105 protein-coding genes and 1 tRNA gene (1 of these 106 cut by a window edge) are annotated in these 102,226 nt (G+C 71.3%); 46 read left to right on the plus strand and 60 right to left on the minus strand.

Going from position 1 to position 102,226, the window contains the following annotated elements; all coding sequences use genetic code 11:
• A protein-coding gene (locus AC1RNL_RS10995; RefSeq protein ID WP_492935234.1) for a pyruvate carboxylase crosses the window boundary here: on the minus strand, positions 1–1,052 show its beginning. It extends 2,353 nt beyond the left edge of the window; only the first 1,052 of its 3,405 coding nucleotides appear in the window; the start codon lies at positions 1,050–1,052; its stop codon lies off the left edge, out of view.
• A gap of 65 nt (positions 1,053–1,117) precedes the next feature.
• Between AC1RNL_RS10995 and AC1RNL_RS11000 the strand changes: the two genes are divergently transcribed.
• Entirely contained in the window at positions 1,118–2,053 is a 936-nt protein-coding gene (locus tag AC1RNL_RS11000; protein WP_492935235.1) for a ParA family protein, read from the plus strand.
• 56 nt (positions 2,054–2,109) lie between these two features.
• On the opposite strand, the gene AC1RNL_RS11005 is transcribed toward AC1RNL_RS11000, so the two are convergent.
• The 5 genes from AC1RNL_RS11005 to AC1RNL_RS11025 form a co-directional block, all read right to left on the minus strand.
• Positions 2,110–2,676, minus strand: coding sequence for a MerR family transcriptional regulator (locus AC1RNL_RS11005; RefSeq protein ID WP_128188536.1), 567 nt, complete (start codon positions 2,674–2,676; stop codon positions 2,110–2,112).
• A 179-nt stretch (positions 2,677–2,855) separates the two neighbouring features.
• On the minus strand, positions 2,856–3,539 hold the full coding sequence (gene ftsR / locus AC1RNL_RS11010; protein ID WP_128188537.1) for a transcriptional regulator FtsR: 684 nt from the start codon (positions 3,537–3,539) through the stop codon (positions 2,856–2,858).
• Positions 3,536–3,988, minus strand: coding sequence for an FHA domain-containing protein (locus AC1RNL_RS11015; RefSeq protein ID WP_310125853.1), 453 nt, complete (start codon positions 3,986–3,988; stop codon positions 3,536–3,538). The genes ftsR and AC1RNL_RS11015 overlap by 4 nt, the downstream gene beginning before the upstream one ends.
• A 135-nt stretch (positions 3,989–4,123) precedes the next feature.
• The gene (locus tag AC1RNL_RS11020; RefSeq protein ID WP_146357594.1) at positions 4,124–4,438 is read right to left on the minus strand and encodes an AzlD domain-containing protein; all 315 of its coding nucleotides are present in this window, start codon (positions 4,436–4,438) and stop codon (positions 4,124–4,126) included.
• The gene (locus AC1RNL_RS11025) at positions 4,435–5,175 is read right to left on the minus strand and encodes an AzlC family ABC transporter permease (RefSeq protein ID WP_492935236.1); all 741 of its coding nucleotides are present in this window, start codon (positions 5,173–5,175) and stop codon (positions 4,435–4,437) included. Before AC1RNL_RS11025 ends, AC1RNL_RS11020 begins: the two co-directional genes overlap by 4 nt.
• Before the next feature lie 35 nt (positions 5,176–5,210).
• On the opposite strand from AC1RNL_RS11025, the gene AC1RNL_RS11030 reads away from it, so the two are divergent.
• From AC1RNL_RS11030 to AC1RNL_RS11040, 3 genes are read left to right on the plus strand one after another with little or no spacing between them, the layout of a single operon-like run.
• Entirely contained in the window at positions 5,211–5,828 is a 618-nt protein-coding gene (locus AC1RNL_RS11030; protein ID WP_492935237.1) for a DNA-3-methyladenine glycosylase I, read from the plus strand.
• The gene (locus tag AC1RNL_RS11035) at positions 5,813–6,532 is read left to right on the plus strand and encodes a glutamine amidotransferase-related protein (protein WP_492935238.1); all 720 of its coding nucleotides are present in this window, start codon (positions 5,813–5,815) and stop codon (positions 6,530–6,532) included. The genes AC1RNL_RS11030 and AC1RNL_RS11035 overlap by 16 nt, the downstream gene beginning before the upstream one ends.
• Positions 6,529–7,692 (plus strand): glycerate kinase, encoded by a 1,164-nt coding sequence (locus tag AC1RNL_RS11040; protein ID WP_492935239.1) that lies wholly within the window; start codon positions 6,529–6,531, stop codon positions 7,690–7,692. Before AC1RNL_RS11035 ends, AC1RNL_RS11040 begins: the two co-directional genes overlap by 4 nt.
• Here the strand turns inward: AC1RNL_RS11040 and AC1RNL_RS11045 are convergent.
• From AC1RNL_RS11045 to AC1RNL_RS11055, 3 genes are all read right to left on the minus strand, one after another.
• The gene (locus AC1RNL_RS11045; RefSeq protein ID WP_492935240.1) at positions 7,676–8,368 is read right to left on the minus strand and encodes a phosphatase PAP2 family protein; all 693 of its coding nucleotides are present in this window, start codon (positions 8,366–8,368) and stop codon (positions 7,676–7,678) included. The genes AC1RNL_RS11040 and AC1RNL_RS11045 overlap by 17 nt on opposite strands.
• Before the next feature lie 69 nt (positions 8,369–8,437).
• On the minus strand, positions 8,438–9,439 hold the full coding sequence (locus tag AC1RNL_RS11050; protein WP_128188545.1) for an LLM class flavin-dependent oxidoreductase: 1,002 nt from the start codon (positions 9,437–9,439) through the stop codon (positions 8,438–8,440).
• Positions 9,440–9,495: 56 nt separating this feature from the next.
• Positions 9,496–10,674: an acetyl-CoA C-acyltransferase gene (locus AC1RNL_RS11055; protein ID WP_246990767.1), complete on the minus strand. Its 1,179-nt coding sequence runs from the start codon at positions 10,672–10,674 to the stop codon at positions 9,496–9,498.
• Between the two features lie 140 nt (positions 10,675–10,814).
• On the opposite strand from AC1RNL_RS11055, the gene AC1RNL_RS11060 reads away from it, so the two are divergent.
• From AC1RNL_RS11060 to AC1RNL_RS11070, 3 genes are read left to right on the plus strand one after another with little or no spacing between them, the layout of a single operon-like run.
• Positions 10,815–11,813 (plus strand): metalloregulator ArsR/SmtB family transcription factor, encoded by a 999-nt coding sequence (locus AC1RNL_RS11060; RefSeq protein ID WP_492935241.1) that lies wholly within the window; start codon positions 10,815–10,817, stop codon positions 11,811–11,813.
• Between the two features lie 33 nt (positions 11,814–11,846).
• Positions 11,847–12,269: an arsenate reductase ArsC gene (locus tag AC1RNL_RS11065; RefSeq protein WP_364196872.1), complete on the plus strand. Its 423-nt coding sequence runs from the start codon at positions 11,847–11,849 to the stop codon at positions 12,267–12,269.
• A gap of 40 nt (positions 12,270–12,309) precedes the next feature.
• Entirely contained in the window at positions 12,310–12,450 is a 141-nt protein-coding gene (locus tag AC1RNL_RS11070; protein WP_164877037.1) for a hypothetical protein, read from the plus strand.
• A 51-nt stretch (positions 12,451–12,501) separates the two neighbouring features.
• On the opposite strand, the gene AC1RNL_RS11075 is transcribed toward AC1RNL_RS11070, so the two are convergent.
• Complete coding sequence (locus AC1RNL_RS11075; RefSeq protein WP_128188549.1) at positions 12,502–12,969, minus strand: VOC family protein; 468 nt, start codon at positions 12,967–12,969, stop codon at positions 12,502–12,504.
• 73 nt (positions 12,970–13,042) lie between these two features.
• Positions 13,043–15,016 (minus strand): oxidoreductase, encoded by a 1,974-nt coding sequence (locus AC1RNL_RS11080; protein WP_492935242.1) that lies wholly within the window; start codon positions 15,014–15,016, stop codon positions 13,043–13,045.
• 111 nt (positions 15,017–15,127) lie between these two features.
• Between AC1RNL_RS11080 and AC1RNL_RS11085 the strand changes: the two genes are divergently transcribed.
• Both AC1RNL_RS11085 and AC1RNL_RS11090 read left to right on the plus strand, forming a co-directional pair.
• On the plus strand, positions 15,128–16,393 hold the full coding sequence (locus AC1RNL_RS11085) for a hypothetical protein (protein ID WP_492935243.1): 1,266 nt from the start codon (positions 15,128–15,130) through the stop codon (positions 16,391–16,393).
• A 57-nt stretch (positions 16,394–16,450) separates the two neighbouring features.
• Positions 16,451–17,674: a trans-sulfuration enzyme family protein gene (locus tag AC1RNL_RS11090; protein WP_492935244.1), complete on the plus strand. Its 1,224-nt coding sequence runs from the start codon at positions 16,451–16,453 to the stop codon at positions 17,672–17,674.
• Here the strand turns inward: AC1RNL_RS11090 and AC1RNL_RS11095 are convergent.
• A complete protein-coding gene (locus AC1RNL_RS11095; protein WP_492935245.1) occupies positions 17,640–19,619 on the minus strand; it encodes a sensor histidine kinase in 1,980 nt (659 codons plus the stop codon). The two genes, AC1RNL_RS11090 and AC1RNL_RS11095, sit on opposite strands and share 35 nt — an antisense overlap.
• Positions 19,620–19,658: 39 nt before the next feature.
• Here AC1RNL_RS11095 and AC1RNL_RS11100 point away from each other — a divergent pair, with 39 nt between their 5' ends.
• Positions 19,659–19,913: a glutaredoxin domain-containing protein gene (locus AC1RNL_RS11100; protein WP_146357621.1), complete on the plus strand. Its 255-nt coding sequence runs from the start codon at positions 19,659–19,661 to the stop codon at positions 19,911–19,913.
• Positions 19,914–19,932: 19 nt separating this feature from the next.
• On the opposite strand, the gene AC1RNL_RS11105 is transcribed toward AC1RNL_RS11100, so the two are convergent.
• A complete protein-coding gene (locus AC1RNL_RS11105; protein ID WP_492935246.1) occupies positions 19,933–20,451 on the minus strand; it encodes a nitroreductase/quinone reductase family protein in 519 nt (172 codons plus the stop codon).
• 92 nt (positions 20,452–20,543) lie between these two features.
• Here AC1RNL_RS11105 and AC1RNL_RS11110 point away from each other — a divergent pair, with 92 nt between their 5' ends.
• Positions 20,544–21,677: a PQQ-dependent sugar dehydrogenase gene (locus tag AC1RNL_RS11110; RefSeq protein WP_492935247.1), complete on the plus strand. Its 1,134-nt coding sequence runs from the start codon at positions 20,544–20,546 to the stop codon at positions 21,675–21,677.
• A gap of 80 nt (positions 21,678–21,757) precedes the next feature.
• Here the strand turns inward: AC1RNL_RS11110 and AC1RNL_RS11115 are convergent, their stop codons facing one another.
• Positions 21,758–22,102 carry a hypothetical protein gene (locus tag AC1RNL_RS11115; protein ID WP_492935248.1) on the minus strand — a complete coding sequence of 115 codons (345 nt, stop codon included), beginning with the start codon at positions 22,100–22,102 and terminating at the stop codon, positions 21,758–21,760.
• 110 nt (positions 22,103–22,212) lie between these two features.
• Between AC1RNL_RS11115 and AC1RNL_RS11120 the strand changes: the two genes are divergently transcribed.
• Positions 22,213–22,707 carry a putative glycolipid-binding domain-containing protein gene (locus tag AC1RNL_RS11120; RefSeq protein ID WP_492935249.1) on the plus strand — a complete coding sequence of 165 codons (495 nt, stop codon included), beginning with the start codon at positions 22,213–22,215 and terminating at the stop codon, positions 22,705–22,707.
• A gap of 173 nt (positions 22,708–22,880) precedes the next feature.
• Here the strand turns inward: AC1RNL_RS11120 and AC1RNL_RS11125 are convergent, their stop codons facing one another.
• The 3 genes from AC1RNL_RS11125 to AC1RNL_RS11135 form a co-directional block, all read right to left on the minus strand.
• The gene (locus AC1RNL_RS11125) at positions 22,881–23,486 is read right to left on the minus strand and encodes a hypothetical protein (RefSeq protein WP_492935250.1); all 606 of its coding nucleotides are present in this window, start codon (positions 23,484–23,486) and stop codon (positions 22,881–22,883) included.
• A 153-nt stretch (positions 23,487–23,639) separates the two neighbouring features.
• Positions 23,640–24,788 (minus strand): GmrSD restriction endonuclease domain-containing protein, encoded by a 1,149-nt coding sequence (locus AC1RNL_RS11130; RefSeq protein WP_492935251.1) that lies wholly within the window; start codon positions 24,786–24,788, stop codon positions 23,640–23,642.
• The gene (locus tag AC1RNL_RS11135) at positions 24,785–25,585 is read right to left on the minus strand and encodes an FRG domain-containing protein (protein ID WP_492935252.1); all 801 of its coding nucleotides are present in this window, start codon (positions 25,583–25,585) and stop codon (positions 24,785–24,787) included. Before AC1RNL_RS11135 ends, AC1RNL_RS11130 begins: the two co-directional genes overlap by 4 nt.
• A gap of 313 nt (positions 25,586–25,898) precedes the next feature.
• On the opposite strand from AC1RNL_RS11135, the gene AC1RNL_RS11140 reads away from it, so the two are divergent.
• On the plus strand, positions 25,899–26,978 hold the full coding sequence (locus AC1RNL_RS11140; RefSeq protein ID WP_492935253.1) for a tyrosine-type recombinase/integrase: 1,080 nt from the start codon (positions 25,899–25,901) through the stop codon (positions 26,976–26,978).
• On the opposite strand, the gene AC1RNL_RS11145 is transcribed toward AC1RNL_RS11140, so the two are convergent.
• From AC1RNL_RS11145 to AC1RNL_RS11200, 12 genes are all read right to left on the minus strand, one after another.
• Positions 26,941–27,390, minus strand: a complete 450-nt coding sequence (locus tag AC1RNL_RS11145) for a very short patch repair endonuclease (protein ID WP_492935254.1) — start codon at positions 27,388–27,390, stop codon at positions 26,941–26,943. The two genes, AC1RNL_RS11140 and AC1RNL_RS11145, sit on opposite strands and share 38 nt — an antisense overlap.
• Before the next feature lie 40 nt (positions 27,391–27,430).
• Positions 27,431–28,678, minus strand: coding sequence for a DNA cytosine methyltransferase (locus AC1RNL_RS11150; RefSeq protein WP_492935255.1), 1,248 nt, complete (start codon positions 28,676–28,678; stop codon positions 27,431–27,433).
• Positions 28,679–28,686: 8 nt separating this feature from the next.
• Positions 28,687–29,292: a hypothetical protein gene (locus tag AC1RNL_RS11155; RefSeq protein WP_492935256.1), complete on the minus strand. Its 606-nt coding sequence runs from the start codon at positions 29,290–29,292 to the stop codon at positions 28,687–28,689.
• Positions 29,289–30,944, minus strand: a complete 1,656-nt coding sequence (locus AC1RNL_RS11160) for a DEAD/DEAH box helicase family protein (protein WP_492935257.1) — start codon at positions 30,942–30,944, stop codon at positions 29,289–29,291. The genes AC1RNL_RS11155 and AC1RNL_RS11160 overlap by 4 nt, the downstream gene beginning before the upstream one ends.
• Positions 30,941–33,277: an ATP-binding protein gene (locus AC1RNL_RS11165; protein WP_492935258.1), complete on the minus strand. Its 2,337-nt coding sequence runs from the start codon at positions 33,275–33,277 to the stop codon at positions 30,941–30,943. Before AC1RNL_RS11165 ends, AC1RNL_RS11160 begins: the two co-directional genes overlap by 4 nt.
• Before the next feature lie 190 nt (positions 33,278–33,467).
• Positions 33,468–34,685 carry a HEPN-associated N-terminal domain-containing protein gene (locus tag AC1RNL_RS11170; protein ID WP_492935259.1) on the minus strand — a complete coding sequence of 406 codons (1,218 nt, stop codon included), beginning with the start codon at positions 34,683–34,685 and terminating at the stop codon, positions 33,468–33,470.
• A gap of 46 nt (positions 34,686–34,731) precedes the next feature.
• Positions 34,732–35,088, minus strand: a complete 357-nt coding sequence (locus AC1RNL_RS11175) for a sulfate permease (RefSeq protein ID WP_492935260.1) — start codon at positions 35,086–35,088, stop codon at positions 34,732–34,734.
• Positions 35,089–35,269: 181 nt separating this feature from the next.
• On the minus strand, positions 35,270–35,872 hold the full coding sequence (locus AC1RNL_RS11180) for a hypothetical protein (protein WP_492935261.1): 603 nt from the start codon (positions 35,870–35,872) through the stop codon (positions 35,270–35,272).
• 147 nt (positions 35,873–36,019) lie between these two features.
• The gene (gene mobF / locus AC1RNL_RS11185; RefSeq protein ID WP_492935262.1) at positions 36,020–39,556 is read right to left on the minus strand and encodes a MobF family relaxase; all 3,537 of its coding nucleotides are present in this window, start codon (positions 39,554–39,556) and stop codon (positions 36,020–36,022) included.
• Positions 39,557–39,694: 138 nt separating this feature from the next.
• On the minus strand, positions 39,695–40,315 hold the full coding sequence (locus AC1RNL_RS11190; RefSeq protein WP_492935263.1) for a dihydrofolate reductase family protein: 621 nt from the start codon (positions 40,313–40,315) through the stop codon (positions 39,695–39,697).
• Entirely contained in the window at positions 40,315–40,821 is a 507-nt protein-coding gene (locus AC1RNL_RS11195; RefSeq protein WP_492935264.1) for an SRPBCC family protein, read from the minus strand. Before AC1RNL_RS11195 ends, AC1RNL_RS11190 begins: the two co-directional genes overlap by 1 nt.
• Complete coding sequence (locus AC1RNL_RS11200; protein WP_492935265.1) at positions 40,818–41,165, minus strand: ArsR/SmtB family transcription factor; 348 nt, start codon at positions 41,163–41,165, stop codon at positions 40,818–40,820. Before AC1RNL_RS11200 ends, AC1RNL_RS11195 begins: the two co-directional genes overlap by 4 nt.
• A gap of 340 nt (positions 41,166–41,505) precedes the next feature.
• Here AC1RNL_RS11200 and AC1RNL_RS11205 point away from each other — a divergent pair, with 340 nt between their 5' ends.
• From AC1RNL_RS11205 to AC1RNL_RS11215, 3 genes are all read left to right on the plus strand, one after another.
• Entirely contained in the window at positions 41,506–42,597 is a 1,092-nt protein-coding gene (locus AC1RNL_RS11205; protein ID WP_492935266.1) for a DNA cytosine methyltransferase, read from the plus strand.
• Positions 42,598–43,046: 449 nt separating this feature from the next.
• Positions 43,047–44,702 (plus strand): ABC-F family ATP-binding cassette domain-containing protein, encoded by a 1,656-nt coding sequence (locus tag AC1RNL_RS11210; protein WP_492935267.1) that lies wholly within the window; start codon positions 43,047–43,049, stop codon positions 44,700–44,702.
• Positions 44,703–45,419: 717 nt separating this feature from the next.
• The gene (locus AC1RNL_RS11215; protein WP_492935268.1) at positions 45,420–45,974 is read left to right on the plus strand and encodes an AAA family ATPase; all 555 of its coding nucleotides are present in this window, start codon (positions 45,420–45,422) and stop codon (positions 45,972–45,974) included.
• A gap of 316 nt (positions 45,975–46,290) precedes the next feature.
• Here the strand turns inward: AC1RNL_RS11215 and AC1RNL_RS11220 are convergent, their stop codons facing one another.
• Genes AC1RNL_RS11220 through AC1RNL_RS11250 form a run of 7 tightly spaced genes read right to left on the minus strand, consistent with a single transcriptional unit; the run spans position 46,291 to position 52,183 of the window.
• Positions 46,291–47,046 carry an ABC transporter ATP-binding protein gene (locus AC1RNL_RS11220; protein ID WP_492935269.1) on the minus strand — a complete coding sequence of 252 codons (756 nt, stop codon included), beginning with the start codon at positions 47,044–47,046 and terminating at the stop codon, positions 46,291–46,293.
• Positions 47,043–48,176 carry an ABC transporter ATP-binding protein gene (locus AC1RNL_RS11225; protein WP_492935270.1) on the minus strand — a complete coding sequence of 378 codons (1,134 nt, stop codon included), beginning with the start codon at positions 48,174–48,176 and terminating at the stop codon, positions 47,043–47,045. Before AC1RNL_RS11225 ends, AC1RNL_RS11220 begins: the two co-directional genes overlap by 4 nt.
• Positions 48,077–48,952, minus strand: coding sequence for an ABC transporter permease (locus tag AC1RNL_RS11230; RefSeq protein WP_492935271.1), 876 nt, complete (start codon positions 48,950–48,952; stop codon positions 48,077–48,079). The genes AC1RNL_RS11225 and AC1RNL_RS11230 overlap by 100 nt, the downstream gene beginning before the upstream one ends.
• Entirely contained in the window at positions 48,939–49,883 is a 945-nt protein-coding gene (locus AC1RNL_RS11235; protein WP_492935272.1) for an ABC transporter permease, read from the minus strand. Before AC1RNL_RS11235 ends, AC1RNL_RS11230 begins: the two co-directional genes overlap by 14 nt.
• Positions 49,880–50,092: a hypothetical protein gene (locus AC1RNL_RS11240; RefSeq protein ID WP_492935273.1), complete on the minus strand. Its 213-nt coding sequence runs from the start codon at positions 50,090–50,092 to the stop codon at positions 49,880–49,882. Before AC1RNL_RS11240 ends, AC1RNL_RS11235 begins: the two co-directional genes overlap by 4 nt.
• Positions 50,073–51,356: an ABC transporter substrate-binding protein gene (locus AC1RNL_RS11245; protein ID WP_492935274.1), complete on the minus strand. Its 1,284-nt coding sequence runs from the start codon at positions 51,354–51,356 to the stop codon at positions 50,073–50,075. Before AC1RNL_RS11245 ends, AC1RNL_RS11240 begins: the two co-directional genes overlap by 20 nt.
• 47 nt (positions 51,357–51,403) lie before the next feature.
• Positions 51,404–52,183, minus strand: a complete 780-nt coding sequence (locus AC1RNL_RS11250) for a tyrosine-protein phosphatase (protein ID WP_492935275.1) — start codon at positions 52,181–52,183, stop codon at positions 51,404–51,406.
• Positions 52,184–52,282: 99 nt separating this feature from the next.
• On the opposite strand from AC1RNL_RS11250, the gene AC1RNL_RS11255 reads away from it, so the two are divergent.
• From AC1RNL_RS11255 to AC1RNL_RS11310, 12 genes are all read left to right on the plus strand, one after another.
• Positions 52,283–52,909 carry a TetR/AcrR family transcriptional regulator gene (locus AC1RNL_RS11255; RefSeq protein WP_492935276.1) on the plus strand — a complete coding sequence of 209 codons (627 nt, stop codon included), beginning with the start codon at positions 52,283–52,285 and terminating at the stop codon, positions 52,907–52,909.
• A 397-nt stretch (positions 52,910–53,306) separates the two neighbouring features.
• On the plus strand, positions 53,307–54,068 hold the full coding sequence (gene erm / locus AC1RNL_RS11260; RefSeq protein WP_492935277.1) for a 23S ribosomal RNA methyltransferase Erm: 762 nt from the start codon (positions 53,307–53,309) through the stop codon (positions 54,066–54,068).
• Between the two features lie 183 nt (positions 54,069–54,251).
• Positions 54,252–55,076 (plus strand): helix-turn-helix domain-containing protein, encoded by an 825-nt coding sequence (locus AC1RNL_RS11265; protein ID WP_492935278.1) that lies wholly within the window; start codon positions 54,252–54,254, stop codon positions 55,074–55,076.
• A gap of 240 nt (positions 55,077–55,316) precedes the next feature.
• A complete protein-coding gene (locus AC1RNL_RS11270; RefSeq protein ID WP_492935279.1) occupies positions 55,317–56,393 on the plus strand; it encodes an ImmA/IrrE family metallo-endopeptidase in 1,077 nt (358 codons plus the stop codon).
• A complete protein-coding gene (locus AC1RNL_RS11275; protein ID WP_492935280.1) occupies positions 56,393–57,283 on the plus strand; it encodes a bifunctional DNA primase/polymerase in 891 nt (296 codons plus the stop codon). The genes AC1RNL_RS11270 and AC1RNL_RS11275 overlap by 1 nt, the downstream gene beginning before the upstream one ends.
• 38 nt (positions 57,284–57,321) lie before the next feature.
• Positions 57,322–57,945: a DUF2637 domain-containing protein gene (locus AC1RNL_RS11280; RefSeq protein ID WP_492935311.1), complete on the plus strand. Its 624-nt coding sequence runs from the start codon at positions 57,322–57,324 to the stop codon at positions 57,943–57,945.
• Positions 57,942–58,382, plus strand: coding sequence for a hypothetical protein (locus AC1RNL_RS11285; protein ID WP_492935281.1), 441 nt, complete (start codon positions 57,942–57,944; stop codon positions 58,380–58,382). The genes AC1RNL_RS11280 and AC1RNL_RS11285 overlap by 4 nt, the downstream gene beginning before the upstream one ends.
• 79 nt (positions 58,383–58,461) lie before the next feature.
• A complete protein-coding gene (locus tag AC1RNL_RS11290; protein WP_492935312.1) occupies positions 58,462–59,313 on the plus strand; it encodes a hypothetical protein in 852 nt (283 codons plus the stop codon).
• The gene (locus AC1RNL_RS11295) at positions 59,306–60,379 is read left to right on the plus strand and encodes a ParB N-terminal domain-containing protein (RefSeq protein ID WP_492935282.1); all 1,074 of its coding nucleotides are present in this window, start codon (positions 59,306–59,308) and stop codon (positions 60,377–60,379) included. Before AC1RNL_RS11290 ends, AC1RNL_RS11295 begins: the two co-directional genes overlap by 8 nt.
• A 70-nt stretch (positions 60,380–60,449) precedes the next feature.
• The gene (locus AC1RNL_RS11300; protein WP_492935283.1) at positions 60,450–61,136 is read left to right on the plus strand and encodes a hypothetical protein; all 687 of its coding nucleotides are present in this window, start codon (positions 60,450–60,452) and stop codon (positions 61,134–61,136) included.
• Between the two features lie 15 nt (positions 61,137–61,151).
• Entirely contained in the window at positions 61,152–62,318 is a 1,167-nt protein-coding gene (locus AC1RNL_RS11305) for a M23 family metallopeptidase (RefSeq protein ID WP_492935284.1), read from the plus strand.
• A complete protein-coding gene (locus AC1RNL_RS11310) occupies positions 62,318–62,584 on the plus strand; it encodes a DUF6112 family protein (RefSeq protein ID WP_492935285.1) in 267 nt (88 codons plus the stop codon). The genes AC1RNL_RS11305 and AC1RNL_RS11310 overlap by 1 nt, the downstream gene beginning before the upstream one ends.
• A gap of 49 nt (positions 62,585–62,633) precedes the next feature.
• Here the strand turns inward: AC1RNL_RS11310 and AC1RNL_RS11315 are convergent, their stop codons facing one another.
• Positions 62,634–62,846: a helix-hairpin-helix domain-containing protein gene (locus tag AC1RNL_RS11315; protein ID WP_492935286.1), complete on the minus strand. Its 213-nt coding sequence runs from the start codon at positions 62,844–62,846 to the stop codon at positions 62,634–62,636.
• 135 nt (positions 62,847–62,981) lie between these two features.
• On the opposite strand from AC1RNL_RS11315, the gene AC1RNL_RS11320 reads away from it, so the two are divergent.
• The 11 genes from AC1RNL_RS11320 (at position 62,982) to AC1RNL_RS11370 (ending at position 73,762) form a co-directional block, all read left to right on the plus strand.
• Positions 62,982–63,251 (plus strand): DUF6112 family protein, encoded by a 270-nt coding sequence (locus AC1RNL_RS11320; protein WP_492935287.1) that lies wholly within the window; start codon positions 62,982–62,984, stop codon positions 63,249–63,251.
• Between the two features lie 40 nt (positions 63,252–63,291).
• Positions 63,292–64,695 (plus strand): TrbL/VirB6 family protein, encoded by a 1,404-nt coding sequence (locus AC1RNL_RS11325; protein WP_492935288.1) that lies wholly within the window; start codon positions 63,292–63,294, stop codon positions 64,693–64,695.
• Positions 64,696–64,700: 5 nt separating this feature from the next.
• A complete protein-coding gene (locus tag AC1RNL_RS11330) occupies positions 64,701–66,164 on the plus strand; it encodes an SCO6880 family protein (protein ID WP_492935289.1) in 1,464 nt (487 codons plus the stop codon).
• A 54-nt stretch (positions 66,165–66,218) separates the two neighbouring features.
• Positions 66,219–67,376 (plus strand): hypothetical protein, encoded by a 1,158-nt coding sequence (locus tag AC1RNL_RS11335; RefSeq protein ID WP_492935290.1) that lies wholly within the window; start codon positions 66,219–66,221, stop codon positions 67,374–67,376.
• A complete protein-coding gene (locus AC1RNL_RS11340) occupies positions 67,373–68,929 on the plus strand; it encodes a VirB4 family type IV secretion system protein (protein WP_492935291.1) in 1,557 nt (518 codons plus the stop codon). Before AC1RNL_RS11335 ends, AC1RNL_RS11340 begins: the two co-directional genes overlap by 4 nt.
• Before the next feature lie 56 nt (positions 68,930–68,985).
• On the plus strand, positions 68,986–69,459 hold the full coding sequence (locus tag AC1RNL_RS11345; RefSeq protein ID WP_492935292.1) for a hypothetical protein: 474 nt from the start codon (positions 68,986–68,988) through the stop codon (positions 69,457–69,459).
• A complete protein-coding gene (locus tag AC1RNL_RS11350) occupies positions 69,456–71,228 on the plus strand; it encodes a type IV secretory system conjugative DNA transfer family protein (protein ID WP_492935293.1) in 1,773 nt (590 codons plus the stop codon). Before AC1RNL_RS11345 ends, AC1RNL_RS11350 begins: the two co-directional genes overlap by 4 nt.
• 73 nt (positions 71,229–71,301) lie before the next feature.
• Positions 71,302–71,766 (plus strand): single-stranded DNA-binding protein, encoded by a 465-nt coding sequence (locus AC1RNL_RS11355; protein WP_492935294.1) that lies wholly within the window; start codon positions 71,302–71,304, stop codon positions 71,764–71,766.
• A 10-nt stretch (positions 71,767–71,776) separates the two neighbouring features.
• On the plus strand, positions 71,777–72,346 hold the full coding sequence (locus AC1RNL_RS11360) for a hypothetical protein (RefSeq protein WP_492935295.1): 570 nt from the start codon (positions 71,777–71,779) through the stop codon (positions 72,344–72,346).
• Complete coding sequence (locus AC1RNL_RS11365) at positions 72,343–72,558, plus strand: helix-turn-helix transcriptional regulator (RefSeq protein WP_492935296.1); 216 nt, start codon at positions 72,343–72,345, stop codon at positions 72,556–72,558. The genes AC1RNL_RS11360 and AC1RNL_RS11365 overlap by 4 nt, the downstream gene beginning before the upstream one ends.
• Entirely contained in the window at positions 72,542–73,762 is a 1,221-nt protein-coding gene (locus AC1RNL_RS11370) for a tyrosine-type recombinase/integrase (protein ID WP_492935297.1), read from the plus strand. The genes AC1RNL_RS11365 and AC1RNL_RS11370 overlap by 17 nt, the downstream gene beginning before the upstream one ends.
• Before the next feature lie 197 nt (positions 73,763–73,959).
• Here AC1RNL_RS11370 and AC1RNL_RS11375 read toward each other — a convergent pair.
• Positions 73,960–74,033: transfer RNA gene (locus AC1RNL_RS11375), tRNA-Pro, on the minus strand.
• Positions 74,034–74,271: 238 nt separating this feature from the next.
• On the opposite strand from AC1RNL_RS11375, the gene AC1RNL_RS11380 reads away from it, so the two are divergent.
• On the plus strand, positions 74,272–75,678 hold the full coding sequence (locus AC1RNL_RS11380; protein WP_492935298.1) for an HNH endonuclease signature motif containing protein: 1,407 nt from the start codon (positions 74,272–74,274) through the stop codon (positions 75,676–75,678).
• Positions 75,679–75,691: 13 nt separating this feature from the next.
• Here AC1RNL_RS11380 and AC1RNL_RS11385 read toward each other — a convergent pair whose 3' ends face one another.
• The 5 genes from AC1RNL_RS11385 to AC1RNL_RS11405 all read right to left on the minus strand — a co-directional run bounded on the left by AC1RNL_RS11385 (position 75,692) and on the right by AC1RNL_RS11405 (position 81,327).
• On the minus strand, positions 75,692–77,176 hold the full coding sequence (locus AC1RNL_RS11385; protein WP_492935299.1) for a S10 family peptidase: 1,485 nt from the start codon (positions 77,174–77,176) through the stop codon (positions 75,692–75,694).
• Entirely contained in the window at positions 77,173–78,381 is a 1,209-nt protein-coding gene (locus AC1RNL_RS11390; RefSeq protein ID WP_492935300.1) for an amidohydrolase family protein, read from the minus strand. The genes AC1RNL_RS11385 and AC1RNL_RS11390 overlap by 4 nt, the downstream gene beginning before the upstream one ends.
• A 2-nt stretch (positions 78,382–78,383) precedes the next feature.
• Positions 78,384–78,875: an FBP domain-containing protein gene (locus tag AC1RNL_RS11395; protein ID WP_128189287.1), complete on the minus strand. Its 492-nt coding sequence runs from the start codon at positions 78,873–78,875 to the stop codon at positions 78,384–78,386.
• A 104-nt stretch (positions 78,876–78,979) separates the two neighbouring features.
• Complete coding sequence (locus AC1RNL_RS11400) at positions 78,980–80,422, minus strand: glyceraldehyde-3-phosphate dehydrogenase (RefSeq protein WP_492935301.1); 1,443 nt, start codon at positions 80,420–80,422, stop codon at positions 78,980–78,982.
• A gap of 107 nt (positions 80,423–80,529) precedes the next feature.
• Positions 80,530–81,327 carry a siderophore-interacting protein gene (locus tag AC1RNL_RS11405; protein WP_246990755.1) on the minus strand — a complete coding sequence of 266 codons (798 nt, stop codon included), beginning with the start codon at positions 81,325–81,327 and terminating at the stop codon, positions 80,530–80,532.
• Positions 81,328–81,427: 100 nt separating this feature from the next.
• Here AC1RNL_RS11405 and AC1RNL_RS11410 point away from each other — a divergent pair, with 100 nt between their 5' ends.
• Genes AC1RNL_RS11410 through pdxY form a run of 4 tightly spaced genes read left to right on the plus strand, consistent with a single transcriptional unit; the run spans position 81,428 to position 84,298 of the window.
• The gene (locus AC1RNL_RS11410) at positions 81,428–82,693 is read left to right on the plus strand and encodes an MFS transporter (protein WP_246990754.1); all 1,266 of its coding nucleotides are present in this window, start codon (positions 81,428–81,430) and stop codon (positions 82,691–82,693) included.
• On the plus strand, positions 82,690–82,935 hold the full coding sequence (locus AC1RNL_RS11415) for an ATP-dependent Clp protease adaptor ClpS (RefSeq protein ID WP_128189291.1): 246 nt from the start codon (positions 82,690–82,692) through the stop codon (positions 82,933–82,935). The genes AC1RNL_RS11410 and AC1RNL_RS11415 overlap by 4 nt, the downstream gene beginning before the upstream one ends.
• A complete protein-coding gene (locus AC1RNL_RS11420) occupies positions 82,932–83,450 on the plus strand; it encodes a DUF2017 family protein (RefSeq protein WP_492935302.1) in 519 nt (172 codons plus the stop codon). The genes AC1RNL_RS11415 and AC1RNL_RS11420 overlap by 4 nt, the downstream gene beginning before the upstream one ends.
• The gene (gene pdxY, locus AC1RNL_RS11425) at positions 83,447–84,298 is read left to right on the plus strand and encodes a pyridoxal kinase PdxY (protein WP_492935303.1); all 852 of its coding nucleotides are present in this window, start codon (positions 83,447–83,449) and stop codon (positions 84,296–84,298) included. The genes AC1RNL_RS11420 and pdxY overlap by 4 nt, the downstream gene beginning before the upstream one ends.
• A 124-nt stretch (positions 84,299–84,422) precedes the next feature.
• Here the strand turns inward: pdxY and der are convergent, their stop codons facing one another.
• The 15 genes from der to AC1RNL_RS11500 form a co-directional block, all read right to left on the minus strand.
• On the minus strand, positions 84,423–85,907 hold the full coding sequence (der, locus tag AC1RNL_RS11430) for a ribosome biogenesis GTPase Der (RefSeq protein ID WP_128189294.1): 1,485 nt from the start codon (positions 85,905–85,907) through the stop codon (positions 84,423–84,425).
• Positions 85,908–85,930: 23 nt separating this feature from the next.
• On the minus strand, positions 85,931–86,605 hold the full coding sequence (cmk, locus tag AC1RNL_RS11435) for a (d)CMP kinase (protein WP_492935304.1): 675 nt from the start codon (positions 86,603–86,605) through the stop codon (positions 85,931–85,933).
• A complete protein-coding gene (locus AC1RNL_RS11440) occupies positions 86,602–87,681 on the minus strand; it encodes a prephenate dehydrogenase (protein WP_364196913.1) in 1,080 nt (359 codons plus the stop codon). Before AC1RNL_RS11440 ends, cmk begins: the two co-directional genes overlap by 4 nt.
• Before the next feature lie 24 nt (positions 87,682–87,705).
• Positions 87,706–88,446, minus strand: coding sequence for a pseudouridine synthase (locus tag AC1RNL_RS11445; RefSeq protein ID WP_310125927.1), 741 nt, complete (start codon positions 88,444–88,446; stop codon positions 87,706–87,708).
• A complete protein-coding gene (scpB, locus tag AC1RNL_RS11450; protein ID WP_146357699.1) occupies positions 88,443–89,057 on the minus strand; it encodes an SMC-Scp complex subunit ScpB in 615 nt (204 codons plus the stop codon). The genes AC1RNL_RS11445 and scpB overlap by 4 nt, the downstream gene beginning before the upstream one ends.
• Positions 89,044–89,865: a segregation and condensation protein A gene (locus AC1RNL_RS11455; protein ID WP_246990749.1), complete on the minus strand. Its 822-nt coding sequence runs from the start codon at positions 89,863–89,865 to the stop codon at positions 89,044–89,046. The genes scpB and AC1RNL_RS11455 overlap by 14 nt, the downstream gene beginning before the upstream one ends.
• Positions 89,849–90,697 carry a ParA family protein gene (locus AC1RNL_RS11460; RefSeq protein WP_128189313.1) on the minus strand — a complete coding sequence of 283 codons (849 nt, stop codon included), beginning with the start codon at positions 90,695–90,697 and terminating at the stop codon, positions 89,849–89,851. Before AC1RNL_RS11460 ends, AC1RNL_RS11455 begins: the two co-directional genes overlap by 17 nt.
• A gap of 106 nt (positions 90,698–90,803) precedes the next feature.
• The gene (gene xerD, locus AC1RNL_RS11465) at positions 90,804–91,709 is read right to left on the minus strand and encodes a site-specific tyrosine recombinase XerD (RefSeq protein WP_492935305.1); all 906 of its coding nucleotides are present in this window, start codon (positions 91,707–91,709) and stop codon (positions 90,804–90,806) included.
• A 10-nt stretch (positions 91,710–91,719) separates the two neighbouring features.
• The gene (locus AC1RNL_RS11470; RefSeq protein WP_128189300.1) at positions 91,720–92,334 is read right to left on the minus strand and encodes an NUDIX domain-containing protein; all 615 of its coding nucleotides are present in this window, start codon (positions 92,332–92,334) and stop codon (positions 91,720–91,722) included.
• Positions 92,334–93,989: a CTP synthase gene (gene pyrG / locus AC1RNL_RS11475; RefSeq protein WP_246993508.1), complete on the minus strand. Its 1,656-nt coding sequence runs from the start codon at positions 93,987–93,989 to the stop codon at positions 92,334–92,336. The genes AC1RNL_RS11470 and pyrG overlap by 1 nt, the downstream gene beginning before the upstream one ends.
• Before the next feature lie 50 nt (positions 93,990–94,039).
• Entirely contained in the window at positions 94,040–95,722 is a 1,683-nt protein-coding gene (recN, locus tag AC1RNL_RS11480) for a DNA repair protein RecN (RefSeq protein ID WP_492935306.1), read from the minus strand.
• A complete protein-coding gene (locus AC1RNL_RS11485) occupies positions 95,719–96,621 on the minus strand; it encodes an NAD kinase (protein ID WP_492935307.1) in 903 nt (300 codons plus the stop codon). The genes recN and AC1RNL_RS11485 overlap by 4 nt, the downstream gene beginning before the upstream one ends.
• Complete coding sequence (locus AC1RNL_RS11490; protein WP_400532153.1) at positions 96,618–97,409, minus strand: TlyA family RNA methyltransferase; 792 nt, start codon at positions 97,407–97,409, stop codon at positions 96,618–96,620. Before AC1RNL_RS11490 ends, AC1RNL_RS11485 begins: the two co-directional genes overlap by 4 nt.
• Positions 97,410–97,452: 43 nt before the next feature.
• Positions 97,453–97,593: a hypothetical protein gene (locus tag AC1RNL_RS11495; RefSeq protein WP_164877091.1), complete on the minus strand. Its 141-nt coding sequence runs from the start codon at positions 97,591–97,593 to the stop codon at positions 97,453–97,455.
• Positions 97,590–98,585, minus strand: coding sequence for an NAD-dependent epimerase/dehydratase family protein (locus AC1RNL_RS11500; protein ID WP_400532147.1), 996 nt, complete (start codon positions 98,583–98,585; stop codon positions 97,590–97,592). Before AC1RNL_RS11500 ends, AC1RNL_RS11495 begins: the two co-directional genes overlap by 4 nt.
• A 22-nt stretch (positions 98,586–98,607) precedes the next feature.
• Between AC1RNL_RS11500 and AC1RNL_RS11505 the strand changes: the two genes are divergently transcribed.
• Positions 98,608–99,324, plus strand: a complete 717-nt coding sequence (locus tag AC1RNL_RS11505; protein ID WP_492935308.1) for an aminoglycoside 3'-phosphotransferase — start codon at positions 98,608–98,610, stop codon at positions 99,322–99,324.
• On the opposite strand, the gene AC1RNL_RS11510 is transcribed toward AC1RNL_RS11505, so the two are convergent.
• Together AC1RNL_RS11510 and AC1RNL_RS11515 are read right to left on the minus strand one after the other, a co-directional pair.
• Positions 99,321–100,355, minus strand: a complete 1,035-nt coding sequence (locus tag AC1RNL_RS11510; RefSeq protein ID WP_492935309.1) for an HAD-IIA family hydrolase — start codon at positions 100,353–100,355, stop codon at positions 99,321–99,323. The two genes, AC1RNL_RS11505 and AC1RNL_RS11510, sit on opposite strands and share 4 nt — an antisense overlap.
• Positions 100,355–101,365, minus strand: coding sequence for a tetratricopeptide repeat protein (locus tag AC1RNL_RS11515; protein ID WP_240671315.1), 1,011 nt, complete (start codon positions 101,363–101,365; stop codon positions 100,355–100,357). Before AC1RNL_RS11515 ends, AC1RNL_RS11510 begins: the two co-directional genes overlap by 1 nt.
• A gap of 108 nt (positions 101,366–101,473) precedes the next feature.
• On the opposite strand from AC1RNL_RS11515, the gene AC1RNL_RS11520 reads away from it, so the two are divergent.
• On the plus strand, positions 101,474–102,226 hold a 753-nt coding region (locus AC1RNL_RS11520), incomplete at its 3' end, for a hypothetical protein (protein WP_492935310.1).

Genomic DNA, 102,226 nt, shown 5'->3' on the forward strand with positions numbered 1-102,226 from the left:
GGGTTCTCGGTGGTGACGCGGCACTGCAGCGCGGCGCCGTGCATCTCGATGCGGTCCTGCGTGAGGCCGAGCTGCTCGAGCGTCTCGCCCGCGGCGATGCGGATCTGGCTCGCGACGAGGTCGACGTCGGTGATCTCCTCGGTGACCGTGTGCTCGACCTGGATGCGCGGGTTCATCTCGATGAAGACGTGCTGGCCCTTGCGCTCCCCCGCGGTGTCGAGCAGGAACTCGACCGTGCCGGCGTTCACGTAGTCGATCGACCGGGCGAAGGCGACGGCGTCGCGGTAGAGCTCGGCGCGCTTCTCCTCCGAGAGGTTGGGCGCGGGTGCGAGCTCGACGACCTTCTGGTGGCGGCGCTGCACCGAGCAGTCGCGCTCGAACAGGTGCACGGTCTCGCCGGTCGCGTCGGCGAGGATCTGCACCTCGATGTGGCGCGGGCGCACGACGGCCTGCTCGATGAACATGGTCGGGTCGCCGAAGGCGGAGTCGGCCTCGCGCATGGCGGCCTCGAGCGCCTCCGTGAGGTCCTCGCGGCGCTGGACCAGGCGCATCCCCCGGCCGCCGCCGCCGGCGACCGCCTTGCAGAAGACCGGGAACCCGATCTCGTCGGCGCCGTCGAGCAGCGTCTGCATGTCGGTGGTCGCGGGCGTCGAGCGCAGCACCGGCACGCCCGCGGCGATCGCGTGCTCCTTGGCGGTGACCTTGTTGCCCGCCATCGCGAGCACCGCCGGGCCAGGCCCGACGAAGGTGATGCCGGCCTCGGCGGCCGCGGTCGCGAGCTCGGGGTTCTCGCTCAGGAACCCGTAGCCCGGGTAGATGGCGTCGGCGCCGGAGTCCTTCGCGACGCGGATGATCTCGCTCACCGTCAGGTAGGCGCGCACCGGGCGGCCCGGCTCGCCGATCTGGTAGGCCTCGTCGGCCTTCTGGCAGTGCAGGGAGTTGCGGTCCTCGTGCGCGTAGACGGCGACCGTGCGGATGCCCAGCTCGTTGGCGGCGCGGAAGGCTCGGATGGCGATCTCGCCACGATTGGCGACGAGCAGCTTCTGGAACATGCAGAACCCTCCCGGGGGTGCGGCGGCGCGGGCTTCCCAATGTAGTGGGGCTAGGCTTGGGCGCCGTGCACGTACTCTCGATCAGTTCCCTCAAGGGCGGTGTCGGCAAGACCACGGTGACGCTCGGTCTCGCCTCCGCCGCCTTCGCCAAGGGCCTCCGCACGCTCGTGGTCGACCTCGACCCGCAGTCCGACGCCTCCACCGGCATGGACATCGAGATCGAGGGCCGCCTGAACGTCGCCGACGTCCTCACGAACCCGAAGGACAAGGTCGTCCAGCAGGCGATCTCGCCCTCAGGCTGGACCCAGGGGCACGGCGGCACGATCGACGTGCTCATCGGCTCCCCCTCGGCCATCAACTTCGACGGCCCGCACCCGACCATCAAGGACATCTGGAAGCTCGAGACGGCGCTCACGACCGTCGAGAACGACTACGACCTCGTGCTCGTCGACTGCGCCCCGTCGCTCAACGCCCTCACGCGCACCGCGTGGGCGGCATCCGACCGCGTGCTCGTCGTGACGGAGCCCGGCCTGTTCTCGGTCGCCGCCGCCGACCGCGCGCTGCGCGCGATCGAGGAGATCCGTCGAGGCCTCAGCCCCCGGCTGCAGCCGCTCGGCATCGTCGTGAACCGCGCCCGCCCGCAGTCCCTCGAGCACCAGTACCGCATCCAGGAGCTCAAGGACATGTTCGGGCCGCTCGTGCTCGACACCGTGCTGCCCGAGCGCACCTCGATGCAGCAGGCGCAGGGCGCGGCCCGTCCGCTCCACGTGTGGCCGGGCGAGGGCGCGCAGGAGATGGCGCTGCAGTTCGACGAGCTGCTCCAGACCGTGCTGACCGCCGCCGGCCGCGCCGGCGACGAGGCCGCCTCCGGCCGCAAGGTGCCCGCCCCGACCGCCGCCGTCGACGCGACCGCCGCCGCGGAGCTCGAGGAGGCCGCTGCCGTCGAGGACGCCGAGACGAACGCCGGCGAGGCCGAGCCGGGCGAGGGCAAGCAGCCGTAGGCCGCTCGGCCGTCCGGCCACCGGCCGGACCTCCGCCGCGCGCGCGGCGCGAGCGGTCAGGCCGTGCGGCTCCTGCGGGCGCGGCGGGCCGCGAGCTCGTCGACGTGCTGCTCCTCGGCGGGAGTGACCTCGAGCTCGATGAGCTGCGTCTCGACCTCGCGCAGCACCTTGCCGACGGCGATGCCGAAGACGCCCTGGCCACGGCCGAGGAGGTCGATGACCTCGTCGCTCGAGGTGCAGAGGTAGACGCTCGCGCCGTCGGACATGAGCGTGATCTGGGTGAGGTCGCGCACGCCGTGCTCGTGGAGCTGCTGGATGGCGACCCGGATCTGCTGCAGCGAGATGCCGGTGTCGAGCAGGCGCTTGACGAGCTTCAGCACGAGGATGTCGCGGAACGAGTAGAGCCGCTGGCTGCCGGAGCCGTGCGCGGGCCGGATGGTGGGCTCGACGAGCCCGGTGCGGGCCCAGTAGTCGAGCTGGCGGTACGTGATGCCCGCCGCGTCGGCCGCGATCGCGCCGCGGTAGCCGACCGCGTCGGCCTCCTGCGGCAGGCCGTCGGTGAACAGCAGGCCGGCGTCGAGGCGGGCGGGACCGCCCTGGTCTGCATCGATGCCGTCGCCCATGGCCGTACCTTCCGCTGCGGGGGCTCAAACCTTCAAGTCGAGGTTGAGTGTTGAGCCCCACCGTATCGAGCCGCCGCCCCGCTTCGGTGCAACCTCCGACGGCGCGGCGTGTCGGGGCCGAGTCTACGCCCTGCCGCCCACGCCGGCGCAGCAGGACTCGCGGGCGCGGGCCCTCGGCGTCAGGCGCCGAGCGCGTCGCGGGTCAGCAGCTCGCGCACCGACTGGATGTGGCTCGCGAGGTCGCGCGCGGCCTCGGCCGCCTGCGCCTGGCTGCTCGTCTCGCGCCGCCCGCGCATGGGCTTGAGCGCCGACTCGATGAGCGCCGCCTCGCGCTGGGCCGACTGGCGCATGCCGCGCAGGTGCCGCGGCTCGATGCCGAAGCGCTCGAGCTCGACGAGGGCCTTGAGCGCCTGCACCGCGGCGTCGCCGAACGGCTCGGTGCCCGGCAGCAGCTGGGCGGAGATGGCGTCGGCGACGAGCTGCTTCGTCGCGCCCGCCTCCGACTGCAGCTCGGCGCGCGACAGCCGGCGCTCGGCGCCGAGGATCGACGGCGCCTCGACGCGCACGTTGGCGCCGGGGATCTGCGGCGAGCGGCCGTGGTCGATGTCGTCGAGGTGCCCGAGGATGACCTTGAGCGGCAGGTAGTGGTCGCGCTGCAGCGTGAGGATGTAGCGCAGCCGCTCGAGGTCGGCCGCGTCGAACTTGCGGTAGCCGGACGGCGTGCGCTGGGGCGTGATGAGCCCCTGGTCCTCGAGGAAGCGGAGCTTCGAGGGCGAGAGGTCGGGGAACTCGGGGCCGAGCTTGGCCAGCACCTGGCCGATCGAGAGGAGGGAGGCGGGCTTCCGCGCGGCCTGTGCGCTCACTGCCGTGGTTCGAGGTCGAGGCGTGAGCGGTAGAACGTGAGGCGGAACTTGCCGACCTGCACCTCGGCGCCGTCGCGCAGCACGACGTGGTCGACCCGCTCGCCGTCGTGGTACGTGCCGTTGAGCGACCCGAGGTCGCGCAGCTCGAACGTCGTGCCCGAGCGCGTGAACTCGGCGTGACGGCGCGACACGGTCACGTCGTCGAGGAAGATGTCGGCGTCGGGGTGGCGACCGGCGATCGTGGAGTCCTGGTCGAGCAGGAAGCGGGCGCCCACGTTGGGGCCGCGGCGCACGACGAGGATGGCCGAGCCCGACGGCAGCGAGGCGACCGCCTCGCGGTCCTCGGCGGTCGTGCCCGACAGCATGGCGGCGAGCTGGGCGCGGTAGTCCTCACCCCACGACTGCGTGCTCTCGCCGTCGTTGCCCCGGCGGGCGTCGTGCTCGGTCATGCGCTTCCTCCGTGCGGATGGTGCCGGCGGCCCCGGCGAGTGTCGTTCAGCATAGCGATACGAGGCTGTGCTCGGCGTCGTCGCCGGGCGGGCCCGAGAGGCAACCCTAGCGAACGCGCGAGGGCCGCGGGCGCCTCACGCGAGGCCCGCGAGCGCGCGCAGCAGCGCGGCCGTCGCAGCGGCCGCGGCGACCGCGACGATGAAGGGCGCCCGCACCGCGAACAGCCCCGCCGCGACGGCCACAGCGGGGATGCGCGCGTCGAGCGCGATGCCGTCCGCGCCGCCGAGCGTCTGCACGGCGACCAGGCCGGCGAGCAGCGACACGGTGAGCAGCTCGAGCGTGCGCCGCGGCCGCGGGCTGTCGAACAGCCGCGGCGGCACCGCGTAGCCGAGCAGCTTGATCCCGAGCACGGCGATCGCGGCGAGCAGCACCAGGTGCCAGACCGTCATGCGTGGTCCCCCTGACGGTGGTCGGGGCCGCCCGGGTCCGGCAGGTCCGACTCGTGGCGCGGCCCGAGCCAGTTCGTGAGGCCGACGACGACGCCCACGAGCGCGGCGACGATGACCGGCATGCCCGCCGGCAGCACGGGCAGCAGCGACGCGGCGACCACCGCGCTCGCCGCGGCGACCGCGACCGCCTGCCGCGCGCGCAGCCGCGGCCACAGCAGCCCGACGAACGCGGCCGCCGCCGCGGCGTCGAGCCCCCACTGCCGCGGGTCGCCCAGCAGGTCGCCGAGCAGCGCGCCCGCGAGCGTCGCGACGTTCCAGCCGAGGTAGATGCCGATGCCCGTCACCCAGAAGCCCACGCGCTGCGCCCGCGGCTCGTCCTGCGCGAGCGCGACCGCCGTCGACTCGTCGATCGTCACGTGCGCGGCGAGCGGCAGGAGCGCCGGCGCCGGCGCCACCACGCGCCGCATGCTCATGCCGTACAGCGCGTTCCGCAGCCCCAGCATCGCCGCGCTCGCGACGCCCGCGATGCCGCCGCCCGAGGCGATCACCCCGATGAACGCGAACTGCGAGCCGCCGGAGAACATGAGCAGGCTGAGCGCCATCGTCTGCCAGAGGTCGAGTCCGGAGGCGATCGAGAGCGCGCCGAACGAGAGCCCGTAGGCGCTCGTCGCCACGACGACGCCGACGCCCTCCCGCGTGGCGCGGCGCACCGCATCCGTCGTCGCCGTCCTGTGCACCGATCCAGCCTAGGCTCGCGGCTAGCCTGGTCGGCATGCACCTGATCGTCGGCGAGGACGGCCTCGCGAGGCCGTCGTGGGCCGCGACCGACCCGCTGCTGCGCGACTACTACGACCGCGAGTGGGGCATGCCGGTGCGCGACGAGACGGGGCTGTTCGAGCGGCTCTCGCTCGAGGCGTTCCAGTCGGGGCTCTCGTGGGCGACCATCCTGCGCAAGCGTCCCGCGTTCCGCACCGCCTTCGCGGGCTTCGAGCCGGATGCGGTGTCGGCCTTCGGCGACGAGGACGTCGCACGGCTGCTCGGCGACGCGGGCATCGTGCGCAACCGCCGCAAGATCGAGGCCACGATCGGCAACGCGCGGGCGACGGTGGCGCTGCGCGAGGAGGGCGGGCTGCCCGCGCTCGTGTGGTCGTTCCAGCCCGGCGAGACGCCCGCCCCGCAGACGCTCGCCGACGTGCCGACGCAGTCGGACGAGTCGCGCGCGCTCTCGCGGGCGCTCAAGGCGCGCGGCTTCGCCCACGTCGGCCCGACGACGATGCACGCGCTCATGGAGGCGGTCGGCATCGTCGACACCCACCTCGTGGGCTCCCACCGCCGCGGATCGAGCGGCGTGTGGGCCGCGGACGGGAGGCTCGCATGCGCCGGATCCTGATCGTGCAGTCGCGGCCCGAGGACGAGGTCGCGGCCGCCGAGCTCGAGGCGATGGTGCGCTTCGGCCACCTCGACGAGTCGCGGGTGCAGCGGGTGCGGCTCGACCGGGAGCAGCCCGCGATCGACCTCGCCGACGTCGACGCGGTGCTCGTCGGCGGCGGGCCCGCGAACTTCAGCGACGACCACCGGCGGCCGCCCGAGCACGCGGCGACGGTGACGTGGCTGCGCGACCTCGCCGAGCGGGTGATCCGCGACGACCTCCCCTACCTCGGCGCGTGCCTCGGCCTCGGCGCGCTCGTGCACGCGCTCGGCGGCCGCATGGTGCGGGGCATCGCCGAGTCGGTGGCGCCGGTCGAGCTGAGCCTCGTGGGCGAGGACTGGCTGACCGACGGCCTGCCGCGCGCCTTCACCGCGTTCGGCGGCCACAAGGAGGGCATCGCCGAGGCGCCCGAGGGCGCGACGACGCTCGCCGTGTCGGCCGCGTGCGTGCACATGGTGCGCGTCGGGCAGCACGTCGTGGGCACGCAGTTCCACCCGGAGCTCGACGCCGACGGGCTCGAGCAGCGCATCCGCGTCTACCGCGACCACGGCTACTTCTCCCCCGCCGAGGTCGACGACCTCGTCGCCGCGGGCCGCGCCGCGCACGTCGAGCACCCGCAGGCGATCCTCGCCCGCTTCGCCGAGCGCTACGGGCTGCAGCGATGACGGCCGCGCAGCCGCGGGCGGTCGTCGCGTTCGACGCCTTCAAGGGCAGCCTGACCGCGCTCGAGGCGTGCGAGGCCGCCGCGCGCGGCATCCGCTCGGTCGTGCCGGGCGCCGAGGTGGTGCTCGTGCCGATGGCCGACGGCGGCGAGGGGAGCCTCGACGCGCTGCTCGCGCGCGGCGGCGACGAGGTCGTCACCGAGACGGTCGACGCGATCGGCCGGCCCGCGCGCGCGCGCTGGGCGCTCGACGGCCGCAGCGCCGTGATCGAGCTCGCGCAGGCGGCCGGCCTGCCGCAGGTCGAGGACGCCCCGCTGCAGCCGCTCGCCGCCTCCACGGCGGGCCTCGGCCGCGTCGTGCTCGACGCGCTCGACCGGGGCGCCGCGGAGCTCACCCTGCTCCTCGGCGGCTCGGCGACGAGCGACGGCGGCGCCGGCCTCCTCACCGCGCTCGGCGCCCGGCTGACGGATGCGTCGGGCCGGCCCGTGCAGCCGGGCGGCGGCGGGCTCGCGGCGCTCGATCACCTCGACATCTCGGGCGTCGACCCGCGGGCGCTCGCCGCCCGCTGGCGCTTCGTCACCGACGTCGACGCGCCCCTCACCGGCCCGCGCGGCGCCGCCGCCGTCTTCGGGCCGCAGAAGGGCGCGGGCCCCGACGACGTGCGCGCGCTCGACGCCGCGCTCGAGCGCTTCGCCCGCATCGGCGCCGAGGCGCTCGGCGTCGACGCGGCATCCGTCATCGACGTGCCGGGCGCCGGTGCGGCCGGCGGCGTCGCGAGCGTGCTGCGCGCGCTCACCGGCGGCGACGTCGTCGCGGGCGGCGCGTGGTTCGCCGAGCTCGCCGGGCTCGACGCCGCGGTGCCCGGCGCCGGCCTCGTGCTGACGGGCGAGGGCCGCTTCGACGGCCAGTCGGCCGGCGGCAAGGTCGTCTCGGTCGTGCACGCGGCCGCCGAGCGGCACGGCGTGCCGCTGTGCGTGCTCGCGGGCTCGGTCGACGCGGAGGCCGCCGCCGCGATGGGCGTGCCGGCGCTCTCGATCGCCGCCGGCCCCGCGACGCTCGACGCGCTGCAGCGCGACGCGGGCGACCTGCTCGCGGCGGCCGCGGCATCCGTCGCACGGCTCGCGCTCGGCGCCGCGCGCCTGGGCGTCACCGACGCGCGCTGACCGTCTCCTCGGCGCCCGCCGGCTCGGGGCGACCGCGGCGCTCTCGCTCGAGCCGCGCGGCGAGGAGCTCCCACAGCCCGAGCGCGACGCCGACGGCGACGAGCACGCCGCCGAGGGTGTCGGAGAGCCAGTGCGCGCCGAGGTAGGTGCGGCTCAGCATCATGCCGATCGTCCAGGCGGCGCCAGCGGCCCACACCCACCAGCGCCGCAGCAGCAGCCCGAGCGCCGTCGCGACGAGCGCCGCGTTCGCCGCGTGCCCGGAGGGGAAGGACCCGTGGTCGACCGTCACGAGCACGTCGAGCGGCCGCGCGCGGCCGACCGCGTGCTTGAGGAGCTGCACGAGGAGCCCGGTGAGGATCGACGCCACGAGGAAGTAGCCCGCGGCCCACGGCCGGCGGCGCAGCAGGAGCAGCCCCGCGACGACGCCGGGCACGATGAGCGTGGCGACGACGCCGCCCCCGAGGGTGTCGAAGGCCAGCGATGCGGTGGTGAGCAGCGGCGAGCGCTGGGTCACCAGGCGCTCCATCCATTCGGCCTCGAAGCCGAAGGGCTTGCTGCTCTCGCGGTAGAGCAGCACCGCCGAGAGCGCGACGGCGAGCGCCAGCGCCGTCAGTGCCGCCCAGGCGCGGCGACGACGCGGCGATGCGACGAGCGCGTTCGTGAGCTGCTGCGGCACGGTGCTCCTCCGGTGTCTGCGACCACGGTAGCGGCGGACGGCCGACAGGCTCCCCGCCTGCCGGCGCGGCTACGCCGCAGGTGCCTCGCCCAGAGCCCCCGCGGCCTCCAGCAGCTCGAGCGCGCGCACCCGCTCGTCGGTCGCGCCGTGCACGGCCATGATGAGCTCGTCGGCGTCGGCCTCGACGGCGAAGCGCCGGAGCGTCGCGACCGCCTCGTCGCCGGTGCCGAGCGCCGTGTGCCGCACCATCGAGGCGATGTGCGCCGCCTGCGGGCTCGCGGCGAGCGCGTCGAGCTCGTCGTCGCCGACCTGCTGCGCGACGGGGCTGTCGCGCAGCAGCAGGCTGCGCACGCGGGAGCGCACGACGGTGCGCTGCATCTCCATCGCCTCGTCGCGCGTGGGAGCGACGACCGCGTTGATGCCCGCGATGACGAACGGCTCGGCGAGCTGCCTCGACGGCTCGAACCGCTCGCGGTAGACGGCGACCGCCTGCTGCAGCGCGTCGGGCGCGAAGTGCGAGGCGAAGGCGTACGGCAGGCCGAGGGCCGCCGCGAGCTGCGCGCCGAAGAGCGACGAGCCGAGGATCGTGAGCGGCACGTCGGTGCCGTGGCCGGGCACCGCGCGGATGCCGGGCACCGTCGGCTCGCCGCGCAGGTAGCCCTGCAGCTCGACGACGTCCTCGGGGAAGCGCTCGGAGGCGCGGATGTCGCGGCGCAGCGCCGCCCAGGTGCGCTGGTCGGTGCCGGGCGCGCGCCCCAGCCCCAGGTCGATGCGCCCGGGGTGCAGCTCGGCGAGGGTGCCGAACTGCTCGGCGATCACGAGCGGCGAGTGGTTCGGCAGCATGACGCCGCCCGCGCCCAGCCGGATCGTGCGCGTGTGCGCGGCGACGTGCGCGATGAGCACGCTCGTCGCGCTCGAGGCGATCGTCGCCATGTTGTGGTGCTCGGCGTACCAGACGCGGCGGTAGCCGAGCCGCTCGGCGGCCTGCGCGAGGCGGACGGAGCCTGCGAGGCTCTCGCCGGCGGTCTCACCGGGGTGGATGGGGGCGAGGTCCAGCACAGACAGGCGCATCCGACCAGCCTAGGCCGGGCGGGTGCGCCTGCGCGGGGGGCTTCGCTGTCAGCGGATCAGATCGCCTCGAGCACGATGGCCGAGCCCTGGCCGCCGCCGCCGCAGATGCCGCTCGCGCCGATCGAGCCCGAGCCGAGCTGCTGCAGCCGGCGCGCGAGGTGCCCGACGATGCGGGTGCCGGATGCGCCGATCGGGTGGCCGAGCGCGATCGCGCCGCCGTGGGCGTTGACGATCTCGGGGTCGACGCCGAGCTGGCGCGTGGAGGCGACGCCGACGGCGGCGAAGGCCTCGTTGATCTCGACCGCCTGCAGGTCGGCGGTCGACCTGCCGGCCCGCTCGAGCGCCTGCTCGATGGCGTCGGCCGGCTGCGAGTGCAGCGAGACGTCGGCGCCCGCGACGAAGCCGGTCGCGAGGATCCGCGCGAGGCCGGTGATGCCGTGGGCGGATGCGTAGGCGTCGGAGACGAGGACGACGGCGGCCGCGCCGTCGGTGATCTGCGACGCGTTGCCGGCGGTGATCGAGCCGTCGGGCGTGAACGCCGGGCGGAGGGCCGCGAGCGACTCGACGGTGGTCTCGGCGCGCACGCCGTCGTCGACGGCGACCGTCACCGTCCTGCGGCCGGCCTTCGCCTCGAACGGCACGATCTCGTCGTCGAGGGTGCCATCGGCCTGGGCCCGGACGAGGCGCGCGTGGGATGCGGCGGCCAGCTCGTCCTGCTGCTCGCGGGTGATCTCGAACGACGCGTTGTAGCCGTCGGTCGACTCGCCCATCGCGACCCGGTCGAACGCATCCGTGAGCCCGTCGAACTGCATGGTGTCGATGAGGCTGGCGTTGCCAAACTTCGCGCCGGCGCGGATCGGCGCGGCGTGCGGGGCGAGCGACATCGACTCCTGGCCGACGGCGACCACGACGTCGGCCTCGCCGAGCTGGATCATGCGGTGGCCGGCGACGATCGCCTCGGTGCCCGAGAGGCACACGGCGTTGACGCCGAGCGCGGGCACGGTCATGGGGATGCCGGCGCCGACGGCGGTCTGGCGCGGGGGGTTCTGCCCGACGGCGGCCTGCAGCACCTGGCCGACGACGACCGCGTCGACCTCGGCCGGCTCGACGCCGGCCTTCGCGAGCGCGTGCTTCGCCGCGTGCGCGCCCAGCTCGGTCGAGGGCGTCTGGGCCAGCTGCCCGAGGAACTTGGCGAACGGCGTGCGGGCGTAGCCGGCGATGATCGTCTCGGGCATGGTGCTGCTCCTTCGCAGGTCGGGATGGCTCCCAGGGTACTCCGGCATCGGCACGGCGCTTGCGACCTGCATCGAGATGCATCAATATAGACAGCGATCGATGCACAACGCGTCGACGGCAGCCCGCCTGGAGGATCCGCATGGTGCTCGCCCCGCCTGTCGCCGAAGCCTGCGACCGCGTCGATGCGGCCTCCGCGATCGACGCCCCCACCGCGCTGGCGATGGCGCCCGCGCTCAAGGCGCTCGCCGATCCGCTGCGCCTGCGCATGCTGTCGATGCTCGCCGCCTCCCCCACGGGCGAGGCGTGCGCGTGCGACCTCGCCGAGCTCGCCGACGTCTCGCAGCCCACGGTCTCGCACCACCTGAAGGTGCTCCGCGACGCGGGCGTCGTCGCCTCCGAGCGGCGCGGCACGTGGGTGCACTACCGCGTCGAGCCCGGCATGCGCCCGGTCGTCGCGGCGCTCGTCGACGGCCTGCGGGCCGCGCGCGTCGACGCCGATCCCTCCTGGAGCCGCGGGCAGGGCGACCGCGCGCTGGTCGACGTCGACGCGAAGCTCTCGCACGTCGCTCGGCGCATCGCCGACGCCACCCCCGACCTCTCCGGCGACGCGGTGCTGCGCATCGTGCGCGAGTCGTACGCGAGCCTCGCGCGCTCCTCCCGCATCTCGTCGCACCTGCTCGTGCTCACCGAGCGCTTCGCCCGGCAGCGCATCGCCGACGTGCTGCGCGACCGCACGGCGGGCGTGCCGCACGTGCTGTTCGTGTGCGTGCAGAACGCGGGCCGGTCGCAGCTCGCGGCGGCGCTCGTCGAGCAGCGCTCCGGCGGCGCCGTGGTCGCCCGCTCGGCCGGCTCGATGCCCGCCGCCGAGGTGCACCCCGAGGTGCGATCGCTCATCGACGAGCTCGGCGTCGACGGCGACCCGTTCCCGAAGCCCCTCACCGACGACGCCGTGCGCGCCGCCGACGTCGTCGTGACGATGGGCTGCGGCGACGTCTGCCCGATCATCCCCGGGGTGCGCTACGAGGACTGGCAGGTCGGCGACCCAGCTCTCGCCTCTCCCAACGGCGTGCGCGCGATCCGGGACGACATCGCGCGCCGCGTGGACCGCCTCCTCGCCGAGCTCTCCCCCGCCAGCTGACCGCATCCGACACCGACCGCACCTGGAGCGACCATGACCGAGACCCACGACTCCCCCAGCGCCCTCTTCGTCTGCGTGCACAACGCGGGCCGCTCGCAGATGGCCGCGGGCTTCCTGCGCGAGCTCTCCGGCGGCGCCGTCGAGGTGCGCTCGGCCGGCTCGATGCCCGCCGAGCAGATCAACCCCGTCGCCGTCGAGGCGATGCGGGAGGTCGGCATCGACATCACGGCCGAGCGGCCGAAGGTGCTGACGACCGAGGCGGTGCGCGACTCCGACGTCGTCATCACGATGGGCTGCGGCGACGCGTGCCCCGTCTTCCCCGGCAAGCGCTACGAGGACTGGGAGCTCGCCGACCCGGCCGGCCAGGGCATCGATGCCGTGCGCCCGATCCGCGACGACATCGAGCAGCGCATCCGCGGGCTGCTCGACTCGCTCGGCATCCAGCCCGTGCGCTGACGGCGGGTGTAGAACGGGTGGACCGAGGAGAGGAGACGCCATGAGCGATCACCAGCACCACGACGATCCCACCGTCGACCCGGAGGACCGCGACGTGCAGCCGCTCGACGAGCCGGACCAGCACAACCCCGAGACCGAGGAGGACACCGCCTCCGGCGGCGCCCCGCAGCCGCCCGCCTGAGGCGGGCACGACGACGGGGCCGAGCGCGATGCTCGGCCCCGTCGTCGTGCGTCAGCGGTCGGCGGACCGGCCGTCCGCGCCCTCGTCGAGGCTCGGCGCCGGCGTGCCGGACGCAGCGCCGGCGATGTTCACCATCCACCCCACACCCCAGCGATCGACGAGCATGCCGAAGGTGTCGCCCCACGGCGCCTCGACGAGCGGCTCGACGATCGTCGCGCCGTCGCTCAGCCCCTCCCAGTGGCGGGTGAGCGTGCCGGCGTCGTCGCCCGAGAGCGAGACCTGCTGGCCGCCGGTGGGCTGCTGCATCGAGGCGGGGGTGTCGCTCGCCATCAGCGTGTGGCCGTCGGCCGTCGTGAGCTGCGCGTGCATGACGAGGTCGGCGTCGCCCGCGTCGTCGGCCATGCCGGACTCGCCGAAGGTGCTGATGACGAGGTCGCCGCCGAAGACGCCGTGGTAGAAGTTCATCGCCTCGCGCGCCTCGCGACCGAAGGCGAGGTAGGGGTTGAGCAGGGTTGCCATGCTGGCTCCTCACTGCGGCCGCACGGCCGCGATGCCGCCAGCATGGCGCAGGGCGAGCCGCGCGCGCCAGGCCTCAGTCGTCGGCGCTGCCCTGCGCGAGCCGCCACGCCTCGGCGATCGCCGCGTCGATGCCGCGCGGCGAGAGCGCGTCGCCGATCGCCGAGACCGGCACGCCGAGCTCGGCCTCGAGCAGCTCGGCGTCGAGCCCGTCGAGGCGCACGGCCTCGCGCGGCGTGAGCGCGACGATCGCGGTCGGCTCGGCCAGCGGCGCCTCGTGGCCGGTGAGCGCGTCGACCGCGACCCATCCGCCTTCGCCGCGGCGCACCCGCGCGCCGGCGATGCGCCGGAACCGGCCCGCCGCGAGCGTGCGCAGCACGAGCTGCCGCTCGTAGCCGGTGCCGACGTGCGGCAGCAGCCGCTCGAAGGGCGTCACGACCTCGACCGACGCGCCGCCGGCGACGAGCGCGAGCAGCACGCCGGACGCGTGCGCGGTGCCGTCGTCGTCGACCACGAGGACGCGCTCCCCGAGCGCCGCAGGATCGTCCATCGCCCGCCACGCGTCGACCGTCGCGGGCCGCGCGCCCTCGAACGCCTCGTCGATCGCCGCGCCGCCGCCGGCCGGCGGCACCGCGCCCACCGCGAGCGCCACCCGGTCGGGCGCGGTCGCCCGGATCGCGGCGAGGGTGGCGGGCTCCCCCAGCCGCACCTCGACGCCCGCGGCGCGCGCGTCGCGCTCGAGGTCGGTCGCGAGCAGCGAGACCGAGTCGCGGCCCGGCACGCGCGCGGCGCGCAGCAGCTGCCCGCCGAGGCGCGCCTCGCGCTCGAGCAGCGTGACGGCGTGGCCGAGGCGCGCGAGGTCGAGCGCGGCCCGCATGCCCGCAGGGCCGCCGCCGACGACCGTCCAGCGGGCGGGGCGCGCCGCGCGCTCCGGCGCCGCCTCGAGCTCGCGCCCGGCCTCGGGGTTGACGGTGCAGCTCACCGGCAGCCCCTGGCTGCCCCGGCCGAGGCAGCCCTGGTTGAGCCGGATGCAGTGGCGGATGCCGTCGGTCGCGCCGGTGAGGAGCCGCGCGGCGAGGTCCGGGTCGGCGAGCTGCCCGCGGGTGAGCGCCACCATGTCGGCGACGCCGCTCGCGAGCACCTCCTCCGCCTCCTCGACGCTGCGCGCGGCGCCGACGCCGAAGACCGGCACGTCGGGGTTCGCCGCCTTGAGCGCCGCGACGTCGTCGCGCAGCCAGTCGACCGGCATCGCCGACGACGGGAACACCCAGTGCACGTCGTGGTAGCCGCCGGCCGCCGTGTCGAGGAAGTCGATGCGCGCCTCGGAGCGCAGCGCCGCGACCGCCTCGCGCAGGTCGGCCGCGTCGAGCCCCTCGGGGTTGTGCTCGTGGAGCACGATGCGGATGCCGACGGTGTAGTCGTCGCCCACGCGCGCCCGCACGGCGCGCAGCACCTCGCGCGGGAACCGCGTGCGGCCCTCCAGGTCGCCGCCGTACGCATCCGTCCGCCGGTTGTACAGCGGGCTGAGGAACTGGTGCAGCAGGTAGCCGTGCGCCATGTGCAGCTCGACGCCGTCGAACCCGCCCAGGCGGCTGCGCTCGGCCGCATCGGCCCACGCCTCGACGAAGCCTGCGATGTCGCGCGCGCTCGCCTCGCGGGTGGCGACGCCCGTCGAGGGCGAGAGGATGCGGCTGGGCGCGTACACCGGTCGCGGGCCGTCGGGCCCCTCGGGCGCCGCCTGCGCCCCGTGGTGGTTGAGCTGCACGAGCATCCGCGCGCCCGCCTCGTGCACCGCGTCGGTCATGCGGCGGTTGGCGTCGACGGCCTCGGGCCGCCAGGCGTCCTCGAAGCCGCGCGTCGACGCCGAGGGGTGCACGAGGTGGTTGCCGGCGACGAACAGCCCGCAGCCGCCGCGGGCGCGGCGCACGAAGTAGGCCGTCTCGCGATCCGACTCGACGCGGTCGGAGTACTGCTTCGAGTGGGCGGCCTGCATGATGCGGTTGGGCACGTCGAAGGCGCCGATGCGGAGGGGCTGGGCGATGAGGCTCACCTGCCGATCCTCGCACCCGCCGGACATCCGCGCTTCGCCTGCCCGTCACCCTGCGGCACGCTGGAGCGCGTAGCATGAACGTGCACTTCCTGCATGATTGCGAGGTCCACCGTGGACGAGCAGCCGGCGCCGGGGCCAAGGGGCCTCGATGCCGCCGAGGCGCGCCGTCGCGCGGCGGTGCTCGCCGAGCGGCACCGACTGCGCCGCAGGCGCCGCTGGACTGTCGGCCTCGCAGCTCTCGGCGCATCCGCCCTCATCGTCTCCGGCTCGGTCGTCGCCTGGGGATCGCAGGCGCGCGCCGGCATCCTCGCCGGGCAGATCACGTCGTGGCACGAGCAGCACGAGCAGGCCGCGTGCGAGCTCGAGGTGCGCATCGTCGCCGCGGTCGCCCTCGAGCGCCGTGCTGAGGACGTGCTGACGGCCGCCGAGCACGTCGGCGGCGCCGAGGGCGTGCTCGGCGAGCGCGAGCGCAGCGCGTTCGGCGAGGAGCGCACGGCGCTGCTGCGCGCGATCGTCGACGAAGGCTTCACGACCGCCGACGACCGCGCGCTCGCCGACCGCTGGCAGCAGCGGGCCGAGGCCGCCGGCGACCCCGCGGCCTTCGACCTGCTGGGCGCCTGCGTCGAGGCGGCCGCGGCCGAGCGGCCGCCGATCGCGGCGGTGACGGCCGAGAACGTCGACGACCTCGACCGCGAGCTGCGCTCGCTCGGCGATCCGCGCGACTTCGACGACGCGCGCATCGACCGGCTCGAGGCCGCGATCGCCCGGCTGGGCGCCGCCGCGGCGTCGGCGGCCGAGAGCCGCACCGACATCGACGCGCTGCGCTCGGCCCTCGCCCTCGCGCCGACGGGCGCGAAGACAGCCCTGGGCGACGCCGACCGGCACATCGCCTCGGTGCTCGCCGTCGTCCGCGGCGGGCACACGCCCGCCGACGTGCTCGACCTCGTCGAGGGGCTCGCGCTGCACGTCGCGGCGGCATGGATGGCGGAGGCGTTCCAGCTCGAGGCCACCGGCAACCCCGAGGGCGCGGCCCTGCTCGCCACCGCGTCGCAGGAGGCGCGGGACGCGATCGACCGGGCCGCACCGCGGCCGATCACCGACCCCGGCACCACGCGGCCGCAGCCCGCGCCCGTGCCGGTCGAGCCGCGGCCCGTGCCCGTGCAGCCCGCGCCGGCTCCCGCGCCGGCTCCGGCTCCGGCTCCGGCTCCGAGCCAGCCGGCACCCGTGGAGCCCGCCCCCGTCGAGCCGCCGCTCGAGCCAACCCTGCCCGATCCGGTGCCGCCGCCGCTGCCCGACCCGGAGCCTGCCCCCACCCCGCCGCCGCCCGCACCGGAGCCGGAGCCCACGACCCCCGCCGAGCCGAGCCCGGAGGGCTGACGGCGCGCCGGATCCTCCCGCCCCGCATCACCTCCCGTTTCGGGCATCATGGTGGCCATGACGACGAGCAATGACGCTCGCCTCCGACTCGACTCGCTCGCGGTGCATGCCGGCCGCGACGAGCTCCGATCGCTGGGCGTGCACGCAGCACCGATCGACCTCTCCTCCACGAACCCGCTCGCGGGCGTCGACTCCGGCGGCGACGCCTACGAGCGGCTCGCGACCGGCGGCGACGTGGGCGACGGCTCCGCCGTCTACCAGCGGCTCTGGAACCCGACGGTCGCACGCTTCGAGCAGGCGCTCGCCGCGCTCGAGGGCGCGGAGGCAGCGGTCGCGTTCGCGTCGGGGATGGCCACGACGACGGCGGTGCTGACCGCCGCGCGCCAGCGGCGCGGGGCGCACGTCGTCGCGCTGCGGCCGCTCTACGGCGGCACCGACCACCTGCTCGCGACGGGCCTGCTCGGCACCGAGACGACGTTCGTCGACTCGGTCGAGGCGGTCGAGCGGGCGGTGCGGCCCGACACGGGGCTCGTCATCGCCGAGACGCCGGCCAACCCGACGCTCGAGCTCGTCGACCTCGACGCGCTCGTCGCCGCGGCGGGCGAGGCGCCCGTGCTCGTCGACAACACCTTCGCGACGCCGGTGCTGCAGCGGCCGCTCGACCACGGCGCGGCGCTCTCGATGCACTCGGCGACGAAGTACATCGGCGGCCACGGCGACGTGCTCGGTGGCGTCGTCGCGTGCGACGAGGCGTGGGCACGGGCGCTGCGCCCCGTGCGCGCCATCACCGGCGCCATCGCGCATCCGCTCAGCGCCTACCTCATGCACCGCGGCCTGCAGACGCTCCCGCTGCGCGTGCGCGCGCAGCAGGCGGGCGCCGTGCGCGTCGCCGAGGCGCTGCTCGACCTGCCGGGCGTGCGCGCGGTGCGCTTCCCGGGGCTCGACGGATGCGACCCGCGGGGCCTCGTGGGACAGGGCCGGCAGATGGCGGGGCCCGGGTCGATGCTCGCGATCGACGTCGGCTCCTTCGCCGCGGCCGCCGCCGTGGCCGAGGGGGTGCGCCTGTTCACGCACGCGGTGTCGCTCGGGTCGGTCGACTCGCTCATCCAGCACCCGGCCTCGCTCACGCACCGGCCGGTCGCGGCGGAGGCGAAGCCCGACGCCAGTGTGCTGCGCCTGTCGATCGGCCTGGAGGACCCGGACGACCTCATCGCCGACCTCGCGCAGGCGCTCGAGGCGCCCGCGGTCAGGGCGCCGACGGCAGCCGCAGCGATGCGGTGATGCCGCCGGCGGCGTTGCACCGGAGTTCGGCGGAGCCGCCGTTCCGGCGCGCGAGCTCGGCGACGATCGAGAGCCCGAGGCCGGTGCCGGGGATGTTGGCCCGCTCGGCGGCGGGAGCGCGGTAGAAGCGGTCGAAGGCGTGGACCAGCTCCTCGTCGCTCATGCCCGGTCCCGTGTCGGCGACCTCGACGACGACCTCGCCCGCCGCCGCGTCGCGCTCGGCCGACAGCCGGATGCCGCCGCCCTCCGGGGTGAACTTGATCGCGTTCGCGAGCAGGTTCGAGACCGCCCGCTCGACGTCGCTGCGCGAGGCGAGCACCACCTGCGCGCCCGCGTCGATCTCGACGACCAGCCCCTTGCCGTCGCTGAGGAGCCGCTGGCCGGCCGCGACCTCCTCGAGCACCGCCGCGCAGTCGACCCGCTCGGGCGTCCGCGGGCGCGGCGGCGCCGTGGCGCCCCCGCTCAGCGTCAGCAGGTCCTCGACGAGCTCCGACAGGCGCTGGGCGTTGCGCTCGATGACGGCCAGCCAGCTGCGCTCGGTCTCGGCCACCGCATCCGACTCCGCCACGAGCTCGGCGAAGCCGACGATGCTGGTGATGGGTGTGCGCAGCTCGTGGCTCGTGGTGGCGAGGAAGTCGTCGCGCTGGCGCTCGAGCTCGGCGCGGATCGTGCGCGCGGCGGCCGCCTCGACGTCGGCGTCGGCGCGGGCCCGCTGCGCCTGCAGGATCGCCGTCACGTCGAGCAGCTGCACGGCGAAGAGCTCCTCGTCGCCGTGGATGCGGTTGGCGGCGACCGTGATGGTGCGTCCCCCGGTGTCGACGACCGTCGCCTGCTCCTCGGTGGCCAGCGCGCGCGCCGCGGCCGCCCGTGTGGGCCCGTCCCAGCGGTCCCCGTCGAGCTCGGGCGCGAGCAGCTCGCGGCCCACGCGGTTCGCCCAGGTGAGGCGCGCGAGCGAGGCGTCGCGGTGCACGATCGCGAGGCCGACGCGCGCGTCGATCACGCTGCCGGTGAGCAGCCGCGTCGAGGCCTCGAGCTGCCTGCCCGTCGCCCGCAGCTCGTACTGCGCGGCCGTGAGCACGACGGCGAGGCCCGTGAACGTCACGAGGAAGACCTCGAGCAGCGCGGCGCCGGTGAGGGCGTCGGTCGTCGGCGCGCCGAGCACGCCGCCGCCGGCCAGCGTGAGGGCGAGCATCGCGAGCGCCGCGAGCAGCGTCTCGAGCAGCACGACGCGGATCGGGAACCGGAACGCCGCCCAGGCCAGCAGCGGGTAGGGGGCGAAGGTCAGGGGCAGTGCCGTGTCGGGGTGGAAGACGATCCCGATCACGACCGCGAGCGCGAGCGCCTGCACCGCCATCTCGGCGCGCGTCGCCCGCACCGGCAGCCGCCTGGGCAGCAGTGCGAACGGCGCGATCATGCCGACGGCTGCGGCGTGCGAGGCGGCGATGAAGCCCGCGACGGGCCAGGGGGCGCCGCCGCTCAGCAGCGCGATCGCGGCCGCGCCGAGGATGCCTGCGACGATGCCGCCGGCCGCCGCCGCGGCGGCGAAGCGCACGCCCGCCACGATCGTCGACAGCCGGAAGTCGCGGCGACCCCAGCCGAGCAGCGCCGAGACGACGGCCACCTCGGCCGCGTTGGCGATGCCGAACCCGATCGACAGCGCCGGCGGGCGGCCCGCGACGAGGTTGGCCGTCATCGTCACCGCGAGCACGAGCAGCACGGCAGCGGGCAGGCGCGACGCCGGCTGCAGGAGGGCGAAGAGCACCGAGAGGCCGGCCGCCGGCCACCACACCGCGACCGTCGTGCCCACCGGGGCGAAGAGCACGCCCGCGAGCGCCGCGGCGAAGATCACCGCTGCGGCGATCGGCCAGGTCCACCACGGCGGCACCCGCCGCGGTGCGCGCTCGGGCTCCGCGGAGGGCGGCACGTCCACGACGGCGCTGCTCACAGGGAGACCGTACTCCGGCGGCCCCCGTAGGGTGGAGGGATGACTGCCTCCTCCCTCCGCGTGTTCGGCGCCGACTGGTGCCGCGACTGCCGACGCACCAAGCAGCAGCTCGACGGCCTCGGCGTCGACTACGACTACGTCGACCTCGAGCGCGACGAGACCGCCGCCGCCGAGGCGCAGCGCATCTCCGGTCGCATGAACATCCCCGTCGTCGTCTTCCCCGACGGCTCGCACCAGGTCGAGCCGTCGAACGACGAGGTCGAGGCGAAGCTGCGCGAGCTGTCGCTCGTCTGAAGCCGCGGCGCCGGCCGCGTCAGCGGTCGGCGGGCTCCAGCACGACCACCGGCGTGCGCCGGGCGCGCAGGCGCGCGTACTCGGCCATCGAGGGACCCTCGCTGTACGCGTCGAAGCCCGCCCAGAGGCGCTCGCGCTCCACGCCGTGCGCCTCCCTCGCACGCACGCGCCTCGTGCCGCCTGGGAGGTCGACGGATGCGTCGGGGTGCGCCTGCAGGTTCAGCCACCAGGCGGGGTGGGGCTCCGCCCAGCCGTTCATCGCCATCGTGACGAGGTCCGGCCCGTCCTCGTAGCACGCGACGATCGCCACGCGGGGCTCGCCCGTGCGGCGTCCGACGGTGTGGAGCCGCAGCATCCCGTACTTCCCCGGCCGCGGCCGCGAGAGGCCGAGCCGTCCGCCGGAGATCCGGTAGAGGGCGCGGTGCACGACCCACGCGGTGCGGATGAACCAGCGGGGCGGCACGGCGGGCAGCGGCCCGGCGGGCAGCGGCCCGGCGGGCGGCGGCGCGGGCGGCAGCGGTGCTGCGGGATCGCTCATGGCTGCGAGCGTAGGCGCCGGGCGGCGGCACGCACAGGGGGCCATCCCCCGGCCCGGCGTAGGGTGTGGCCACGCACGATGGAGGAGCCGCCATGCAGCCACGCCGGGGCCGAGCGCTCGCCTGCGCGTTGGCCGCCACCGCGGCGGCAGCGCTGCTCGCGGGCTGCGGCCCCGCCGCGACCGAGCCCTCGCCGGCCGCGACCGCGACGAGGCCGCCCGCCGGTCCGACCGCATCCGACCCCGCTCCGAGCGCGGCGAGCGCCGACCCGGGCACCCTCGACCAGCCGACGGTGCACGCGACCGGGCTGCGCGCGCCCTGGTCGATCGCCTTCGTCGACGCGACGACCGCGCTCGTGAGCGAGCGCGACTCGGCGACCGTCGTCGAGGTGTCGGCCGACGGCAGCCTCGAGCCGCTCGCGCAGGTCGCCGGCACGATGGCGGGCGGCGAGGGCGGGCTGCTCGGGCTCGCCGTGCACGACGGCTACCTCTACGCGTGCACGACGACCGCCGACGACAACCGGGTGCTGCGCGCGCCGCTCTCGGGCGAGCCGGGCGCCCTGCGGCTCGGGCAGCCCGAGGTCGTGCTCGAGGGGCTGCCGCGCGCCGCGAACCACAACGGCGGCCGCATCGCCTTCGGCCCCGACGGGATGCTCTACGTGACCACGGGCGACGCCTCGCGGCCCGACGCCGCACAGGACCCGTCGAGCCTCGCCGGCAAGATCCTGCGCGTGGAGCCCGACGGCGCAATCCCCGCCGACAACCCGTTCCCCGGCTCCCCCGTCTACAGCCTCGGCCACCGCAACCCGCAGGGCCTCGCCTGGGACGACGCGGGCGCGATGTACGCCACCGAGTTCGGGCAGAGCACGTGGGACGAGCTCAACCGCATCGAGGCGGGCGCGAACTACGGCTGGCCGATCGTGGAGGGCGCCGCAGGCGACGCGCGCTTCGTCGATCCGCTGCAGCAGTGGCACCCGAGCGAGGCGAGCCCGAGCGGCATGGCCCACGCCGACGGGTCGCTGTGGATCGCCAACCTGCGCGGCCAGTCGCTGCGGCAGGTCGACCTCGCCGATCCGAGCCGGTCGACCGTGCACTGGCTCGCCGAGCACGGGCGGATGCGCGACGTCGTGCTCGCACCGGACGGCGCGCTCTGGGCGCTCACGGGCAACACCGACGGGCGGGGCGCGCCCGCGGAGGGCGACGACCGCATCCTCGTCTTCGTGTCCTAGCGCTCGTCACGGGCGGGCCCGGACACGACCGATGGGGCCCTGCTGCAGGGCCCCATCGGAGTCGGGGTCGAGCGGGAGCGTCAGCTCACGTACCCGTCCATGCAGTAGATGACGTGGCTCAGGTCCTTGTCGGAGCTGTGCCAGTAGGTGCCTGGCGCGGGCCACGGGATGACGTCGCTGGCGCCGTCGCCGGAGCCGGCCTTCAGCACCAGCAGCGTGTACTGCTGTCCGGCAGGGGGCTCGGGAAGGGTGAAGCTGCCGACGCCGTCGTCGAACTCCATCTTCTCGCAGTCGCCGTAGCCCAGGTTCTCCCAGTACGACTCGTGGTTCATCTCGGCGCTCGGGGGCGGCGCGGCCTGCGCGGGGGCGGCGAGGCCGACGACGGCGAGACCGGCGACCCCGAGGGCCGCGAGTGTCTTCTTCATGGTGTGACTCCTCTTGAGGTGTGATCGTGAGCGGCAGACGCGCACCGCACCTCGGGAGGAGCCCGCGCGGTCGACCCCTTCGTCGGCACCGCTCGGGCGTTAGCGTAACAGTGTTACCGCGCGGGATCCTCAGGATTCCATGCAGATCGTCGGCGGCCGCGCACGGCACCTCGACGTGCGACGAGCACAGCGCCGCCTGGTCGCTCGAGGTCGGCGAGGGGTGGATCACGCGCCGCCTCGACGTGGCGGTGCGTGCGCAGGGATGGGCGCGCGACCTGAGCCTGCGGCGCGACGACGCCGGCCGCTGGAGCGCTGAGGCGCGCGCAGCCGGGAGGGTGGCGCTGCCTGCGCCCGGCCTCTCCGCCGACGCCGACCTCGACGTCGCCGTCGACTGCGACCTCGGGCTCTGCCCGGTCACGAACACGATGCCGATCCGCGCCTCGGCCTGCTCGATCCCCCCGTCGCCGAGGCGGAGCTCGTGGTGGACGAGGACGGCCTGGTGGTCGACTACCCGGGCCTCGCGCGGCGGGCGGACGAGGAAGCGGCCCCCGGCCGGTGAGACACCGGCGCGGAGACCGCTTCGTGGTCGGGCTGACAGGATTTGAACCTGCGACCCCTTGACCCCCAGGCGGCCGAAGAAGTCACGATCCTCGATTTTCCGCGGGTTTCCGGGGCACTCTAGGCCCAGTTTCACATCGTGCGATGCATGGATCGCATGATTCTGGTCCCCTTTTGGTCCCCGCCGGCACGTATCTGAGCATGGTGGTCGTGGCCGTCGCTACCAGGTGATCTCGCATGCGAAGTAACCACGTAAGACGAACCGGATGGCTGGATCGCGGTCCACGCGGTACGAATAGCGGTAGCGGTCGATTTGCACCGTGATCCAGTTCGGTTCCCGATGATCTTCTCGCTCATCGAACATCCTCGACAGCGCCCTCGAACCGACTTCTGGCAGGAGCCTTGGTGTCGCCGACACCCGATTACTCCATCGGTCGAATGCCTCGGCCTCGGACGTCGATACCTCATCCAAGCGGAACCAACGCACGCTGCGCGGGGCGTCATACCGTGGATCGGCAAGATCGAACATCAGATGACCACGCGCGATCTTTGTGGCGACCGTCATAAGGCTCTGTGCTGTCCGCTTGGCCTGCCACGCCGATGAAGTGCCCGCGAGCGCTTCTTGTAGCGACGTAGTGAGTTCCGGGTGCCGTTCAAGTGCTTGAGCGATGCGTCGTCTCTCTAGGACCGCGCAGTCGATGGTTCCAGCGAGCATGACCTCTAGCAGGCATGCAATATACAGTTCATCGGCAGAGGTGCCGTTGTTGCAGGCTCGGCACGCATAGACGGTCGCGAGATTCTCGGGGAAGGGCCGGTCGAGGAACACCCTCGCGGGAACGTGCTCGACTGTCCTGTCGTCGATGCTTATGAAGCAACCGCACGAGTAGCACCAGGACTCAAGCCGCTGATCCGCTGCGGGCGCCTGTTGTCGAACCACGTCGTTGACCCTCTGTCCTCCGAGTCCGCGTATGCAGGTTCGTCAGCTCTCGTCGTTGTCCGGAACCTCAGCACCCTCACCGAGTCCGTCGAGTCCGACAAGGGGGTCTTCATCAGTTCGAGTCGTCAGGAAGGCGCCGAGTATTTGAGCGCGTCTTTCGAGTGCCTTTCCGTCGTTCGTGGACTGAACGAAGACGTTGTACTCGCGAAGGCGAACGTTCGCCGGTCGTGCGTACGCAGGGGCGTCTTCGGCGAGGCGTGACGCTTCGCGCCTCAGGTCCTCAAACTCTTGAAGCTTCTCTCGATCGGCCGCTGCCGCGATCGCAGGATCCCGAAAGACGAGGTAGTAGACGACGACGGTGCCTATCGACGCGAGGAGCGGGTCGTTGTCCGCGAAGGCCGGCAGCATGCGGTCAAGCGTTGCCCTCGCGGCCGCCTGGTACTCGCGCATTTTGGCCGCGCTGATGCTCGGGTTGTCTCCGTGCGTCGCGACAAAGAGCCTGTGGAGAGTGTCGGCTTTCGTATCAGAGAGTCGATCCCTCGTATCGAGCTGATGCTCGATCGCCAGGAACTTCGCTCCGAGCTCGCGGTACTTGTATCGCGCGTTCTTGATCGGGGAACGACTGAGGAGAAGATCGTGACGGGCGAGCTCGTTCGCCGATTCGCGAGTTGCCCCGGAGATCGCGTTTCGGCGTTCGGCGGCGTTCAGAGAGGATGATGCGTTTAGCCGCTGAAACATCTCCTCGATCAGATCGCCACTGTCGGAAGTGACGCTTACGATCGGGAGTTCGTAGTCGAGGAAGCGCTGCGCGACCGTGGGGTACCGTTCCTGAAGCTCGGTGAGAGTCAACCGTTCGGCTCGTACGTTTTCGTCTTCGAAGTAGCGGAAGTCGTCGGCGAGTCGCAGTTCGCCTGACAGGAAGCTGGTGATGGCTTCGAGACGTTGCTTGCCGTCGATCACCGCATACTGGTAGGTGAGACCAGCCGGTGTAAGACGACGGCTGGACTCCTTCTCGAAATAGAGCTTGGGAACGTCGAGTCCGTTGAGGATCGAGTCGATCAGACCTGCCCGGGTATCAATCCCCCAGATGCCGCCTTCACGTTGATATGGCGGGTTGAGGTCGACTACGTCCTTCATTCGCCGGAACTTTGCGACCGTGAGTTCCGGAATCAGCGCGGTGCGAATCTTCATGCGGCGCTCCTGCCGTAGACGGCCTTTATCCGTTTCGCAATCCGGTCGAGATCTCGGTAGATCGAGACCTCGTTGAAGCCGAGCACACCGAGTTGCTCGCGGAGAGCCGCCTTGCTGGCCGTCGGAACGATGAAGGATTGAAGCGACCGAGCCTTCCGCAGGGGTTCTTGATCGGCTCCAGGAGACGGCAATTGAGTCAACGTGAATGTTCCAGTCTGGAACCGAATCCGGTCGAAGATCAGCGGGGCAACGACAGCTCTCGGCTTCCGCCTGTTCTCGCTGTCACGACCAGGCAGGTAGTCCTTGAGCGTGATGTCAGAGTCCGAGAGCAAATGAGGATGTCCTCCATCGGCGTCACCGGCCTCTTCGTTTAGGTCGTTCGGATGGATGAGGAAGAACTCGCCATCCACGTCGTCGATCGCCCCAGAAGGATTCGGCTCACTGGCGAAGAACAACGCAACCAGGGGACTCTGCGACCAGTCGAGAAGCCGTGTCGGAAGTGCGTGATGCTGCGCAAACGTGGTCCAGCCCCACTCATCGAATGCGTACTGCAGGCCCGCAGTGGCGGCCTCCTGACGAAACCGCGCGAGCATGACGCGTTCATTTTCACGGTGCTCCGGCTTCCTGAACGCAGAAGCCTGAAGCTCCCAAGTATGGTCCCGGTGGCCGCGATACCAGACCTCGCGTCCATCCGCGGTGATGGGTTCGAGAACCTGCATCAGATCCTCGACGCTGGCGACGGTCCGGCGTTCGGGCGATGCGGCAGCCGACTCACCGGCTTCGACGTCAACGGTCACGTTCGCCAAGTTATCAGCCGCCAAGCTCCTCCCTACGCAGCGCGCCCCACTCCGTCCGGGGGCGACGCTCTCGTAAGGTGACGGATCGTGCTGAAATCATGCCCTCCCCGCTCTCCCGCTTCGGCGTGCCGATCGTGTTGTTCGCTTCATGGGTAGACCGCGGACTCCGATCGGCACGTTCGGGAAGATCCGGGTTGCCGCGACAGAATCAGGGCGCTTCGTTGCGAGTGCCAGGTATCGGGATTGGGATGGCGCCAGTCGCCAGGTGTCGGCGACGGCGGGCAGTCGAGCTTCCGCGGAGCACGCCCTGAAGGTGAAGCTGTCGAAGAGGTCATTGTTCCAGCCGGGTTCGTCCGACCTCACCCCGGACAGCGGCTTTCCCACGCTCGTCGACTACTGGTTGGCAGATATGGAGTTGGAGGGTCGGCTCTCGTTGACGACCATGCAGCTCTACGAACGGAACATGCGCGGTCTGGTGATTCCCTCCTTCGAGAACCTCACGCTGCGAGAGGTCGGTGTCGCACGCTGCGACTGGTTCCTGAAAGGGCTGGCGCGCGAGAGCCATAGCAAGGCGAAGCAAGCGCGGGTCGTCCTGCGGCTCGCTCTCGGGCTCGCGGTACGGCATGAGATCCTGCCGCGAAATCCGATAGACCATGTGAGCCGCCTACACCGCGAGCCGACTCTCCCGGAGGCGCTGACGCCCGTGGAGGTCGATGCCGTTCGCACGGCGGTTCGGCATTGGGAGTCGGGTCTGAGCAAGACGGGACCCCGACCGGACGGTCAGCTCAGCTCCATAATCGAGGTGATGTTGGGCACGTCGGCACGCATCGGGGAAGTGCTCGCGCTGCGACGCCGAGACGTGGACGTAGCCTCGTCTCCTGCGACTGCGCGAATTGCTGGGACGATTGTTAGCCGCCGCGGCGTGCCGACAATCCGGCAGGACCACCCGAAGACGGCGCGCTCGCGCAGAGTCGTCGCGTTGCCGTCGTTCTCCGCGGAGGCGCTGCGTTCGAGGCTCGCTCAGCAGGGCAGGATCGGGGACGACGACCTGGTGTTCGCGACCCGAGGCGGCACACCGCTGACGACGAACAACGTCCGTCGCCAGCTCCGGCATGTGCTGGATCTCGCGGGCATCGAAGGGGTCACGCCTCATATGTTCCGACGCACGGTGGCGACTGCGATCAACGAGCTTGCGGGCGTCGAGCTCGCCGCTGCTCTTCTCGGCCATACGGACCCGAAGATCACACTGCAGCACTACATCAGGCGCAACGAGACGGTCGATCCCATCACGGCGGAACTTCTTGATCGCGCGTTCGCCAAGAGGGACGCCCGATCGACCGGCCGGCAAGGCCCCATTACTCGATGGTCGTGGGACTTGGGCCGCGGAGTGTGAGGACGGCCGATCGGATCGTCTCCACGACGGTCGCTGTGTCTTCGTGCTCCCAGAATCGGAGGACGGTCCACCCCGATTCTTCTAGCACCCGTGTCGCATGCGCGTCGCGCTCTTGGTTCCTCGCGAGCTTGGGGCGCCAGTAATCAGAATGCGCGACAGGGATGACGCCATGGATCGAGCACCCGTGCCAGAAGCAGCCATCGAGATACACGGCGATTCGCTTTCGTGTGAAGACGATGTCGGCGCGTGATCGCAGCCCTGGAAGCGGTGGGATGTCGACCCGGTAACGGAGCCCGCGGCGGTGAAGTTCACGACGGACGCGGAGTTCCAGCCCTGTGTCTCGGCCGCGGTTGGATCGCATCGATTTCGCCGTGCCCGGTGTCGAGGCCCAAGACTCGGTGATCGCGGTCATGCTCCGACGGTAGCCCGGCCTGTGCGACGGAGCCAGGCGATCAGGCAATCACTGCCGCCCGCGCGGCGGACTCGTAGATGACCGGGTCAGTGCCAGCATCATCCGCGGTCTCAGCCGCAGAGGGCGTGACCGGGCGCTCGGCTCTGAGACTGATGAGCGTCCGGCCTACCTGTGCGGCGACATCGACGGCGACGGCGTTCCCAATGACGCCCATGACCCGACTGCGGACGCCGGGAAATTCATAGTCCTGCGGAAATCCTTGAACGAGAGCGGCTTCCCGGATGCTCAAGTATCGGACGGTGCCGTCGAGTTCACGCAGCATCGCCTCTCCCCCGGCCACTCCGTGGACGCCAGCCTTGATGGTCTTGCTCGGCATATCGAGTGGGCTGCCGTTGTGCTTCGCGTAAGTTCGCGCGCCCGGAATGGCGACATGGTTAGGCCAATCCGTTGGCGCTGTCTCGACGGCCGGCTCCGGCACATCGACGAGAAGGTCCCTGAGGGTCTTCCAGGCCAGTCGGTCGTCGGGAACGCCCGTCTTCTTGATCCGCTCGATTTGGGCCTTGAGCCGTTCGGGAGTCTCCTCCGGCTTCGGGAGTCCATGGCGCTCCCAGTAGGTCCCGGTGACCCACTGCTGGTGAAGGAGAACGTCCCGGCCGTGCGTCCTGGTGATGCCGGGCCAAGAGCCCGCGTTCTTGAGGTCGGCACGGATCGCAACGAGGAAAATGCGCTTGCGACTCTGCGGGACGCCGATGTCAGCCGCATCGACCTCTTCCTGGTAAACGCGGTAGAGCTCCTTCAGGTTGCTGGCGCGAATCCGCGAATGGTGCTCGTCCCAGAGCTCCCCTTCTTTCGGCGTGATCGTGGGACGCCGGAGCTGGTCGCGGACGTAGTCGAGATAGGGGGCGAATGAGGGCCGGGTGAGGCCGGGGACGTTCTCGAAGACGACGTAGTCGGGCAGAAGTTGCCTAACGATGTCGAGCGCAGCGGGGAACATGTTCCGGTCGTCGGAGTGGCCGGCGCCGGTGCCTGCGAGCGAGAACGGCTGGCATGGCGGGCCGCCGGCGACGAGGTTGATCGGACCGAGTTCGGCGAGTTCCGCAGTCGTCTTACGAACGTCCTTCTCGAAGACGTGCTCCTTGGTCCAGAGGGAGGAGTCTCGTTCGGCGTTGTGACGGAGGACCTTCGCGGCCGGCGCCCACCACTCGACGAGCGCCTCGTGGGTGAAGCCGGCCTGGCGCATGCCGAGGGCCATGCCGCCGCCACCGGCGAAGATCTCGACGGAGTTCAACTGGCCATTCATCGTGCACTTCCGAGCTGTTCGCGGACGTAGTGGACACTGAGCCCGCAGCGGCTTGCGATGGCGGTGTGCCCGTCGGCAACGTCCCGTGCGGTAACGGTTCCCGGCGGCTCGGTGACCACGACATGACCAGGAATGCCGAGATCAACGCTCGCCCGAAGCGCCGCCCAGACAAGGTTCTTGAAGTTCCTCGCCTCGTCCCATGCGAGATACGCCAGAGCGCCGTTCTGATCGGCGGCGTGAGCGTGGAACGGCTTGATTCCGCTAGTTCCTTCGACGAGCGTCCATCCGGCACCGAGCGCGGTTCTAATGATGTCCTGTGCCGTCGTACCTCCAGACTTGCCGAATCTGGCATAGCGGCCCATCCCGCGCAGGGCACGGGCGTATTCCTTCATAGGCCCGTCTTTGATCCATGCGCGTGCGGCCTCGGGGGTCATGTATTTCGTGAGGATGCCGCCGACCCGGGCGTCATCGACCCAGGCGCTGTACGCCTGGCTGCGGTCACGCGGCGGAAGGTGGGTCCAGTTCTTGGTCTGCGCGTCTTCGTAGAGGGCGGTGACTACGTTGACGAGCTGGGCCTGCGGTACCAGGGTGTCCCGCGTCATGCCGGCAGGACGTCCGGGTCGAGGAACTGGAGCCGCGCCTCGTCATTGGCGGTCTCCAGGTCGGCCGCGTCGAGTATCCATTGCTCCAAGAGGCTCTCGGCGCGCAGATCGTTGAACTGGATGCTCGGCTGAGGCACGGTAGGGAGAACTTCGATGTCGCTGACTTCGAGCTGGCGGCGCATGTTCAGCAGCGCCGCGACGCGTCGGATGTCAGAGACGAAGTCGAGCGCGAGAACACTCTCCTTTCCCTCGCGCAGGCGTAGGCCGCGGCCGAGCTGCTGGACGAAGATGCGTCGACTGTGCGTGACGCGCGCGAAAGCGAGAATATTCACGTCGGGGACGTCCACGCCCTCGTTCAAGATGTCGACAGCGGCGAGGATCGGTATGCGCCCGGCGCGAAAGTCAAGAAGCCGCTGCTGACGGTCGCGCTTGTACATGCCGGCGTGGAGGGCCGCCGCGTTGGTCCACTCCGGGAGTCGCCGAAGGAGTTGCTCCATGCGTTCGGCATGTTCGATGGTCTGGCAGAAGACGATCGCACGCGGCGAGACGGTTGCGTTCCAGGCCTCCTTGAGCGCGTCGATGACGGCCTCGTCACGCTGCGTCAGGAACAGCCGCGAGTTGAGTTCCTTGATTGAGTAGTTGTTGAGGCTTGCCTCGCGCACGACATCCCAGTCGATGTTGTCCACGAACAGCCGGTAGTCGACCGTGGCGAGATAGCCACGCCGCATGCCGTCTTCGATGCCGAGCTTGAAACTTGCTACGCCGAAACGGTTCTCGATGTCGTACTTGTCCCCACGCCATGGGGTGGCGGTGACCCCGAACTGGAGGCTGTCCTTCAACTCGTCCAGGAGCCGATCGTACTGGCCATCCGCGCCGACGTGGTGGGTCTCGTCGATCATCACGAGGCCCGGCTTCCAGCCGCGTAGCACGGCGCCGAGCGCGCTGGCCGTGGTGGCGCAGGTAACACCGGAAAGCGAACCTGGCCGGTCTTCCCCCGTCAAGACCTGCGTCGGTACGCGCTTGGGCAGGTGTCGCCACAACGCCCGTTCGAGCTGGTTGACGAGTTCCTTCGTATGGGCGACGACGAGGACGTCCTGGTCCGGGTTCTCCCGCAGGTAGCGCCCCACGATCTCGCCGCCGACCACCGTCTTGCCGAGTCCGGTCGCGAGAATCAGCAAGGCGCGGCGGCGCGTTTGAAGGTCGGACCAGAGCGCGGAGACGGCGGCGTCCTGGTAGTCGCGCAGGACGATCGGCGTGTGCTCTGGGGCGGCGTCGAAGAGCTGTTGGAGGTCTTGCCCGGTCCAGAAGTTGATCGTGCGCCCGAGCCGGAGCAGCTCGGTGGCCCGCTGTTCAGCGTCCGATGAGGGCTTGGTGTTGGTGACGACGACGGCCTTGCTCGCGCCATAGTGCTCGAACGCCGTCGACACTTCGTCGACGCCGGAGCGGTCGACCGCTCCCTTGTTCTTCCATTTGGACTGCAGGACCCAGAGCTGGCCGTTGAAGGTACCGAGCAGGTCGCCGCCATGGTCTCCGGGACCGTCGATGTTCACCACGTCCCGGAACCCGAGTAGCCCCATGAGCCGCTCAACCTGACGGGTGAATCGATCGGGACCGCCTTCCAATAGCCGTCGCGGCGCCAGGAAGGAGGTCATGCGGCCTCCTCCGCGGTGGGCTCGGCAATCTCCTGGGACAGCAGCAGACAGGCGAGGCGGCCGCGCTGGAGCTCCTCGGGGCTACGGCGAGCCGGGACGTCGGAAAGCGTCGCGACGTCGCCCAGAAGATCGACGATGCGGTCGGCAGAGGCACGCTTGGCTGCAGCGTTGCCGAGAGGCTGGTAGGAACTACGGAACACTCTGCCGTCGAGGAACGCCTCCGGGCGTTGTTCGACCAGATGCACGAGCGCGGCTCCGGGCACGTATCCGACCCATTCTCCAGATGCGATCACGTCCTCCCAGCTCGCAGAGCCTCCTTCGACGGCGAACAGTCGTTCGGCGGCGGCCTGGTCGTCTGCGGAGAGCAGGCTCCAGTAGCCGGCGGCGTTGCCCGCCACGACCGGCTGCATGGCCTCGCGAATTCGATTCAGGGTCCTCCTGGCCAGGTCGGTGAGGAAGGGGCCGGCGATGCGGTGATCGGGCAGGCACTTGTCCTTGAGGTCGGCGAAGATCGCCGAGATGGCGCGGCTGGAGCTGTCGCGCACGCGCAAGAAGTCGGCCAGCTCGATCACGACGAGGTCGCGGGTGTCGACGCCGAAGTCGACGAAAATCGGGTGCTCAGAGTCTATGAAGACCTCGACCTGGGCTCCCTTGCCGGAGGCGACGTACACGGGAACAGGGCTGGTCTCATTGGGGCGGGTGATCCGATGTCCCCGAACGAGCCAGGCCTGTACTTGCAAGGGTGCGCCGTGGCCTGGGAGCCCGAAGCTCGCGTCGAGGTCGGGAACTGACGACGCGCCGACGCGCCACTTCGCGCGGCGGTCGTCCTCGCTCTCGACGAGGGTCGAAGGTGACGGGGCTGCCGGGGGCGTGACAGGACTGGTCGGAAGCAGCCCTTTGGCCGTGAGGATGTCGCCGCCGTCTCCGGGCTCCGGGTCGGAGACAGGCGGTTGCGTCGCGGCTTCCTTGAGTTCCAGATGCTGGGCCGCAGCCTGGTACCACTTCTCGTCGGTCTGGAAGTCGAGCTCTCCCTTACGGAAGTTGTCCGCCCATTCGCGGGCGAGTTCGTGAAGGGCGACCTTGCCGTTTCCCGGAATCAAGTCCTTGAGTCCGGGCTCGTTGGTCCGGTAGCCGGTGAAGAGCTGCGCGAGTGGCGAGGAGTTGGGGCCGTAGCCGAGCCGCTGTCCGATCTTGGGGCGCAGCGGACCATCTCCGCGAAGGACGCGGACGACACGCTTCCACTCGGGGGTGTCGTACTCGAAGGCGTTTTTCTGGTAGTTCACCCGGACATGGTCGATGTGGACCTCTCCGACGATACGACCGAGCCCCCGAGGGAACTCGATCGGGTACTCGACCTCACTGCTTCCGGTCGGGTCGTCGGGGTCGTCCCAGTTGAACAGGTTCCGATTTCGGACGAGGATTTTGCGGCCGTTACGGATGAAGTCGATCCCGAAGTCCGAGGAATGGATGTATCGCTGGATGCCGACCCATCCCCAGATGCGTCGCACGCGCACCTCAACCCGGGTGCTTTCGCAGTATTCGCAGATGGATTCGCCAAGGTCCTGCCATTCGCCGCAATCCAGACACACGCGGCGATCGGGCAGTTGCTCGTCGATGTCGAAGATCGCCGGGATGCGCTCATTGCTGCGGACGACGAAGCGGCTCTTGTCCCAGACGCAGGGCAGCCGCGGCTTCACGAGCTCGCCGTCGACGATCAGCTGGAAGCCCTGGGTCGAGAGAAGGTAGCTGTAGATGTCTCCGAGGATCTGCTTGATCTTCGACTGTCCTCGACTGACCGTCTGGTGATGCTCCTGCTTGAGATTGCGGATGACGATCTCGGTGCCGTGCTCGCCGCCCGTGCTCTTGGGCTCGGTGACGACGGGCAACTTGAAGTCGGTGCCTGCGGCGAGCGCTTTGAGGTCGATCGTGACGACGGTCCAGTACGGGTCTTCCGCGCGGGCGGTGCGGACGACAGCGACCTGTCCCAGGCGGGCAGTGGCGATGTTGAAGCCCACGCCGAAGAGCCCGAGCTGTCCGAACCGATCGTTGCTCGTCCATCCGGCGCGTAACGCGTTGTTGAGCTGGTCGAGGGTCATTCCGGGGCCGTTGTCCTTGACCCAGACCTCGCCGTCCTTAGGTGTGCTGCTCCGCGCCGGGAGCGTCACCCAGACCGTCGGCGCGTCGTCTTCCGGAGGGTTGCGGAGGAACTCGTCGAAGGAGTTGTCGACCAGTTCCGCGATGCACTGCCACGGCGCGAACTCGATGTCGCCGAGGACGCTGAGCAGCCGCGGGTGCGGTTGAACGTTGATGGTGTCCGGAACCACGTCGGTCACGCTCGATCACCTCTTTCATCCGTGACGCGCTCGTCTACGACGATTGAGGCTGGCAGTGGGCCGGCTCAAGGCCGAACGACGACCCCGCTGACCCAAGGTTACCGAGAGCCGCGGACATCGCTCCCGCCCCCGGAGGGGTGTCGAGTAGCCCTCGGGAGGAATGCGCGAGGCGCGGTTCGAGGGGTGGGGTCTATCGCGGGAGTGCAAATGTCGAGACGGTCGCGGCGTCGAGGACGAGCGACGGGTGATGGGGGACGGTAGCGGAGTCGTCGAAGCAGCGCTCGTTTGAGATGTCGAGGACGAGCGACACACCTCCCGGACGCGGCGCCGACGGATAGACGAGTCCGATCACGTCCTGGTTCTCGGCCGGTTTGAAGACTCGGAGGAAGTACTCGGTGAGCACTTGCGTGGGGACGTAGTCGATGGCCTCATCGCCAGGGGCGACCGGAATGCTGAGCGTCTTCACGAACTCGTGCAGGAAAGTGATCTCGCGACGAAAGCGCCCCAGCCGCGGGTCGAAGACCGACGGAGTGGTCGGCAGGGCTGTGAAATCGACCACAGTGACGTCGCTGCTCAGCGAGAACCGGCCGACCGTGACATGGTCTCTGTCCGCTGCGGCATGGACGGCGACCTCGACGATCGCCGTGTCGAGGTCCATGGCTCCGTAGAACATCGGAATGCCGGCGGGACTCATGCGGTTCGGCTGCTTCGCGTGCTCGCGCTTCCCGGTACCGAGTCGACCGGCTGACGCGGCAGGCTGCAGGACAGAGCCTTCGTGCGTTTGCGCTCGCCAGACGGCCGATGCCGCAGGCAGCACGCGAACCATTCCCAGCTGTTCGAGAAGCTGCCCGATGTCGTGAATGATCTTGCCGGGCGGCACTTCGCCATAGCCGCGCAGCTCCTGTTCATCGACGTCATCGACCAGCCAGATCACGTAGCGGGTGCGGTACTTCACCGATTCGCTGAAGGCGCTCCATGCGTCGCGAAGGACATCGTCGCGTCGTCGCCACACGTAGTCCCGTTCGACCCATGTGGTGTCGTGGATGGAGTTGCGTACTTCGTCGACGAGGCCCTCGCCGAGGAGGACGTCCTCGAACCGGCCGACGAGATCCCATGAGTCCAGGCCGGGTCCAGCGAAGAACTGGTATCCGCCCTCCTTGGTTTCGTATGGCACGAACTCGGCGTCCGCATCGTTGTATTCGTTGCGCAGCCCGGCTACGAAGACATCCATAAGGACGTCCAGAGAGGCCGCTGGAGACCGAGCGCAGAAGCTGCAGGTTTCATCGGTGGACTCGACGGAGACGATGGCGTCCTCGAGGGCGTAGTCGTCGACACACGCCGTGCAGACGAACTTGTCGGTGTAGCTCCACCCCTGCTCGTCCTGCTCCATCATCATCCGCTTTGCCATGCCCACAGCAGCAATGATGGCCCACGAGTACGCCTCTCCTTGCTGGCTACATGGCGTGGAACTCCTTCGTCTCGTTCAGTCGACGTGCATGACGGCTCCGAGCGGCCTCCTGGATGCGGAGGCGGGTCAGGAGGACGAAGCTGACAGGTCCCATGACAAGGAACTTCATCGCGTTCCATATGCACAGCAGCACTAGGAGGTTGAGCCAGCCGATGCGACCATCCGCCGCCAGGGTCGTGAAGACGCTCGCGGCCAGCAGGTACGGCGCGGCGAGGAGCATCGCGGGGATGCCCCACTTCAGGCCGCGGCGCGTGCGGATCAGGTCCAGCAGGATGTTGGTGGGCATGTAGCGCCGCAGGAAGTAGCGGATGCGGACGCTCAGCACCCAGAGCAGTCGAAGCATGGCCGGGCCTCTCATCAGACGTGTCTCTCCGTCGAGGAGGCAGATCATGATGAGTGGCCCCGAAGGGACTGTCCCGAAGGACCTGCGCTAAATGGAACGCTGCCTCACGACAAGGGTACGACGCTCCCACGACATCCGTAAGAGGTGCGCTCCCGCCTGCAAGGAGAAGGGTCGCGGTCCGTCACTGTCCCTCCGCGCGGGTCGGTTCATGTGAGGCGCCGCTCACAGGAAGGAACGAGCCGTCCCACTGTGGCTCGAATGCATGGGTGAGGTACGGAGAGGCTTCCTGCGACGGACTGATCAAGCACCAGAGCGCACCCCGAAGTCGCCATGTCGTCCGGATGAGATCAAAGACCAGGCCGACCATCTCTTCAGCGGACACCGGCTCGGGCTCCGGCAGCGGTTCGCCAATCTCACTCTTCGGGCGCCATAGCTTGGATCGCTCCCATTGCTGCTCTGAGGCGAGGTTGAGTCGGAGAGCGTCGTGCACGAAACGATTTCTTCGTTCGTAAAGCGTGGCTGCGTCGGTGATCGTGTCCATCGCGAGAGGCCGGGTCCGGTCGCTGAATCGCTCGCATTGCGCAGCGTGCTCAGCGCATTCTGCGATCAGCACTTGGAACTGCTGAGGAGTGTGAAGGGCCGCCTCAAAGTCGGAGCCACCGCCCAGCCTCACATGGAGATAGCGCGCGACAGCCTCCATGCTCAACGCCGCTTCAAGAATCCGTCCGCGCAGGTACGTCATCTGGTCTGCCATCGGCAGCGCGTGCACAGCGTCGAGATCCATGTCGCCATGGTGGCAGGCGGTGCGCGGAAGTCGCGTCATCGCTATCTGGGAGCCCCAGCGGTGCGCTCCATGCGACGCGGGCATTGCCCATCCGCGCTGGCGATCTGGCTCCATCTCGCAGCCGGGACTGACCGATCGCGTCTGCCACTACAGCGACCGTCCGACTCGCTCTGTTCCGATGCGCCCGGCGCGCTCCTGCTCGGGTCGATCCGCGTGGGCAACGCGCTGTGCGCGGTCGAGCGCGGCCCGCGCGCGGGCCGCGTCGAGCTTCTGCACGTCGCTCGCGGCCGGTGCGCCGAGCGGCGACAAGTCGGTGACGTCGTAGCGGTCGCGGTACGCGGCGACCGTGCGCAGGTGCCTTCGCCAGGCCGCTGTGGCCCGCGCGTCGTTCGGCGGCGCGCCGAGCCCTGCGGCCCAGCTCTGTCCGTCGCTCAGTGCCATGTCGAGAAGCGCGGTGGCACGGGCTTCGATGAGGTCGCGTCGCTCGGTGAGCGCCTGCCGCATGTCGCCGTTCATCGCGCCGGCCGCCTCGGGGATCAGGCCGGCGATCAGGCGGGGCGCCTTGCGCGTGCGCCCCGACCCGGCGGGCCGGGCGGTGGCCCTCGCGAGGCGGTAATGGAGGACGGCGGCGATGTCGTCGGCGTCGCCGAAGCCGCGTGCGCGGACGACTCTAGGCAGCAGGGTCTCGACGTCGTGCTGGTTCGCCTCGGCCCTGCGGAGCTCGGCGGTGAGAGCGCCGAATGCCGGTGAGGCGATCGCGTCGTCTGCTTCGTCGTCGGTGAGGCCGGAGGCTCGGATGAGGAGTTCCCAGCGGTCGTGCTGTGCTGCGGCGGCCAGCGTCTCGTACTCGGCGGCGAGCTGGGCGATCGACCCCCATGCGTCCTGCTCGGCGGTGATCGTCTCGTGGGCGGAGAGCTCGGCGCCGACGTGCTGGAGGATGCCGGCGAGCACGCTCCGTCCGGTCGCGTCGCTGCTGCGGGGGCCGTCGTGTGCGGCGTCGGGTCGGTCGACGGCGACGTAGGCGGTGTTGGCGTCGGCGCCGCGGGTCATGGCGACGTAGAAGTTCTCCCGCGTCGTGCTCGCGTCGGCGAGGACGTGCGCGGTCTCGACCGTGATGCCCTGCGCCCGGTAGGCGGTAACCGCGTAGCCGAGGTCGACGTGCTCGGCCGCGTAGCCGGCGGGGAGTACGACCGAGGCGCCCCACGTCCGGCCGGCGCGGCGGAGGATGAGGGAGCCGTCGTCGCGGACCTCGGTGACCGTCCACCTGTTGCCGTTGCGGACCCAGCCCCTCCCGGCGCGCAGGCGGCGGTCGTTGTGGCGGGTGACGACGGTATCCCCGGCCGCGGCTCTCGTGCCGTCGCGCAGCTCGACCTCACGGCGCGCGTCCACGGTGCCGTCGAGGATCAGGTCTGCTCTGACCCGCTCGTTCAGCGCGAGCACCGATTCGTTGGAATCCGCGACCAGCACAGCCGCCTTACCGGCGAGGGTGTCGGTGCGCCAGGCGCGGTAAGCGGCGTCGATCATCGCCTCCGTCTCACCCTCGGCGACGCGACCGTGCTCCAGATAGGCGTCGATCGCCTCGGTGCGGCCGTGCCGGAGCCCGAGGGAGGCGGCCTTCTCCCACTCATTGACGAGGCGGTGGATGTCGACCAGCTCGGGGGCGTCGTCGCGGTCGTGCACGAGCATCGCGAACGCCCCCGACGCGGCCGGGGACTGGAGTTGCGCGTGGTCGCCCACCAACAAGACCTTCGCCCCGGCCTCGGCGGCAAGCCCGGTGATTCGGTCCAAGGACAGGGAGCCGGCCAGGGACGCCTCATCGACGATGACGAGCTGGCCCGTGCGGAACATGGCCCCGGTGCGCTGGTGGGTGTCCCACCACTTCGCGGTGTTCTCGGTCTTGATGCCGAGGTCATCGGCGAGGACCTGCGCCGCGACCGCCGAGGGTGCCAGCCCGACGACGGAGCCGCGGCCGTGCTCGGCCTCCCACGCCCGCCGCAGCGCCGACATGGCCGTGGTCTTGCCGGCGCCGGCCGGCCCCACGAGCACGTCGACCACACGGCCGGAGACGGCGACCGAGGCGAGGGCGCCGGCCTGGTCGTCGCCGAGGACCCGGCCCTCGGGGTCGGGTTTGCCCGTGAGCCTCTCCACGGTCGCCAACGGCACGATCGGGCCAGTGGTGGTGCGGGCGCGCTCGAGGAGGCGGTCTTCGGCCGCCAGCAGGATCTCGGAGGAGAACACCGTCGAGTGGCGGGGCCGGAACACGCTGGTCCCGTCTCGCCGCTGGAACGCGGCCGGGGCGGACGCGAGCTCGGGTGGCGTGAGGCGCAGCGACCCGGCCTCGGCGGCATCCACGACGAGCCCGACGACCGCCTCGCGGTCGTGGATGGTGGCGAACCTGTAGCCCATCGTCTGCCGGGCCGCCTCGGCGGTCAGGTTCCAGCGGCGCCAAGTGGACCGCTTCTCGCCGACCGCCTCCACGACGCTATTCCCGAGACCTGCGATCACATCCAGGGGCACGTCGTCGGCGCGCAGAAGCAGCGATGCGTCGTTCGCGGTGACGATACGCGCCCACGCGGTCGCATCGGTCCCGAGCAGCCGGCCGGCGCGCCGCCGCCAGTCGGCGGTGATGTCCGCGAGCGAGCGGACCTCCTTCTCCGGCCGCGTGCTCAGAGTGGCCCGGGCGCGGAGCTTGATGATCGTCGCCGTCGAGGGCTGCCGCCCATGCCGGGCCACGTACTCGGCGATGAGCCGGTTCTTCTCCGCGTCGATGTGCCGGGAGCGGGATGAGAACTCGGCCACCAGCTCCTCCGGCACGGCGGCGATCGCCCACGACGGGTTCCGGTCCCGGCCCATGTCGCGGGCCTCCCACTCGACGCCGAACGCGCGGGTGAGGTGGTCGGCGAACACGGCCTCGTGCAGCTCGGACAGGGCGACCGTCGCGGCATGCATCGGCCGGCCGTCGAGGGACCGCCACTTGCCGTCGAGGACGGTCTGCGTCTTGTTCGACACGACCACGTGCGTGTGCAGGTGCGGGTCCCCCGCCCGGCTGTCGTAGTGGTCGAACGCGGTGGCGATGAGCCCGCGCACGTCGACCTGCGCAACCGCGCCGTTGCGTCCGGTTGCGCCGGTGCGGGTGGCTGCAACCTCCCGTTCCATGAACGCAACCACCTCCGCAACCGCCGCATGGTGCGCGTCCGCGATGAGCGCCTGCGTCCCGGCGTCCGCGACCGCCCAGAGCACCGACGCGGACTTCGGGATCGAGAAGGTGAAGTCGTAGCCCGCAACCGCCCGGCGCGTGCCGCGCCCGGTCTCCTCGGCCTCGATCCCGGCGACCGCCTCGGCCATCGCCGCCGGCCCCATGTCGGTGTCGAGGTCGGCGACGCGGGCGGCGACCCGCTCTGCGGCGCTGCGGTACTCCGGGTACGCGCGCCCCAGCGGGGCGCCGGTGATCGGGTCGCGGCCCATGCCGACGAGGAGCTGGAGGTGGGCTTGCGAAACCTGATCGCCCACCGCGATCCGCCCACCGCCGAGCGCGGCGACGCCGGAGCCGAGCCAGCGACCGGGCGGGCTTCCCTCCTCCGCGTAGTAGCGCGTCAACGGCGTCGAGAGCGACCGGTCGCCATCGCCGGCCGCGACCGTGCGCAGCAGGTACTTGTACCCATCGCCCGCGCTCATCACGCGCATCGAAACCGTCAACCGACCAACCGCCTCCGCTCACCAGACAGGTGAGCGGAGGCGGTCTGTCGCACCAGATTCGAAGAACGAATCTCGCGGCCACCAGTGCAGGGTCGTATTCGAGTGGGGCGAATGTCCCGACGGTTGCTATCGTCTACGAACGGTGTAGTTCAGGTGGGTGACCCGATCGGTTGGTTCCGCACGATGTAGCTCGAGGGCCACACGGGTGGCGTCGACGCCGTCGAACAGTCGGATCCCTGAGCCGAACAACACTGGTGACAGGGCGACGTGGAGCTCGTCGACCAGGCGGGCGTTCAGGTACTCCACGATCGTCTCGCCGCCGCCAGCGATGCGGACGTCACGATCTCCGGCGGCCTCGCGCGCCTGATCGAGCGCCCACTCGATGCCGTCGGTGACGAAGTGGAACGTGGTGCCACCCGGGCGTTCCCAGGGGTCACGCTGTTTGTGTGTGACGACGAACACCGGCGTGTGGAACGGCGCCTCCTCCGGCCACATCTGCTCGCCGGCGTCGAACATGCGCTTGCCCATGATGCTCGCACCGGTGCGCTCGAACGTCTCCCGCGCGATGTCGTTGTCGGGCCCCTCCTCGCCGCCCTCGCCGAGCTTCAGGTTCTCCCGGATGAACCGCAGTGGGAACATCCACGCCTGTAGCTCCATCCATTGCTGCCCCATCAGCTCCGAGAGGGACTCGGGCGCGATGAACCCGTCCAGCGACATCGACACGCTGACGAACACTTTTCCGGCCATCAGCGCTCAGCTCCGTTCCGAAGGGTCTCGGTGACGTAGGCGGCGAGGTTGCTCAGGGTCTGCTGCCCGCCCTCGATCGCATGGTACTTCTCGACCGCCTCGTCGCGCGCCTGTGGGGTGGGGAACACGGTGCGCATCTCGATCCGGGTCGCCGCCCCCTCAGCGACGAACGAGAGGACCGACTCGAAGGCGTTCGGGTCGTCGCGGTGCTCACCGTGCAGAAACTCGATCCGCTCCGGCGGGGTGAGCTCGGTCCAGGTGATCCACTCGGGGTAGTCCGTCCCGTCTGGTCCGTGCATCATGAAGTCCCACTCGCCGCCGACGCGGAACTCGAACGCCCTCGTGGTGGTGGTGAACCCCACAGGCCCCCACCACCGCGACAGATGCCGCACCTCGGTGAACGCCTCGAACACCACCTCGGGTGGGGCATCGATGATCCGAGAGATCACGATCTCACGGTCGCCGGCCGCAGACTGCGGGGACGTTCCTCGTCCTGTCTCGCTCATGAGCTGCTCCTCTTGCCTTCCTGCTTGAGTTCCTGCACGTACGCGTCCAGTCGGTCGAAGCTCTCGTTCCAGAACTGCTCGAACCCGCCGGTCCACTCGTGGACCGTGCGCAGCCCGTGGGCATCCAGCCCGTACAGCCGCCGCTTGCCTGCTTTGCGGTCCTGCACCAGACCGACCTCCCGGAGCACCCGCAGGTGTTTGGATGCGCCCGGCTGGGTCATCCCCAACTCCTGGGCTACGTCGCCCGCCGGCCGTTCACCCGCTCGCAAGAGCATCAGGATGTCGCGGCGCTGCGCCTCGGCGATCGCGTTGAAGACGTCCGATGTGGTCGCTGCGCGTGCCATTTTCCCATCATATACCCATATCGGAAAGTGTAGTCAAGACCGGTTCAGCGTCGGTTAAGCCACGATGGCGAGTTCCCGGCCTTTGCGGTCCAGGTCGCAAGACGGCAATCGGGTGAGGGCCAGGGAGGTCAGATCTGACGAGTTCAGGATCGTTGTCGACCTCGATCTGCAAGACGCGTGGTGGCTCTGAGACGAGGACGGCAAACGAGGCGACAGCGGAGCAGGGGCGACTCCATGTGGTCGTCCTAGGGAAGCGGGTTGTGCACTTGGTAGGTGACCAGCCCGGTCAGGAGACTCAGGAAGATCTTCGGCCGGGGATCACCGATCTCCCGGAATCCTCATGCGCCAGCCAAGCAACATCAGCGACGACGACCGCCTGCGGGTCGGATCGCTGTTCTCCGGCTATGGCGGCCTCGACCTCGCCGTCGAGGAGGTCTTCGACGCCCGCACCGTCTGGTTCTCCGAAATCAACGAGCCCGTCGCCCGCGTCTTCGCCCACCACTGGCCCGACGCCCCGAACCTCGGCGACATCACCGCCATCGACTGGAGCACCGTCGAGCCTGTCGATGTGCTATGCGGCGGGTTCCCCTGCCAGGACGTATCGACGGTCGGAAAGATGGCCGGGCTTGCGCCCGGCACTCGCTCCGGCCTGTGGGCGCACATGGCCACGGCGATCGAGGCATTGCAACCCGAATGGGTCGTTGTCGAGAACGTCCGCGGGCTGCTCTCCGCGCCCGCGATTCGCCCGAGCCCGGAAAGAGACGACGATGAGCGACGCAACCCCAAAACCGCAACCCCCGGCAACGCAACCGTTCGCAACCTGGAACCAGACCCGTGGGATGTGGGAGACCAGTCAACCCGACCTTTACGGGCACTTGGCGCCGTACTCGGAGACCTGGCCGACCTCCGGTACGACGCGAGATGGATCGGCCTACCCGCTTCCGCAATCGGCGCACCCCATCGTCGCTTCCGCATCTTCATCCTCGCCCACCGCACTCTTCCGCACCCCACTCGCATCCGACGCGGCACGAGGCGGGGAGAGCTTGGATTGCGTAAGGGCGCGCAGTGGCACCATCACACTGAGCCACCAAGTGATCGACCTCGTCGCCAAACGCGGCCGGGAGGCGACGCCGGAGGCGACGTTCGCGCTGATCGAGGACTTCTTCGAGGCTGGGGACGCTACGCCCCTGCAATCGCCCGATGGGAACGCATCACCGGACGACCCGCACCAGCCCCGGCGATCTTGAACGAAAACGCCGGGCCACGTCCGGCACCGACCTTTGTGGAGTGGCTCATGGGACTGAACAAGGAATGGGTCACCAACCAAGCTCTCGGGCTCACCCATGCACAGCAGCTCACAGCCCTCGGCAATGGCGTTGTGCCGAGACAAGCCGTCCGCGCGCTCACGTTCCTGGCGCGTGCGGACGGGTAGAGTCTGTCCGCTCCTGTGTGTGGTGCTTCGGCCGAGTCGATTCCTAGGCGGTCGCCGCAGGTCATGGGCAGGGTGTTCAGGATAACTTTCCAGCCGGTGGAGCAAGGGGGTCGCGGCGACCCAAGATCAGGCCCGAGACTTCGCCGCCTACTGGCGAGAGCACAGCGAACAGGCGCTGACCGCCCACCTCTCAGGGGTTCAGTCGCTGGCGTCACCGTAGCGAGTGCATCGCAGCCCGCCCGCGCCGGACGGGCTGCGATGCGTGGGCTAGAATGAGCGCATGCATTTGTACTTCCTGTGACGGCTGGGCAGGCCTACCGCGCTCGTTGAGTATCTTCCGAGCCAGCGGCGGCCGCTCGTTCTGACCCCGCTTGGGGTCGCCGTCATTGCGTACGCGCGTGTCGCTGCCTATCGTCTCGCTCGCAGTGCGCTGTCTCGAAGGATTCGAAATGCTCACCCTGATCACCCGTCATCCGGCGCGCCACCGCGCCCAGCTCATCGCCTCCGACATCTCCCTGATGCGCGGAGCCACACCCGTTCTCAGCCACGTCGACCTCACCCTCAATCCCACCTCGCGTGTGGCAATCGTGGGAGAGAACGGACGGGGGAAGTCGACGCTCCTGCACGTGCTCGCGGGGGACCTGGCGCCGGATTCCGGAACGGTCCAGCGCATCGGCACCGTCGGGGTGGCCGAGCAGGAGATGGACGCTGCCGACAGCCGAACAGTCGGGCAGGCGGTCGCGGAGGCGATCACCGAGCCGCTCGCGGCGCTGAAAGCCTTCGATGACGCTGCCGACGCCCTTGCCGACGGCGAGGACGGTGCGGCGGCGCAGTACGCCGCCGCGCTGGAGCTCGCCGAGGCACTCGATGCGTGGGACGCCGAGCGTCGCGTGCAGGTCGCGCTCGAAGCGCTCGACGCGGAGACCGACAGGACAAGGCTCCTCGGCGACCTCTCCGTCGGGCAGCGATACCGGGTGCGTCTGGCGTGCCTGCTGGGCGCCGACGACGACTTTCTCCTGCTCGATGAGCCCACAAACCACCTCGATCGCAGCGGGCTCGACTTCCTCAGCGAACAGCTGCGCGGCCGCAACGGCGGTGTCCTCGTCGTCAGTCACGACCGCGCTCTGCTCGCCGATGTCGCCGAGACGATCGTCGACCTTGATCCGACGCCGGATGGCCGCCCGCGCACGTACGGCGGCGGCTATGCCGGGTACCGTGAGGGTCGCCTGGCCGAACGGGAGCGCTGGGAGCAGGAGTACGACAAGCAACAGGCCGAGCTCGCCAGGCTCAAGGACAGCCTCAGCGCCGCGCAGAATCGTCTCGTCTCCGGATGGCGGCCGGAGAAGGGCACGAACAAGCACGGGCGGGCAACGCGCGCGGGCGGACTCGTGCAGAGCGTGCATCGACGGCAGGAGGCGCTCGAAGCACACACGGTGACCGTGCCGGAACCTCCGCAGCTCTTCCGGTTCCCCGAGCTGTCCCCACGAACCGGTGCCGTCCTGCTGAGCGTCGATCAGGTCAGCGTCGCCGGGCGGCTCACCGGGCCCGTATCTTTCACACTGTCGCACCGTGACAGGCTCGTCGTGACCGGCCCGAACGGCGCCGGAAAGTCGACTCTGCTGAGTGTCGTCGCCGGTGAACTGGCGCCGGACACAGGGTCCGTGCGCATTCCGAAGGGCACGAGAGTGGGCTTCCTCCGTCAGGAGACGGCACTGCCGATGAACCGGCGGGCGAGCGAGGTCTTCGCCACGCATTTGGGCGCTCTCGTCACCGCCGGCGCCGTGAAGGACTCGGATACCGTCGGGCTCTCGCAGCTCGGCCTGTTGCGCCCGCGTGAGGCGAGCAAACGCGTTGGCGAGCTCTCGATGGGCCAGCAGCGTCGCCTCGATCTCGCGCTCGTACTCGCCTCGCGCCCGCACATCCTCCTCCTCGACGAGCCCACCAACCACCTCTCGATTGCGCTCGTCGACGAACTCACCGAGGCGCTCGCAGCAACTCGGGCAGCCGTCGTGCTCTCGACCCACGACCGGCAGCTGCTCCGAGACGTAAACGAATGGCCCCACCTACGCCCCACGGTGATGGCCGAAGGCGAGGTTCCGGTGTAATCGAGAGGAGTCTCCATCGGATGCGCGCACTCCGGCCTCTGGTGACACCGGACTACCGGCTCCTGTTCACCGCCGTCGCCATCGACGCCTTCGGCACGGGTATGTGGACGATCGTCATTGCCTTCCAAGTACTCGCCCTCGATGACAGTCCGATCGCGATTTCGACAGTGGCCACAGGGATGGGGCCTCGGACTTCACCGCCGCCGTGATGACGGCCATGGCGGTGTTGTCACTGACCGGGACAATCGAGTTGTGGCAGGTCGCGCTCGCGTCGTTCGCGATGGGTAGGGTAGCGCGTTCTTCTACCCGGCGTATAGCGCGTGCCTGTCCGAGATGCTACTTCCTGAACAACTGCTTGCAGCGAATGGAATCGAGTGCGCCCTCCGCCTGGCGATGGGCCAGCGCCCTCGAGCCGCCGCTGGGCGGGATCATTGTCGGAGCGTTCTCTCCCGCCATCGGCGCGGTCATCGTTGCCACGTCATATGTGGGCGCCTTGCCCACGCCGACGACCCTCGGCGCGTAGGCGTGCTGGAAGGGAACGATGAGTTGGCTTGAGGAGAGGCAGGGTTCCGAGCGTAGGGGAGGCAAGAGGAGCCTCCGCCGCCGTCGGCAGCCTCGAAGCCGCTTCGTGTGGACATGGGGATCAGAAAAGGAACCAGAACAGCGCTAGCGCGGCTCCGTAGTGTCGGCAGGGACCCGGGCGTTACGCTGGAACGCATGTGTGCGGACGTCATCCTCCTGACCGGCCCGCCGGGATCGGGGAAGACAACGACCGCGCGGAGCCTGGCCGCCGCGTATCCGTTGTCCGCTCATCTGCACACCGATGACTTCTGGCACGTGATCGTTTCCGGCGGCATCGCTCCCTACCTGCCGGAGGCCCACGCGCAGAACCAGACGGTGATGACTGCGATCCAGCGAACAGCCTGGACATACGCCGCAGGCGGCTTCATCACAGTCGTTGATGGGATCATCGGGCCGTGGATGCTTCCGCACTTCGACTCGCGCGGCGCCCCGGACGAGTCGGTGAAACCACGGTTGCACTACATCGTCTTGCGTCCCAGCCGCGATGAAGCCCTGCGGCGCGCACAGGCACGAACCGCTCCGGACGCGCTGGTCGACGAAGGACCAGTGACCGGACTATGGGATCAGTTCGCTGACTTGGGCGCGCTTGAGCGGCACATCATCGACACGACCACACAGCGGCCGGACGAGACTCTCGCCGCAGTTCAGCAAGCCATCACCAGCGAACGTTTCTTGCTCACGCAACTGTGAGGTGTCGCCTCCCGCAGGGCCCATAGAGTTAGGTGGCGGGTTTCACACTTGCTGCCGCTGGCGGAACTCTTCCGGAAGACGTTGGCTTGTTCAGCGGCGGAGGCAATATGACGGTCGTCGGGCTGCAGGTAGGCGCGAGTCGGCTCATAGACGCGTGCCCGAGGATGTCCTGGAGGACATGCATTGGCGAGCCCCATCACTCCGCGCCAACCCCCGCCGAACGACGCGAACAGGTGACCGCTACATTGAGGCACTGATCTGCCATCACTGCCTCACCGGGTCCGGCCTCACCCAAGTTCTCGGGAGTCGAACGGGCTTACAGGTCACCGTCATCGGGAAACGCATCGATCAGTTCACCGGTGTATTCGGCTTCCGGAGCGCTCAGCACGCGCTCGACAGGACCGTGTTCGAGAATCCTCCCCTCCCGCATGACGAGGACCTCGTCGCACAGCGATCGGACGACCGCGAGATCGTGCGAGATGAAGAGGACTGCTACGCCGTGGTCGACTCGAACACGGTGAAGGAGATTCACTACCCCCGCTTGTACAGAGACATCGAGACCGGAGACAGGCTCGTCGGCAATGAGAAGCGAGGGCTCCGCGAGAAGTGCCCGCGCGATCGCGACGCGTTGAGCTTGCCCGCCGCTGAGTTCGGACGCTCGGCGGTTGGCGAAGACTGCCGGTGGGAGGCGGACCTCATCGAGCATCTCTGCCGCAGCCGCCCGCCGTGCCGACGCACGGACGCCGCGAATGAGGAGTGGTTCACCGACCACGTCGATCACCGGGCGTTGCGGGTTGATGGAACCTATGGGGTCCTGGAAGATCATCTGGATTCCGTGGGGCGCGGGGCGCGCGCGGTACGGGCCGCCGTTGAAGTGCACGATACCCGTGCAGGCAGCCATGCCGACGATGGCGCGCGCAACGGAACTCTTGCCCGATCCTGATTGGCCGACGACACCGACGGCGCCGCCCGCGCTCACATCGAACGACACATCCTGTACGGCGTGAACGGTGGTCGGGCCACGTCCGTAGCGCACGTTGAGGTCGGCGACGCGCAGCAGGGACGCGCTCATCGTGCGGCCTCCGTCGCGCGACCAGGTAATGTCTCCGATCGTCCGCCAAGTGGGTTCCAACAGGCGGCTTCATGGCTCTCGCCTTCCCAGACGACGCCCGCGGGCGGACGTTCGTGCCCGCAACGCGCGAGGGCGACGACGCATCGCGGCGCGAACGGGCATCCCGGGCGCGGCTGGTCCAGAGGCGGCACGCTGCCATCGATCTGCGGGAGCGGGAGGGGGCGCGGTCGGGCCAGCGAAGGCCGTACGTCGATGAGGGCGCGGGTGTAGGGGTGTGCGGGATTCGACAGCACGGCCCGCGTGCGCCCGGTCTCGACGATGCGGCCCGCATACATGACCGCGATCCGGTCGGTGCGACCGGCGACGATGCCGAGATCGTGAGTGATGTGGATCATCGCAAGACCCCGTGCAGCTCGCAGTCCGTCGATGAGGTCGAGGACGCGGCGCTGCACGGAGGCGTCGAGCGCGGTCGTCGGCTCATCGGCGAGAAGGAGCCGGGGATGTCCGGCGAGCGCCATCGCGATCCCGATTCGCTGTCGCTGACCTCCTGAGAGCTCGGAGGGATACGCGCGTGCGACGCGGTCGGGGTCGGTGATGCCGACATCGCCGAGCAACTCACGAACGAGGGCCCGCCTCTCCCCCGTCGAGCCGGACCAGCCACGCGGTGCCCCTTCGAGAATCTGGCTGCCGATCCGGACGACGGGGTTCAGGGAGGAGGACGGATCCTGGAAGATCATCGAGATGGCGCCAGCCACTTCGCGGCGGCGCGTCCGGGACGGCATTCGGATGAGCTCGTTCTTATCGAAGAGGATCGAGCCGGTGACGTCCGGACGGAAGCCGGGTGGGTGCAGGTCCATGATTGTCCGAGCGAGCACCGACTTTCCTGACCCTGACTCCCCGACTATGCCGACGCTTTCGCCCGTGCCGACCCGTATTCCGAGCCCGTCAATGACGTGAGCCGCTCCTCCGCCGGTGTCGCGAAACCGCACGTTCAGATCGCGGACGTCGAGTAGGGGCGCTGGCTGGGCTCTCATCGGAGGCTCTCCGTCTTCGAGGCGAGGCGCTCGCCGATGATGTTGAGCGCAAGGATGGTGGCGCAGAGAACGAGCGCGGGGGCCATGGTGATCCATGGCGCTACGGCGAGATGCGTACGTCCTTCCGCGATGAGGTTGCCCCAGGAGGGAGTCGGGGGCTGCAGACCGAAGCCCAGGAAACTGAGCGCCCCTTCTGCGGCGATCGCCGCAGTGATCGCGATGAACGAGTATGCGCCTATCGAGGGCAGGACGTTGCGGGCGATTTCGAAGACCGCGATCCGGAACGCGCCCGCGCCGAGGAGCCGAGCGGCGTGCACGAATGGGCGGTCGCGCAGCGAAATCGCGGAAGCGCGCGCGATTCTGGCGAACGGAGCGATGAGGAGAACGCCGACGAGACAGCCGATAACGGCGTAGCTGGGCCCGAGGAGGGTGACGACTACCATGACGAGGATGAGGCCCGGAAGCGAGAGCAGGAACTCGATGATCATCGAGATAACCGCGTCGATGACGCCGCCGACGTAGCCGGCGAGGACGCCCAGCAGACTGCCGATCCCGCCGCCGATCAGCAGAGTGAGGGCGGCGACCGTGATCGAGGACCATGCGCCAGCGAGCGTGCGGTGGAAGACATCGCGGCCGTTCGAGTCGGTCCCGAACCAGTGATCGGTGCTCGGGGGTCGTAACGGGGACGCGAAGTCGGCGGTGAGCGGGTCGATCTGCGGGAGCAAGAGTGAGAGCACGGCTCCGAATAGGAGGGCAGCGAGGTAGACGCTACAGCCGATCTCAACAGGTCCGAGACGTCGACCGGCGCGCCGTATGCGGTCTGGAGTCGACGCCGGCGCCAAAGGCGTCTGGTCGAGGTCAGCGGTTACCATGTCGGGACCTCGGGTCGATGCGTCGGGCGAGGATGTCGGTGCCGAGCGTCGCGAGTACGACGGCAAGCGCGGAGAAGATGATGATCGCCTCGATAACCGGGTAGTCGCGTCCCCCAATGGCCCCTACGGCCAGCCGTCCGATGCCGGGGATGGCGAACACGGTCTCGATGAGCGCCGAACCGCCGAAGACAGCGCCGAAGCTGAGACCGATGAGGCTCAACGTGGACAGGCTTGACGGGCGAAGCGCTCGCGTGAGGAGCAGCCGTGGTGCGGTCATGCCGCGTGAGCGGGCGGCGAGGATGTAGGGCTCGCGAAGGGTCACGAGCATGTCGGCGCGTAGCACTCGCACGAGCACGGCGGCCTCTGCAATGCCGACCGTGAAGGCGGGGAGAACCATGTGCCGAAGATGAGCGCCGAGGTCTTTCGCCGGGTCAATCCAACCCGCGGCGGGCAGCAGCCCGAACCAGACCGCGAACACGACGATTCCGAGGGTGCCGAGCACGAACGTCGGAGTGGACAGCAGCACAAAGGCGATGCCCGACGTGATGCGATCGAGCATCCCTCCAGCCCGCCATGCCGAGGCAAGCGCGACCGGAATCGTGATGACGAGGGCGACGAGCTGTCCCAGGAGTAGTAGTTCGATGGTCACGGGAAGCCGCTGGAAAATCTCGGTAACCACCGGCCTCCCGGTGACCAACGATGTTCCTAGATCGCCTTTGAGGGCGGACCCTCCCCACTTCCACAGCCGGAGGTGGGGAGGGTCGTCCAAGTCCAGTCCGGCGAGCAGCCGGGCGATCTGTTCGGGCGTGGCATCGACGCCAAGTGCCGCGATGACCGGCGATCCCGAGGTGAGATGAGGCAGGCTCATCGCCAGCAGCCCGACCATCACCAGGACGAGGATGGAACGAAGCGGACGGATGACTCGGGTCACCTGGCGACCCAGAGCAGTCCCGGGAGAATGCTGATGACACTGCGATCAGACACATCCGGCATACCGCCGACCGCCGACGACGCGACGAAGCCCGCGGGTGACTCGGTGAAGAAGAGGGTTGCCGCGTCGTCTACGACGAGCTGCGCCGCGATGAGATACAACTCCCCTCGCTCATCGTCGTCGATCGTCTCAATCGCTTGGTTCAGCACGTCGTCGAGTTCGGGACGGACGTAGCCGCCGAAGTTCGAGAACGAGTCGCTGCGGTAGAGCGCCCAGACCGTATCGGAGTCGCCGTAGGCGCTCGTGACGAACTCGATTAGGTCGAAGTCGCCTTCGAAGAGTCGAGCACCCCAAGGTGGCGGTATCGGCGGCATCGATCTCCACCCCGATCCCGACCTCTCCGAGCATCTGCTGGATAGCGGTCGCACGTTGCAGCGCTTGCGGGCTCGGGTCGATCGTGTAGCGCAGCGAGACCGGAGCACCGTAGTCGGCGAGTAGCTGTTGAGCAAGCTCCGGGTCATAGGCCGGATACTCGGCAGAGCGACCATAGCGCGAGGTCGAGACAAGCGGGCCGGCCGCGACTGTGCCTTCTCCCTGATCGATCAGGGTCGCGAGCACCTCACGGTCGATGGCCGCCTGGATGGCCTGCCGGACTCTGATGTCAGAGAACGGCGCCCGTTGGAGATTGAAGATCGCCGTCGCGGTCGTAGCGTTCGCGACGGAAACCGTGTAGCCATCGGCGCGTGCGGAGCTCAGGTGGTTGGGGGTTTGGGCCCATGCGAGGTCGAGGGTTCCGGAGATGAGGCTGAGGTGCCGCGAGTCGGCATCAGGCAGCATCGAGAAGGTGATCTCGTCGAGGAACGCAGGCTCAGCGTAGTAGTTCTCGCTTCGAGCGAGCGTGATGGAGACGCCCGGCTCGATCGCGCTCACCACGAAGGCGCCGGCACCCAGAGGATTGCCATAGTCGTCCGTGGCGGTCGTCGAGGCGATCATCCCGAGATTGCGGGAGAAATAGCGGTCGAAGGCGGCGTTCGCCTCGGCCAGACGGATGGTGACCACCAGGTCTTCGGTCGCGTCGATCCCGGTGATCTCCGCAACCGCGACGGCGAGAGAGGACTCTGTCTCCCGGATCCGTTCGATATGGGCGACGACAGCTTCGGCGTCAAGAGGGTTTCCGTCGGAGAAGGTGATCCCTGGACGGAGCCGCAGCACCCACTCGATGCCGTCATCGGTCGTGAGCGATTCGGCGAGTCGAGGCTCGAGAGCGCCGCGCGCGCCGTCGACGAAAAGTGGCTCGTAGACGGCATTGGCCAGTATCAAGGTGGACTGCTGACCGAGGTCGCCGTCGATGGGATCGAGATCGCGCACCTCGGCGTCGAGCCCGATCGTCAGTAGCCCGCCGGCGGTGGGCTGCTCGGAGTCCGGACCTGCCGCGCAGGACGTGACACCCAGCGCAAGAGTGGCGACGAGCATGAGACTCAGGAGCGAACGGGAGGCGGTACGAGGAGAGCCGCGGCGGGTCATGATGAGGACCTTTCTTCGTGATCAGTTGTGAGCGTTTTGGGAGTAGATGCTGAGGGGCGTGCCTTAGAAATTCGATCAGTCAGGGCGAGCGCGACCTCGTCGACCTCGCGCGACGTCATGCGGCGGCTCAGATACGCGCGCGCCCCACCCAGCTCTGCGAGGTGATCGAGCATCTGCTCCATCGGGGCAGCGTGGCAGGTGAGGTCGAGACCGACTGCGCCGTACATGGCCCGCGGAGGCTGACGACGAAGGTTCTCGTCGAGGTCGTCATTGGTGCGCAGATAGTCGGCGACGATCCATTCGCGGGGTGTGTCGAGGAGGCTGAGAATCAGCGCGACGAGCACGCCTGTGCGGTCGCGTCCACCCTGGCAGGTAACGGCAATCGCACCATCAATCTTCGCGAGGGCTCGGAGGGCAGCGGCGATTCCCACTGCTGCGGTGTCGAGCATGTCGACGTATCCCTCGCCGGGTGTCGCCTCACCGTTCATGTACCGCTCAACATGACGGCGCATCTCCGCGTCGGATATGTCCTCCGGCTCGGCCATCGGCACATGGCAGTGGACCCAGCCCTGTGGCAAGTCGTCAAAGCGGTCAGCGACCACCTCGGCAGTTGAGCGCAAGTCGAGCCAAGTGAGCTCCACAGGGCAGGCCGCGTACTCTTGCGTGGTCGCGAGCGTGAGCGCCGCAGCGCGAAACAGCGTCGGATTTCCGGGACGATCTGGCCGCGCTGACACTGGGCGCCAGTTGGGGGGTGTGGGGGTGTCACGAAGAAGCACAGTGGCACGCTAGCAATCTGGCACATATGCCAGATTTACAAGCGGTGAACAGTCGGTGACGACTCCAGGCGACCATCGCGCGTGGTTACACTTACGGCAATGAAGGATCAGGGCACACAGCTCGTCGACATGCCGCCGGGCAAACGCGAGCGGAACAAGCGCCAGACACGCACCGCGATCCAGACAGCTGCGATCGACCTGTATGAGCAACGCGGCTACGAGGACACCACCATCGCGGACATCGTGCATCGCGCGGGCGTCTCACAGCGCACCTTCTTCCGGTACTTCCCCACCAAGGAGCACACCCTCTTCGCCGACGACAGGGCGTACCGGATCGACTCCTTCATCGAGACCGCGCCCGATGACCTCGATCCACTCGAAGCCCTTCACTGGGTGATCCGGCAGGCGCTTGCCGTGGAGACATCGGACCTCGACCGACGACGTCAGGCAATCCGTCAGAGCGTGCGAGAGAGCAGCGCGGTCGAGCACTACCTCTCGCTGCGCTACGAGCAGTTGCTCGTCGAGATGAGAAGCGCGTTCCGGCGGCGGCTGGGCATCGACGAACTCGACACGCTTGATCTTCGCGCGGAGGTTCTCGTGGCGATCTATCACGGCGCGATTCGCGCGCTCGACCCAGTCGACGACACTATCGAAGCGGTCGTTGATCACTGGTTCGCGGCGGCACGCGAACTGCTTGCCCCAGCGCGACGTCTACGTCCGCAATAGCACTGCTACCCATCGGCCCTATCGGCCGGCGCGCGACGGCACGACTTGTAGCACGGTGAACCGTCCCACCGACGCGAAGTTCGTCTACGCAAGCACGCGTTTCCCAACGGAGCACGCTGTCCAACTCACAACTCCAGTCCTGCTGGGGCAAGGGAGGACGGACTCGACTGCTAAGATCAACCGCGTGAGTATGTCAGTTTGCGCCTTCTTCGGCGCGTACACCTTCACGATTCGCGTTCGCCGCGCCTGACGGCGCGCTCGCTTCCTCAAGCACGTAAGCGCGTCGTCCATCCGAGTCCTTTGCGCCTCGGAGCGGCGATCTCTGCGCAACTCCTGCCCTTCACGATCAGCTCTGCCTTCGAGGCGCTCCCACCCTTGCTTGTCTTGGAGCGCGCTCATGCCTCGTTCTTCTCATGGTGGCCGACACGAACTCGGCCAAAACTTCCTCACCCACCGTCCCACCATCGACCGCATCGTCGGGCTGGTCGCCGCGACCAACGGCCCGATCCTCGAAATCGGCGCCGGAGACGGCGCCCTCACGCGCTCGTTGATCGAGCTAGGTCGACCGCTGACCGCGATCGACATCGATGAACACCGCGTCGCCCGACTGCAACGGTTGCTGCCCACGGCTCGGATCGAGCGGGCCGACGTCCTGCGCCATCCACTCACGGCTCCCGTGATCGTCGGCAACATCCCCTTCCACATCACCACCCCGATTCTGCGTCGGCTCCTCACCAAAGGAACATGGCAGCAGACCTTTCTCCTGACCCAGTGGGAGGTCGCACGCAAACGCGCGGGCGTCGGCGGGAGCACCATGATGACCGCGCAGACGGCACCCTGGTTCACATTCACCCTCCACGACCGCGTCCCCTCCTGGTGTTTTCGTCCGCGCCCCAGCGTTGACGGCGGAATCCTCGGGATCAGCCGCCGCGGATGGCCGCTGGTGCCGTCATCCGAACGAGCCACGTACGAACGGTTCGTCCAGGCGGTGTTCACGGGCCGTGGGGGCAAGATGGAGCGGATCATCCAGGGTGCCACGCGCCTGAACGCCGTAGACACCCGCCGAGCCCTCGCAGAGGCGAACGTCGACCAGCGGAGTCTGCCCCGCGACCTCGACGCCACTCAGTGGGCCACGCTCTGGGAAGCGACCGGTCGCTGAGTGATGGCCGCGCCCGGACGAGCTAACGCAGGGAGTGCGCGCCGGTCGCGCCCTCTCGCTAGCTCGGCGGTAAGCGATGAACGCACTTCTGAACATGCCTCCGCAATGCTGGCGGCGGTCGAGACGGTACGGACTTTGCCAACCAGTCGTGCCATGTTCGCTCACGCAAAGATCATGCATGTCATGGCCGGCGCTGCCCAAGTCGAGACTGAGCACGGAACGCATCGACTGAAACCGGGAATGTCCCTCGCCCTGGGGCAAGGATTGTGGTGTCGGTTGCTTCCTCAACCCAAGGCGCACCTGTGGACCATCTACGCCGACGAGCAGTTCCTCCGGGCACAGATGAGCTGGTTTCTACCGGACGAGCGCCGAGTACGCTCGGGCCTACATCCGCGCGAGTGGGACGGCGGTCCGATCACCGTCCATCCCGGCGTCCAGGTGTTGCGGCAGGTCGAGCCGCTCTGGCGTCAGATGAGCGTGCTACGCAGCGACAACCCATCACCAGAGGTCGTAGCCACGCGCACAGTCGAGCTGTTCGCCCGCTGGGTGAGCATCGTCCTTCCTGCCCTCCTCGACTCCACGACTGAGGAGCAGACTGTCTCTCCGATCTGTACGCCGATCAAAGGTCGCCTCACCGACCCCACCGCGGTCGGGTACGTCGGGCGAGCCGTACACCTGCTCCGGGAACAAATGACGGAGCCGTGGACGGTCACGGAACTTGCGAAAACCGTTGCGCTGTCACGAGCGCACCTCACACGCTTGTTCGTCACCCACGCCGGCATCGCCCCGATGCGATTTCTCACCGAGGTACGACTGACCGAATTCACAAGGCTGCTCGAAGAAACGGATCTTTCTGTGACACGCGCCGCAAGCGAGGTGGGCTGGGATGATCCGCGGGTGGCATCCGAGTGGTTTCGTCGACGATACGGGATCACGCCGTCGCAGTATCGACTAACGCCGCACCCCTACAGCCCCAGCAGCAATGTTGCCGCTGAGCGACTCGGGTAGGACGGCCCCACAGCTCGCCGGGTGTTGCGAGTTTGTCGCCGCGTGAAGCAAGCTCGCCCGCTGCTTCTCGACAGTCGGCTGTGAGGCAGGTAGTCCGGTAAGGACTCACCGGGTTCATCGCGGAGCCTGACGGTCGCCACACCCGTTCCCCCGTCCGTCGCTCCTCGATCCGCCCGACGCACCTCATGGTCACAAGGGCTAGCGGAACATGCCGCAAGCCTCCATCGGGAGGAGGTCGAAGTGGCGACGGATGACGAGGTAAGGGCGGCGCGGGATGCGAAGCTCGATGCATTGCACGAGCGCCTGACTGATGCCGTTGAGGCGCTGGTGTCCGGGGATGACTGGCGGCGGGCTTTGGAGTTCGCGGCGAGGTTCCGGGCGCGGTCGTTCAGGAACACGCTGCTGATCTTTGCCCAGCACGAGGAGGCGTTCGAGCAGGGCCGGGTGCCCGGTCCCGAGCCGTCGTATGTGGCCGGGTACAGGCAATTGCAGGCGCTGGGCCGTCAGGTGGCGAAGGGGCAGCCGGGGTACATGATCTTCGCCCCGGTGACGGGACGGTTCGCGTCCTCGAGCCCGCAGGACCCCGGTTCGTGGCGGCGGCTGCACCGCTTCGAGAAGCCGAAGCCCGGCGAGGTGGTGCGCTCACGCATGGTCGGCGCGAAGCCCGCCTACGTGTGGGATGTCTCGCAGACCACAGGCGATCCGATCCCCGAGCGCCCGAAGGTCGCACCCATGAGCGGCGAGGCACCCGAGGGACTGTGGGACGGGCTGGCGGCGCTGATCGAGGCCGAGGGGTTCGCGGTAGCCCGCGTGCCGGACGCCGACACGATCCAGGGCGCGGACGGGCTCACCCACTATGGGACCCGCGTGGTGTCGGTGCGGGAGGACTTCTCCCCAGCGGAGCAGGTCGAGACGCTAGTGCACGAGCTGGCGCATGTGCGGATGCACGGCCCGGACAACGCGGACGCGGCCCGGCATCGCGGCATCCGCGAGGTGGAGGCGGAGTCGGTGGCGGTCATGGTCGCCGCCGCGCACGGCATGGATACCACCGCGCCGTCAGCGTTGTACGTCTCGGAGTGGGCGAGCTCGGTCAAGGACAAGACCCCGGTCGAGGTGGTGCAGGAGACCGGCGAGCGTGTCCGCAAGGTCGCCGGCTCCATCCTCGACGCCCTGCCCACGGTGCAGGTCGGCTCCGGTGACCCGCCGGGCCTGGTGCGTGAAGCGCACACGCAGGAGCGTCCAGCCCGCGCGGTGGCGCCGGTTGCGGAGCTGCCTCGCCGGTCGCACCCCGCCGAGCGCATGGCGAGGAGCCTGTGATGGACCCGGCCGCTCTGTTCGGGGCGGGTCTGCGGCTGCCGGATGCTGCGGCGCGGTTGGCCGAGGCGGGTGTGCCGGTGTTCCCGTGCGTGCCGGGCGGCAAGAGCCCGTTGACGCATGAGGGGTTCCACGAGGCGACGACGAGCCTGCGTCGGATTAGGTCGTGGTGGCGGTGGATGCCGGCGGCGAACATCGGCGTGCCGACCGGCAACGCCTCCGGGGTCGAGGTCGTCGATGTCGACCGGAAGCCGGCCGGCTCCGGGTTCGGCGCGTTCGAGCGCGCCCGGCGTGCCGGGCTGGTTGACGGGTGGCTGGCGCTGGTGCGCACCCCGTCCGGCGGGATGCACGCCTACTACCCGGCCGACCCCGACCGGCGACAACCCTCGTGGGAGGCGGCGAAGGCGCATGTGGACTTCCGTGGCACCGGCGGCTACGTCATCGTGCCGCCCTCCGTGGTCGAGGTGGTGGATGATCTGCGCGCCCCGTATGCGCTGATCGGCAGGCCGCGAGGGCAGGCGTCGCCGGTGGACGCGGCGGCGCTGCGGGACCTGATCGCTCCACGCCCTGCTCCTGTCCCGTACCGGCGCGATGTCAACGCTCCGGCGGACGCGCAGCGGCTGGCCGGGTGGGTCGCCGCCCGCGCGGAGGGCGAACGCAACCGGGGCCTGTTCTGGGCGGCGTGCCGAATGGCCGAGGCCGGCGCGTCCCCGGAGGCCACCCACGGGGCGCTGGGGCCGGCGGCCGAACGCGCGGGCCTGCCCCCGCAGGAGGTGGTCGTGACGATCCGCTCGGCCTACCGCGCCACCTACGCCCAGCCCGCTCGGTCTGGTGGCGGGCAGGGTGAAGCGCAATACCGCGTGGCGCGGGTCGAAAGCCAGATGCTCTCGTGAACCCCGGCGCGCTCCGGACTCGTGGCGGGCGGCTGGCCGTGGTCACTGCGGTCGCCGGGACGGTGTTCATCGCCGCGGGCGCGTTCTGGCTGTCGTTCACCGCCCTGGCTGACCTCGCGCGCCGTTCCGGTATCGAGGCCGGGCAGGCGTGGGCGTGGCCCTTGATCGTGGATGGGCTGATCGTCGTCGCAACCGTCGCGGTGGTCGCTCTCGCCGGGCGGCGCGGCGCGTGGTATCCGTGGCTGCTGCTGGCCGGCGGGGCCTTGGTGTCGGTCACCGCGAACGCGCTGCACGCGGTTGTCGCGGCCGACGCGGACGTGCCCGCCATCCTGGCCGCCTGTGTGGCGGCGGTGCCGCCGCTGGTGCTGCTGGCGAGCACGCATCTGACCGTCGTCCTGGTTCGCTCCCACCGCGCCGACTCGCTCATCGCCGAGCGGGTCGAGGACACCGCAGGCGTGGTCGATGAGCCCGGTACGGCACCTGAGCGTGCGGGGCGGCGTGCAGTCGCGGCTCGGTTGCGGGAGGAGGGCTGGTCGAACAAGAAGATCGCCCGGCACCTTGGGGTCGCCCCGTCCACGGTCGGCCGCTGGTTCCCCAAGCCCGCGGTGGAGCCGGGTGCTCCTGACGGGCAAGAGGAGATGCCGAAGGAGCTGGCCGCATGAACGAGACCACCATGCCCCGGCGCGTGATGCGGGCGCGACGCGAGGAGGAGCCTGCCGAGGCGCGGACCTCGCAGGCCGAGGCCGGGGAGGTCTCGGCGCTGGCCCGGCACCGCGATTCGTCCCTCACCAAGAAGACAGCGGAAGCGGCGAAGGACGAGGCGAAGAAGCGTCCGGGGGTGGAGTGGGTGCGGCCCTCCGAGCTGATCGCGTCACGGTCGGCGCGGATCGCCGGGCGCGGGATCGACTTCGAGGCCGAGCTGGCCCGCCGCGCCCGCCGGGCACCCGGCCAGGTCATCCACGCCGGTCACCGCGGCGTGCGTGCGGGGACACGGTTCGTGAGCGAGCGTGCCCGCCGGCTCCCGCCGGTGTCGGACTTCGGCCGCGGCGGCGGCCACTCGTACTCCTGGGTGTCCCGCTCCGGGATCGGACTGGGATGAGCTGACGATGGGCGTCCACAGCATCACCGCGATGGGTGCTGTGGGCCGCATGCGCTCCTTCCTGCCGGGAGGTGCCGTCATGCGTCAACCGGAGAAGACGGGACAATCCGGGTTCGAGGACTCCGAAGGGCTGCGCGCCCTGCTCACCCGCCTGCACGAATCAGGGCGGGGTGCGTGGCGGGATGACCCCGAGGCCGCCATGCTGATGCGGCACGCCGCCGAGAAGTACGCGGCGCTCGCACGGAAGTACGGGTTGGACCCGTGGGAGGCGGCTGCGGCGGCGTTCGACGCGATGCGCAACCCCTCCACCCGGCGGGCACTGGACCCGTGGGCGATGGTCACCCGCGCCGTGCAGGTCACCTGCATCGCCGAGGCGAAAGCGAACGGGATGCTGTGCTCGGTCCACCAGGCCCGCCGTCCCCGGTTCTCCGACTTCCACGACGCACAACGGTTCTCCGACCGAGAGAACCTGCTGACCGACTACCACCCCGCCTTCCAGGTCGACCCGTTCGACACCGACGACGAGCCCGAGCCCACGACGTCGGAGGGCTCGACCGGCGTGGAGTCGGCGGTCGAGGACACGATCGCCTTGTTCACTCTCCTGGGCTGGCCGCCGCACACGGCGCGCGGCGGGGTGGAGTACGTGTGCGGTCGGCTGGCGGAGGCGTCGTCGCGGGGTTCGGCGTTCGAGGCGCTGCGCCGCGACTACCACGCCCGCGCCCTGCTGGATATCCCCAGCAAGTCGTGGCTGGCCATGCTGCGCGTGATCCTCGGCAACCCCGACCCCGACCACGCGCACACCGTCGCGGGGCGGGGCGTGCTGCTGCGGCTGCTGATCGGCGAGCCGCTGCGATCCCTGCTGGCCGACGAGACCCTGCTGGCCGAGGTGGTGCTGACCGCTCCGTGCGATCCGGGGAGGGACCGTGAGTAGCCGACCAGGGCATATCGAGCTGGAACGCGCCCTCGACTCGATCCACGTGGGCCGCCGCCACCGCGAGGATCTGGGCGACATCGACGCCCTGGCCGCGTCCATCGAGCGCGAAGGACTGCTGCAACCCATCACGATCACCCCGGACGGGGTGCTGGTCTGCGGGCTGCGGCGCCTGGCGGCGATGCGCAAGCTGGGATGGAAAACCGCGAACGTGTGGGTGCGATCGGGCATCACAGACCGGCTCGGGCAGCTCCTCGCCGAGCAGGATGACAACGCTCTGCACAAGCCCCTCACCCAGACCGAACAGGCCACCCTCTACCGCGAGCTGAAGATCCTCCTCGCCGAAGACGCCGCCCGCCGACAGGAGGCGTCCCGGTTCACCGCTGGCACGGAGAATCCCCGGTCGCACGGTGCCGCCACCGTGGCGGCACCGTCACCGGACACGACCAGCGGGGAGGCTCGGGCTCAGGCCGCGCGCATGGTCACCGGCCGCAACTCCTACACCAGCCTGGAACGCATCAGCGAACTCCAGCGTCTGGTCGCCGATGAGACCCAGCCCGCGAGCGTAAAGGAACGCGTCGTCGCCGAGCTGGAGCAGGTCGATGCCGGCGGGTCGATCACCGCCGCGCATCAGCGCACCCGCGCGGAGCTCTCGCTGGCCGAGCTCGACCGGATCGCCGCCGATCCCGAGGCGACCGCCTCGGCGCGGGAGCAGGCCGAACACGCCGCAGCCCGGCTGCGGGCCGCGGAGGAGTCCGCGCTCCGCGCGGTCGAGCTGGAACGTCTCGCCGCCGAGGCGCTGGCCCGTGTCCGCGCCACGGGGAAGAAGAAGCCGAGGGCGAAGCCGACGCCGCTGCCGGGGGCGTGGGAGCGGCGGAGCCTGCGGGCGTTCACGCTGACCTGGGACGACCTGGACTTGTGGTGGGAGCACTACGACCCCGCCGAGGTCGGCCCCGCGCTCACCGATGAGCAATGGGACCGCTTCGAGGCCACGGTCGCCGGCAGCGTCGCGTTCGCGGACGCCGCCCGCACCGCGCGGGGCGACGCGGAGCGCCGCACCGCCTGAGCCCCTCGTGCGTCGGGTGCGCTCCTTGCTGACGACCCCTTCTGTCGGCCCGTTTGGGAGGACCCTGCGCATGGACCCCGCTGCTGATCGTCGCCGTCGCCGTCTGCTGATCGCTGCCGTCGCCGGCGGCCTTGCCATGTTGATCCTCGTCGGCGTCGGTATCTACGGGCTCGTTCGCGGCCCGGCCGCCCCGGACCCTCACCCGAGCCAGCGGCCGTCCTCGTCCGAGCCCGCGACTCCCGGCGCACCGGCGGGTTCCGAGCCCGCGCCGGTGCCGGTGACCGGCAGCCCGGAGGCATTCGCCCGGAACGTGGCGGCGGCGCTGTTCACCTGGAACACCGCCTCCGGGTATGGGGCGTCCGACTACGCGCAGATGCTCGCGGACGTGGCCTCCGGCGCGGAGGCCGACGCGCTGGCGGGTGACGTGCGCGCGTACCTGCCGACCGCTCAGGCGTGGGCGCAGCTCCGGCAGTACCAGACCCGTCAGTGGCTCACCATCGACACCGTCGTGATCCCCGAGGCGTGGGAGACCGCTGTGGCGCAGGCTGCGCCCGGTCAGATTCCCGCCGGGACCCTCGCGTACACGATCGAGGGCACCCGGCACCGCGAGGGCATCTGGCGCACCGATCCCGTCTCCGCGTCCCGTCCGGTCGCGTTCACCGTGTTCATCGTCTGGACGCCCCCGACCCCCGGCCGCGGCGGGCCGGGGATGTGCGAGCTGCTGCGGCTCTCCCAGCTCGACAATCCGCTGCGCTGAGACGGGGTGGTCGACGTGGTGAAGAAGCTGCTCATCCTGGCCATGGCGCTGGTGTTCTTCGGCCCCTCGGTCGTCCTGATCGGCGTCGGCGTGCTGCTGAACCCGGCGGCGACCGCCGCCTGCGTGCCCGGCTCGCTGCACGTCGGGCCGATCCCGGACACGCTGACCGCGACCACCCGCAACGGGCAGACGATCACCCTGAACCGGACCCAGCTCACCCACGCCGCCACGATCATCACGGTCGGCGGGCAGACCAATGGTGTCGGCCGGCCCGGCGTGGTCATCGCGCTCATGGCCGCCCTCACCGAATCGAGCCTGCGGATGCTCGCCAACACGGGCGCCTACCCCGAGTCCGCGGACTACCCGAACGACGGCGACGGCTCGGATCACGACAGCCTCGGACTGTTCCAGATGCGCCCGCAGGCGGGGTGGGGCACCGTCGCCGAGCTGATGGACCCGACCTACCAGGCGCGCGCGTTCTACGGCGGACCCACGGGGCCGAACTACCCGAGCCCGCGCGGGCTGCTGGACATCCCCGGCTGGCAGCAGATGGACCCCGGCGAGGCCGCCCAAGCGGTCGAGGTCTCGGCGTACCCGGACAGGTACCAGAACTACCAGCCCGTCGCCGAAGCGATCCTCACCGCCCTCACCCGCCCCGCACCCGGAAGCGGCGGCGGCGCGCCGGTGGTGCCGGAGACCACCCGCATCGTCGTCCCGCTCCCGGAAGGGACATGGGTGCGGACCAGTCCGTTCGGGTGGCGCACCGACCCGTTCACCGGGGAGCGGGCGTTCCACTCCGGCAGCGACTACGGCGCCGCGGACGGCACCCCGATCTTCGCGGTCGCAGACGGCCTGGTCGTGCTGGCGGAGTTCTCCGGCGGATACGGCGGCCTCATCATCATCGAGCACACCGTCGGCGGGCAGCGGGTCGCGTCGTACTACGCGCACATGTGGCAGCACGGCATCCACGTCACCGCAGGGCAGAGCGTCGCCGCAGGCCAGCACATCGCCGATGTCGGCTCCTCGGGGCGTTCGACCGGCGCTCACCTGCACTTCGAGATACGGCCCGGCGGGCAAGGACAGCCCGCGGTCGACGCGGACGCCTGGCTCACCGACCACGGCGCGGAAGGCATCACCGCCGGCGACAATATCCTGGCGACCTGCACCGCCGGGGGCGCGTGATGGACGTGTTCCCCGACTTCGGCGGCGTCGGCGGCGCCGCCGAGCTGCGCTCTATCGTCGGCGCCCTGCTGATGTTCGTGCTCATCATCGCCGTGCTCATGCTCATCATCTGCGCGACCGTGTGGGCCATCGCCTCCGCGCACGGCAACTACCAGGCCGCCACCAAGGCCCGCATCGGCCTGTGGGGCGCCGTCGGCGCCGGCGCCCTCGCCGGCGCCGGAGTCGCCTGGGTCAACTTCCTCCTCGGCATCGGCTCCGCCCTCTAGCTAGCTAGCGCGCACTCAGGCGTGCGCTTCCCGCGGTCGTGCGGCGGGCTCAGGGTGAGCGGAAGCTCAGCCCGCGTTCGCGGAGCTCGTCGCCGAGGATGCGGACCGCCTTCGGGCCCACTCCGTGGATGGCGAGCAGTTCTCCCGGTGTCGTGGCCGTGAGCTGCGCGTAGGTGGTCATTCCGTGCAGGGCCAGTTCGCGGCGCGCGACTTTGCCGATTCGCGGTGTCAGTTCCGAGTCGCCTGCGGTGTCGGTACTCATTCCTTCTGTGCACCCCGTCTCGTCTTTCACGACGGCGCATCGGCCGAGGCCGTCCTCCGTCCCACCGTACTCCCGTGATCCGGCGGGCGCTCCTGACAGCCAGAACCCTGTTCGAGCTGACTGAGGGAGCCCACTGTGATCGACATCGACCCCAACTCGTCCGGCCTTCCCGGCATCGAGCAACTGCGCGTCATCGTCGGCGCAGTCATGACCATCGGCCTCATCCTCTCCGTCCTGGCGTTGATCGTGTCCGCGATCGTGTGGGGCTTCGGCGCCAACTCCTCCAACCCGCACCTCGCCTCACGCGGGAAGGTCGGCGTCCTCGTCTCCTGCGGGGCGGCGATCATCTGCGGTGCCTCGGTGACGCTGGTCAACTTCTTCTGGAACGTGGGCCAAGCCGTATGAACCCGCGCACCCGGACGACGGATCACCGGGGACCGGGCCGATGAGCGTCTGCGACATCCCGGTCATCTCCGAGGTCTGTGGCTTCGTCGGCGAAGGCATCGCCTCCCTGGTCGCGGCCCCGTTCGACTGGCTCGCCCAGGCGATGGGCGCCGCCGCCGGCTGGCTGTTCGAGGCCGTCTGGTCCGTGTTCGACACCACCACCCTCGTGGATGTCACCAGCCCCGAGTACATCGGCGTCTACAACGTCCTGTTCGGCGTCGCGGTCTTCGTGATGCTCGTGTTCTTCTGCCTGCAACTCATCACCGGCCTCATCCACCGCGACCCCACCGCCCTGTCCCGCGCCGCACTCGGCCTCGCCAAGTCCGTGCTGGGGTCGTTCCTGGTCATCACGCTCACGGCGCTGCTGCTGGAAGTCACCGACCAGCTCGCCGTGGGGATCGTGCAGGCCACCGGGAACACGATGGAAGGGATGGGCGACCGGATCGCCCTGCTCGCCGCCGGCCTGGTCGGGATCAACATCGCCGCACCCGGCGTCGGCGCCATCATCACCATCTTCCTCGCCGGCCTCGCCATCTCCGCGGCGGCGACCGTGTGGTTCTCCCTGCTGATCCGCAAGGCGCTGCTGCTGGTGGCGATCGTCTTCGGCCCGATTGCGCTGGCCGGGGCGACGTGGGATGCGACCAAGGGCTGGTTCGCCAAGTGGGCGACATTCGTGATCGCCTTGATCTTCTCCAAGCTCGTGCTGGTCGTGATCTTCCTCGTCGCCATCGCCCAAGTCTCCGCGCCGATCGAGGCCGACCTCGCCTCCATCAGCGATCCCATCGCAGGCGTGGTGCTGATGTTCATCGCCGCGTTCGCCCCGTACATCACCTATAAGTTCCTGTCCTTCGTGGGCTTCGACATGTACCACGCCATGTCGAGCGAGCAGGAGGCGAAGTCAGCGCTGAACCGCCCCGTCCCGGTCCCGGCCGCACCCTCCGGCGACAGCGCCAAGAAGGTGCTCGACGGCGGCAGCCCGCCCACCGGCAAGACCGGCACCGGCAGCGGCGCACCGGCGGGCGGTACGTCTGCGGCGGGAGGCGCGTCTGCCGCCAAGGCGGGCTCGAGCGCGGCAGCCAGTGGTGGCGCGGGCGCCGGGGCTGGGGCGAGTGCTGGTGCTGGTGCCGCGGGTGCGGGAGCTGCGGCCGGCCCGGTCGGTGCCGCCGCGGTCGCCGGGGCCGCTGTCGTCAAGGGCGCGGCCACCGCCGGCCCCAAGACCGGAGCCGCAGTCGGCGGCGCGGCCGAGGGGCACGCCGGGGCCGCCGGCGAGCAGGCATCCCCGCCGCCGGTGCCGCCGGCGCAGGCGAGCCCGCCCGCCCGCCAGGCACCACGCTCCGCGTCGCCGTCGCGTCGTTCGGACCCGCCGCCACCGTCTGCCAAGCCGGGCCGGCCTGGGAAGGAGTAACCCGGATGTCCACGGACAAGCAGAACACCGGCTATGCGCTGTCGCCGGTGCAGTTCTCCCGGCTCGCCCGCCGCGGGGTCATGCTCGGTCTGTCGGTGCCGCAGCTCGTCGCGCTCGGCATCGCGATCCTCACCGTCGTCGCCGCCCTCTACACGAGCGGCGGCATGGGACTTGCCTGGGCCAGCCCGGTATGGGGCACGGCCGCGCTGCTCGCGGTGATCCCGGCCGGGGGCCGGAAGGTGATCGAGTGGGTGCCCATCGTCGCCCGCTGGGTGGGCCGGACCTATCTCGGGCAGCTCGTCCACCGCCGCAGGGTCATCAAGCCTCGCCCTGCCGGGACGCTCGCCCTGCCCGGCGACGCGGCCGCGCTGCGGGAGTGGGAGGACCCCGAGACCGGGGCGGCGATGATCCACGACCCGCACGCCCAGACCCTCACCGCGATCCTCGGCGTCTCGCATCCGGCGTTCGTGCTCCTCGATCCCGGCGAGCAGCAGCGCCGCGTCTCCGGCTGGGGCCGCGTCCTCGCCGCCGCGTGCCGGTCGGGGCGCATCGCCCGCGTCCAAGTCTCCGAGCGCACCCTGCCCGACTCCGGCACGGGACTGGCGGAGTGGTGGCGCACGCACGGCACCGATGACGGCTCCTGGGCCGCCACCACCTATGCGGAGCTGATCGAGCGGGCCGGCCCTGCCGGGGAACGGCACGCGACGACGATCAGCATGGCGCTGGACATGAAGGCCGCCGCACGCCAGATCAGGACCTCCGGGGGCGGGATGCGCGGGGCCGCGGCGGTGCTCCGGCAGGAGATGACTACCCTCACCACGGCGCTCCGGGCGGCGGAGCTCGCTTCGACCGGGTGGCTCACCCCCGGCGAGGTCGCCGTCATCCTCCGCTCCGCCTACGACCCCGCCGCCGGCCCCGCGCTGGAACGGCACGGCACCCTCGGCCGCGACCTCGCCACCGCCGGCCCGGTCGCGGTCACCGAGACCTGGGACCGGCTGCACTCCGACAGCGCATTCCATGCGGTGCTATGGATCAGCGAGTGGCCCCGCTCGCAGGTGTATCCCGGGTTCCTCGCCCCGCTGGTGCTGTCCAACGGCATCCTGCGCACCCTCTCACTGCACTACACCCCGGTACGGGCCGACCAGGCCGCCAGGGACCTGAGGAAGAAGAAGACCGAGCTCATCAGCGACGCCACCCAGCGCCGCAAGATCGGGCAGGTCGAGGACGCCGCCTCCACCGCCGAGCTCGACGACGTGCTCCAGCAGGAAGCCGACCTCACCGCCGGGCACGGCGTCCTGCGCGTCACCGGCCTCATCTCCGTCTCCGCGCCGACCGTGGACGAGCTCGACACCGCCGTCGCCGCGATCGAGCAGGCCGCCATCCAAGCCTCCTGCGAAACCCGCCGCCTCGTCGGCCAACAGGCCCAAGCGTTCACCGTCGCCGCGCTCCCGCTGTGCCGCACCGTCTGACCCGTCCTGGCGCTCCTGCCAGGCGACCCCAATCCCACGAGTGAGGAGCCGAACATGCCGACCTTCGCCGACCCGCTGAAGGACGCCGCCGAAGCCGCCGCAGCGCTACGGGGCCTCGCCCACGCGACCCGTACGTTCGATGATCCCGCCGACACCTACGCCGTGATCGGCGATCTGCTCGCCGGGGTGCGATCGCTGCGGCGGGTGCTCGACCAGCTCGCGAGCACACACATCGCCTATCGCGGCCGCGCGGACGACGACGCCGGCGACCAGGCCGCCGGCGCGACCGCTGCCCTCGCCGCCGCCGACGAGTTGCACCAGGCCGGCACGCTGCTGGACACCGTGGAGTGGCGGCTGGACGCCGCCTCCCAGCACTCCGGCCGCATCGCCTGGCATCCGGCGGCAGAGACCGCCGGCGTCAGCGAGACCGCGCGGACAACGACGCAGGCGGGAACGCTCGTCCTGACGGTGTGGACCGACACGCCGCTGGGAGAACACCAGCGCTACGCCTACCGCATCGAGGACACCGGGACCGGGGAGGCGATCGAGGGGCGAGACCTGTTCACCGGCGCCGGAGCCCCGGTCGAACCCGACCGGGCGCTGCGCGAGCTGGCCGGGTTCCTCGGGGCCGCGGGCGAGGCCCGCCAGTACGCCCTGGACAACCCCGGCACGCATCCCGAGAACGAGGGACTGTTCCCCTCCTGGACCGCGGAGGCCGCACGTCAGAACGCCGATGCCCTGAGCGAGCTGGCCGAGCACGGCCCGCAACTCGCGGAGTCCGAACAAGTCGCCTCGCGGTGGATCAGCGTCGTGTTCCTCCAAGGCGAGGAGGCCGACGAGGTGCTGGACCTCATCAACCGGGACGGCACCGACGCCGCGATCGAGCACCTGGCCGGATACGACTACGGCGAGGAGACCACCCAAGCCGCCTTGGAGAACGGGTACGTCTACGACACCCCGCCCTCCGGGGCGCTGGACCGGGCCGCCACCAGGGATGTCTACAAGCTGACCTACAGCCCGTTCCTCGGGCACGTGAGCCTGCTGCGCGAGCACGAGGCGCTGCCCGATCCGGTCCTGCTCGGCATCGACACCCCTGAGCCCATCCCGGAGACCGCCGTGGGCGCGTCCGCGCGGAGCGCCCGCCGGGACGCGACCGACTGGTTCGCCCGCGCGCCACACTCGGCCGCATCCGGCGTGGGGCTGTCGCTGTGACCGGCAGCGAGGAAGGGCGGCTGCACACCAGCGTGCTCGTCGGCCCGAACGGCGAGCGTCGCAAGCACCGCAAGGCCCGTCGGCGGGCAGCCGCGCAGGTCGGGGCCGACGCCAGGGCGCGGCGGAAGGCGGAGGCGCGGGCGCGGTGGGAGGCGGAACGGGCCGAGCGGCGCGCCACGACCTATCTGCCCGCCGCGGGTGAGCCGGGGCCGGCGGCGTTGCGCACGCCGGGCCGGTTCCGGCTTCCCAAGCACCAGGACACGTCCGCGACGCTGGCCGGGCAGTACCCGTTCCTGGCCGAAGCCGGCCTCGGCTCTGCCGGGGTGTTCGTCGGGCAAGACCTCTACTCCGGCGGCTCGTTCGTCTACGACCCGTGGGTGCTGTATCAGCGCGGCCTCATCACCGCCCCGAACATGGTGCTGGCCGGGATCGTCGGCTCGGGCAAGTCGAGCCTGGCGAAGTCCCTCTACACGAGGTCGCTGCCGTTCGGGCGTCGGGTCTACATCCCCTGCGATCCGAAGGGCGAGCACTCCGGGATCGCGGAAGCTGTCGGCGGCCGGGCGATCCTGCTGGGCCACGGGCTGAGCAACCGGCTCAACCCGCTCGATGAGGGGCACCGACCGTCCACGGTGTCGGATGCGGAGTGGGCGATACAGGTCGCGTCTCGTCGCCGTGACCTCATCGGCGCGCTTGCTGAGACCGTGCTGGACCGGGCGCTGACGCCGCTGGAGCACACGTCCATCGACCTGGCGTTGCGGGATGCCGTGCGGTCAGCGGAGGTGCCGATCCTCCCAATGGTCGTTGACCGCATCCTGACCCCGAACGCCGCTGACGACGAGGACGGCCGGCTCGCAGAGGACGGAAGGCTCGTCGGCCATGCGCTGCGCCGGCTCGTGGCCGGGGACCTCCAAGGACTGTTCGACGGGCCGAGCACCGTCAGGTTCGACCCGTCGCTGCCGATGGTGTCCCTCGACCTGTCGCGGGTCGCGGAGAACAGCACCCTGATTTCGGTGCTGATGACCTGTTCCTCGGCGTGGATGGAGTCGGCGCTGTCGGACCCGAACGGCGGTCAGCGGTGGGTCGTGTACGACGAAGCCTGGCGCCTGATGGCCTACCCGTCGTTGCTGCGAAGGATGGACGCGCAATGGCGGCTCGCCCGCCACTTCGGGATCGCGAACATGCTCATCTTCCACAAACTGACCGACCTGGAGAACGTCGGCGATGCAGGGACCGCGATGCGGGCGCTCGCCTCCTCGCTGCTGGCGAACGCCGAGACACGGGTGATCTACCGGCAGGAACCCGATCAGCTCGGCTCGACCGCCGCCGCGCTCGGGCTGACCGGCACCGAGCAGAAGCTGCTTCCGGGCCTGGGCACTGGCCAAGGGCTGTGGCGGATCAAGGACCGCTCCTTCGTCGTGCAGCACCAGCTCCACCCCGCCGAGCTCGCCGCGTTCGACACCACCAGCCGCATGACCGGCGGAACCCCGAAGTTCACTGAGACTGACGAACCATCACCCCTTGCGACAGTTCCTTCCTCGGGAGGTGAGGCGTGATGCCCCGGCCCCGCTACAGGCGCACCTCATCCGAGCCGCGCCTAGAGGAGGAAGCGGTGCCGGTCGTGCTGCCGCACGTCGTCATGACCGTGGCCGCGGACGGCACGATGACTGTCACCGTCGACGGAACATCGCACGAGCCGGAGCCGTTCGCCCCGCCGTGGCGGCGCGACTCCTTCGCGCAGGTGCTCGACCGGCTCACCGAGCAGCGACGCTGCCCGGTGCGGGTCGAGGTCCGTGAGGCGGACGGCACCGTGTTCACCGACATCATCACCCCGACCACACGCCGCCGACCCGGCCCCGAGACACCGGCTCCCCGCGCCGCACCATCACTTGTCACGCTCCACGGGGAGGGGTTCGTGCCCGGCGAGGATGTCGCGGTCGCGGTCGTCATCGCCCACGGCGACGCCGCCCCTAACGGCACCATGCGCGGCCTGCTCACCCCCGACCAGTTCGCCGCGAGCCCGACCCACGAGGTCATCCTGCTCGGCCGTGTCTCCGGCACCCTCACCATCGGACACCCCGAATGAGCACCCCGCGCCCGGCAGGGTCGCTCGGGGACGAGCTGAGCAACCTCGGCATCGGGCTCCTCATCGCCGCCGCGATCCTCGCCGGCATCCTCCGCGGCGCAGGCTCCGTCGCCGCATGGATCACCGGCACCAACCAGCCGACCGGCGGCGTTGAGGCTGGGCTGGGCGTGCTCCTGAACCCCACCGACCCCGCCGTACCCCTGGCCGCGCCAGGGCTAAACGCGGTCGCGTACTGGATCACCGCCGCCGTGCTGATCCTCGTCAGCGGCGTGCTGGGCTGGTGGGCATGGCGGCTGCTGCGCGACCACGGCCGGCAGGCCAAGACCGACCCGTACCGCATCGCCGGGATTGCCACCCGCGGCGAGGTCGCGCGCGCCGCCTCACCGAAGGCGCTGCTGCATCGCGCCGGGCACCTACGCCCCTCCCTCGACCGCCCACGACCGGAGGATGTCGGCTACCGGATCGGGACCTCACGCGGCACAGGCGTATGGGCATCCGTGGAGGACTCGATCCTCCTGCTCGGCCCACCCCGGAGTGGCAAGGGCATGTTCGTCGTGTCCAACATGATCTTGGACGCGCCCGGCGCGGTGGTCACCACCAGCACCCGGCCAGACAACCTCACCGCGACCCTCCGCGCCCGTGAGAAGGTCGGCCCGGTCGCGGTGTTCGATCCCCAGCACTTGGCCGAGGGCGTGCCAGCCGGATTGCGTTGGTCGCCCATACGAGGGTGCGAGGACCCCCTCACTGCCATGATCCGCGCCTCTGGGCTCGCCGCCGGGACCGGGCTGTCGGCCGGCGGCGTCGAAGGTGGCGGGTTCTGGGAGGGCAAGACCCGCACCGCCCTCCAAGCCCTGCTCCACGCCGCAGCACTTGATCATCGGCCACCGGGTGAGCTGTTCCGCTGGACCCTCGACCCCTCGGCCGCCGCCGACGCGGTGGCGATCCTCACCGCAACCCCGAGGGCCGCCACCGGATGGGCGGACTCCTTGCAGGCAATGATCGACTCCGACCCCCGCACCCGCGATTCCATCTGGCAGGGTGTCTCCCTCTCGCTCGCCGCACTCGCAGACCCACGGGTGCTCGACGCCGTGAGCCCGCGCGAGGGCGAGGACTTCGACCCCGAAGCGTTCCTCCGCGCCAAAGGCACCCTCTACCTGCTGGCCACCGGGGCCGGCGCGAACAACTCCGCAGCCCTGGTCGCGGCGCTCGTGGAAGACCTCGTGGAAGCCGCCCGGCACATCGCCGCGACCAGCCCCGGCGCCCGCCTCGACCCGCCCCTGCTGCTCGCACTCGATGAAGTCGGCAACCTCGCACCCCTGCCCTCGTTACCGACGCTCATGGCCGAAGGCGGCGGCACCGGGATCACCACCATGCCCGTCCTGCAATCACTCGCCCAGGCACGGGAGAAGTGGTCCGAGAACGCCGCCGGCGCGATATGGGACGCGAGCATCGTCAAGATCATCCTCGGCGGCGCCTCCAACTCGAAGGACCTGCACGACCTGACCACCCTCATCGGCGAACGCGACGAGCTGACCGACTCCACCACCATCGGAGACCGCGGCTCCCGCTCCGCGCAACGCTCGATCCGCCGCGTGCCGATCATGCCGCCCGACACGATCCGCACCCTCCCGTTCGGCACCGCCCTCGTCCTCCTGCGCTCCGCACCGCCCATCGTGACCCGGATGCGCGCCTGGATGAACCGGCCCGACGCGGCCCAGCTCCGTGCGGACCAAGCCGGCATCGAGTCTCTGCTGCAACGCCGCGCGTAGGAGAGCGCTGGCGCTCCTGCCTGACAGAGCGACCCGGACGTGAGGTCGCCGCGAACATCAGGAGGAGGGTCGGATGGCTATCCACACGTACGAATCGTTCTCGGGTTACATCGCCACCGAGCCGAGGATGAGCACGACCCACGACGGCACGCTGAGGTTCTATGCCCGCGCCGGGCAGAAGCAAGCTCGCAAGGAGCCGGACGGGACGTTCACGAAGCTCCCCACCCAGTACATGCCGATCGTCGCCTACGACGCCGCCGCCAAGGAGGCTGCGGCGCTGCTCGCCAAGGGTGACAATTTCACCGCCGAGGGCCGCATCCGTGACGTCATGTACGGCAACAAGGACGGCAAGGCGGTCGAGGGTCAGGAGTTCGAGTTCTGGAAGATCGGCCGGCGCCGCAGCGACGCGGAACGATCCGCACAGGCCGGCCCCGCCGCCACGATCGACTCCCGGTCGAGTAGCCGCAGCCGAGAGATGCCTGCGGAGTTCACCGCACCGCGGGCGTCGGGGCGATCGGCGTCCGCTCGGTCGATGTGAGGCGAGCACCGTGACCGATGACGACATCACGCCTGAGCCTGACGCGCCGGCCGGCGACCCAGCCGACGAACTGGACGGACCCCTGATCCCGGAGCCGCCGCACCCGATCAACTGGAACCTGCTCACCGCCGAGGAGGCGGAAGCCGAATGGTTGGAGCTCAACCGCTGGGTCGACTGGCTGCGCCGCACCTATGGGCTCCCCGCCTCGGTGATCCCGCCGTTCTGGCACCGGCATCCCGAGTTGTTGTGGGAACTGAGCGCGCTGCATCTGCACTGGCTGTGCGCCTACGATCCCGAGCAGAACGGCTCCGCACCGCTCGGATGGCATCGAGACTTCGCCGACGCCCGGCAGCGGCTACGCGAATGGGTCACCGCCTCCGGCACTCGCCTGGACCGTGACCGGCCGACGAGGCAGACCGCCTGGCCGGGTGAGGACCCCGCCGAGCCGGTCGAGGATCGGATCATCGCTCACCGCGACCAGGATTTCGTGCAGTTCGTCCTCAATGACGTCGCCGTCCGCCGCCAGGCCGAGGACGAGTTCTACGCTGGCCTGGACCCCGAGACGGGGGAGCTGTCGTGAGCGAGCCGGCCGGCACGATCTCGGTCTCGCCGCTGATGGACAGCCGGGAGATCGCCGCCTACCTGAAGGTGTCCGAGTCGACTCTGTCGAGGTGGCGGTCTGCCGGTCAGGGGCCGCCGTTCCTGCGCCTCGGCGGCATCGCCAGGTACCGGATCGATGCGGTCGATGCCTGGCTGGCGGGCTTGGAGCGCGGCCATGACCCGGAAGGCTGAGCCGCTCCCGCAGGCTCAGCCCAGGCCGGTGCCGCCGGTCGGCGTGAAGATATCCACCGATATGGAACGCCGCTCCTACGGTATCCGCGCCCGCGCCCGCTGGACCGACCCCGTCAGCAAGCGCCGGGTCATCCGCTCGGAGATCGTCGCGAACGAGGCTGCGGCTCATGCGTTCTTCGACTCGCTGCGGCACTCGTCGGCCAAGGGCATGGACGTGTCCATGACGCTCACCGAGTTCGTCACCACGATCGGCGACCGCTGGGCGCGCGGCCTGGACCCGACCTCCACCGGGGAGACCTACGGGTACGGGCTCAAGCTCCGCGTGCTGCCCGCGCTCGGGCACCTGCCGGTGACGCAGATCACCGCCGGGGTCATCGACCGCACCATCGACGCCTGGGAGAAACGGCACGGAGCATCCACGATCAAGAACTCGATCGCGCCGCTTGTGCGCGTCCTCGACGAGGCCGTGCGGGACGGGCTCATCGCCATCAACCCGGCGAAGAACCGTGCCAAGCGCAGCCTGAACCGCAACGCCTTCCGCATCCAGCCTGCCGAGCAGGCATCGCCCCGCGCGCACGCCATCCCCGACCTGGGCACGCTGATGCGGCTCGCGGATGCGTGCGGCAAGGTGGACCAGTCCTACTCGGACTTCGTCATGCTCGCCGCGCTCCTGGCCGCGCGCTCCTCCGAGGTCTCCGGACTCCAGGCCGGCGACGTCCGCTTCGACAAGAACCTCGTCGTCATCGCCCGGCAGACCTACCCCGGCAAGGGCGGGCTCGTCACCAAGCAGACCAAGGGCCGCAAGGAGCGCCGCGTCCCGATCCTCGACCCGCTGCGGCCGATCCTCGAACGTCTCGCCGAAGGCAAAGAGCCGGAGGACCGGCTGCTGGTCGGCCCTAAAGGCGGCGCGCTCACCACCGCGACCGTGCGGGACGCGACCAACTGGGACCAGATCGTCAGCGACCTCGGCCTGCCCGATCTCACCCGGCACGGGCTCCGGCACACCGGCGCGACCTGGATGGCCGACGCCGGCATCCCGCTACATGTGCTCCAAGACATCCTCGGCCACGCCTCCGTCGAGACCACCCGCGGCTACCTGCACCCCGACGACCGGCATCTCGCCTCCGCGGCCGAACAGGCCAACGCCTTCCTCGCCCGCTCGGCCAAGACCAGCGGCAGGGCCCGTCCGCCCCGGTCGCTCTAGCGTGCGCCGGATGAGTCCACGGGGCGTTCTGGTCCCCTTTTGGTCCCCTTATCCACAGGCTGCACGCCCAAGAGGCTCCGGAGCGGACTCCATTCCACGCTGACACATCCGAAAGGGAACCAGAGGGGGACCAACAGAAACTACTCACAGAGACGACGAAACCCTGATAAAAATAGCTTCTCATCAGGGCTTTTCCGTCGGGCTGACAGGATTTGAACCTGCGACCCCCTGACCCCCAGTCAGGTGCGCTACCAAGCTGCGCCACAGCCCGTGGCATTCAATTTTCAGTTATTCGGGCTGTCCGGGAGGGTAAACCCCTTAACCCCCAGTCAAGTGCGCTACCAAGCTGCGCCACAGCCCGTCGATCTCGCGATCGAGCTGCCCGAAGGCAACTGCAACAGACTAGCGCATTCGCAGGGCGGCGGGTGCGCCGCAGCTGGCACGCAGCGCGCTCGTCCGGGACTGTCGGCAGTGCACCCCGTGTCAGTGGCCCGTGCGAGAGTGCACGCATGACGCCGGAGTCGCCGCAGCCGAGGATCCCGCTGGATCCCGCCGCGCTCGAGGGTCCGGTGTGGCTCCGTGGCCGCACACCCGGTGCGTCCGAGGGCGAGCGGCAGCCGGCCCAGGCCGGGCACCTCGAGGAGCTCGTGCGGCCCTCTCCGCACGACGCGCTGCGCGCGGCCGCCATCCACGCGGTCGTCGACATCGACGCCGCGATCGCGTCGCTCGAGGCGATGCGCGCGCACCTTCTCGCCGGCCTCGGCGGCATGGCGGTCGAGAGCGCGCACGACGAGCGGCTCGACTCCGCGGTCGCCGTGCGCGACCTCGCCTGCGAGCTCGCCCTGCGCCAGCGTCGCAGCGACCGAGCAGTCGAGGCCGAGGTCGCCCAGGCGATGAGCAGGCGCGACCGCTGGCCGGGCACCGTCGCGGCGTGGGGCGAGGCGCGCATCCACAGCGGCCACGTGCGCGTCATCTGCGAGGTGGGGGCGGCGCTGCAGGAGCCGGGAGCCCGAGCGGCGTTCGAGGCCGCGCTCCTCCCCCACGCCGAGACGACGACGCCGGGCAGGCTCCGCACGCTCGCGAGGCGCGAGCTCGACCGCCACCTCGCCGAGCCCCTCGCCGAGCGGCACCGCACGGCCCGTGAGCTGCGCGGCGTCACGATCACCGATCTCGACGACGGCATGAGCATGGTGCGTGCCATCGTGCCCACGCTGCTGGCCCACGGCATCCGCGACCGGCTCACGCAGCTGGCGCGAGCGGCCGACGGAGACGATCCGCGCGGCATCGACGAGCGCCGCGCCGATGCACTGTGCGACCTGCTGCTGACCGGCGAGCCCGCGGCCGCCGCGATCGAGGGCATCCGCGCGGAGGTGAGCATCGTGATGCCGGCGTCGGTGCTCACCGGCAACGGCGCGGAGGACGTCGCCCGACTCGCGAGCGGCGCGCCGGTCGATCCCGAGACCGCCCGGGCGCTCGCGGCGGACGCGACCGCGTGGATCCGGCTCTTCACCGATCCGCTCCGCGGACACGTCGTGGCGACCGACGCCTACGTGCCCGGCACGAGGCTGCGACGCCTGCTGCGACAGCGCGACCAGCGATGCCGATGGCCCGGCTGCTGCGCGCAGGCGAGCCGCAGCGACCTCGACCACACGATCCCCTGGATCGACGGCGGCACGACGACGACCGACAACCTCGCGCACCTCTGCAGGCGGCACCACGTGCTGAAGGGCGCCGCGCTCGCCGGCGCGAGGCGCTGGAAGGTGCGCCAGACGAGCCCGGGCGTGCTCGAGTTCCGCTCGCCGATGGGCGAGCGCTACGTCGACGAGCCGCCAGCGGTGGGCCCGAGGTTCCGCGAGCCGCCGGAGTGGGGCCTGCCGCTCGGCGTCGCCGCGCCGCAGGGCGACCAGCCCTTCTGAGCGCGTCGCCGCGTCAGCGGCCGGAGCGTCGCCGCACGAAGTCCGCGAGATCGGCCGACTGGGCCTGCCGCGACGGCTCGTGCACGTACATCATGTGCCCGGCCTCGTAGTAGCGGTGCTCGAGGTTCTCGCGCAGCGCCTCCGGGATGCGCAGGTGCGCGACCGAGTCCTCGGCAGCCGAGAACGGCGTCGCGCCGTCGAACCAGCCGTACGCGAAGTGCACCGCGAGGTGCGGGTTCTGCCGCATCGCGCGCGAGAGCCGGTCGAGCACGTACACGGGCGCGTTCTCGAACTCCTTGTAGCTCCAGCCCTCGTTCACGCCCTTGCCGAACACGTGGAAGGGGCCGGAGTCGCGCACGCCCAGGTCGTGGTGGAGGTAGTGCTGGTAGGCGGCCGAGTACGGCCCGAGGATCGCGTCCATCGACGGATCCGCGTCCATGTGCTCGGCGATCCCGCTCGCCGCCGGACCCGTGAAGCGGGAGTCGAGCCGGCCGACCGTCAGCCCTCGGTCGCGCAGCAGCTCGCCGAAGTAGCGCCAGTGCTCGATGCGCAGGTCGGCGCCGTCGACGTACGACTCCGACAGGCCGGTCAGGCGCGCGACCGCGGCCACCGCATCCGCCCGCTCCTCGGCCGTGAGGCGGGAGCCCTGGGAGAGCGCGTACGCGTAGTCGCGCGCGGCGTAGGCGCGTGCCTCGTCGACGACGTCGGCGAGCTCGCGGCCCTCGTGGAAGCCGTGCCGCCAGGCGGTCGCGGCGTAGAACGGCAGGTACAGCGCGTGGGCGCGGTCGCCGCCCCGCTCGAAGTTGGCGGTCGAGAAGTCGAGCACGCTCGAGATGAGCATGAGCCCGTTCAGGTACATGCCGAGCTCCTCCTGCAGGAGCTGCGCGAGCCCGGCCGCGCGGGTGGTGCCGTACGACTCCCCCGCGAGGAACTTCGGGCTCAGCCAGCGGCCCTGCGCCGTCACCCACTGGCGGATGATCTCGGCGACCGACTCGATGTCGGCGGTGAAGCCGTGGAAGTCCTTGGCCTTCTCGCCCTCGACGGGGCGCGAGCGCCCGGTCGAGACGGGGTCGATGAAGACGAGGTCGCTCACGGCGAGCAGCGACTCGGGGTTGTCGACGACCGCGTACGGCGGCGGTGCGAGCTCGCCCGCATCCCCCATCACGACCCGCTTCGGCCCGAGCACGCCCATGTGCAGCCAGACGCTCGCCGAGCCCGGGCCGCCGTTGAACGCGAAGGTCACGGGCCGCTCCGTCGGGTCGGCGTCGTCGAGCGTGTACGCGGTGATCGCGATCTGCGCCCGCGGCTTCCTGCCGCGGAAGACCTCCGACTCGACCTTCTCCTCCCACAGCACCACGCGACCGGCGCGGGCCGTGTAGCGCAGCGTGCCGCCCGGCGTCTCGAGCTCGTGGTGCGTCACGACCAGGTCGTCGGCGACGTGCACCTCGGGCGCATCGGTCTTCGCGGGCTGCGGGGTCTTCTCGGCGTCGTCGCTCACCCGCTCGACGATACGGCCTCGTGCAGCAGCCGGCCGCCGCCGACGACGGCGAGGCGCGGCGGCACCCGCACGAGCGCGTCCATGGCGTGCTCGGCGTCGAGCAGCACGAGGTCGGCACGCGCGCCCGGCACGAGGTCGTGCACCGCGCGGCCGACGAAGGCGCCGGCGTCGCGGGTCGCGAGCTCGACGACCCGCGCGAGGTCGTCGTCGCGCACGATCGACGAGGCCCGCGCGAACTGCCACGCGATGCCGAGCGTGTCGCCCGTGCCGTAGGGGCTCCAGAGGTCGCGGATGCCGTCGGTCCCGAAGGCGAGGCCGACACCGGCCGCGTCGAGCTCGGCCATGGGCAGCTGCGCCATCCGCAGCGGCGCGACCGTCGTCATCGTGATGCCGAGCTCGCCCATCGCCTGCAGCAGGTCGTGACGGCGCGCGTCGGGCAGCTGCGCGATCGCGAAGCCGTGCGCGATGTTCACGCGGCCGGCGACCCCGAGCCGCTGCGTGCGCTCGACGATCAGCTCGAGCTGGAAGGCGCCGAGCTCGGCCGCGTCGTGCAGGTGGATGTCGAGGCCGCAGCCGTGGCGCGCCACGAGGTCGAAGATCGCGTCGAGCTGCCCCACGGGGTCGCGGTCGATGGAGGCCGGGTCGAGCCCGCCGATGTGCTCCGCGCCCTCGGCGGCCGCCCGGTCGAGCAGGGCGAGCACGCCGGGGCGTCGCAGCACGCCGTCCTGCGGGAACGCCACGATCGTCGCCTCGACCGCACCCTCGTAGGCGGCCACGGCCTCCCGCACCGCCGCGATGCCCCTGAGGCCGATGCCGGTGTCGACGTCGACGTGCGTGCGGAGCGCGGTCGTGCCGTGCCGCACGTGCGCGTCGAGCACGGCGGCGGTGCGCTCGACGCTCGGGATGCCGAGCTCGTCGCGCCGCGCCCGCTCGTGCCGGATGCGGCCGTCGGTGCCGCCCTCGCCGCCGTACGGCTGCCACGGCAGGCCCATCCACGACTTGTCGACGTGCGCGTGCGCGTTGACGATCGACGGCAGCGCGAGCAGGCCGCGCCCCTCGAGCAGCGCAGAGCCCGCGGGCGGCTCGCTCCCCGCCGACCGGCTCCCGGCAGGCTCCAGGGCCGCGATCCGGTCGCCGTCGAGCACGACGTCCACGGCGGGCCCGCCCCACGGCCGCACGTTCCGGATGCGGTCGAGCCGCCGCACGCTCAGGCCTCCCGCGACGCTCGCTCGACCCGCTGCGTGAAGCGGGTCACGCGGCCGAGCAGCGCCGCGCCGCGCGAGGCCACCCGCTCCGGGCTCACGAGGTGCGGCGGGCCGGTGCGGATGATGTGCGAGCACGCGAGGTCCTCGCAGATGTACGTGCCGATCGAGCTGCCCGTGTCGCCGTCGAGGCTCGCGAGCCGGGCGCTGAACATGCGCACCTGCGTCGCGGGCTGCGTCGAGTGGCACAGCGAGCACATGGCCGCGATGCCGGGGCGCATGCCGCCGGGGGCCGAGCGCACCACCACGCCGATCAGCTCGTCGTCGCGCCAGTGCACGAGGTAGCCGATGCGCGACGACCGCTGGTCGCGCCAGCCGAGGTACTCGCGCTCGGCCCAGATCGTCTCGTGCAGGCCTGGCATCGGCATCTGGTCGAGCTCGCGCTGCGTCGCGTTGACGAAGCAGCTCCGCAGCTCGGTCTCGGTCACCTCGCGCATGCCGACGACGCTATCGGATGCGCGCGGGACGCGTCGGATGCGCGGGAGGGGTTTGCCGCCGTCGGGCCTCCACCCAGGAGAGTCCCGACGGCGGCAAGTCTGTGTCAGGCCGGCTGCAGCTGCCGGGCCTTCGCCATCTGGTCGGCCATGTGCTCGATGACGCGCACGACCTGCGACGAGTAGCCGTACTCGTTGTCGTACCAGACGTAGAGCACGAGGTGCCGGCCGCTCGCGATCGTCGCGAGGCCGTCGACGATGCCGGCACGGTTGTTGCCGACGAAGTCGGTGGAGACGACCTCGGGCGAGTCGGTGAAGTCGATCTGCGCCCGCAGCTCGCCGGTCAGCGACGTGCGCCGCAGCAGCTCGTTGACCTCGTCGCGGTCGACGTCGTGGCCGAGCGTGAGGTTGAGGATGGCCATCGACACGTCGGGCGTCGGCACCCGGATCGCGTTGCCGGTGAGCTTGCCCTCCAGCTGCGGGAGCGCCTTCGCGACGGCCTTCGCGGCGCCGGTCTCGGTGAGCACCATGTTGAGCGCGGCGGAGCGGCCGCGGCGGGCGCCCTTGTGGAAGTTGTCGATGAGGTTCTGGTCGTTCGTGTACGAGTGCACCGTCTCGACGTGGCCGTGCTCGATGCCGAACGCCTCGTCGATCACCTGCAGCACCGGGGTGATCGCGTTCGTGGTGCAGGAGGCGGCGGTGACGATCGTGTCGTCGGCGGCGATCGTGTCGTGGTTCACGCCGAAGACGATGTTCTTCAGCGGGCTCTTGCCGGGTGCGGTCAGCACCACGCGCTCGACGCCGGGGCATGCGAGGTGCTGCGCGAGGCCCGCCTCGTCGCGCCAGCGGCCGGTGTTGTCGACGACGATCGCGCGCTGGATGCCGTGGGCGGTGTAGTCGACGCTGGTCGGGTCGTCGGAGTAGATGACCTGGATGAGCGTGCCGTTCGCGAGGATCGTGCCCGCCTCGTGGTCGATGTCGATCGTGCCCTGGAACGCGCCGTGCACCGAGTCGCGGCGCAGCAGGCTCGCGCGCTTCTCGAGGTCGTCGTCGCCGCCGCGGCGCACGACGATCGCGCGCAGGCGCAGGCCCAGGCCGCTGCCGGCGTGGCCGATGAGGATGCGCGCGAGCAGGCGGCCGATGCGGCCGAACCCGTAGAGCACGACGTCGGTGGGCTCGTCCTGCGACCACGAGGGCAGCGCGGCGACGTGCGCGCGCGCCCAGTCCTCGAAGCCCTCCTCGGGCGCCTCGCCGAGAATGACGCCCAGGTCGAGCGAGATGCCGCGGAGTCCCAGCTCGTCGACGATGCGCAGCACCTGCATCGAGTCGTCGATGCGCAGCACGCGCTCGCCCACGCGGCGCGCCCACTTGTGCGCCTTCAGGATCTCGATCGGCGACTGGTTGACGAGCTTCTTGCCGTGCACGTGCGTGACGACGTCGCGCTCCCGGTAGAGGCGGCCGATGATCGGCACGGCGAGCTCGGCCAGGGCGACGCGGTCGAGCCACGCCTGGTGGGCGCTCTCGACCGGGAGTGAGGCTGCGGTGGGCACGTCTTCACGATAGGCAAGCGGATGGGCCGGCACCGGCCGATCCGGGCGTCAGGATGCCCGGATGGTCACCCGTGCGAAACTTCACCGGAAGTTTCGGCGCTCGACGCTCAGTCGACGTAGGACTTGCCGAGCTTCCAGTAGCCGGTGAACGTGATGCGCCGCTTGTCGACGCCGCGCTCGCGCACGAGGTGCCGCCGGGCGCCGGTGGCGAGCGACTGCTCGCCCGCGTTGTACGCGTAGCCGAGCTGCTCGGGCATGCGCAGGCCGCGCAGCTCCTCGAGCGCCGCCTGGCCCTCGCGCACGCCGCCGCGCTCGACCCACCGCACGTCGAGGCCCTCGGGCCGCGCGAACTCCTGGATGTCGTCGCGGTGGCCGACCTCGATCACGGCGGTGCCGCGCGCGTCGTCCGCGAGCGAGCCGCAGATGCCGGCGATCGCGGGCAGCACCGACTCGTCGCCGACCATGAGCAGGTCGCCCTCGAGGCCGTCGTCGTTGTAGAGCAGGCCCTCGTCGAGCAGCACGGCGCGCTCGCCGCGCTCGGCCGCGAGCGCCCACGCGGCGCCCGGGCCCGGGTCCTCGTGGCAGACGAAGTCGATGTCGAGCTCGCCGGCGTCGAGCCGGAAGCCGCGCACCGTGTAGTTGCGGATCCACGGCCGCTGCGACTCGCGCATCGCGAGGTACTGCGGGAACCAGGTGGAGGGGCTCTCGGGCACCCGCAGGGCGTCCTGCCCCTCGCGGCGCATGAAGAAGCGGAACCACTGGTCGTAGCCCTGCGGCGTCATCGCGCCGACCTCGTCGCCGCCGAGCGTGATGCGCCGGATGTGCGGGGAGACCTGCTGGGCGCCGAGCACCTCGAGCTCGATGAACCGAGGGGCCACCGCCGCCACGCGCTCCGGTCCCGCCATGCGCCGCCTCCGAGGTGTCTGAGCCTCAGGTGAGGCAAGCCTTACCTGACCAATGTAGCAAGCCGGGCGCGACGCCGCACGCGCGTACGATCGACGCAGCATGCAGCTCTCTCCGGCCCGGCGCGTCCTGGCGCTCTTCACCCTCGCCCTGGGCGGCTTCGGCATCGGCACCTCCGAGTTCGCGACCATGGGCATCCTCCCCCTCGCCGCGGCCGAGCTCGTGCCCGGCTTCGGCGACGACCCGGCGGTCGGCATCGCGCACGCGGGCTGGATGATCACCGCGTACGCGCTCGGCGTCGTCGTGGGCGCGCCGCTCGTGTCGATCTGGGCGGCCCGGATGTCGCAGCGCACGCTCGTGCTGCTGCTCGTCGCAGCCTTCGCGGCGGCGAGCCTCGCGAGCGGGCTCATGCCCACCTTCGAGCTGACGCTCGTCGCGCGCTTCGCCGCCGCCGTGCCCCACGGCGCCTACTTCGGCGTCGCCTCGCTGCTCGCGGCCCGCATCATGGGCCCGGGCAGGCAGGGCGCCGGCATCGCCCTCGCCCTGTCGGGCCTGACGATCGCGAACGTCATCGGCGTGCCGCTCGGCACCTGGCTCGGCCAGGCGGCCGGCTGGCGGTGGACCTACGCCGCGATCGCGGTGATCTTCGCCGCGACGCTCGTGATGGCGCTCGTCGCGCTGCCGCGCGTGCCGGGCGACCCGACGCGCTCCGCGCGGCGCGAGCTCGCCGCGTTCCGCAGCCCGCGCCTCTGGCTCATGATCGCGGTCGCATGCGTCGGCTTCGGCGGCTTCTTCGCCGTCTACTCCTATGCCGCCGAGATCGTCACGCGCGTTGCGCTGCTGCCCGAGTCGGCGATCGCGTGGCTGCTGATGACGATCGGGCTCGGCATGACGATCGGCAACGTCGTCGGCGGCTGGGCGAGCGACCGGAGCCTGCGCCGCACCATCCTCATCGCGTTCCCGCTGCTGATCGCGGCGCTCGCGCTCTTCGGGCTGCTCGGCGCGAACCCGGTCGCGATGTACGTGCTCGGCTTCCTCATCGGCGGGGCCGGCTCGGCCCTCACCCCCACGATCCAGGCCCGCATCATCCGCATCGCGGGCGAGGCCGAGCTGCTCGGCGCGGCCACGAACCACGCGGCGTTCAACGTCGGCAACGCGCTCGGCGCGACGCTCGGCGGCGCCGTCATCGCCGCGGGCTACGGCTACCTCGCGCCCGCGTGGCTCGGCGTCGCGCTCGCCGCGCTCGGCTTCGCGCTCGCGCTCTGGAGCATCGCGATCGACCGGCGCGGCCCCGACACCGCTGCGCACCACATCGTCGCGACCGTGCTCGGCCCGACCACGGCCGGCATCGAGGTGGTCGACCGGTGAGCGAGCCGACCGCCTGGGCGACGCTGCTCTGGGACGACCCGATCACGCCGCAGGCGTACGTCGTGCACGTGCTCGTGCGCCGCTTCGGGCTCGACCGCGAGCGAGCGGGCGAGCTCATGGCGCAGGCCGAGCGCGACGGCCGCGCCGAGGTCGCGCGCGGCGCCCGGGAGGAGCAGGAGATGCTCGTCGCCGGCCTGCACGCCGACGGCCTCGTCGCGACGCTCGAGCGGGTGCAGCCGTGAGGGCGTGGCGCCGCGACGGCGATGTCGCACGCTGCTCGATGCTCGTCGACGAGGCCGACCTGCTCGCGACCCTCGGGCGCCAGGTGCTGGGCCTGCACCGCGCGGTCGCCGACGGGCGCGCGATCGCCGACGACCCGGTGATGGCCCGCCTCTACCCGGCCGCCTACGCCGACCCGCAGGACGCGGCCGAGTTCCGCCGCCTGGCCTCCGTCGACATCGCAGCCGAGCGCATCCGCTCCATGACCCGCATGGTCGCCGACCTCGAGGCGGCACTGCCGACCGAGGTCGACGGCGACGACGTCGAGCTCGAGGTCGACGAGGAGGGGGCGGATGCGTGGCTGCGGTCGCTCGGGGAGGTGCGGCTCGTGCTGCACGTGCGCACCTCGCAGGAGCCGGGCCAGCTGCATCCGGACGTCACCGACGACGACATCGCGCAGTTCCGCGACGTCGCCGACTGGGTGCTGTTCGTGCAGGGCACGCTGCTGGAGGCGCTGGATGGGAGGATCGGGGGATGAGGTTCCTGTCGATCCAGTCGCACGTCGCCTACGGCCACGTCGGCAACTCCGCCGCCGTCTTCCCGCTCCAGCGCATGGGCCACGAGGTGTGGCCCGTGCTCACCGTCAACTTCTCCAACCACACCGGCTACGGCTCGTGGGGCGGCCCGCTCATCCCCGCCGACGACGTGCGCGCGGTCGTCGCCGGCATCGAGGACCGCGGCGTGCTCGGCACCGTCGACGGCGTGCTCTCGGGCTACCTCGGCGGCGAGGAGATCGTCGACGTCGTGCTCGACGCCGTCGCGCGCGTCAAGGCCGCGAACCCGGCCGCCACGTACACGTGCGACCCCGTCATGGGCAACGCGAAGTCGGGCTGCTTCGTCGCGCCGACCATCCCGCCGCTCATCCGCGAGCGGGCGCTCCCCCACGCCGACATCCTCACGCCCAACCAGTTCGAGCTCGGGTTCATGACGGGCACCGATCCGGACACCATCGCGTCGACGCTCGACTCGGTCGACCGCGTGCGGGACCTGGGACCGCGCACCGTGCTCGTGACGAGCGTGCTGCGGCCCGACCGCGAGGCCGACACCATCGAGATGCTCGCGGTCGACGACGAGGGCGCGTGGCTGCTGCAGACGCCGCACCTGCCGTTCAAGGCCAACGGCTCCGGCGACGTCACGAGCGCCGTCTTCACCGCGCACTACCGCGAGACCGGCTCCGCGGCGACCGCGCTCGAGCGCACCGCCTCGAGCGTCTTCGACCTGCTGCAGACGACCCTCGAGTCGGGCGAGCGCGAGCTGCGCCTCGTGCAGGCGCAGGACGCGTTCGCGCACCCGCGCATGCAGTTCCGGGCCAGGCAGGTGCGCTGAGCGCGCCGCTCACCGCCACCCGCTCCCCCGCTCCCCGCTCGTCGAGTAGGCCCGAAGGGCCGTATCGAGACGCGACCGCCCCGGTCTCGATACGCCGCCTCCGGCGGCTACTCGACCGACGCGGTCAGCGGCGCTCGCGCTTCTCCCGGACACGCATGTTGACCTGGATCGGCGTGCCCTCGAAGCCGTAGTCCTCGCGCAGGCGCCGCTGGATGAAGCGGCGGTACTGCGGGTCGAGGAACCCGGTCGTGAAGAGCACGAAGGTCGGCGGCCTCGTCGACGCCTGCGTGGCGAAGAGGATGCGCGGCTGCTTGCCGCCGCGCAGCGGGTGCGGGTGCGCCGAGACGATGTCGGCGATGAACGCGTTGAGCTTGCCGGTCGGGATGCGCGTGTCCCACGAGTCGAGCGCGAGCTCGAGCGCGGGCACGAGCTTCTCGAGGTGGCGGCCGGTGCGCGCCGAGATGTTGACGCGCGGCGCCCAGTCGACGTGGCCAAGGTCCTGCTCGATCTCGCGCTCGAGGTAGCGGCGGCGCTCGTCGTCGAGCTGGTCCCACTTGTTGAACGCGAGCACGAGCGCGCGCCCCGACTCGAGCACGAGGTCGACGATGCGCACGTCCTGCTCCGAGATGGGCTCCGTCACGTCGATGAGCACGACCGCGACCTCCGCCTTCTCGAGCGCGGCCTGCGTGCGGAGCGTCGCGTAGAAGTCGGCGCCCTGCTGCAGGTGCACGCGGCGGCGGATGCCGGCGGTGTCGACGAAGCGCCAGACGCGGCCGCCGAGCTCGATCTGCTCGTCGACGGGGTCGCGCGTCGTGCCCGCGATCTCGTTGACGACGACGCGCTCCTCGCCGGCCGCCTTGTTGAGCAGCGACGACTTGCCGACGTTGGGCCGCCCGAGCAGCGCCACGCGGCGCGGGCCGCCCAGCTCCTCCTTCGCGACCGCCGAGACCTCGGGCAGCAGCTCCATGGCCGCGTCGAGCAGATCGGCGACGCCGCGGCCGTGCACGGCCGAGACGGGGTGCGGCTCGCCGAGGCCGAGGCTCCAGAGCGAGGCGGCCTCGAGGTCGCGGCGGGCGTCGTCGGCCTTGTTGGCGACGAGCAGCACGGGCCGGTTCGACTGGCGCAGCATCCGCACGACGTGCTCGTCGGTCGAAGTGGGGCCGACGTTCACGTCGACGACGAACAGCACCGCGTCGGCCAGGTCGACCGCGACCTCCGCCTGCAGCGCGACCGAGCGGTCGATGCCGCGCGCGTCGGGCTCCCAGCCGCCGGTGTCGACGACGGTGAACGGCCGGCCGTTCCACTCCGCCTTGTAGGTGACGCGGTCGCGCGTCACGCCCGGCGTGTCCTCGACGACGGCCTCGCGGCGGCCGAGGATGCGGTTGACGAGCGCCGACTTGCCGACGTTGGGCCGCCCGACGATCGCGAGCACCGGCAGCGCGGGCAGTACGCGGAGGGCATCCGGGCCCGCCTCGGCGAGCTCGAGGAGCGCGGCGTCCTCGGCGTCGAGCTCGTAGTCCGACAGCCCCGCGCGGAGCGCCGAGACGCGCGCCTCGTCGGTCTCGTACGCGTCGGCCTCGCCGGCCTCGTGCTCGATCTCTTCGTTCATCGGTCCCTCTTCAGAATGCGTGCTCATGAGACGCGGTCGCGCACGAGGCGGACGATCGCGTCGACGGTCTCGTCGAACGTCAGGTCGGTGGAGTCGACGACGGTCACGCCGTCGGCTGCGGTCAGGAAGTCGATCACCTTCGAGTCGGAGGCGTCGCGCGCCGCGAGGCGCGCACCCACCTGAAACTCGTCGCCGCCGACGTCGCCGAAGCGGCGGCGGATGCGCACGGCCTCGTCGGCCGTGAGCAGCACCCGCACGTCGGCGTCGGGCGCGACGATCGTGGTGATGTCGCGGCCCTCGGCGACGATGCCGGGCTCCGCATCGGCGATGATCGCGCGGAAGCGCTCGTTCACGGCGCTGCGGGCGGGGAGCGTGCGCGCGACGCCCGAGACGGCGGCCGAGATGCGCTCGCTGCGGATCGCCTCGGTCACGTCGTGCCCGTCGATGGCGACGCGCTGCCCCGCAGGCTCCACGGTGAGCTCGAGCGTGCCGAGCCGCTCGAGCGCCGCGAGCACGGTGGGCTCGTCGTCGGTGTCGCCGCCGCGCTCGAGCACGAGCCAGGCGAGGGCGCGGTAGGCGGCGCCCGTGTCGAGGAAGCGGAAGCCCAGCTCGCGGGCGACGGCGCGCGCGACCGACGACTTGCCGCTGCCGGCGGGCCCGTCGATCGCGACCACGGTCGCTCGGCGCTCGGCGCTCATGCGACCACCTGCCAGCCCAGCTCCTCGAGCGCGTCGTGCAGGCGCTGCACGGCCTCGGGGAGCACCGTGATCTCGGCGACGCCGAACTGGGCGCCCTCCGCGTGGTCGATGCGCACGTCCTCGAGGTTCACCTCGGCGTCGCCGATGTCGGCGAGCAGCCGCGCGAGCTGGCCCGGGCGGTCGTCGACGCGCACCTGCACGCGGGTGAAGCGGGCGTGCGTGCCGTGCTTGCCCGGCAGGCGCGCGACGCCCTCGTTGCCGGCCCGCAGCGCATCCGCCACTGCCTTGCGGCTGCCGGATGCGTCGACGTCGTCGAGCGCGTCGACGAGCGTCGCGAGGTCGGTCTGCAGGGCTCGCAGCTGCTCGACGACCGCCGGCGCGTTCGCGCCGAGGATCTGGATCCAGAGCGCCGGATCGCTCGCCGCGACGCGCGTGACGTCGCGCACGCCGCCGCCGGCGAGGCGCAGCGCCTCGTCGGGCGCGTCGGCGAGGCGCGCGGCCATGAGCGAGGAGACGAGCTGCGGCACGTGGCTGACGATGGCGACGGCGCGGTCGTGCTCCTCTGGCGTCGACTCGATCGGCACGGCGCCGAGGTCGAGGATGAGGTCGTCGACGAGGCTGCCGCGCTCGTAGGAGATGCCGTCGTGGCCGGCGATCACCCACGGCCGGCCGACGAAGAGGTCGCCGGAGCCGGCGAGCGCGCCGGAGCGCTCCCTGCCCGCCATGGGGTGCGTGCCGAGGTAGCGGCTGATGTCGGCGCCGAGCGCGCGCAGCTCGGCGAGCGGCACGGCCTTCACCGACGCGACGTCGGCGACCACCGCATCCGGGAACGCCTCGAGCTCGCGGGCGACGACCTGCGCGGTGACGTCGGGCGGCACGGCGACGACGATGAGCTCCGGGGCGTCGCCCGGCTCGGCGGGGCGGCCCGCGCCGTAGTCGGCGGCGAGCCGCATCGCGGTGGGGCTCGCGTCGGCGAGCTGCACCTCGACCCCGCGGGCGGCGAGCCCGAGGCCGATGGAGGTGCCGAGCAGCCCGGTGCCGACGATGCGGACGGGGCCGCGCAGTCGGTGGGTCACGAGGGCTCCTTGCTGGCTGCTGGCTTACGGCGCCGATCGCGAGAGCGTGAGGATGGCACCGCGCTCCATGCTAGTGAGTTCGCGCACCGCGCCCGACCGCAGGGTGCCGAGGTGCAGCGGCCCGAAGCTGCGCCGCACGAGCTCGACGACCGGGTGCCCGACGTGGTCGAGCATGCGCCGGACGATGCGGTTGCGGCCCGAGTGCAGCGTCAGCTCGACCATCGAGTGCCCCTGCGAGGGGCGGCCGATGAGGCGCGCCGCATCGGCGTGGATCTCGCCGTCCTCGAGCTCGAAGCCGTCGAGCAGTCGCCGGATGGTGCGCTGGTCGACCGCGCCGCGCACCTTCGCGACGTAGGTCTTCTCGACGCCGAACGACGGGTGCGCGAGCACGTGCGCGAGCTCGCCGTCGTTGGTCAGCAGCAGCAGGCCCGAGGTGTCGCTGTCGAGGCGGCCCACGTTGTAGACGCGCTCCCCCACCCTGTCGGTGAACTCGCGCAGGTCGCGGCGGCCGCGCTCGTCGCTCATGGTCGAGACGACGCCGGTGGGCTTGTTGAGCATGAGGTAGCGCTTCGTGGTGTCGAGCTGCACCGCGGTGCCGTCGACCGTCACGCGGGCGTCGGGGCGGATGCGCGTGCCGAGCTCGGTCACGACGCGCCCGTCGACCTCGATGCGGCCGGCGACGATCATGTCCTCGACCACGCGGCGGCTGGCGACGCCGGCGGCCGCGAGGACCTTCTGGAGGCGCTCTCCCTCGATGGCGGTCATGCGAGCACGTCCTCCTCGCCGTCGGGCAGCAGCGGCGAGATCGGCGGCAGCTCGTCGAGCGAGTTGAGGCCGAGCTGCGTCAGCAGCAGCTCGCTCGTCTCGTAGTGGATCGCGCCCGTCTCGCTGTCGGCGAAGGCCTCCCGGATGAGGCCGCGGCCGAGCAGCGTGCGCACGACCGAGTCGACGTTGACGGCGCGGATGGCCGCGACCGCGCCGCGCGTGATCGGCTGCTTGTAGGCGATCACCGCGAGCGTCTCGAGCGCCGCCTGCGACAGCCGCGTGGGCGTCTGCGTGAGCACGAAGTCGGTCGCGTCGGCGTCGTACTCGGCGCGCACGTACACGCGCCAGCCGCCGCCGACCTCGCGCAGCTCGAAGCCGCGCTGGGGCCCCGCGCCCTCGCCGTCGTAGTCGGCGCGCAGCGCCTCGATCGCGGCCTTCACCGCCGGCACCGGCACGCGCAGCGACGTCGCGAGGTGCACGGCGCCCTGCGGCTCGTCGGCGACCATGAGGATCGCCTCGATGCGGCGCTCGAGCGGCAGGTGCGACCGGTCGGCGGCGGCCTCGCCCGCCTCCTCGGCCCTGGCCGGCGCATCCGTCTCATGCATGGTCATAGTCTGCCCCCAGGGCGACGAGGTCCTCGTCGCGGAAGTCGTGGCCGGTCCAGCTGAGCGAGAGCTCGCCGAGCGGCTCGAGCTGCTCGAAGGTGATCGCCGCGTGCCGGTAGAGCTCGAGCACGGCGAGGAAGCGCGCGACGATCACGCCGCGCGTCGCCTCGCCGGCGATGAGCTCGCGGAACGTGGTCGTGCCCGCCTGCCGCAGCCGCGCGACGATGTGCGCCGCCTGCTCGCGGATCGACACGAGCGGCGCGTGCAGGTGCGTCAGGCCCACCGTCGGCAGCTCCTTCGGCGTGAGCGCGAGGAGCGCGAGCGCCGCGAAGTCGTCGGCCGACAGCGTCCAGCGCAGCTCGGGCGTGCGCTGCCGGAAGCGCTCCTCGAGCCGCACCGAGCGCGCGTGGCGGCTCGACTCCGCGGCGAGCCGCTCGGCCATCCACAGCGCCGCCTGCTTGAACGCGCGGTACTGCAGCAGCCGCGCGAACAGCAGGTCGCGCGCCTCGAGCAGCGCGACGTCCTCGCTGTCGACGACGTCGCCGGCGGGCAGCAGCGACGCGATCTTGAGGTCGAGCAGCGTCGCCGCGACGACGATGAACTCGCTCGCCTGCTCGAGCTCCTCGCGGGTGTCGAGGGTGCGCACGTAGGCGATGAACTCGTCGGTGACGCGCGAGAGGGCGATCTCGGTGACGTCCATCGACCGGTTGCCGATGAGCGTCAGCAGGAGGTCGAACGGCCCGTCGAAGTTGTCGAGCGCGAGGCGGAACCCGCGCTCCTCGTCGGCGCCGTCGGGCTCAGGCGATGGAGCCACGGGCGATCAGCTCGCGCGCGAGCTGGCGGTAGATCTCCGCCGCCGCGTGGTCGGGCGCGAACTGCGTGACCGGGATGCCCGCGACGGATGCGTCGGGGAACTTGACCGTGCGGCGCACGACCGTCTCGAGCACGGTGTCGCCGAACGCGCCCACGACGCGCTCCATGACCTCGCGGGCGTGGAGCGTGCGGGCGTCGTACATGGTGACGAGGATGCCGTCGAGCTGCAGCGCCGGGTTGAGGCGGTCCTGCACCTTCTCGATCGTCTCCTTCAGCAGCGCGACGCCGCGGAGGGCGAAGAACTCGCTCTCGAGCGGGATGAGCACGCCGTGCGCGGCGGTGAGCGCGTTCACCGTCAGCAGGCCGAGCGACGGCTGGCAGTCGATGAGGATGAGGTCGTAGTCGTCGGCGACGCGGCGCAGCACGCGCGAGAGGATCTGCTCGCGCGCGACCTCGTTGACGAGGTGCACCTCGGCGGCCGACAGGTCGATGTTGGCCGGGATGACGTCGAGGCCCTCGACGCTCGTCGACTGGATCGCCTCGCGCGGGTCGAGGCGCGGGTTCAGCAGCAGGTCGTAGATCGTCGTCGCGTCGTGGTTGTCGACGCCGAGGCCCGCCGAGAGCGCGCCCTGCGGGTCGAAGTCGATCGCGAGCACGCGGCGGCCGTACTCGGCGACCGCGGCGCCGAGGTTGATCGTCGTGGTCGTCTTGCCCACGCCGCCCTTCTGGTTGCACATGGTGACGATGCGCGCGGGGCCGTGGCTGCGCAGCGGCTCGGGCTGCGGGAAGTCGCGGTGGGGACGCCCGGTGGGCCCGAGCGAAGGTGCCTCCATGCCGGCCAGGGTCTCGTTGCGCGTGCTCACGCCCCCGAGTCTAGGAACGCCGCGCGCCTTCGCCGCGCAGGCGGGCGCGGCGTGTATCTCAACCTCTGGTTGAGCCTCAGCGCGCGCGCGGGTGCGCCGTCGTGTACATGTCGCGCAGCGTGTCGGCGGTCACCTGCGTGTAGATCTGCGTCGTCGCGACGGATGCGTGGCCCAGCAGCTCCTGCACGACGCGCACGTCGGCGCCGCCCTCGAGCAGGTGCGTGGCGAACGAGTGGCGGAAGGTGTGCGGCGAGACGTGCTCGACGCCCGCCTCGTCGGCGACCCGCTGGATGATCTCCCACGCCGCCTGGCGCGAGAGGCGGCCGCCCCGCGCGCCGAGCAGCAGCGCCGGCGTGCCGCGCCCCTTCGCCGCGAGCGCCGCCCTCCCCCGCACGAGCCACGCATCCGTCGCCCGGCGCGCGTACGAGCCGACGGGCACGAGGCGCTGCTTCGCGCCCTTGCCCGTCACGCGCACGAGCTGCTGCTCGTCGGCCGTGGCCGCCAGGTCGTCGACGTCGAGCCCGACGACCTCCGAGATGCGGGCGCCGGTGGCGTAGAGCAGCTCGAGCAGCGCCCGGTCGCGCAGCCCCGCGGGGTCGTCGCCGCCCGCGGCCTCGAGCAGCCGCTGCATCTGCGCGACCGAGATCGCCTTCGGCAGCCGCTGCGGCAGCTTCGGCGGCCGCTGGTCCTTCGCGACGTCCTCGGCGGCCACCCGCTCGTCGACGAGCCACCGGTGCAGCGCCTTCACGGCCGACAGGTGGCGCGCGACCGACGACGCGGCCAGCCCGCGGTCTGCGAGCGCGGCGCGGAAGGCCGCGACGTCGTCGCCGGCGATCGCCGACGCATCCGACACGCCCCGCGCCTCGAGCACGGCGAGGTAGCCGCCGAGGTCGCGCCGGTACGCGGCCACCGTGTGCTGCGAGAGGCCGCGCTCGATCGCGAGCTGCCGCAGCAGCCGGTCGACCGCCTGCGCGGGCGTCATGGCCGACCGGTCACGGCCGGTGGGCCGGATGCCAGTCGAACGGCGCGTCGACGGGGTGCGGCGAGGCGCCGCGGGCGCGCATCGCCTCGAGGGCGAGCACCGCCGAGAGCAGCGTCGCGTTGTGGAGGCGCATCGCGAGCGCCGCGTCGACGACCTCGGCGAGCGGCACCCACCGGCGCTCCATCACGGCCTCCTCGTGCGTGCGCTCGAACGCCTCCGGCAGCTCGCGCACGTCGGTCGCGAGGTAGACCCGGATGATCTCGGTCGAGCCCCCGCCCGTGGTCGAGACGTCGAGCAGGGTCCGCCAGGTGCCCGCGGCGAGGTCGGTCTCCTCGGCGAGCTCGCGCTGCGCCGCTGCGAGCGGATCCTCCCCGTGCACGTCGAGCAGGCCCGCGGGCAGCTCCCACAGCGTGCCGCCGGCCGGGTGCCGGTACTGGTGCACGAGGCACACCTCGTCCCGCTCGTTCATCGCGACGACCGCCACGGCGCCGGGGTGCACGACCACCTCGCGGCGGATGCGCTCGCCACCGAGCTCGAACTCCTGCATCTCGACGTCCCACACCCGGCCCGCGAACAGCTGCTCGCGGGCGAGCACCGGCTGCTGGCCGAGCGCGTCGGCGAGCATCAGGCCGTCTCGTCGTCGGTCTCGTCGAAGAGCTTCGAGGCGCGCTGGCGCTCGAGGGCGGCGGCGACGAGGCCGCGGAAGAGCGGATGCGCGCGGTTCGGCCGGCTGCGCAGCTCGGGGTGCGCCTGCGTGGCGATGTAGAACGGGTGGCCCGGCAGCTCGACGTACTCGACGAGGTGCCCGTCGGGCGAGAGGCCGCTGAAGGCGAGGCCCGCGGCGGCGATCTCGTCGCGGTAGGCGTTGTTCACCTCGTAGCGGTGCCGGTGGCGCTCGTGCGAGACGGTGTCGCCGTAGAGCTCGGCCGCGAGCGAGCCCTCGGCGAGCTTCGCCTCGTACAGGCCCAGGCGCATCGTGCCGCCGAGGTCGCCGCCGTGGATGTGCTGCTCCTGCTCGGCCATCGTCGCGATGACCGGCGCGGGCGTGCCCTCGTCGAACTCGGTCGACGACGCGCCCTCGATGCCGGCCAGGTTGCGGGCGGCCTCGATGACCATGCACTGCAGGCCGAGGCAGATGCCGAGCGTGGGGATCTCGTTCTCGCGCGTGAACCTCAGCGCGCCGAGCTTGCCCTCGATGCCGCGGATGCCGAAGCCGCCGGGCACGATGATGCCGTCGAGCTCGCCGAGCTGGGCCGCCGCGCCGTCGTGGGTCTCGCAGTCGTCCGACCGGATCCAGCGGATGTTGACCTTGGTCTGGTTCGCGAACCCGCCGGCCTTCACCGCCTCGGTCACCGACAGGTACGCATCCGGCAGGTCGATGTACTTGCCGACGAGGCCGATCGTCACCTCGTGCTTCGGGTGGTGCACGCCGTCGAGCACGGGCTGCCAGCGCGACCAGTCGATGTCGCCGGCCTCGAGGCCGAGCTGCCCGATGATGTACGCGTCGAGGCCCTGCTCGGTGAGCATCGTGGGGATGTCGTAGATGGAGGGCTTGTCGATCGCGTTGACGACCGCCTCCTCCTCGACGTCGCACATGAGCGCGATCTTCTTGCGGTTCGCGTCGCTCACGGGCCGGTCGCTGCGCAGCACGAGCGCGTCGGGCTGGATGCCGATCGAGCGCAGCGTCGCGACGGAGTGCTGCGTCGGCTTCGTCTTCTGCTCGCCGGAGGCGCCGAGGAAGGGCACGAGCGAGACGTGCACGAAGAAGACGTTCCGGCGGCCGAGCTCGTGGCGGATCTGCCGCGCCGACTCGATGAACGGCTGCGACTCGATGTCGCCGACCGTGCCGCCGATCTCGGTGATGATGACGTCGGGCTGCGGCTGCTGCTCGGCCTGCAGGCGCATGCGCCGCTTGATCTCGTCGGAGATGTGCGGGATGACCTGCACCGTGTCGCCGAGGTACTCGCCGCGGCGCTCGCGCTCGATGACGCGCGAGTAGATCTGGCCGGTCGTGACGTTGGCGGCCTGCGAGAGGTTGACGTCGAGGAATCGCTCGTAGTGGCCGATGTCGAGGTCGGTCTCGGCGCCGTCGTCGGTGACGAACACCTCGCCGTGCTGGAACGGGTTCATCGTGCCCGGGTCGACGTTGAGGTACGGGTCGAGCTTCTGCATGACCACGTGCAGGCCGCGGGCGGTGAGCAGGTTGCCGAGCGACGCGGCCGTCAGCCCCTTGCCGAGCGACGAGACGACGCCTCCGGTGACGAAGATCTGCTTGGTCACCTTGGCCGGCGCTGCGGTCCCGTTTGCACTGTGGTTCACGGGCTTCGAGCCTAACCCACGACCCGCGCATCATCGAGCAACTCGCGGGCGTGCGCGAGCGCGGTCTCGGATGCGGTGCCCGAGAGCATGCGGGCGAGCTCGGCCAGGCGCTCCTCGCCCTCGACCGGCGACACCTGCGATGCGGTGATGCGGCCGTCGGTGCCCTTCTCGACGCGCACGTGGCGCTCGGCGAACGCCGCGACCTGCGCGAGATGGGTGACGACGATCACCTGGCAGTGCTCGGCGAGCCGGGCGAGCCGGCGCCCGATCTCGGTCGCCGCGGCGCCGCCGACGCCCGCGTCGACCTCGTCGAAGACCATGGTGGGCACGCTCTCGTCGGCGAGCGCCACCTCGAGCGCGAGCATGATGCGGCTGAGCTCGCCGCCCGACGCGCCCCGCTGCACGGGACGCGGCTCGGCGCCGGGGTGGGGCGCGAGCAGCATGGTGACGCGGTCCCGGCCCCGCGGGCCGAGCGCATCCGTCGGCGCGACCTCGACCACGAGCCGGGCGTTCGGCATCGCGAGCGCAGCGAGCTCCTCGCCGACGGCGGCCTCGAGGTGCCGGGCCGCCTCCTGCCGCAGCGCGCTCAGCCGGTCGGCGAGCGCCGCGACCGCTTCGTGCCGCGCGCGCTCCTCGGCGTCGAGCCGCTCGAGCTCGGCGTCGTCGCCCTCGAGCTCGGCGAGCCGGAGCGCGGCCGCCGGCGCCGCCTCGAGCGCCTCCTCGAGCGTGCGGCCCAGGCGCCGCTCGAGCGCGGTGAGCTGGGCGCGCCGCTCCTGCACCTCGTCGAGGCTGCGCTCGGGTCGCTCGAGGTCGTCGAGCGCCCGCACGATCGCCGAGGATGCCTCCTGCAGCAGCGCGTCGGCCTGCACCAGCAGGTCGAGCGCGCCGCCGAGCGCCGCGTCGTCGCCGGAGGCGCGCTCGACGAGCCGGCGCGCGCGGCCCGCGAGCGTCACCGCGTCGGGCTCGTCCTCGTCGTTGGAGAGCGCGCCGTGCGCCTCGGCGAGCTCGGCGCGCAGCGCCTCGGAGTGCTCGAGGCGGTGCGCGATCGCGGCGAGCTCGTCCTGCTCGCCCGGCTGCGGGTCGACGGCCTCGAGGTCCTCGAGCTCGGCCCGGATCGAGGCGGCCTCTGCGGCGCGCGCGTCGTGCTCGTCGCGGATGCGCGCGGCCGCGTCGCGCGCGGCCGTCCAGGCCTCGTGCTCCCGGACGTACTCGGCGAGCAGCGCCGCCAGGCGCTCCCCCGCGGCGCGGTCGAGCGCGGCAGCCTGCGCGTCGGGCGAGCGGAGCCGCTGCTGGTCGGCCTGCCCGTGGACGGCGACGAGGCGGTCGGCGAGCTCGCGCAGCAGCCCCGCGGGTACGGCGGCGCCGCCGGCCTGGGCACGCGAGCGCCCCTCCCTGGTGAGCGCGCGGCCGAGGATCAGCTCGCCGTCGTCGACGGTCCCGCCGGCGTCCTCGACGAGCGCCACCGCATCCGCGTCGTCGACGATCCACACGCCCTGCACCGCAGCGCGGTCCTCGCCGGAGCGGATCACGCCGGCATCGGCGCGCTCGCCGCGCAGCAGCGCGAGCGCCTGCACGAGCATCGTCTTGCCCGCCCCGGTCTCGCCCGTGATGGCGGTGAAGCCGGCACCGACCGGCACGCGCGCCTCGTCGATCACGCCGAGCGAGCGGATCGTGAGCTCGTCGAGGCGGGTCACGCGCGCGACCGCCGGAAGCCCTCCACCGGCAGGTGGAACTTCGCGACCAGCCGGTCGGCGAAGGGCGCGCGCGACAGGCGCGCGAGCCGCAGGGGCCGCTCGTCGCGCGTCGCCTCGACCCGCGAGCCCTGCGGCAGGTCGAAGGAGCGGCGGGAGTCGCACCACAGCACGGCGGGGCTCGTCGAGTCGTCGGCGATCGTCACGGCCATGGTCGAGGTCGGCGCGACGACGAGCGGGCGGGTGAAGAGCGCGTGCGCGCCGAGCGGCACGAGCAGCAGCACCGACGCGGTCGGCCACACGATGGGGCCGCCGGCCGAGAAGGAGTACGCGGTCGATCCGGTGGGCGTCGCGAGCAGGACCGCGTCGGTGCCGAACGACGAGATGGGGCGGCCGTCGATCTCGAGCATGGTCGTGATCATGCGGCCCGAGCCCGACTTCTCGATCGCCGCCTCGTTCACCGCCCAGGTCTCGTGCACGAGCTCGTCGCCCTGGAAGACGCGCACGCAGAGGGTCAGCCGCTCCTCGACCTCGTAGCCGCGGCGCAGGGCGCGCTCGACGACCTCGGCGGTCTCGGCGACCTCCGCCTCGGCGAGGAAGCCGACGTGGCCGAGGTTGATGCCGAGCAGCGGCGCGCCGATCTCTCGCTGCAGCTCGGCCGCGCGCAGGATCGTGCCGTCGCCGCCGAGCGTCATGATGAGCTCGACGTCGGGCGCGTCGGAGGGCACGTACGGCTCGACGGCCTCGAGCCCGCTGCCGGCGGCGAGCAGCACCGCGCGGTCCTCGGCGAGCACGACGGGCGTCACCGACTCGGCGAGCAGCCGCGCGGCGATCGCGGCGGCCGTCGCGACAGCCTCCTCGCGCCCGGGGTGGAACGCGAGCAGGAACCTGCGTCCGCTCACCGCGCCTCCTTCGCCAGTCTCGCCGACTCGTCCAGCCATTCTGTCGGATTGGTGCCGCGCTCCGCCGAGAGGTGGGCGAGGTACTCGAGATTGCCGCGGCCGCCCGCGATCGGGCTGCCGATGAGGCCGGCGGTGCCGAGCCCGGCGTCCCACGCCGCCCACAGCACCTGCTCGATCGCCTGGGCCCTGAGGCCGGCGTCGGCGACGATGCCTTCGCGGACGCCGGTGCGGCCGACCTCGAACTGCGGCTTGATGAGCACGATCCAGTCGGCGCCGGGCGCCGCGACCCCGACGAGCGGCGGGATCGCGAGCGCGAGCGAGATGAACGACAGGTCGGCGGTGATGATCGACGGCGCCGGCTGCAGCGACCCGGGCTCGAGGTCGCGCACGTTGCGCCCCTCGACGAGGGTGATCGGATGCGCGTCGACGTCGAGCTGGAACTGGCCGTGGCCGACGTCGAGGGCCGTCACGTGCGCGGCGCCGCGCGCGAGCAGCACCTGCGTGAAGCCGCCCGTCGAGGCGCCGGCGTCGAGCGCCTCCCGGCCGGCAGGGTCGACGGCGAAGGCGTCGAGCGCCGCGAGCAGCTTGTGCGCCGCGCGCGACACCCATGCGTCGCCGCCCGCCACCGCGACCTCGGCGCGCGCGGGCACCTTGAGGCTCGCCTTGAGCGCCGCGCGCCCGTCGACGGTGACGAGGCCCTCGGCGATGCGCTGCTGCGCCTGCGAGCGGCTGCGGGCGAGCCCGCGCTCGACGAGCGCCTGGTCGAGCCGCACCGGCTCGCCTCCGATCGGCTCGCCCCCGATCGGCTCGGCGCCGCCCGCCCCGGCTGCGTCAGCCACGCACCGCCCCGAGCTCCGCCTGCAGCCGGTCGTGGATGCGCGCGAGCTGCTCGGCCCGCGCCTCGAGCGGCTGCTGCTCGAGGAGCTCCAGCTCGTCGACGAGGCCGTCGGCGTGCTCCTGGGGGTCGGTCATGCCCTCGAGGCTAGCGAATCGATCACGGCGAGCTCGTCGGCGCGCGAGAGCCTGTTGGCGCTCGCGCGGTCGAGCCCGCGGGCGCGCTCGTCGGCGAGCACCGCCTCGAGCGTCGCGCGCAGCGGCCGGTGCGCGCCGCCGCCCGCGCGGTAGCGCGCGCTCGAGCGCTGCGCGTGGGAGGCGAGCGCGGCGGGGAGCACGAGCGGCAGCGCGCGCGGACCCATCCACACGCCGACGCCTGCCGCTTCGAGCTCCTCGTCGGTCGCCGCGACGAGCTCGCCCGTGTGCCCGGCGACCTCCCGGGCGAGCGCGATGAGCGCGTGCAGCGTGCCGTCGGGCCCGACCGCGTTCACGACGTCCTGCCGGTGGGGCGCCCGCTCGACGAGGAAGTCGACCAGGTCGCGCACGTCGATCGTCTGCGTCGGCTGCTCGCGTGCCGGCACGAGCACGGGACCGTCGCCGGCGAGCGCGAGCCGCGCGACCCAGTGGCCGAAGCGGTCGCTCTCGTCCCCCGGCCCGCCGATGAGGCCCGGTCGCACGATCGCGAGCCGCTCGCCGAGCCGCTCCCTGGCGACGCGCTCGATCCACGCCTTCGCGCCGCCGTACTCCTCGCCCGTCGGATCCTCCGGCACGAGCTCGTCGTCCTCGTCGGCACCGACCGGCGCGCCCTCGAGCCGCTGCGCGGACACCGACGAGACGAACGTCCAGTGCCGCGTCCGGTGGGCGAGGGCGTGGAGCGCGCCCGAGGCGTGCGCGGGCAGCCGGGTGACGTCGACCACCTCGTCCCACTCGCCCTCGAGCGCCGCGTAGGCGTCGTCGCGGTCGCGGTCGCCGGTCACGAGCCGCGCGCCCGGAGCGACCGCGCCCGAGGCGCCGCGCGCCAGGCACGTCACGTCCGCGCCGCGGGCGAGGTGCGCCTCGGCGACGGCGCGTCCGAGCCAGCGGGTGCCGCCGAGCACGAGCACGCGCCGGGGCGATGCAGCGTCGTCCATGCCTGCACGCTAGCGTCGATCGGTGCGCAGCGGACCCTCCCTCGACCTCGCCGGCCCTCCCCCGGCAGGCACGCCCGTGCCGCCGCCCACCGCGCGCCGCGCGGGCCACGATCCCGTCGAGCTGGTGTGGCGCAACGAGCTCGGCGGCGTGACGGCCCGCATCGACCGCGCCGGCGGCGCGGTCTTCGCGAAGTGGAGCCCTGCCGGCACCGAGTCGCTCGCGGCCGAGGAGCAGCGGATGCGCTGGCTCGCGACGGCGTCGTCGGTGCCGGTGCCGCGCGTGCTGGGTCTGCACCGCGAGGCCGGCGGCGAGCTGCTCGAGACCGCCGCCATCCCGGCGCCCTCGATCGTCTCGGCGGCGGGGCTCCACGACCCCGATGCGGCGGCGGCCGCCCTCGGCGAGGGGCTGCGGCGCCTGCACGCGACCGACGCGCGCAGGTGCCCGTTCCCCGCTCCCGACTGGACGGCATCCGCACCCGTCGACGACCCCGTGGTCTGCCACGGCGATCCGTGCGCGCCCAACACGCTCGTCGCCGACGGCCGGTTCGCGGGGCTCGTCGACCTCGGCCGGGTCGGCGTGGGCGACCGCTGGTCGGATCTGGCGATCGCTTCGTGGTCGCTGGCGTGGAACGGACTCGGCGACGCGGAGCCAGCGTTCTGGGCCGCCTACGGGGCGGCGCCGGACCCCGAGCGGATCCGTCGCTGGCGCGCGCTGTGGGAGCCGCCCGAGCGCGACTAGAGCGCGAGCAGCGCGTCGGCGATGCGCAGCCCGAGCACGGGGCGGTCGGCCGTCCACACCGCGGCGCACGCGGCGCGGATCGTGTCGACGTCGCGCTCCCCCTCGCGCACGAGGGCGATGTCGATGCCCGAGCGGCGCACCGCCGCCCGGCCGACCTCGAAGTAGCGGTCGCCGGTCGAGGTCTCGAGCGTCTCGCGCACCGGCGCGATCGGCTCGGCGAGGCCGCGCAGATCCTCGAGGACGTGATCGGGTCGCATCGAGGCGTCGGCGCCGATCAGGCTCGCGCCGCGGTCGATGCCGGTCAGCACGAGCGCCGACGCGATGCCGGCGCGGCGGGCGCCGAGGATGTCGGTGTCGAGCCGGTCGCCGACCATGAGTGGCGCGCGCGCGCCGAAGCGCTCGGCGGCGACGTCGAACATCGGGGTCTCGGGCTTGCCTGCGAACTCGGCCAGGCGGCCGACCGCGGTGTGCACGGCCGAGACGAGCGTGCCGTTGCCGGGCGCGATGCCGCCGGCGACCGGGATCGTCCAGTCGCCGTTCGTCGCGATCCAGGGGATGCCGCCCTGCTCGAGCGGGCGGCGCAGCGCGAACGACGCCTCGGCGAGGTCCTTCCAGCCGACCGACGGATGGAAGCCCTGCACGACGGCCTTCGGCTGCTCGGCGGCGGTGCGCACCACGCGCCAGCCGCGCGCCTCGAGCTCGACCACGATGCCGGCGCCGCCGACGACGAGCACGGGGTCGCCCGGCTGCAGGTGCTTCGCGAGCAGCAGCATGGCCGCCTGCGGGCTCGTGACCACGTCGGACGCGCGCACGTCGAGGCCGAAGGACGCCAGGTGCTCGGCGACCTCCGCGTCGGTGCGCGAGGCGTTGTTGGTCAGGTACGCCGTCGGGAGCCCGGCGGCACGGATGCTGTCGACCGCGTGCGGGATCGCATCCGGCCCCTTGTAGACGACCCCGTCGAGGTCGAGGTACAGGCAGTCGACGCCGTCGAGCGGCGTCGGCTGCGCCGCCGCCTTGCGGAACAGCGCCATCAGCGGGCGTCTCCGCCGCGCTCCGGCTCCTGGTCCTGGTCCTCGTCCTCGATGAGGTCGTCGCCGAACAGCGCGTCCGCGAAGAGCGCGTCGCCGTGCGGCGCCGGCTCCTCCGAGGCGGGCTCCGCCTCGTCGACGGCCGCCGCGGCAGCGGCCGGCTGCACCGGCGCTGCTGGCGGCTCGACCTGCTCAGGGTCTGCGGCAGCCTCGACGTCGTCGACATCCTCGACGTGCTCGTCCGCTGCCTCGCCGGTGTCCTCGGCCGCCTCCGCGTCGTCGTCGCCCGCTTCCGCGGCATCGTCGACGTCCGACTCGAGCGGCACGCCGCTCTCCTCGGCCGTGGCCTCGCCGTCGTCCTCGATGCGCTCGGTCGTGATCGCGATGGACTCGAGCTCGCCCGGCGCGAGCGCCGCCTCGAGGGCGTCGATGGCGCGGTCGGCGAGGGCGAACCACTCTGCGGCCTCGTCGTCGCGACCGAGCTCCTCGAGCACGCCCGCGTAGCTGGCGAAGAGCGCCGGGCTGTACTCGAACGCCTTGTCGCGGCGCAGCTCGGGGATGCGCAGCTCCTCGAGCGCCGCCTCCGGCTGCCCGAGGTCCAGGCGCGCGCCGGACTTCACGATCGCGAGCTCGACCCGGACGGGCGTCTCGAGCGTCGCCGCGTCGACCGAACGTGCCAGCTCGAGCGCCTTCTCGGGACGTCCGAGCCCGCGCTCGCAGTCGGCCATGAGCGGCAGCTGGTCGTCGCGCCCGGTGATCCGGCGGTAGGTGCGCAGCTCGCGCAGCGCGAGCGCGAAGTCGCCGAGCTGGTAGGCGGTGATCGCGAGGGTCTCGCGCACCACGCCGATCCTGCCGGCGCGACGAGCCGCGGTGAGCGCGTGCTCGTGCGCGAGCTCCGGGTTCTCGTCGATCAGGCGCGACGCCATCGCCATGTGCTTGGCGACGAACTCGGCGTTGTCCTTCGTGAGGGTCTTCAGCTGCGCGCGCGCGCCGATGTCGAGGTCCTCGGCCACCAGATCGTCCGGCAGCGGCGGCGGCACGACCTCGTCCTCGCGGACCTGCTTGAAGCTCTCGCCGGAGCCGTCGCCGCGGCGCTCGTAGTCGCGCCCGGGGCGGGCGGCATGGCGCTCGGGCCCCTGGTTCCTCGTGCGCTGGTCGTCGCGACGACGCTGGTCGCCGCGCCCGAAGCTGCGGTCGCCGTCGCCCTGCGGACGGCGATCGCGATCACCGTTGAACCGGCGCTCGCCGTCGCGCGCGGGGCGGCGGTCACCATCCCGGGGCGGGCGACGGTCCCCGTCGCGCTGGGGGCGCGAGTCGCGGTCGCCGAAGCGACGCTCGCCATCGCGCTGCGGGCGACGGTCGCCGTCACGCGGCGGGCGACGGTCGCCATCGCGCTGGGGACGCGGGTCGCGGTCGCCGAAGCGACGGTCGCCATCGCGCGGCGGCCGGCGGTCGCCATCGCGCGGCGGCCGACGGTCGCCATCGCGCTGGGGACGCGAGTCGCGGTCGCCGAAACGACGATCGCCGTCGCGCTGCGGTCGACGCTCACCATCGCGCTGCGGACGCGGGTCGCGGTCGCCGAAGCGACGATCACCGTCACGCTGCGGGCGGCGGTCGCCATCACGCTGCGGACGCGAGTCTCGGTCCCCGAAGCGACGGTCTCCGTCACGCTGCGGCCGACGGTCGCCATCGCGCTGGGGACGCGAGTCGCGGTCCCCGAAGCGACGATCGCCATCGCGCGGCGGCCGACGGTCGCCATCGCGCTGGGGACGCGAGTCGCGGTCACCGAAACGACGATCGCCATCGCGCGGCGGCCGACGGTCGCCATCGCGCTGGGGACGCGAGTCGCGGTCGCCGAAACGACGATCGCCGTC

This window comes from Agrococcus sp. GW821-FHT14H11 (genome assembly GCF_058803545.1).

Coding starts and splice junctions, on each gene's coding strand:
- AC1RNL_RS11005 (WP_128188536.1), bottom strand. CDS start 2,676: ATGGGCGACGGCATCGATGCAGACCAGGGCGGTCCCGCCCGCCTCGAC.
- AC1RNL_RS11015 (WP_310125853.1), bottom strand. CDS start 3,988: ATGACCGAGCACGACGCCCGCCGGGGCAACGACGGCGAGAGCACGCAG.
- AC1RNL_RS11020 (WP_146357594.1), bottom strand. CDS start 4,438: ATGACGGTCTGGCACCTGGTGCTGCTCGCCGCGATCGCCGTGCTCGGG.
- AC1RNL_RS11030 (WP_492935237.1), top strand. CDS start 5,211: ATGCACCTGATCGTCGGCGAGGACGGCCTCGCGAGGCCGTCGTGGGCC.
- AC1RNL_RS11035 (WP_492935238.1), top strand. CDS start 5,813: ATGCGCCGGATCCTGATCGTGCAGTCGCGGCCCGAGGACGAGGTCGCG.
- AC1RNL_RS11040 (WP_492935239.1), top strand. CDS start 6,529: ATGACGGCCGCGCAGCCGCGGGCGGTCGTCGCGTTCGACGCCTTCAAG.
- AC1RNL_RS11050 (WP_128188545.1), bottom strand. CDS start 9,439: ATGCGCCTGTCTGTGCTGGACCTCGCCCCCATCCACCCCGGTGAGACC.
- AC1RNL_RS11055 (WP_246990767.1), bottom strand. CDS start 10,674: ATGCCCGAGACGATCATCGCCGGCTACGCCCGCACGCCGTTCGCCAAG.
- AC1RNL_RS11060 (WP_492935241.1), top strand. CDS start 10,815: ATGGTGCTCGCCCCGCCTGTCGCCGAAGCCTGCGACCGCGTCGATGCG.
- AC1RNL_RS11065 (WP_364196872.1), top strand. CDS start 11,847: ATGACCGAGACCCACGACTCCCCCAGCGCCCTCTTCGTCTGCGTGCAC.
- AC1RNL_RS11070 (WP_164877037.1), top strand. CDS start 12,310: ATGAGCGATCACCAGCACCACGACGATCCCACCGTCGACCCGGAGGAC.
- AC1RNL_RS11075 (WP_128188549.1), bottom strand. CDS start 12,969: ATGGCAACCCTGCTCAACCCCTACCTCGCCTTCGGTCGCGAGGCGCGC.
- AC1RNL_RS11090 (WP_492935244.1), top strand. CDS start 16,451: ATGACGACGAGCAATGACGCTCGCCTCCGACTCGACTCGCTCGCGGTG.
- AC1RNL_RS11100 (WP_146357621.1), top strand. CDS start 19,659: ATGACTGCCTCCTCCCTCCGCGTGTTCGGCGCCGACTGGTGCCGCGAC.
- AC1RNL_RS11105 (WP_492935246.1), bottom strand. CDS start 20,451: ATGAGCGATCCCGCAGCACCGCTGCCGCCCGCGCCGCCGCCCGCCGGG.
- AC1RNL_RS11110 (WP_492935247.1), top strand. CDS start 20,544: ATGCAGCCACGCCGGGGCCGAGCGCTCGCCTGCGCGTTGGCCGCCACC.
- AC1RNL_RS11115 (WP_492935248.1), bottom strand. CDS start 22,102: ATGAAGAAGACACTCGCGGCCCTCGGGGTCGCCGGTCTCGCCGTCGTC.
- AC1RNL_RS11130 (WP_492935251.1), bottom strand. CDS start 24,788: ATGAAGATTCGCACCGCGCTGATTCCGGAACTCACGGTCGCAAAGTTC.
- AC1RNL_RS11145 (WP_492935254.1), bottom strand. CDS start 27,390: ATGACCGCGATCACCGAGTCTTGGGCCTCGACACCGGGCACGGCGAAA.
- AC1RNL_RS11155 (WP_492935256.1), bottom strand. CDS start 29,292: ATGACGCGGGACACCCTGGTACCGCAGGCCCAGCTCGTCAACGTAGTC.
- AC1RNL_RS11160 (WP_492935257.1), bottom strand. CDS start 30,944: ATGACCTCCTTCCTGGCGCCGCGACGGCTATTGGAAGGCGGTCCCGAT.
- AC1RNL_RS11170 (WP_492935259.1), bottom strand. CDS start 34,685: ATGGCAAAGCGGATGATGATGGAGCAGGACGAGCAGGGGTGGAGCTAC.
- AC1RNL_RS11175 (WP_492935260.1), bottom strand. CDS start 35,088: ATGCTTCGACTGCTCTGGGTGCTGAGCGTCCGCATCCGCTACTTCCTG.
- AC1RNL_RS11180 (WP_492935261.1), bottom strand. CDS start 35,872: ATGGATCTCGACGCTGTGCACGCGCTGCCGATGGCAGACCAGATGACG.
- mobF (WP_492935262.1), bottom strand. CDS start 39,556: ATGCGCGTGATGAGCGCGGGCGATGGGTACAAGTACCTGCTGCGCACG.
- AC1RNL_RS11190 (WP_492935263.1), bottom strand. CDS start 40,315: ATGGCCGGAAAAGTGTTCGTCAGCGTGTCGATGTCGCTGGACGGGTTC.
- AC1RNL_RS11195 (WP_492935264.1), bottom strand. CDS start 40,821: ATGAGCGAGACAGGACGAGGAACGTCCCCGCAGTCTGCGGCCGGCGAC.
- AC1RNL_RS11200 (WP_492935265.1), bottom strand. CDS start 41,165: ATGGCACGCGCAGCGACCACATCGGACGTCTTCAACGCGATCGCCGAG.
- AC1RNL_RS11205 (WP_492935266.1), top strand. CDS start 41,506: ATGCGCCAGCCAAGCAACATCAGCGACGACGACCGCCTGCGGGTCGGA.
- AC1RNL_RS11210 (WP_492935267.1), top strand. CDS start 43,047: ATGCTCACCCTGATCACCCGTCATCCGGCGCGCCACCGCGCCCAGCTC.
- AC1RNL_RS11215 (WP_492935268.1), top strand. CDS start 45,420: ATGTGTGCGGACGTCATCCTCCTGACCGGCCCGCCGGGATCGGGGAAG.
- AC1RNL_RS11220 (WP_492935269.1), bottom strand. CDS start 47,046: ATGAGCGCGTCCCTGCTGCGCGTCGCCGACCTCAACGTGCGCTACGGA.
- AC1RNL_RS11225 (WP_492935270.1), bottom strand. CDS start 48,176: ATGGATCACCATGGCCCCCGCGCTCGTTCTCTGCGCCACCATCCTTGC.
- AC1RNL_RS11230 (WP_492935271.1), bottom strand. CDS start 48,952: ATGGTAACCGCTGACCTCGACCAGACGCCTTTGGCGCCGGCGTCGACT.
- AC1RNL_RS11245 (WP_492935274.1), bottom strand. CDS start 51,356: ATGCTCGTCGCCACTCTTGCGCTGGGTGTCACGTCCTGCGCGGCAGGT.
- AC1RNL_RS11255 (WP_492935276.1), top strand. CDS start 52,283: ATGAAGGATCAGGGCACACAGCTCGTCGACATGCCGCCGGGCAAACGC.
- erm (WP_492935277.1), top strand. CDS start 53,307: ATGCCTCGTTCTTCTCATGGTGGCCGACACGAACTCGGCCAAAACTTC.
- AC1RNL_RS11265 (WP_492935278.1), top strand. CDS start 54,252: ATGGCCGGCGCTGCCCAAGTCGAGACTGAGCACGGAACGCATCGACTG.
- AC1RNL_RS11275 (WP_492935280.1), top strand. CDS start 56,393: ATGGACCCGGCCGCTCTGTTCGGGGCGGGTCTGCGGCTGCCGGATGCT.
- AC1RNL_RS11285 (WP_492935281.1), top strand. CDS start 57,942: ATGAACGAGACCACCATGCCCCGGCGCGTGATGCGGGCGCGACGCGAG.
- AC1RNL_RS11290 (WP_492935312.1), top strand. CDS start 58,462: ATGCGTCAACCGGAGAAGACGGGACAATCCGGGTTCGAGGACTCCGAA.
- AC1RNL_RS11300 (WP_492935283.1), top strand. CDS start 60,450: ATGGACCCCGCTGCTGATCGTCGCCGTCGCCGTCTGCTGATCGCTGCC.
- AC1RNL_RS11310 (WP_492935285.1), top strand. CDS start 62,318: ATGGACGTGTTCCCCGACTTCGGCGGCGTCGGCGGCGCCGCCGAGCTG.
- AC1RNL_RS11315 (WP_492935286.1), bottom strand. CDS start 62,846: ATGAGTACCGACACCGCAGGCGACTCGGAACTGACACCGCGAATCGGC.
- AC1RNL_RS11325 (WP_492935288.1), top strand. CDS start 63,292: ATGAGCGTCTGCGACATCCCGGTCATCTCCGAGGTCTGTGGCTTCGTC.
- AC1RNL_RS11330 (WP_492935289.1), top strand. CDS start 64,701: ATGTCCACGGACAAGCAGAACACCGGCTATGCGCTGTCGCCGGTGCAG.
- AC1RNL_RS11335 (WP_492935290.1), top strand. CDS start 66,219: ATGCCGACCTTCGCCGACCCGCTGAAGGACGCCGCCGAAGCCGCCGCA.
- AC1RNL_RS11350 (WP_492935293.1), top strand. CDS start 69,456: ATGAGCACCCCGCGCCCGGCAGGGTCGCTCGGGGACGAGCTGAGCAAC.
- AC1RNL_RS11355 (WP_492935294.1), top strand. CDS start 71,302: ATGGCTATCCACACGTACGAATCGTTCTCGGGTTACATCGCCACCGAG.
- AC1RNL_RS11370 (WP_492935297.1), top strand. CDS start 72,542: ATGACCCGGAAGGCTGAGCCGCTCCCGCAGGCTCAGCCCAGGCCGGTG.
- AC1RNL_RS11380 (WP_492935298.1), top strand. CDS start 74,272: ATGACGCCGGAGTCGCCGCAGCCGAGGATCCCGCTGGATCCCGCCGCG.
- AC1RNL_RS11395 (WP_128189287.1), bottom strand. CDS start 78,875: ATGCGCGAGGTGACCGAGACCGAGCTGCGGAGCTGCTTCGTCAACGCG.
- AC1RNL_RS11405 (WP_246990755.1), bottom strand. CDS start 81,327: ATGGCGGGACCGGAGCGCGTGGCGGCGGTGGCCCCTCGGTTCATCGAG.
- AC1RNL_RS11410 (WP_246990754.1), top strand. CDS start 81,428: ATGCAGCTCTCTCCGGCCCGGCGCGTCCTGGCGCTCTTCACCCTCGCC.
- pdxY (WP_492935303.1), top strand. CDS start 83,447: ATGAGGTTCCTGTCGATCCAGTCGCACGTCGCCTACGGCCACGTCGGC.
- der (WP_128189294.1), bottom strand. CDS start 85,907: ATGAACGAAGAGATCGAGCACGAGGCCGGCGAGGCCGACGCGTACGAG.
- cmk (WP_492935304.1), bottom strand. CDS start 86,605: ATGAGCGCCGAGCGCCGAGCGACCGTGGTCGCGATCGACGGGCCCGCC.
- AC1RNL_RS11445 (WP_310125927.1), bottom strand. CDS start 88,446: ATGACCGCCATCGAGGGAGAGCGCCTCCAGAAGGTCCTCGCGGCCGCC.
- scpB (WP_146357699.1), bottom strand. CDS start 89,057: ATGACCATGCATGAGACGGATGCGCCGGCCAGGGCCGAGGAGGCGGGC.
- AC1RNL_RS11460 (WP_128189313.1), bottom strand. CDS start 90,697: ATGGAGGCACCTTCGCTCGGGCCCACCGGGCGTCCCCACCGCGACTTC.
- xerD (WP_492935305.1), bottom strand. CDS start 91,709: ATGACGCCCGCGCAGGCGGTCGACCGGCTGCTGCGGCAGCTCGCGATC.
- AC1RNL_RS11470 (WP_128189300.1), bottom strand. CDS start 92,334: ATGCTCGCCGACGCGCTCGGCCAGCAGCCGGTGCTCGCCCGCGAGCAG.
- AC1RNL_RS11495 (WP_164877091.1), bottom strand. CDS start 97,593: ATGACCGACCCCCAGGAGCACGCCGACGGCCTCGTCGACGAGCTGGAG.
- AC1RNL_RS11500 (WP_400532147.1), bottom strand. CDS start 98,585: ATGGACGACGCTGCATCGCCCCGGCGCGTGCTCGTGCTCGGCGGCACC.
- AC1RNL_RS11510 (WP_492935309.1), bottom strand. CDS start 100,355: ATGGCGCTGTTCCGCAAGGCGGCGGCGCAGCCGACGCCGCTCGACGGC.